Raw genomic sequence first — 115,343 nt, 5'->3', positions numbered from 1 at the left:
TTTGGCGCGTTATGCCAATGTCACCAAAGAAGACGTTATGCGGGTGTTTAACAAATATATTAAAGACAAGCCGATGGTGGTGATGAGCGTTGTGCCTCAAGGGCAAAAACAGCTTATTGCTAAAGCCGATAACTTTGTCGCGCCAACTGAAAAGATTGCCGCCGTTGCGGTTCAAGATCTTAATGCCGCGCCTCAAATTACTTCAGCGTTTGATCGCAACGTTGTGCCGCCAGTCGGTGCCGCACCCGTATTAAAAATACCTACGCTTTGGCAAGGTAAACTGGCCAATGATATTGAGGTTATTGGCACTGAAACCAACGAGACACCGACCGTTGAAGTGGTTGTTTACCTCAATGGTGGCCACCGCGTTATTGACATAGAACAAGCAGGCTTAGCGTCGATAACAGCGTCAATGATGAATGAATCGAGCCTTAAGCGCAGTTCTGAAGAACTGACTCAAGCATTAGAGATGCTTGGCAGTAATGTCAGCTTTGGTGCCAGTGGCTATCAAAGTCGATTGCAGATTTCATCGTTAACAGAAAATCTTGATGCGACAATGAAAATTGTCCAAGAGAAGTTGTTTGAACCTGCATTCAATCAAGCTGATTTCGATCGTGTTAAACAACAGGTATTACAGAACCTACAACGGCAATTAACGGAGCCAAATTATTTGGCTTCAAGAGCATTTAGTACTCTGTTATACGGTGATAAGAGCCCGTTTGGTGTTAGTAGTGGTGGTTCAATTGCATCAGTAACAGCGATTAGCTTAGATGATGTTAAAGCTTTTTATAAACGTCAGTATACCGCGGGTAATGCGCAAATAGTGGCCGTTGGTAATCTAAACGAAGCGCAAATGCTATCCAAGCTTACAGGGTTAAACGGTTGGACTGGGGTTAAAACTTCCTTTCCTGAATTAGCGGTTCTTCCTGAATTTACTGGCGGAAAAATTTATATTGTTGATAAGCCAGAAGCGGCGCAGTCAGTGATAAAAATTGGTAAACGCGCGTTGCCTTATGATGCTACGGGAACGTTTTTCAAATCCTACTTGATGAACTACCCACTGGGCGGCGCTTTTAATAGCCGTATTAACCTCAATCTTCGTGAAGACAAAGGTTACACTTATGGTGCGAGAAGCTTTTTCTCGGGAGGACCAGAGCAAGGTTTCTATCAAGCGACTGCTAGTGTACGTAGTGATGTGACGACCGAAGCGTTAGTGGAATTTATTAAAGAGATTAATGGATTCCAAGCAACGGGGATGACTGAGGATGAGCTTAGCTTTATGCAGAACTCTATCTCACAATCTAAAGCACTTAACTACGAAACTCCGTACCAAAAAGCGGGATTAATGCGTAATATTCAACGTTATAATTTGGATGATAATTACAGTGAACAGCAAACTGAAATCACTAATAACATAACACTTGATGAGTTGAATTTATTGGCTAAAAGCCAGTTGAAAATCGACGATATGCTTATTCTTGTTGTAGGTGATCGTGCCAAGATAGAGTCTGAATTATCAACACTTGGTTATCCAATTGAGGTTTTACAGTTGTAAAGTAAGTGGGGAGACCCTATATACAAGAGGTAATCCTAGTTAATGGGGTTACCTCATCTATAATCGTCATGACAGTGACGTAAAGACTATTTTGATATGACTTGAAAGTTTAGCCAGTTAAAGCAGGTCTGACTGTCATGAGCTTTAGGTTAAAGTCACGTACTAGAGAATAAGATTTTGAAATCATTCAATGAATTAGTAGGGGATCTGTCGGATCCGACAAGTCGTCAAGCACTAAAATCAATGCAGCGAGGCATTGAACGTGAAGCGCTTAGAATTGAAAAGACAGGTCACTTAGCAACGGATAGTCACCCTGAAGTATTAGGCTCTGCCTTAATGCATTCGCGGATCACTACCGATTATAGTGAGTCCTTGCTTGAGTTTATTACTCCCGTGTTTGAAAACATTGATGAACTCGTTGAAGATTTAACATACACGCATGCGTATAGCGTGCGTAACTTAAATGGCCAGCAACTGTGGCCGGTTAGTATGCCTTGCTATGTGGGTGATGTTGCTGACATTCCTATTGCTGATTATGGCTGTTCAAATAATGGCAAAATGAAACGTTTGTATCGTAAAGGATTAACTTATCGATATGGCGCACTCATGCAGATTATCTCTGGAGTGCATTTTAACTTTTCGGTGTCTGACGATCTTTGGACACGGCTTTATGAACTATCCAATAAAGCGTTGAGTAAAGAAGAGTTTATCTCTGATTCTTACTTTGGCCTTATTCGTAATTATCGCCGTTTGGTATGGGTGTTACCTTATTTATTTGGTGCATCACCCGCGCTATGCGGATCGTTTATTAAAGACCAAAAAACGACGCTACCGTTCGAAAAAATTGGCAAGGGCACGCTTTATTTACCTTACGCCACATCGCTGCGCATGAGTGATTTAGGCTATACCAATCAAGAACAAGATAGCCTCGACATTAGTTACAACAATCTATCTTCTTACCTTGATGGTATGAACGCCGCTATCAATATGCCATCGGCAAACTTTGCCCAAATTGGTGTCAAAGTCGCAGGCGAATATCGTCAACTTAATGCTAACGTTTTACAAATTGAAAATGAATTTTATTCTCCTATACGAGCCAAAAGAGTCGCTAAAGGAAATGAGAAACCTTCTGAGTCTTTAGCGCGTGCAGGCGTTGAGTATATTGAAGTCAGGGCGCTTGATGTTAACCCCTATAGCGCGGTTGGTATTGAAAAGTCACAAATTCGTTTTTTGGATATGTTTCTGCTTAATTGTTTATTACAGCCTTCGAGCAACAGCGACGAAACGGAAGAAGCTGAAATTTCAGCTAACTTACAAGCCGTTGTGTTAGAAGGGCGTAAACCAGGCTTAGTCTTGAGTCAGAATGGTGCAGACATTTCGTTGACACAGTGGCTCGAAACGTTATTTGATAACTTAGGCTCGATTGCAGAACTGCTTGATGACGGTGCTGAGGGTGAGTATCAAAAGGCTCTGGCGCACTGGCATAAAGCGGTCGTGAATCCTGATGAGACTTTATCGGGTCGGATCATGACTAAGCTTCAAAAGGAGCAAGTTGATCACGGTCATTGGGTGAAAGAGCTTGCACAGCAATACCATCAGCAACTTATAGACTTGCCTATTAGCGACTCTGTGTTGGCTCGGTATGAGCAAGATGCAAGATCGTCACTCGACAAGCAAGCGGCGAGTGAAGCGCTTGATGAAGTGAGTTTTGATCAATTTCTCGCTGATTACTTCGAGCAATAACGGTGAAACAGCTTAACGCCTCTATGTTGGTATTACTGCTATCTGGCTGCGCATCGCAACTTGATAGCAGTCATCAGTGTGGCACCGTCTCAAGCTTTTTGGCTCCTGAACCAGAGCTTGGGATCTATCGCGCAGTCGTTACCCACCTCGATGGAAAACCTGTGATTTCTCAGCCTAATTATCGCCTTAGCGTTGGCGAACACCGTTTTACGCTGGCGGAGCTGATTGATTCACCCACTTTAAAAGTATCGCTGGCATCTCGTACCCCAAAAGATTTGATCGTGGTAGTAGAAGCCAATACGCGCTATCACTTAGCCGCTAAGTTTAATAGCGACAAAGTCTATAGAGGTAAGGATAGTGGCTTTTGGCAACCAGAAGTATGGCAACAAGAGTCCTACAATTGTGAGCTTCCTGCGTCGAGATAATGGTCGCAATAATGTATTTCACGGTCTGATTTTTAACACAATTTAATTAAACCCCAATTGCATATTTAAGCTATCAATGTGACACTAGCACTTTGCTATTATTGTCCGTTGGTATCAATTTTTATGAAATGGCCTGCATTACTTGCGACTGTTATCTTGGCAACATTTTTAACTGGTTGCGCAACTCCTCCTCCCAAAGATCCCGAAAATCTATGTTCGATATTTCAAGAGAATCGTTCATGGTATAGCGCCGCCAAAAATACCAGAGAAAAGTGGGGCGTACCTGTGCACGTTCCACTGGCAATGATGTATCAAGAAAGCTCATTTAAACATAATGCCGCGCCGCCAATGGAGTATTTTTTAGGTTTCATACCGACAGGTAGAGCGAGTGACGCCTATGGTTATGCTCAGGCTAAAACCATGACTTGGGATGACTATGTGAGAGAGACGGGTAACTCTTGGTCAAGCCGCAGTGATTTTGATGATGCCATGGATTTCATGGGTTGGTTTATTTATAAGACCAATAAAATTAACGGGGTGTCTAAGTGGGACGCGCGTAATCAATATCTAAATTATCATGAAGGCTGGGGCGGCTATAAGCGTAAAACTTATAACCAAAAAGCCTGGTTAATTAAAGTCGCTAAAAAAGTCGACGATCGCTCTAAGCGTTATGCGGGTCAGTATAGACAATGCGAAGAGGATCTTGACTCATCTTGGTTGTGGCGATTGTTTTTTGGGTAGATAAACAGGTTCCAAATTAATTGATGTTGTCTAGTCCTAAAATTAGGTTGACACCCTTACCGGTAATATTAACGACAGTATTGAGGGACAACAAACTTCAACTTCGAGTATTAACGATCGAGCATGTGAAATGTCCAGACTTAGCCAAGATGTTCATAGCAGTTTAAAGACGATTACTGAGTAAGCAAGAGAGCAAGAAGCGACCTCAGCAACGTTAGAGACAATACTAAAACGGATTTGCGTGTCGCTATTTTTTGCCCCGTTTATTACGGTACATCGCCTCATCTGCGGCCTTTAAGGTTTTATTCCACTGGCCGTTATATTGCTCAACCCCATAACTAAACGAGACAGCGCCTTGTTCACTGAGGTCATCCTCTATTGCAATGATCTCGCTTTCTATACGTTCTAATGGACCATGGCAAAGGGCGATAAACTCATCTCCACCGTAACGGGCGACTAACTGCTTTTGGTGCCACTGAGCTTTCAGTACACGGCTTACTTTCTGCAGTGCGGCATCGCCGGCTTGATGTCCGTGGTGATCATTAATTGTCTTTAGATTATCGATATCGATTAATACTAAATAACTGCCAAAATGGGGCTTTAAGGTCCATTCTTTAGCGAGGGCTTCAAAGCGCTGACGATTATATAAACCGGTTAAACTATCAAAGTTAGCTAGCGTATTGATTTTGTGTGTTTTTTGGTAAAGAGATATCGCGTTCGCCGCCTCATGAGTCAATATAGCGACCAGATTTCGGTCATAATGACTAAAGGCTTTTACTTTACCGCTGTCTAAATTTAGCATTGCGTAAAGCTTACCATCGATATGAATTGGGCTTGATAGTGTTGAGCGTATTGGTATTGAGGGGGCCTCAAGCAAGACATCTTGATCTGAAGAGCTTAGCGAACTGTGAGCATTAATGGCTTCCATGTCGTCAATGACCACCACTCGGTCACATTTACCTTTTGTTATCCGATATTCGAAAGATTGTTCCAAATGGATATTGAGCTTTCTCAGCTTGTTAATATCAATGCCCACAGCAGACTCAAATGATAAGGAACCAGAATCAGGTTCAACCCGAATGATTGTTCCCATTTCGGCACCGTCAATACAGCTAACGGCCTTATTGAGTAACGCGTTCAGAAAGGCGGTTTCATCTTGATATTGGTTAGCAATATTAACTAACTCAAAGGTGGTCTCATTGACATGAACTACCTGCTGTAGGTGCTCCCATAGTCGACTGAGTCGTCCTTGATGGAAATAGTAATTCAGGCTGTAACCGAATAAATAGATAATACTTATCAGGAGTAAATTTGCGACAGAACTTTGATTTGCGCTAATACTAAAGAAAATAATCCAACAGATAAAAAGCAAGAGTAAAGGCACGCCGAGTAAAGCTAGATGTGTCTTAAAATCCAGCGCATCAATTTTCTTCTTTTTTAAACTATCCTTGATGGGCAACATGAATATCCTATTCTATTTGTTCAAACCATTTGTTTGTTGCATCCAAAACATGAAAAGACTCTAACCAAAGGCACTCAGATTAAAAATACTGTTACTAAAAGTTACTTTAGCTAAATCAATCATAACTAACTTAAATAATAGGCAAAAAAAACATCTCAAACAAGCGAATTTAGTGAAAGAAATGATCTTGCATAATAAAAATTGGTGGACAGCGTATTAAGTCAGTTTAACAAAACGGTTCGATTGAAGAACCGTCATATTTCGAGCGATTAGAGTCAATATATGCGTAAACGCTTGATTGACCTACTTGCCTCATCATGGCTTCGTCGCCTCTACAAAATGATACATTATCAGCCTGTTTGATGAGCTTGAGATGAATAAACCTAATTGTATAGCTCGTTGTAAGCGCATTAGCAGCGTAAAATTAACGGCTCTGTCGCTATCGTAATAATTTGTTATACATATGTACTAATAAGTTATTTGCAGTCCATTCAAAGCTTAGGGATAATTACGGCATTGGCTTTGGGGGAAGCCTGTTTACTCTTTGCACTTATTATCATTATAATGCGCGCAAATATAATAATGTACCGCCCTACGGAAGGATTAAAAATGAGCAAACCATTTGTTGCAGTATTAATGGGGTCTGATTCTGACCTGCCTACAATGCAATCGACTTTAGATGTACTAAAGACTTTTAACATTACGTTTGAAGCTAAAGTGACCTCGGCGCATCGTACACCTGCGGCGACTCATGCTTACGTGACTGACGCTGAAGCGCGTGGATGTAAAGTATTTATTTGTGCAGCAGGCCTTGCAGCACATCTAGCGGGTGCCGTTGCTGGTATCACTACTCGCCCTGTGATTGGTGTTCCAATTGATTGTGGTCCACTACAAGGCCATGATGCACTTTTATCAACAGTGATGATGCCTGGTGGCGTGCCAGTGGCAACAGTTGCTATTGGTAGCGCTGGCGCTAAAAATGCGGGTTATCTTGCAGCGCAAATGTTAGCCGTCGCCGATGATGCACTTGCTGTCGCAGTGAAAGAAGAGCGTGCTAAGTCAGCTGAAGCGGTTCAAGCTAAAGATGCAGCGCTACAAGCAAAGCTTGCTTAAACCACGCTAATCACATCAAACCGCAGTCATGTTACTGCGGTTTTTTTATGTATGTAACACCCGCTGTAAACCTCCTCAATTAATCTCACTCTATCTTTTATGCGCGTTTATCATTTATTGCATTGGCAGTATTGTCCCGTCATTTGCCAGAGAGCAACACTGACCTTGCTTGGGCAATATATTTCCGTATGCGTGCTATAGACAAATAACCTGCGCCGATGCAGACTTACTGTATAAGATATTTGGTAAGGACCTTGGTGTGTTACAGCCCACTCACACAGTAGAACAACCTTTAGATGCTGATCCTGATCAAGCGTTAATGTTGCAATATGCAGACGGTAATACTCGCGCTTTCGAATTGCTATATAACAAACATAAAGCGCCGTTATATCGCTATTTTGTACGACAGATTTACGACAACCAACTTGCGGAAGACCTGTACCAAGAAACGTGGAGTCGGGTAATTAAAGCCGCCTCTGCCTATGAGGCTAAAGCAAAGTTTACGACCTGGTTATACCGTATTGCCCATAACCTAATTATTGATCATGTCAGAGCTAAAAAGCCTGAGAGTAGTTTCAGTGATGTTTATGATACTGAACAAGATCCTGATGCAATGCTAGCCAGTGCCATTGACACGCCAGAGCAACAATTACAGCAGCAGAAGAAGGCTCAGCTGCTCAAAAATTGTGTTAAAGATCTTCCCCATGTTCAAAAAGAAGCGTTTCTACTCAATATTGAAATGGGCTTTACCGCAGCCACGATTGCCGATATTGCCGGCGCGACACTTGAAGCAACTAAGAGTCGTCTCCGTTATGCCCAAAAAGGCCTTAAGGCCTGTGTCGACTTAAAGTGGCAAGAGGTGGAATATGATTAACGATAATGATGACAACATTCGCAAAGAGGTGCATGCGCTTTATCAAAAGATAGCGCAAGAACAGCCGCCGAAAGAACTTGATCAAGCTATTTTAAATTTGTCTGTTACCAATGTAAAACCTAAGTTAAACAGCCAATCGTTTTGGCGTCAGCATCGCTGGTCTTTATCATCTGCAGCTTCAGTGCTTATGGTCGTCACTCTATTTGTGATTAATCCACCCATACCGACGGGTGATATCAGTGATGAGGCGATACCCTCATTAATGATGACTCCGCAAGACAGTCCAGCTCCTGCGTTGATGAGAATGGCGTCTCCAAATCAAGCGTTAGAGGTTGATATATCGCCTGAAGATAACGTTAAAAAGGCGGTGAAAACTCCGTTAATGCAGCAATCAAATGGCCTTGATGATAATCAAGATGCTGTAAGGGTGGAGGCGGTAGATCAACAACTGCTTGCTAGCCTTAATAAGGTATCTGAGTTAATGAGTCAAAAAGACTATGTTCAGGCAGAGCGTGATTTACAGCAGATAAAGAGTGACTATGCGGCGACGTTGTTGGTTAATGCTCCGTTAAATCAACGCTTCAATGAATTAGAGACACTGCTCAAGCTACAGCAGAAATAACAAATACACCCAAAATAAAGTGCCTGCTTATCGAGTAGGTACTTTATTATTTAACGAATCGTATTAACTCTTAAACCAATCCCAAATGCCTAAAGAGCTGTTTTCGAACAGGTCGATCCCCAAAGCAGACTTGAGTAAGTAAAGTAACAGCAGTCCAAAGACCATTGAGATAACAATAAATGACACCACTGAAAGGGCAAAAATCAGCACGGATAGTTGTTTCTCTTTTCTGTTTAACGCTCGCTTGTTCCTGCCTAGCAGGAATACGTAGAAAAAACGCCAACCAATAAAGGGAAAATAAAAAGTGCCTCGATGATCAATAAAATGCTTTTGCCACTGATTATCGACAAGCGCGAACCTGAAATAGACAAGCTGTGCCTCAGTATAACTATTAGCATATCTGCTAGGCATATTCAGTAATGCCTTATTAACGCGTGGATCATCCCGCAATGAAGGGCGTTGATAGTCTGAGACCATTTATACCTCGTTGAATATGTTAATTATTAAATCCTTTCACAGCAAAAAAATCACTAAGCTGATTAAGCGTAGTTGAAAGTGGGCAATAGCAAAAGCCTACAACATATCAGTGAGTTAAATACAAAACACATTTGCTAATAATTCTTTGTCGTTATTTTACTGAAGCGTAGCTAAAAGTTTGCTATTTTGTTTGGCTTGGATTGCTCTCAATTAATAAAAATAACAATAGGATGGCTTCTTTAGATGAAACTTCGTCACTCACTTGCCTGTTGCATGTTAGCCCTTGGCACTATCAATATAGCTCCTACATTTGCTTCTGATGCTAGCGATAAAGCCGGTTATTTTCGTTCGCCAGCGTTAAATCAGCAAACCTTAGTCTTTACAGCAGAAGGCGACCTTTGGACTAAAGGTCTTGGAGAGTCAAAAGCGAGGCGCTTAACCAGTTTACCGGCTGAAGAATTAGGTGCGACAATATCTCGCGATGGCAAGTTTGTTGCGTACGTTGCTAACTATGAAGGTTCGTCTGAAGTCTATGTTATTGCCATTGAAGGGGGGCAAGCCAAGCGCGTTAGTTTCGAAAACTCTCGTGTGAGAGTGCAAGGCTGGACGAGTGATGGCAAAGTGCTTTATGCCACTGATAATGCCTTTGGTCCCGCCAATTACTGGGTATTACGCACGGTTGATCCCTTGAGCTTAGTGACCACTGACTTACCGCTAGCAGATGCGATAGAAGGTGTTATTGACGAGCAAAACGAGTATGTGTATTTCACTCGTTTTGGCCTACAAACCACAGGCGACAACGCTAAGGTTTATCGAGGCGGCGCTAAAGGAGAGCTTTGGCGTTTTAAATTAGGCGAGAAGCAAGAAGCGCAGCAGCTCGCAGCGACACATGATGGCTCAGTTAGACAACCTATGTTGTGGCAATCTCGCTTGTATTTTATCAGCGATAGCGACGGTAATGACAATATCTGGTCTATGTCAATCGATGGCAAAGATCTGCAGCAACACACGCATTATAAAGAGTGGCAGGTAAGAAGTGCCAAACTCAACGAAGGCCGCATTGTATTCCAACAAGGCGCCGATATTAAGTTATTTGATATCGCGGCAAATAAAGAGATCGCGGTTGATATAGAGCTTACCTCTGACTTTGCCTATAAGCGTGAGCATTGGGTCACTGAGCCGATGAAGTACGCAACTTCGACAAGGTTTACACCGCAAGGTGATAAAGTGGTTATCACTGCTCGCAGCCATGTGGTTGTCGCGTCAACGGACGGTCAAAGGCTCGTTGAAATTGCCCTGCCAGGAGATAGCCGGATCCGCAATGCGCTCATGAGCAAAGATGGTAAGTGGGTTTATGGTATTAGTGATATTAGCGGCGAGCAGGAGATCTGGCAGTTTGCCGCAAATGGCAGCGATAAGCGTAAACAGTTAACCAAAAATGGCAAAGCACTGCGCATGGATCTGCATCTGTCGCCAAATGGACGTTATTTGGCACACGATGATTATGATGGCAATGTTTGGCTGTTAGATTTAAAAAAGTCTCGAAACCAAAAGATCATTACTCAAGGTGAAGGCTTAGGCCCATATGCAGATATTGTTTGGTCCGCTGACAGTCAGTTTATGGCTTTAACCAAAGCTGAATTAGGTAAAGCGCGTCCACAGATCGTACTTTATTCGCTTAAAAAGGATAAAGCTCAATCGATCACTACCGATAAATATGAGTCGTTTTCACCTAGCTTTAGTAAAGACGGAGATTGGCTATACTTCCTTTCAAACCGTAAGTTTGTATCCACTCCTAGTTCGCCTTGGGGCGATAGAAATTTGGGACCAATGTTTAACAAACGTACGCAGATTTTTGCTATTGCACTCAACAGCAAGGCTCGTTTTGCATTTCAAAAGCCTAATGAGCTATTGAGTGAGCCTAAAAAAGATAGCGACGACAAGGTTGAAACGCAGGTTGATTGGGATGGTTTGTCTTCAAGGTTATGGCAAGTACCAGTGCCTGCGGGAAATTATTCCTCACTGCAATTGAGCGAAGATAAACTGTATTTACTGGACAAAGACGTGAGTAGCCGTAAATCATCGTTGAAAGTGGTTAAGTTTGCCGCTTTAGGCCCTAAGGTAGAAACATTTTCTAAAGATGTAGGCTCATATACATTATCTGTCGACAGTAAAAAACTGTTTATCCGCAAGCAATCAAAGCAAGGGAAGGAGATGTTGATTGTTGATGCGGGTGACAAACTGCCAAAAGAGCTCGACCACACCAAAGTGCAGACGCAAAACTGGCAGTTAGCAATACAACCTGCAGCAGAATGGCAGCAAATTTTTGAGGATGCGTGGTTAATGCATCGAGATTCGTTCTACGACAAAAAGATGCGCGGTGTTGATTGGCAGCAAACCAAGCTTAAATACCAACCCTTAGTTGACCGCTTAACTGATCGTCATGAACTCAATGATATCTTTAAAATGATGATGGGAGAGTTGAACTCTCTGCACTCACAAGTGCGCGGCGGTGATTTTGCAAAAGATCCTAAAAAGGCCAGATCGGCTAGCTTAGGTGCCCGTCTAGAGCAGACTAAAGCCGGTGTGGTTATTGAGCATATTTACCAAGGCGATCCAGAGATACCATCACAAGCTGCGCCGTTAAATAAGATGGGTGTAGACGCAAAAGTGGGTGATGTGATTTTAGCTATTAATGGTAAGACCTTAAATAATATTGCTGATGTGACTCGCCTTATTCGCAATCAAAGCGCAAAGCAGGTGCTGTTGTTACTTAAACGGGGCAATAAAACACACCAAACTATCGTTAAACCTATCAGTGCACCTGCCAACGCCAAATTCAGATATCTAGATTGGGTGACTCATAACAGTAGCGCTGTAAATGATGCGAGCGATGGCAAAATTGGTTACCTGCATCTTTACGCTATGGGCAGTGGTGATATCGCCAGCTTCGCGCGTGAATTCTACGCCAATTATGATAAAGATGGATTGATTATCGATGTTCGCCGTAATCGAGGTGGCAATATTGATAGTTGGATAATTGAAAAACTACTTAGACGGACATGGGCATTTTGGGCGCCGACCCACGGCACACCATCAGGTAACATGCAGCAAACCTTTAATGGCCAATTAGTGGTGTTAACCGATCAACTGACCTATTCAGATGGTGAAACCTTCTCAGCAGGTGTTAAAGCGTTGGGTATTGCACCACTTATCGGGAAGCAAACCGCAGGTGCTGGAGTATGGTTGTCTGGGAGAAATTCATTAACAGATAAAGGCATGGCACGTGTTGCCGAGTATCCGCAATATGCAATGGACGGTAGTTGGATTATTGAAGGTCGTGGCGTGAGTCCAGACATCGAAGTCGATAACCTGCCATACGCCACGTTTACTGGCAAAGATGCCCAGCTTGAAAAGGCGATGGATTACTTACTGCAAGCGTTAAAGAAACAACCCAAAGTCAATTTTGTGCCGAACGTCTTACCGGTTAAAGGTATGGCTGAGGACGTAAAACAAGCTCACTAATTTTAGTCTGCCGTATCTATCATATTTAAGTGTTTCGAGCGTTATTGACCAAGTAGTTCCCAGGTTGATAACGCTCTTTTTTTTGCAAGGCAACTCCCTCCTAATCAATGCATTCTTTAAGTTGTTAAGTACCATCGCCCTATCGAAGCGAGTTTATTTAAGAAAGATATTGAGTTTTATGCATTTTTAACACTAAACTGGTTAAAAACAAGCCCGCGTTAGTGGCTCTTTTTGGCGTATAAAGCACCGATTATGCATAGGGATTAATATGACGGAACAAAAGGCTACGGCTGAAGAACAGGCGCTACAGACTGAAAGCTCGCAGGCCGAAAATGCACCGATAGAAAGCAGTCAACCCGTTGAGCAAAAGAGCAATAAAATTCGTAAAGCGACCAATATCATTTTAATTATTGTTAGTTTTCTGTTTGTATTTCATTTAATTGCAGACCGCTTTATTCCTTCAACAGATTTAGGCCGTATTCGTGGCTATGTCGTCCCTATTAGCCCACAGGTTTCGGGTGAGATTATAGAAATTTTGGCTACACCTAATACCTTTATTAAGGCGGGTGATGTACTGGCAAAGATTGACACTACTGATTATGAAATTGCACTAGAACAAGCTGAGCAGTCTTTGAAGAAGGCGGGCCAGAATGTTGGGGCACAAACGGCAAACGTTGCAGCAGCGCAAGCGAAAGTGACCAATGCTCAGGCGAATTATACAAATGCAAAAGTGCAGTCAAAGCGAATTTTTACCATGGTCGAAAAGCAAGTCATGTCACAAGCGGATGCTGACAATGCTCGAGCGGAATTAACCAAAGCGGAGGCGGGCGTGGCCAGTGCAAAGGCAGACTTAGCAAAGGCTAAGGAACGCTTAGGCGCCGAAGGCGAAAATAATACCAATGTTAAATCTGCGCTGCTTAGCTTAGAAAAAGCCCAACTCAATTTACAACGCACTTCCATTACCGCGCCTACCGATGGTGTTGCCTCTAACTTCAGATTGAAAGAGGGGATATATGCTAACGCTGGCCAGCCAATAATGACTTTTATCTCTTCAGAAGATGTTTGGATTGAAGCTTATTTTAGAGAAAATAGTTTGGGTAATATTTCCGCTGGTGATGAAGTTGAGTTCGCTTTGGATTATGCGCCAGGGGAAGTTTTTAAAGCCACGGTGGGTAGCATTGATTACGGTATTGATTGGGGACAAAGTGAAGAGACAGGCAAGCTCGCACAGATCTCTGGTCAAACGGGCTGGCTCAGACAATCGCAACGATTTCCAGTCACTATCGTATTATCAAAAGAGGAAGCTGTTGGGTTACGCCGAGTGGGTGGCCAAGCTGATGTGATTGTTTACACAAAAGATAACTCATTGATTAACCTATTTGGCCGCGCTTGGATCCGAGTGTCAAGTTGGTTCTCTTATGTCAGATAGTGTCCGCGAGCAGGCGCTTATAGCTGCTGCTAATAAGGAAGCACTCGACGAGGCTATTTATACGCGTAGAGTGCTTAGGTTTACCCTCGGAATTGGTCTTGCTGTGGCCATTTCATCGATCTGGGCTTGGCCGTTAGCGTTTATCGTGCCGGTTTTCGTTGCCAAATTTTTGGTTGATAGAAAAGAGCCAACAGTGCAAACCGTCTATGAACTACTGATCTCGATGATCTGTACCATCGCTATTGCTTGGTTGGTGAGTTTTGGCCCGACGCAATACCCTGCGGTATTACTGCCCTTACTCGCAATGATGATGCTTTGGGCTTATTACCTCTTTAGCAACCCCAAGTGGAATTTCTTTGCGACGATTTTTATCGTAGCAACACTATTATTACCTTACCTTGGTTTATTGCAGCCTGGCGCATCACTGATGGTGGGCGTTGGATTGAGTTTTTCTGGGGTAGTTGCGGTTAGCATCTTTGCACTGCTGCACGTTCTACTGCCGGATCTTTCTCCTGAGAGGGAGTCGTTGGCAGGGGCTGAACAAAGTCATGATGAACGTACTCATGAAGCGTTTCGAGCGCTGATTTTGGCCTTCCCTGTGATCTGTTTTTTCTATTTTTTAGAGATCTCAGGTGCGTTACTGACCATGATTTTTATTGCAATCCTGTCATTGCAGGCGGCAGGTGCGAAGAGCATTAAAGTCAGTTTGTTTTTACTGGTGACTAACGGTATCGGCGGAGCGCTGGCGATTGTTTTTTATAACTTATTGACGATAGTGCCTGAGTTACCATTCTACATAGGTATGTCGATGCTTGCGGCGCTGATCTTCGGCCAGAAAATATACGCAGATCCCACTAAAGCGCCATTGTTTGCAGGCATCCTTTCTGCACTATTAGTTGTTGTTGGCTCGACAGTGTCTTCTACAGACAAAGATGTCGCGGTCAATTTCTATCTTAGAATATTGCAACTTTTCTTTGTTGGTGTGTACATGGTATTTGCCTCTTTCTACTTAGAATCAAGAGATTGGAAATTCTTAAACAAAAGAAACAGTCTCTAATAAAGAGTCTTTATTAATTAAACCACGGCTTGAGTCGTGCCAGCGTAAAGGAGTCTATAGGTAATGGAAAATGTCCTGACTGGTATCACTCTACTAGGTTTATTTATTCTACTCATATGGCTTTTTTTACAGCTCAAACGTGCTGTAAATCAAGATATTTCAATTTTTTTCAAGTTAAAGAAAAATCGCATCTTTGCCGGTCTTTCACTGCTGGTATTCACCCTCATTCTGCAGTTAGTCGGCGCGATAGGATTGTCTATTACCTATGATCATGAGGTGAATAAAAGCGGTGAGGCATTAAAAACATTAACGAAAACCACAGATGTTGCCTTAAGCTCTTGGGTGAAAGGCTGGGAGTCACGCGTCACTGCAGTATCAAGTAACCCACTTTTACAAGCCCGAACTCAAAAGCTAATTACTGAATCTGTTACGCATGAAAGCTTAATTGAAAGCGATAACCTTATTTGGTCGCGAGATGCCTATCAAAGGTACAGTGAGTCTTTTGGGTCTCTAGGTTTTTTCATCACCTCTTTAGAGGGGATTAATCTGTCATCAACAAGAGATGAAAATGTAGCAACAGAAAACATTGTTGCGCGAAAAGTCCCCAACATATTTGCCCGTGCAGTCGCGGGGGAAACGGTCATTACATCACCAATACGTTCTGAAGTCATACTGGCAAATCCGTATGGTATTGAGCAGGCACAAACGCCTACCATGTTCGTTCTGAGCCCAATTCGAGACGCTAAAGGCAAAGTATTGGCTGTGTTAATGTTGCGCATTGATCCTTATATTGAGTTTGCCAAGCTAGCCGAAAGTGCAGGGGTTGGCAAAACTGGCGAGTCCTATTTCGTGTCGCAAGAAGGTTACATCTTATCTCATAGCCGTTTTGAAAAAGAACTTCAATCGCTTGGTTTAGTGCAACCTGGGCAGATGTCCGTATTAAACCTTAGAGTGACCAATCCCGGAAAAATACTTACGCCTGAGAGGCCTGCAAGCGCTGAGCATAATGATAAACCGTTAACTTATAGCGCTAATCAGTTAAGTATTCGCATGGATGGTCACAACTACAAAGGCTATCGAGATTACCGTGGTAAAGAGGTTATTGGCGCCTGGCATTGGGATAGTCGTTATGGTTTTGGTGTTATCACTGAAATGGATTTGGAAGAGGCTGCAAGTAACTACTTCTTCTTTAAAAATATCATCATTGGGATTATGGCGGCGATTGTGCTGCTGTGTGTGTTGCTGTCATTTGGTGGGGTAAAGATAGGTCGATTGGTGCATGACAGGTTGCAGGTCGATAATGAAAATCTTGAGCGCCAGATTAATCTCAGAACCAAGGAGCTTAAAGATAGGGAAGAGGCCTTGTGGGATCTTTACGAAAATTCGGTGGTGGCCTATGCCTCCGTGAGTCCTAGCGGCAATTTTATAAAACATAATCGACAATTCTCTCTATTGGCAGGCGTTGAAAGAGAAGAGTTTAGCCACCTAAATTGGCGCGATATTGCAACAGAAGAAAATCGCCTAATTGATGATGTTTATCAGCAAGCGTTAAAGGGCATTAACACCCAAGATACCCGTGTACAACTGTATGATGCTAATGAAAAGGTGATGTTTGTTTCAATATCAACCGATCTTGCTTTTGATAGTGAAAGAAAAGTGACTGAGGTTCGTTTCTCATTATTGGATATTAGCGAGCAGGAAAATGTCCGGTTAGAAATGTTAGAAAATCAGCAGCAATACCAGGTGTTACTGGAAAATATTCAAGGCGTGGTATACCGCTATAAAATTAATATCGCCGACGGCATTGATTACAAATTGGAGTACCTAAGTCCAAATGTTGAAGTCGTTACTGGCTACCAAGATAGTGATTTCCTCGGCGAGAATCCACGGTTAAGCTTTGCTGACATCGTTGTTAAAGAAGATATGATACTGCTTAGAAAAGCGCTAGATAAAGCATATAAAACACACAGTTTTGTGACTCGAGATGTGCGTATTATTACCGCGTCAGATGAGCTTCGCTTTCTACAGATTAAAGCCCAATTTGTCCAGGATACCGTAGATAACGCTTGTTATTTTGATGGTACTATCTTTGATATTACCGAACAAAAACTTGCTGAAAATAGATTACATCTATCTGAAGACAAGCTCACGGTGGCAGCGGAAAGTGCGCGGATGGGGATGTGGGACTACTACCCGAAAGACAACAAAGTGGTCATTAATCGTATGTATGCCAATATGCTTGGTTACGATGTACAGGATCTTTGTATTGATGACGACCAATGGTCAGCGCTGACTAATGGTGAGCAGACATGGCTGCAGTTAATACACTCAGATGACAAGGCACTCGTCGTTGATCATTTAAGAGCACAGACTCAGTCGAACCCACAGATCTTGAAACGTGAATTTAGAATGCGCAGAAAAGATGGTAGTTATGACTGGATAATGAGCATTGGCCAAGTTCATCACTATACCGAAGATGGATATGCTGGCCGAATTAGTGGCGTGCATCTTAATATTAACGAGTCGAAAGAACTGCAGAGGGAGTTAGCCTCGGCCATTGAAAAAGCGGATGATGCCAACCGGGCTAAGGGAGATTTCTTAGCGAATATGAGTCATGAAATTCGTACTCCAATGAATGCGATTATTGGTATGACACATCTTGCTTTAAAAACGGAGCTGACGCGTCAACAGTACAACTATATCGATAAATCACATCGCTCAGCCCAATCACTGCTTGGGATCATTAACGATATTCTCGATTTCTCTAAAATTGAAGCGGGTAAACTGGACCTTGAAACCATTAATTTCAGACTAGAAGATGTGCTCGATGACATTATTAATTTGATCGGGATTAAGGCGGCCGAAAAAGAGTTAGAGCTACTATTTGATATTGACCCGACTATCCCGGCAATGTTGAAAGGAGACCCGCTCCGGTTAGCGCAGATACTGACCAACCTCGCGAATAATGCCGTTAAGTTCACCGAACATGGTAGCGTCATTCTTGCGGTCAATACTGAATCACTGACAGATGATGAGATCACCCTTAAATTCTCAGTCACTGACAGTGGTATTGGCATGACGCTTGAGCAACAACAGGACCTTTTTAAACCATTTTCACAAGCTGATGCGTCAACCACCAGAAAATATGGTGGTACTGGATTGGGGCTTGCGATATGTAAAAACCTAGCAGATTTGATGGGAGGTGAAATTGGCGTTTCCAGCGAGTTAGATATCGGCAGTCGTTTCTATTTTGAATGTGCATTCCCAATTATCGAACATCATGACACCGCGCCGATTTATCAAGGGAATTTGGAAGATGTTCGAGTGTTACTCGTTGAAGATAACGCCAGTTCTCGAGAGATTTTATTAGCGATGTTGTCAACGTTAAAAGTGCAAGTTGATTACGCTAAAGATGGTATTGAAGCCGTTGAAATGCTTAAAGCGAGTGAAGCGTCACCTTACCAACTTGCTTTGCTTGATTGGAAAATGCCAAAGCTTGATGGCATTGAGGTTGCTCGATTTATAGAGCAGCTTCCAGCGTCGATAACGCCCCATGTGGTGATGGTGACAGCCTACGGCAAAGAGGAGCTATTGCTGGATGCTGCAAATGTGACTATTGACGCAGTGCTGACTAAGCCAGTAACGCAGTCAACGTTATGGGATGCACTACTACCCGCTTTAGGTTTTGCGCCGCGAAAACAGACTCGCTTAAGCCAAAGGCAAACACGGGTGGATATCGCCTTGGCTCAACTCGCTGGAGCCAAGTTATTGGTTGCTGAAGATAACGACTTAAATCAGGAACTGATTGTTGAGTTGCTAACCAGTAATGGTATTAGCTCTGTACTGGCAAACGATGGTCAAGAAGCGCTCGATTTCCTCGCGAAAGAGGAATTTGATGGCGTGTTGATGGATTGCCAAATGCCAATAATGGACGGGTATACTGCCACTCGACATATTCGCGCACAAGCGCAGTTTGAACATTTGCCGGTGCTCGCCATGACGGCGAATGCGATGGCAGGTGACAGAGAAAAAGCGCTCGATGCAGGTATGAATGATCACATTCCCAAGCCACTTAATGTCGATGAGTTGTTCGTTACCATTGCGAAATGGGTAACGCCTAAAAATCCGGCGTTGTTGCACGGACATGTTCAAAATGAAGCGGATAACGAGGTGGATTTTGGTCTGTTTAAACATATCGATACGCAGCTCGGTTTAAGTCGTACTCAGGATAAAAGTCGTCTATACAAAAAGCTGTTGCATAAATTTGTTAGCGGGCAACAGGATTTTTCAGCGCAGGTTAATGCCAGTTTATCTGCTAATGACTCGGTGACCACGGCGAGGCTTGTTCATACATTAAAAAGCGTGTCGGGGGCGATTGGTGCGCTAAAGTTGACTAAACTTGCAGAGAGCTTAGAGCAAGATTCAGAGCATGCACAGGATAAAGCATCTGATATCACCGCTAGCGAAACTTATCCATTATTAGTGGAGGAACTTGCGCTAGTCTGTAGCGAAATAACAGTGCGGTTAGCGGAGTCGGTAGTGGTTGATATTGCCACTCAGTTTGATGCTGGAAAAGCGGCAGAGGTTCTGAATAAACTTATCGATATGCTCAACGATTTTGATATAGCAGCCACAGAACTGATCGCTGAACAACGCTCAATTTTGGCGTCTAAGCCACTATTAAACTTGTTTAAAAAATTAGAGAAACAGTTAGATGATTATGAGTTTGATGAGGCATTAAAAGTGGCAATACAGATGCAAACTCTTGTTGCTAACGAGATGAGCTGAACTGAACTCTTAGATTTTTAACGATATAGGAAGGATGTGATGGAACTACAAACCTTACTCGTCGTCGATGATACACCGGCTAACATTGATGTTTTAGCGGGTATGTTAAAGGATGATTATCATGTAAAAGTGGCTAAAAGTGGCGAGATAGCACTTAAAATCGCTAATAAGTCACCTTTGGATTTGATATTACTCGATATTATGATGCCAGGCATTGATGGTTTTGAGGTGTGCAGACGCCTTAAAAACGATCATACCACCCGCCATATTCCTATCATTTTTGTTACCGCAAAAATCACCGCTGAGGATGAATTAAGAGGGTTGGAACTGGGCGCTGTTGATTACATCACTAAGCCATTTAACCCACCGATAGTGATGCAAAGAGTACGCACTCAGTTAGCGCTTTTTAACCAAAGTAGAGAGTTAGCCATTAAGGTTAAACAAAAGACTGCGGAGCTTGCCGATACGCAATTAAAAGTCATTCAAAAGTTAGGACGAGCAGCTGAATACAAAGATAATGAAACAGGTATGCACGTCATTAGAATGAGTCATTACACCCATATATTGGCTAAAGCCGCAGGGATGTGTGAAGCCGATGCTGATATGTTAATGGCAGCGGCGCCGATGCACGATATTGGTAAAATAGGTATCAATGATGCGATATTACGTAAGCCTGGCAAGCTGACGGATGAAGAGTTTATTGAGATGAAAAAGCATGCTCAAATTGGGGCTGAGATCATCGGTGACAATGAATCAGAACTGTTACAAATGGCCAAGATAGTGGCCATTAGCCACCATGAAAAATGGAACGGTGCAGGTTATCCAAACGGATTAAAAGGGGAGAATATTCCTCGTATAGGTCGTATCGTGGCGATTGCAGATGTGTTTGATGCGCTTACTAGCGAGCGACCTTATAAGCGAGCATGGACAGTACAAGATGCGGTATCGTTACTGCAACAAGAAGCCGGTGAGCATTTCGATCCACAATTAGTGCCATTATTTATCGAGCATATTGATGAAGTGACAGAGATTATGGAATCCTTTAAAGATTAAGGGTCACTATCCACTTAGGTATCTCAGTTTACTGGCTAGCAATCATTACTTAAGCGTTCAGTCGTTATGGGTAATGCTTTTTAAATGCTGAGAGTTGCAATCGTAAATTGACGATAAAATAGCAGCTGTTTATAAAAGTAGTTCTAATGAATAAAAGTGCATTTTTAGTGAGGATGTGCTTATTTTTAAATATCCCATCAATTTTACCGTATAGCGCCACAACCAGCAGCATTACTGAGTTGTAAGGTTACCAATGCAGTTGCGCCTAAGATGTTAGTTAAAGTGATTCAACATTGGTTAAGCAAGAGAGTGATATATAGTCGAATCAATAACTTGATTCTTGTGCTATAGCTTATATACCTGAATCCAAGTTTTTAGCTGATGTCACTTTTTATGCGCGTGCGAGTTTGTACGCTCTTTTGTTTTACCAAAAGGATAAAACTATGTTCCAACTGAATAAACTTAAGCTTGCGGCAATTCTAGTTCCAGCGGTACTTGTAGGTTGCGCAACGGGAAACACTCCCGATGATAAAAAGATGAATGCTCGTGAAGAGACTCAAGCTGCATTACAAGAGATCTATAAGGAGCACCCAGAAGCCAAGTCAGCAGTCGCTGAGTCAGTCGGTTATGTTGTTTGTACTGGAAGTAATACTTATCTATTTGCACTGTCTACCGGTGGTGGCGTTTGCGTTTTACATGAGGGAGGCAAAAAATCCTATTATCGATTTGCAACCGGTGGCGTTGGCGCAGGCATTGGTTGGAAGCAACTCGCATTCGTTCAAGCTTTCATGAATAAGGAGCCTTTGACACGTTATAAAGAGTCCGGTTATGAAGGTCAAGCACAGGCTGAAGCCAGTGCTAAGTATGATGAAAGTGGCGATCAAGCATCGGCAAATCAATCTGTCGATATCTCAGGAGTCAAAACCTACCAAGTTAACTTAATGGGCGCAGCGGCACAGGCGACGGTCCAAGGTTATAAATATTGGGAAACAGACTTTACTGATGATTTCATTGAGAAAGAAAAGTAAGCGGGTTTAACATGAGAATGCCAGGTTAACAACCTGGCTTTTTTGCTTTAAAGAGATGGCTTATTCCACTTCAAGAGCTTTAAATGAAAGCGAGAATTTACCGGGCTGCTTATCAGCGAGTAAAAAACCTACCTGCTTAATATTGTCCAGTCTTAGATTCGGAGCACTAATCGTTCGTCCTCTAAACACCGCTACAAACTCTTTTGCGTGAAAGCTCAATGCTAGCCATTGGTTTTTTTCTGTTTTAAAGGGGCGTGTGTAAGCGATAGAATCCCTTTTATCATCAGTGCGAAGTCGCAGCTGATACTCTCTTCCATCACCTTTTACTCGTATTTTTATCTGTTGTACTTCTGGCGGCAACGGACCCGATAAACTCGCTCGAGTAGAGGCAAATCCACCATTACGCTCTAGCGATAAATCACCACTAAAAGTGGCTATATCACCATCATTAATGATTGAGCTTGTCGATATCCCGCCCATAACAGAATCATTAATGATGTTCCATTTATCAGCGGTTTCTAGGACGAGTGGCTTGGCGTAACTGATTAAACTCATGGTTAGACTGCCTATTAGTAATGCAATATTGGCTGCAGAGTATCGTTTTGTTTTGGCGCTTAAAAACATCTTAATATAGCCGATTAAGCTAGGTATTAATCTAGGCATAAAAATCTCATGCTGAAGGCTTTATTAGCAATACGTTGAAGCCGCCCATTTGGATGACTCAATGAGCAGCGATATGAGTCAAATTCAAGGTTTGTTATTTTTGTAAACTTGAACTCGAAATGCATAATGCGAAGCTAGCGTTTTAGTATTGCCTAATATTCAGGGCTGTAATATAAAATCCAGTTAAGCTTTGTGAGATTACCTAAGGCAAAAAATTACAGCGATGCATGGTGTTGCACATCGCTGTAAAAGTGGCTGTTACCGGGAGGTGTTAGTTCATGGTGAGTACTTGTTCCTCGTTATCGGCCATATAACTCCACTCCTGATATTGTGGATTTTGACCTTCATAGAACCAGATAACTGCAATTAATTGACTCTCATGATTAGCAATTTTTAGCTGTTTACTGATCTTACCGTCGCTCAGTGGGCCTCTAAATAGGCAGGAGTCGAAGTTAACTGTATAGCTTCCTGCTTGATTCTGATAATCATCACAGAGTGAAAAATAGCCACGACTTTGATTACTTTTATCTACGTTGATGGTTAGCATATAAGCAGCCTGCATTACGTTGTCGGCATCGACTACTAAGTCATCTAGTGACGTTGGATCTGGTGCTGGTTCTGGATCTGGTGTCACCGGTGGCGTTATTGTTATTGGTGTTGGCGTCACCGCCACCGCCACAGGTGCAGGTGTTGGGCTATCACCATCACCGCCGCCACCGCATGCAGTAAGAGTAATAAAGGAGAATGCGACTAGACTGCTTGGCATTGAGATAAATTTTATAAGTTGAGTTTTCATGACATTCTCCATTAATCGTTAAAGATCAGTGCTTGATTAGCATTTTCATACCAAGTTGGATTGGTGGTACCCGTGTTGTCGGCGGCAAAATCAACAAACTCGGTATAAGCGTTGTCTAAGCGTTGATTTTCTTTTGGGTGCTTCCAGGTGACAGGTATTTCAATTGCCCAAGCCATGCCATTTTTATTCTGGAAGTATTGACCAGCGCTAGGGTCGGAAGCATCTTCTCTGTAACCAAAGTAATTGCTGGAGAACTTATCTGTAGGGGCTTGGTTTTTCAGATGAACCTCCAGTTGACGACCAGGGTTTGCTCCCACTGCATTTTTAGCCGCAGAGCCATGATCGGTATTTGGCGTGGCAAAGATGAATGGGTCATAAGGGAATGCTGGAATGACACTCTCAGACACAGGGCTGTCAAATGGGATATCAAGTGACCATGTGGTTCTGAAAGCACTCTCACAGCCTGTTTCGGTGCGTAGAAATTCGCAGCCTTGTTCAAGCGTGACGTAATCAGATAAATCTTGAGTGAAGATAAAAACTGCGTTGGTTTGCCCGGTCTCTAACGGCGAACTATCTTGTGCAATGTCATCAATAGTCCAATTAATTAAAGACTCTTTAATTTTATTGCGACCAACGCCAGGCAGATGCACACCAAATCCATTGTGGTAAGCGGCTCCCATTGCAGCCAGTTGCGCTTTGAAGCCGATACGTCGCACTTTATTGTCTTTAACATATTCAATAATACGCAGCTGTACCACTACGTCATTCATATCGAAGTCACCTTGATCTGGGTACAGATCCTCATAAGCGAGGGTGGTATAAGTTGACGATGAAGGGTAGTAGTTGATGGTAACGCCTGTTTCAGTGAGAGTAACGGCGTAGTCTTCAACTTCGCCATCTCCGACTCCGCCTGTTGCAGTGATATCTTGTTGGGTACTTAAACGAAAACGTGCCCAAGTGGGTCCCTCTTTAGCCCAAGTGGGTACTTCAATACTGATAGTATTGATACCGTTATCGAGCGGTTCGCCCAAAATGATCTGTTCTTCTAAATCAAAAGCGCCATTTTGGTTCCAGTCAAACCAAGCGTTGAGGTAACCGTCTCCACCTTTTGCTGTAACCAATAATATGGCGCTTTCACCAAGCTCAAAACCTGTTGGCATTGAAACGCCGTCCTCATCATCAGAGCTGTCGCTGGCATCATCAGATAAAGGGGAGACATATCCGTCGGATTCATTATCCACTGAGGCACCGAGGTATAGGCTGTCTGACATTGCGTGTCGGGCACCATTTGATGCCAGCAGTGTCCCGTATGAATCAGGTGCATCCCCAAAATCGACTGATTCGCCAACGGTAACTTCGGCTAAAGCACATCGTGCGCCATCATTACTAGAAGAGGCGGGTCCATAAGCAAATAGCACAGCACTAGGAGATGCTTCTTCTACGTTAACTTTGTAGATATTACCGTTGCTGTTATTACTGACATATAAGTTGCCATCAGGATCAAAAAATTGTGCGCCAAATATAAAGTTACCTGAATTAGAGGTGATGACTGGGCCTAAATCGGTAGCTTCTGCGGTAGTCGTATCGATGCGAAGTAGCTTACCCGTAGAGCCATTGCTAATACTGTAGGCGTAGCCATCAGTAGGGTGAAAGGCTAAATCGGTAATATTATAATTGGCAAAATTCTTACTGCCGGGAATGATTGTCATGTTGTAACTGGCAGGGTTATCGAGTGGGATTTTAAACATCCCTTTACCTTTACGGTATCCATACCAAATGTTTTCAGTCACCGCAACGTCACCAACATAAAAATTACCTGCCGCTGCGGCGGATGCATCTTTAATAACATTAAGAGCAGCAATTTGATAATCATCGCCAGCTCGGCCCAGTGTCGCATTTGAATAATCCCAACCGTAAATATAGTTATCATGATAGTTAAAACCGACACCGTTGTAGCCGCTACCTGTGCCCATATCGTCTGACAATACGGTGTAGCTACCCGTGGCTAAGTTTACGCCGTAGCTTTTTGGAGTATTTGATTGTTTTTGAATGACAAAAGCTTCTGTTGGACAAGCGCTAAATGGCTCAGACGCATTAACATTCGCTGATATAAGAAGGCTCAGAATTAAAGGTGAACTGCAGCTAGATGAAATAGATTTGGATATTTTCATAATGCTTCTCTCGCTGTAACGTTATCAAAGTAAATTGAATAGAGCATAAGCCGTGCCAATAATTAAAATCATTATTTATCAACATTTTATGTGTTTTTGGTTTTGTTTTAAGAACTCTTATTCGCATTTTGCAAATAGAGATGACAGCTACGGGTGGGATAAAAGGGGCTAATATCTACGGATTCATGTGAATAATGGTCGAAGAGAGGGCGTATATTTTTCATACTACTTGGCTTAACTCTATATCAATGCTAAGTTTTATCGGTACGTAACATTTTATTAACTATTGTTTAGGTGGTAGTAAATTTATGTCGAAATTGCGCATAGGGATTGTGTGCCACCCCAGCATCGGTGGCTCAGGTTTAGTTGCAACGGAATTGGGTCTTGGCTTGGCAAAGCTTGGCCATGAAGTTCATTTTATTTCCAGTGTCAGACCATTCAAGCTGATTGAAGATTCTCAACGATTGTTTTTTCATTCTGTCGAAGCTATTAACTATCCGCTTTTTTCTGATCCTTTATATACCTTTGCTTTAACTGCAAAAATAGTCGAAGTTGCAGAGCAATATCAACTGGATGTTGTTCATGCTCACTACTCAATCCCGCATTCGTTATGTGCGTATCTCGCCTGTGAGATAAGTACCCACAAATTTTCTACCGTCACCACTATTCACGGCACCGATGTCACTATTGTTGGTCAAGACAAACCACTTTACCCGTTGAATAAATTTAGTATTCATAAAAGCACTAAAGTGACCACGGTTTCAGTTTATCAACGAAACTATATTTATAGCCATTTTGAAAAAGACAAAACAATAGAAGTGATTCATAACTTCATTGATCTAGCCGTTTTCACCCCAACAAGTGCCGACATTAATATCCGCCGACAAATGGCAATGGATGACGAAAAAGTGGTGATGCATGTCTCTAATTTTAGGGCGCTTAAAAATACCGATACCGTCGTTAGGGCATTTTACTTGCTACTTAGAAAGGTAAATGCTCGTTTAGTCCTACTTGGAAGCGGGCCTTATATCGATAAGATTAAAGAGCAGTGTGAAAAACTAGATATTTTGCAGCACGTCACCTTCATGGGATCGGTTACGCATGTGGAGTCATTTCTCCCCAATGCTGATTGCATGATCCAACCAAGCTATAGAGAGTCATTTAGCATGGTATTACTTGAAGCGATGGCCTGTGAAGTACCAACCGTCAGCAGCAATGTTGATGGGGTCCCGGAAGTCGTAGAGGAAGGCGTCAGCGGCTTTATGTTTGATCCGGATGATGCATTAGGGATGGCGAAAGCAATGGAAGGGATCTTGAGCGACCCTGATAAGCAGCAAGAGATGGGGCAAGCCGGTCGCCGTCGAGCAAGAGCATTATTTAGCCCTGCACAAAAAATTGGTCAATACGTGGAATGCTATTACGACGCAATTGCTGAAGATGACATTGTGCCTCTTCAAGTAAGCATCAAATAAAAGGACAGGCTGATTATGGTCGATAAAACAACGGTAGCCGATAAACAGGATGATAGCGAGCTCGCAACATCGGTGATAGAAAAACCTAAAAAAAAGATGAGCATGTCGACATTGGTTTTACTGTCATTTGCGGCCGGGATCGCTTCAGGGCTGTTCTTTGGTGAGATGCTTGCGTGGATGTCTGTTATTGGTGATGCGTTTATCAAGCTGCTTCAAATGACGATTATCCCCTATATCATCGTTTCACTTATCTCCAGTTTAGGCAGTTTAACCATGGTCCAAGCAAAGTCGCTGGGCGTTAAAGTGGGTAAGCTGATGTTGGTGATCTGGTTGTTTGGTTTACTAACCATGTACCTGATAAAATATACTTTTCCTGACTGGCAAGCGGGTGAGTTCTTCAGTTTAACAGCGCTAGAAGATCCAAATTCGATTAACCTATTAGATATCTATATTCCCTCAAATCCGTTTTTCTCGCTGTCTAATAGTTATATCCCTGCGATAGTATTGTTCTGTGTTGCAACCGGTATTGCGCTTATCTCAATAGACAAGAAAGATTCCTTGATGAGACCAATGCAACTGCTTGGTGAGGCATTTAATAAGGTCACTCAAAGCATTGTAAAACTGATGCCGATTGGTATTTTTGCCATGACTGCTGCCACGGCAGGAACCATGGACTTTGAGGAGTTTCAAAAGCTGCAAGTGTATTTTGTGGCTCATGTGGTGATGACAATAATTTTAACCTATTGGGTATTGCCAGCGATTTTAGCGACGATTACCCCTTTCTCGTACCGAGACATTACTGGCATTGCCAAAGATGCCATGATTACCGCTTTCGCTGCAGGTAATATTTTTATTGTTATCCCACTGCTTATCCAGCGAACTAAGGAATTGTTTCATAAATATAATATTGGTAATCAACAAACAGATGACTATGCCAATATTATTATCCCTGTAGTCTTTAGTTTTCCTAATCTGGGTAAGTTATTGACCATTGTTTTTGTGCTGTTTGCCGCTTGGTTTTCAGGTGAAGATATTGATTTTTTAACTTATGTACCTATGTCGATAAATGGCCTAATTAGTCTATTTGGTAGTGTATATTTAACCATTCCAATGCTGCTCGATTCACTTGAGCTGTCATCGGATCTATTTCAGCTTTATATGGTGTCGAGCTTATTTACTAGCCGCTTTACCTCTTTGCTAGCGGCGATGAATATATTCATTCTTGCCGTGGGTGGTACCGCGATGCTGGTCGGCATTGCAAAAGTCAGCATGGCAAGATTAATTATGTATAGCGCATTAACACCAGTGGTATTCGGCGTCAGCTTATTAGCGTCTAGCTGGCTACTCAGTAGTATCGTTAATACTGAATACAACATGGATGAAGTGGTGGCTCAGATGAGCGCAGCAGAGAAGGTTCCCGATCAGGTCACCGCCTTTAGATGGGACGAATTGGCACAAGCAACGGGCCCAAGAGACTTAGAAGCGATAAGAGAAAGTGGCATATTAAGAGTCGGATATAACCCCATCCAAGTCCCATTTTCTTTTTATAATGCGCAAGATCAACTCGTCGGTTTTGATGTTGAATTAATGAAAAAGCTGGCGGCGGAAATGGAAGTCAAAATTGCGTTTGTGCCTTATACCTTTGGTAACGTATTGAGTGCCATAAATAAAGGTCAGTTCGATATTGCCATTTCAGGGCTGCAAATGACCACGAAGCGGATAGAGTTCGTCGGTTTTACCACTCCAGTGCTAAATCTTCATTACTCATTTGTGGTGAAAGATCATCGAGCCGATGAATTTAAAACCGATAAAATGTTGCGCCAGGCGGGCACGATTAAAATAGCGTCGGTAGGCAGCTATTCTATTATTCCTCAGCTTGAAGAGAAGTTTCCCAACTTTGAGTTTGAAATGATTCAATCTGACCGTTTGTTCTTTGAAGATGATGGCAAAACATGGGATGGGTTAATGATCAGCCTTGAAGCGGGTAAGACCTGGACTATTTTGTACCCAGAATACACCACGCTTTATAATCGAGAAGAGATTAAGTCATTCCCCGCATCGTATGCGGTCGCAAGAGACAATGCTTCGTTGCAAACATTCCTCAATAGTTGGCTTGAGATCCAAAAATCATCCGGTTATGTCGATACTCTCTACAACTATTGGATTTTGGGTGAAAACGCTAAACCCCAAACAGCCCGTTGGTCAGTCATTAAGGATGTATTGCATTGGGTTGAGGCCGATAAATAATGAACAGCGTTAAGCTGTGATATGGATTGTCGAAAGTGGCCGGGTTAACCTGGCCACTTTTTATCGCACATATAGGCGTTACATCAGCCAGCTATAACTGATCACGCCGTAACCATGCCAGTCTTGTGGGTCCGATTCATATTCTTTGCTATATAAATCAAAACTCCAGCTAACTGACCAGCCGGGAAAGGCCCAGATAACGCCGGTGCTCGCGCTCGCTTGCTGATGTTTCATTTGAATATAGGAGTCATAAGGCAAATCGCCTTCGATACTCAAGTCATTCAGACGGTAACCCGCTTGTGCTCTTGCAAAAACGGTCCAGCTGCCACCTTCTCTGGCTGAAACACTGTATTGACCGTAGTGTCCAGCATGGCTGCTGATCTGCCCGAAAGACTGGTTCAAGTCATCTCCCCAGCGTAAGGTTAAGCCTAGATTTGATTCGGTACGGAAATTACCTAATTGTGTATAACTGTGACCACTAAGTTCCCATTGGCTGTCTTCAAAAGCCTGCTGCCGTAGCAATAGCATGTCTGCTTCATAGGCAAACTGAAACGTCATTTCCGTTTCGATTTGATACTGCCAGCCTAGTGGCGCGGTAGATGAGGTGAGCTTATGCACCAACTCCTGAGTCGCTTCTGCGCCAGAGGCTGGGCCCATAACACCGACTGCAAACCAGTTCTTTTGTGCGAAATCATCGCCATAGATTCCGCTGAAGCTCTCAAGCTCTAACAGCCCAGCATAAGGGCGGTCAAAAGGTTGCTCAAAGTCATGTTTTATCTCTATAGGCGTCCACATACGTTGATATAGGTTTGCGCCCCATTGGCTAGTATTACTCTGTTGTGGAAAAAGTAATAGGCTCTGCCAGTTAAAAGGCCAAGATGCGTTAGAGAAGTCATGTTGAGGCGTTGCTTGCCAGCTAATGGCAATACCGTTGGAGTAATCCCCATCATCGCCAATCACAACATCGTTATCTAAACCAACATGCCATTGAGATGCTAAAGAGGATAAAGGAGCGCTTGCAAGCACAGCGGCGCAGCCGATTGAAATTAGTGATTTATAAGCAAGTAGAGGCTTCAATTGCAGGTTCCCGTTATATTCAATGCATGATTTCAGGCGAAGTTCTACAGTAAAGATAACGCTTGCAGCATAACCCTAAAATGACAACTAATCCAATATTGGTATTATTACCGTCAACTTACGCTCATAACCGCAGGGTTATAGTTACTGCCTTACTCATGTGAGCAATTTATATAAGTGACTTAAATGAGCTGCTGGAATTGCTTACGATAGGCGCGGGGGGATTGGCCTGTTATCCGCTTAAAGGCTCGAGAAAAATGGGCTAGATCTGAGTAACCAAGTGAAGAAGCTATGCGGGTAATCGGAATATTGCCATCGGTCATCATTTCACAGGCCTGAGTGAACAACACGTTCTCGACGATGTTTGAATAACTGGCTTTTTCTGCTTTTAAACGGCGCTGAAGTGTTCTGACGTTCATGCCCAATATGTCGGCGGCAGACTCAATGGAGAGCCTACCTAAACCCAAATAAGGTTTGAGCGCTTGCTTTAATGAGTCAACAAACTGAGTTGGCCTGCGTGGCTCACTGGGTTTAGCTTCATGCCAGCCTAATTTTAGCGATATTGGCTGTGCGAGTTCTGCTGAGGTTAAGGAGATAGCAATAACACTGCGATTGACATAAAAAATTGAATCTTCAACGAGTAATGACTTTTTTAGTTCATCAGCATTATCAGAGGTTAGCACTATCTCGGCTGGAGACCACTCTCGCTTGGTTAAGTTACGAATGAGCTCAATCATAAAGGTTAGGATGAACAGCTCTCTGAAATCCAAGAGCTTCTCTATATTAAAGTTATGCTCTCTAATTAACCAATGCCGACCGACTAAGTGCCGCAACTTGACCGTTGAGTGGGTTGATTCTTGATTAAAAAATACCGAGAACTCTTCGATAGCCTGCTCAAGAGTTTTAGCGTATTTGAGTTTTTCAGCATAACTAGGAACAAGTACTTGTCGGCATACTTGCCATATGAGTTGGCTGTATCTATCTGGGCCTGCCTTTTCACCGATAATACGCAGTAGATTAATCAGTGGCAGTTGCGGTACATAGTCGTGATCAGGCTCTAGGATGTTTTCTGGAAGTTGGGCTTTTGCGATGGTGGGATAGATATCACTATCTATCTGTTTGAGTATGTCGACGAAAGCGATCGCATATTGAGATTTAATCAAAGGAACGATGGGCGTTACTTTTTTCATTTTTAAGCCCTTCATTTTTAATGATCAGGTTAGTCTTTCTATTACAGTAGTCAATATCCTGCATAGGTTAACTTTCTCGTTCTATATCGTAGGCGTTATGGCTGAGGTTTGTCTAATTATCTTGAAATGTGGTGAGTTGGTGTTAGCTTATAAAAGTAGCAAAAAATTCATTAACTAAATGAGCGAGGCTGATAAATGACCCAACAAACAGTGCCAATAAAGACTAAGCCGACGTTGGCCACCCCGATAAAAGAATACGGTTTTAATACGCCGCAGCGTTTATTTGTTGGTTATACGTTGGCTGTGTTAGTGGATCTCACGGTGCTTAATTTATTCAATGAGTTTTGGGAATACATCACGCTAGAGTCTTTTTCTATTTCGCTATTAGTGGCTATTTTATTACAGCTATTATTGAAGCTAACAATTGCGGCAGAACATGCGATTGCTGAATATTTTAAGACTAAACCGGGTCGGGCACCGAAGTTTTACCGAGCTTTTACTACTTGGGCTATTTTATTTGGTTCTAAATTTATAATGCTAGAAGCCATTAACTTGGTCTTTGGAGACAGCATTCAGTTTACAGGTCCTGCGGATGGAATCGTGGCATTCTTTGCACTTGTATTTGGGATCTTAATTGCAGAGTTTATGGTTTCTAAAATATATTTCTCGCTAGAAGATTAAGGAGAAAAGCCATGGTCTCTTACGGATGAGTAATGACATTCTAATGATTAGCAGCAAGTACTGAGGATGCTTTTTCTATTTCGAATGCTACAGTTTAATACAAAAACAGCCACCCCAAAGGGTGGCTAGCTAAATCGATGAGAAACTCATTCGTCGCTAAGCTAAATAGCGGTTTTAAAAATATGCATAAACGAAGGTGGTAATTCGATATTAATGGGGATTTTAAGTTTGCGTGCAACATCATTTGATGCGATTAATCCTCGAATATGATGTTGCTCGTGGTCAATGACTAGCATGTGATGTAAGCCATTCTCTTGTAAGGATCGCACAACATCACTGACGTTTGCCGTTGATAGTTGCTGGTAATCCAGTGCCGATAATTGATCTCTAGCGATCATCATATCGGTCACTAATAACTCCTCAATACTGCAAGCAAACTTGTTGGCTAGCTTTACCATTTTACGGTGGAGTAGCTCATGCTTAGTTATCACGCCGAGGAATTGATTATCTTTGTCGACCACTAACCGCATAAATGCATGCGTCTTATCCATTACATTTGAAGTGTCTATTGCGCTTGTTGCTGCGTCGATGACCATAGGTTGAGAATGGTTAAAGTCGGTAAAAATACTCAATGCTGGCGAGTTTAGCTGCGTTTTATCTTCATCGGTCGACCAAAGTAAGTGGTCGATAGATGCGGTGCTATATAGATCTAGGTTTCTCATAGGGCTTTCTCCTGTACTAAGGTACATCTTTCAGGCGATTGATTCGGGGAGGTAACAGCTATATTTTATTTCTATTCACACCGGCTTGATGCTGTAATGCGAAGTCATTAGTTAGCCGTATCAATACAAACTAGTCTTGATGGCGGTAGAGGGTCAATAACATTAAGTACAATTAATATAGGTTAAGCTAATGGTAGAGTTGTTGCCAATATGGTTGATTCTGAAGATTTTTAATATTTTCTATTGTTTAGATTTAATGTTGCAGGCTGAATCTACGTCACTGCTTATTTTCAATTGCTCATAACGTAAAGGACCAGTAGGCTAGTGGTAACGTAATGAAAAGTGAAGCGACTATGAACTCAACGATAGATACCATATTACAACACCGCTCTATACGGCACTTTACCGAGCAAGCGATTGAAGCCGATAAACTGGAACAGATTTTAAATTGTGCTATCGCAGCATCGACCTCAAGTTTTATTCAATGCACCAGTATTATTCGGGTTACCGCTAAAGCATCGAGAGACAAGTTGGTTGAATACGCTGGTGGCCAACCTTATGTTGCTAGCGCGGCAGAGTTCTTTGTCTTTTGCGCTGATTTTAATCGTCATCAGCAGATAAACCCGCAAGCGCAACTGGGCTTTTGTGAGCAAACACTTATCGGAGCAATCGATACTGCTTTGATGGGGCAAAACGCATTGTTGGCAGCGCAATCACTTGGCCTCGGTGGCGTTTTTATTGGTGGTATCCGTAATAACCCTGACAAAGTGGTACAGCTGTTAAACCTTCCAAAGCATGTGATGCCGTTATTTGGACTGTGTTTAGGCTATGCTGCTAAAGCACCAGAGTCTAAGCCGCGTTTACCGCAATCGATAGTGGTGCATCAAGACAGTTATAAGGCATTAGATTTTGATGTCTTAGCACGATATGACCAGCATATTAGAGAGTATTACGGCTCTCGCTCGAGCAATAACAAACAGGTTTCATGGTCAGATCAAATAACGGAAACCCTGAACAAAGAGGCGAGACCCTTCATGCTAAGTGCGATTAATAAACAAGGGTTTCTTTCTAAGTAATTGATATTTAGCTGGCTGTTGGTGATTGTGTTGAGGGCTACGAGGCTAGCGTACTTTTGATTTTTAGATGAATATAGAGATCCTCTAAAGGTTTGAAAATGGTTAACATCCTAGTGTAATGATGACTTTGATAGGAATTCGTTTTTTTAATTATGAATACTTCACCGTCATTAGCTATATCGGTATCTTATGACTTAAACTTGCATTTACACGCTTTTAAAAACCATAAGTGATAGTTATTGTTTATTATTTAGTTTTTCATTCGGTAAGATGGTCATACACTCACCATCTTATCTAGGAGATAACGATGAAACGCCTAAGTTTATCTATCGCTTTAATAGCCTTCTCTGCTCAGAGCTTTGCATTAGAAATTAGTAGTACAGATATCAAAGAAGGGCAGCTAATGCCGAAGAAGTTTGAATACCAAGGTATGGGCTGTAATGGAGGCAACGTCTCGCCACAATTATCTTGGAGTGATGCCCCCAAGGAGACTAAGAGTTTTGCGATTACGGTGTTTGATCCTGACGCGCCTACAGGAAGTGGTTGGTGGCATTGGACGGTACTTAATCTGCCTGCAAGTACGTTATCACTGCCACAAGGGGCATCAGGTAATTTAAAAACCGGTTTAGAGACCAGAATTGATTACGGTAAACCTGGGTTTGGGGGAGCTTGCCCACCGAAAGGGGATGGAATGCATCGGTATCAGTTTACAGTATGGGCACTGCCTGAGGCTAAACTCGAATTACCCGCTGATATCTCTCCTGCTATTGTCGGCTTTACCCTCAACAAGATGGCGTTAGACAAAGCTGTACTCACTGCAACTTACGTTCGTTAATACCTGTTCATTATAATAGAGTAATTGCTGAGTTTATTACCCTATTATTTAGTCACTTCTCTTCATGCTGAATCCCGCATGAAGAGATCATTTGGATGTCATCTCCTTTAAAGAGGAAACTAAGTGCGCGGATTAGTTAAAGTTGATCGCTTCTTTGGCATAAAGTCGCAACCATTGCGTAATGTACCTGTGGTGGCTCCAAGCATTATAGCGGTTACTTCGGGAATAAAAACTCTGCTTTGGCAAGGTGAGACTCTCACATTTAATAGGAGTAATTGGCTTCTCGCTTCTTCTAATGAAAAACTGACCTTTGTGAATGAGCCTTTTCAACAACAATTTAATTCGGTTCAGATCTCGTTTCTTTCATCGCCATCAGAACATATTTTGCAACAATCTATAACTGCCGGAAAAGAGAAAGATTCTATGCTGGCTTCACCCTGTATTGAAGTCACTGATGGCTTGAACTTTGCTTTTTCGCAGCTGCTTAGTATGTCTGAACATCATTTGAGTCAATCAGTGCAGCAGCTCTATCTCGATGCTTTTTATCAACAGCTTAGCGAAGCTGGCGGCTTACCAAGTCTGTTCGGTCATCATCAACTCACATTACGAGATAAAGTGAGTCGTTACGTTGCAGCAGATCCCGCTAGAAATCATTCTATTGATAATGTCTGTGGGCATTTTGCGATGAGCCAAGCAACATTCATGCGGCATCTAAGTAAAGAACACACCTCTTTTAGAGTCATTTTGGCAGAAGTGAGAATGTTACATGCCATAGGGGTGATGCAATCGTCATACAGCCGTAATGGCGCTCAACTCTCTCAGCTAGAGTTAGCGATATGTTGTGGTTATCAATCTGAAACTCGTTTTAGTCAGCGATTTAAACATCAATTTGGAATTTCGCTTAAAGAGTATAAACAGACGCTTAATGAGTGATGCCGCTAAAGTGGTCCCGATAGAAATGATTCAAGATAAGGCTGAACAATATCTGCAAACAGGGTAAAAAACACAAAGTTCGATATCAATAATGAACATCTATAACTAAACATAAATAGCGGCTTGTTCACAAGACCCTATTTTCAATCTAGATGATATTCGAAATATTGATTATAATGTGTCTTTGAAAAGCGAGTTGTATTGATGGTTGTGTCAGTGATGACCTATCAAGTACGATTCAACAAATTATTTATTAAAGAGAAAATACCATGAGCGCTCTCCCACCATGCCCAAAATGTGAATCAGTCTATGTATACGAAGATGGTGCACAACTCGTTTGTCCAGAATGTGCTCATGAATGGAATCCTAACGAAACTATTGTTGATCCAGACGTTATTATCTTAAAAGACGCAGTAGGAAACTTATTAGCAGAAGAAGATAAAGTGACACTAATCAAAGACCTTAAAGTAAAAGGTTCATCGTTAGTGCTTAAGGTTGGCACTAAAGCGGTTATCAAACGCTTTGTGAATGGCGACCACGATATCGACTGCAAAGTAGATGGCCAAGGCTTTATGATGCTTAAATCTAAATTTGTTAAAAAGCAAAGCTAATCGAGCTCCAAAGCTGAAAGCGTGATAGTGATTTATAAGAACACCTGCCTTAGTGCAGGTGTTTTTTTATGGTTCGACAAATAAGCCAATCAGTTTTACAACCCTAGCTGCGTCATTCATATTAATACGTTTTAAATCACTTGCTAGAATTTGAGTAAGATAGCGGCTGTGTAGCGGGCATTAGACGTTAGCGTCTAATTAATTTTTACTATTTGGGCTTAGTTGACGATCTTTTATAGAGTCAGAGAATATGCATGCGTGTTTGTCATTCTCGGCTCTAGTAGCCTCGGTAGGATCTACCTCCCGAATTTGACCTCCATGGAGGGAATACTATATTTGTATGGAACAAAAATAGACCATGAAATTGTATATCGAAACTCACCTGTACATTATAAAGCAGGTTTTAAATCTGCACAGTATGAGCTTCTCAGAGGGCTACTGCTGCGTTGCATTACTTTAAAAGATAATATCGACAATACGTCTAAAAATTAAACGTTTAAGACAGGTTCTAATTGTTCATATATGTCATAAAGTAAATGTTAAACACCAATAAGAAGATAACCGCCGATAAGTGCAATAGCGCCTCCCGATGTCCGAATAAAGTGATGTTGCGGATCCCTATGCTGCATACCCATTCCTAATAATACCCCGACAATATGTATTGCTGCAGTACCGCAGATAAACCCTAGGGCATAGAGTGCCGGGTTAGCCAATTGTGGCATCTCAACACCATGAGCATGACCATGAAATATGGCAAATAGGGCAACAAATGCCATAACCAACAGCTGAGGTAGTTTTTTGTCTATTGCTAAAGCCAATCCTAACAATAGAACCGAGATAGCAATTCCGATCTCTACAAACGGAATAGGAATTGACAGCAAGCCAATAATGCCGCCAATAAGCATAAATATGACGAATACAGTGGGGACGGTCCAGATTGCACGGCCACCAAGTTGGGTACTTAAAAGGCCCACCGACAACATGGCTAACATGTGATCAAATCCTAGAACGGGATGATTAAATCCGGCGAAAAACCCACCAGATGAATGGAGTTCATGGGCCTGCGCAGGCAGTGCTAAAAAGAGGGTGGCAAACACTAGAACAGATAAACGCATCACGGCAAAAATCCTATTTTTGATTAACTCACTCAGGAAGAGTAAGTCAAGATACACGGATTAATAATATGAGGGTTGATACATATCAAGCGTTTGATAAATGTAATAAAGATTGATAATAGGATCCATGTTGTTAGTCGTAATCATCACGCACTTGTATTGCTTGAGTTAGATGGATTTGCAACCTCAGGTTAACTTATTTGTAGCATGGACTCTTTTCAGTATGATATTGACCTGCCCAACGACCTTAAGCTCATTTACATGCCCGACTCCTTGCGTTGTACACTCGTGACAGTAAGAGCGTAGAGTTAACATCTGATGGGTCGAATGAAGCGTGAGCGCTAAGGGCAGTTTATCTTTTGAACTTCGTTTTTGTTCGACTCTTTTATCGTAAAAAATAATGGTGTTAGTACAAGGCTAAGCGAAAGCTCTCAATACTGCGAGTCATTCCGCTGATTTGATCGGCAAGCAGTTTTCCTGAACCACAAGCCATGGTCCAGCCAAGAGTGCCATGGATGGCCAAGGCTTTATGATGCTTAAATCTAAATTTGTTAAAAAGCAGAACTAATCAAGCTTCAAAGCTGATTCAGTTGCTTTATTTTATAAGAACACCTGCTTAGCGCAGGTGTTTTTTTATGCCTAGAAAAGAAACCATTGATGATCACAATCGAATTTAAGCGAGGCAGACTAAACGTCGATACGGTTTAAATCACTCGTTAGAACCTACGCTTAGCCGAGTTATATCCCCAAATAACGATAGCAACGCCATTAATGTGATTAATTTAGACCTCTCTCAGGAATTTTGAATGTAAGACATATTATTGAAAAAATGGTTATTCCTTTTTGAATGGCTTTTGGGATAGAAATGGCATCCTTAATAATCCCCACAACTTGGCGTTATGTTTGGCATCCTGATATTCACCGAGGCCAATGTCGATCTCATTGTCTGCTTTACTGGCTTGGGCTGAATAGGTTCCAAATAACCTATCCCACCAAACGATACTAGAACCAAAGTTACTGTTGCTCTCGGATATGATTTGACTGTGATGAATGCGATGTAATATTTGGGTCACTAATACGGTGCGGGTGATCCGTTCGAGTGTTGGCGATAATCGAATGTTGGCGTGATTAAAGATAGCTAAACCGTTTAATAGAATTTCAAATAAAATAACTGCACTGGCTGGCACCCCTAGAATAATGATGGCCAACGCTTTAACACCGATACTGACAGTGATTTCAATCGGGTGAAATCGCAGCGCGGTAGTGCTATCGACATGCACATCGGCGTGGTGGACCTTATGTAATCGCCACAGCAAGGGGATACGATGAAACAATCGGTGTTGCCAATAGATAAGCAGATCTAATAACAGTAGGCTTAATCCTATATTGGCCCAATTCGGCAGTCCGATATAGGGCAAGAATCCCCATTGCTGTTGGTGACCAAAGAGTGCAAGACCCGCTAATCCAATCGGTAATACTAACCTTGCCGCAACAGCTGAAATGACGAGTATTGCCACATTGCCGAATAAGCGAGTGCCTTGTTTCGGCGTTGTTGCTGTGTTGGGGAACTTCCTTGCCGGAAAGCAACGCTCTAGTAGTAACATTAACGCCAGCACTGTTAAAAATATTCCTAGTCGTATTGATGATGCATCATCCATTATCACATTTACCTTGTGAGGTTTGGTTAAGGGGCGTGTGGTTTTTTAACGTATGGTAGCCACCGTGAATACGAGTGAAGATAGTAATTGAGCCTAGCAAAGCAAAACTGTAAGCCAGCTCTGGAAAGTACTCTGGCCATAGACAGAATGCCAGAAAAAAGGCGATGGTTTCGGTACCTTCAGTTAAGCCATTCAAAAAGTAAAAACTCTTATTGGCAAACTGGGGCCGCGGTAAATGGAGCTTCTCTGCTGGAATCGCAAATGCCAAAAAGCTTGAGCTTGTCCCCATAAATACACTTAATAATACCGCTGCGGGTAAGGCGTTTTCAATCGGGCTAGCGATGGCAAATCCTAACGGTACCGCTGCATAAAATAAAAAGTCGACACAAATGTCTAAAAAGCCTCCCGCAGAGGTATTTTTGTTTTGATAACGAGCAAGAGCGCCATCGACTCCATCAAAAATTCGGTTAATTAAGATCACCACAAGCGCCGCATACCATTGCTGTAATGCCAACAATGGTAATGCAGTCATACCGATACCAAATCCCACTAAGGTGATCTGATCTGGGCTAATATTGCGCTTATCCAGCGGTTTGACTAACGGCCGTAATAACGTATTAATGATGGGCGTGACAAATCGATCTAGCATGGTGTAATCCTATTGTGGCGACGCCTGTTGCCGAGTTAGATGAGTAAGTGGCTATCAAAGTAAGGATCTAACTCAATTCAGCCACTTATATTGAGGAGCTTTTGCTATCGTTTAAAGCGCTTAAGTTAACGTGATTACTTTCCCTTTTGCAGCATTAGCATCGGTTTGATCATGGGTGACCATGACCACAGGTAATTGATGACGCTTAATGAGGTCAAACACCAGCTGCCGAGTTTCTTGGCGTAGTTGACTATCAAGTTTACTAAAAGGCTCATCGAGCAAAATGGCTTCAGGTTGACTCAATAACACCCGCAATAATGCCACTCGTGCTTGTTGCCCTCCTGATAAACTTTGCGTCTTACGCTGCTCCATACCCGCCAGTCCCACCTGTTCTAATGCTTGGCTGATCTGTTGGCGTCGTAGTGGAGCATCGCCTTTAGGCATGGCAAAGGCGATATTGCCCGCGACTGATAAATGCGGAAACAGCAATGGGTCTTGATAGAGTATACCGATATGGCGTAAATGGCTGGCAGTGACTGTGATGTTGTGCCCATTTAAATGTAACTGACCTTGAGCACTGAATCCTTGTGGCAGCATGCCCGTTAACCAGTTTAATAACGTCGACTTACCGCTGCCTGATGGCCCCATAATCGTCAAAATATCACCGCCGTTAATGGTTTCATTAAGGGACAGTAAAGGGGTATTTTGACGTGTTAATACTAGCTGTTCAATGCGTAACGATCCTGGTACTGACCGGGATAAAGGCGCATTGTCGGCTGAAGAGTGTGTTGACTGTAATGGCATATTGGTCCCTATACGCGACGTCGAAAGAGAATATTGGGGATAAGCCAAGCCACTAAAAACGCGATGGCAGGCAAGAACATCTGCATTAAGGCATAAACGGCACTGACTCGGCGACTAGCACCATTGGCTAACGCAACAGCCTCGGTGGTAATGGTCTCTATTCTGCCACCACCAGCCAGCAAAGTGGGTAAGTATTGGCTAAAACTAATGGCTAAGCCCAGCGCGATGGCGATTAAAATAGGTGCCAATAGCATAGGTAATTTTATCTGCCAAAATATTTTAACCGGTGCCGCACCAAGGCTTGCTGCAACAGCTGCATAGCGAGGATCAACACGTCGATAACTGTTGGCAAGTGACAAAAAAACATAGGGTAATACAAACAATAGGTGCGCTAACACCACATTGATAAAAGCATGGTGGCTATTTACTTGTTCTTGTAGCCAAACTAAGCCGAATAAAAAGGTAATACTGGGGATCAGCAAGGGCAAGTAAATAATCACGCTGCTAATCGCTGACAGGTTTTTACCTCGTTGTTGTTCTGCCTCAAGCACAAATACGGTGATGATGATCGCAAGCGCAGTGCTACAGATGCCAATGAGCACAGTATTGATCAATGGTGCGTGCATTTGTACTAACGCTGATTGCCAATGCATGCCAACCCATTGCTGTGGTATTGCCATAGGATAAGGCCAAAAACCGGCCACCGACCACAATAACATGCCAAATAATGATAAGCCGATAACACTGAGTAAAAGCACCGTCAGTAGATGAGTAATTCGTTGCCATAACAAGTCGCGGTAGTCGCGGCGACCATTAATTAAACTATTGATGCTTAATCGTTTTACGAGACGTTCTAACAACCACCAAATCGTTAACAACGCCAAGGTAACCGATATTTGTAATAGCGCCCCTGCAGAGGCTTTAATGCGCAGACTTAAATCGACATCATTAAACCATTGCATAATGGCGACGGCTAAAGTGGGTGGGGTATTCGGGCCTAAAATTAATGGGATTTCAACGCTGGCACTGGCATAAGCCAATACGGCTAAAACCGGTAAGCGCAGATAAGGATAAAGGCTTGGTAACACGATTTTAAAAAATGCGGTCATTGGGCTGTAGCCGAGACTAAGTGCGACTCGATGCTGAGAGCGTAACGTATTGCCTATGTCTGGCTGGGCTAATACGCCAAGGGCAATTAACAACAAAAAAGGCAGTTCTTTAATGGTTAAGCCGATAATAATACTGATGCCCATGGCATCGTGCGGGTATAACCAGTCCGGTGGGCTCGTCCATCCACTAAGCCAGGGCGATACTAAACGCGACACCATGCCAGATGGTGCGATTAAGAAGCCGATAGCAATGGCCGCCGCAGCATGTGGAATAACTAAGAGAGGCCCTAATAAGCGTTGAATTCGTTTTAACCATGGGCTTGAAAAGTAACTGGCTAGGATCAATGTCGTCATTATAAATGCTAGTAACGTGCTGATTAAACTGGTGGTAAAACTGAGCATGACCATGCGACTCATGCCTGGCGTCGCCATTAATTGTTCAAACCCGTGCAACCCGAACTCAGTTGATCCTAATGCAGGGACCCAGCCAAAAGCGGGTAAAATCACCCCCAACAATCCTGCTAATACGGGCAGCACGATTAATGTCACCATGACAGATGGGCTAAAACTGACGACGCGGGTAAACAGGGTATTGGCAGCAATCATGGTTTCACCCCATAACGACTCAGCCATTGCTGAGCAATAATCTGGGTCCAGCTGGGATGAGGTTCGCTTAAGGCAGGACTCGCCACGTAATGCGCCATGCTGGTCGCAGCAGCGTCCGGTATCGTCTGCTTATTGTCTTGCTTGGCAGTTTGTGTGCTGAATAAAGTTTGTTGCGTTAAGGTCAGCAGTGAACGGTCTAATACCGTGCTATCACCCCACATCTCTATGTGTTGTTTCTTTGCCTGTGCTTCAGGGCTAAGCAGGAAATTAATCACTAATTTTGCACTGTCGATATGAGCTGCGTTATAGGGGATGGCTACAAAGTGAATGTTGCTTAAACTGCCATCTTGCATCTTATAACTGCGGGTACTGCTGGGAAGATCAAAGCGAGCGATTGCAGCTGGGATTTCGGCTGCTGAGAAGGTGAATGCGAGGTTCAATTCACCGTCGCCCACTAAGCGGCGTAGCGTCATACCGCTAGACACAAAGTGTTGACCTTTACGCCAGAGCGAAGGGTGTAACTCATCTAAAAACTGCCATAAAACAGGTAATAATAACGCTTCACTTTGAGGCGATGCGGGTTGATAAAGCCGTTCTTTTATTGCCGTCGGTTGAGCGTCATTCAACATTATTAACGCATATTTTAAAAAGCTCATGGCTAAAAAATCAGGTGGCTTAGGATAAGTAAACCGCCCTGGATGATCTTGGCTCCAGTCGAGTAACTGTAATAATGTTAAAGGTGGAACAGTGGTTGCGGTGCTATTGTAGTAAAAGGATAGTGAGGCTTGTCCCCACGGCGCTTCCATTCCTTGTGTTGGCACGCCAAAGTCGCGTGTCATTGCTGGGTTATGCTCAGGGTTGGTTAAGCTAAAATTGGGTAGCTGGCTAACCCAATTTGGGGTTAGTAATTGATGCTGTGCCATTGATGCAAAATTCTCACCGTTAATCCACACCATATCGACCTGACCATTATGATGATTTTCCGCTGATCTCTCAGACAATACACGGCTGACGGCTTCGCTGGTGTTGGTTAATTTTACTTGGTGTAAGTTAATGGAATATCGTTGTTTGACCTGCTCTGCAACCCATAGGATATACATATTAATTTGTGGGTCGCCACCCCAAGCATGAAAATAAACATCTTGGTTTCTACCGCGAGATTCAATCTCTGACCATATTTTATCGGGGGAGGTCGAGGCATGACTTACGCTTGGCCATAAGCTCGTTGACAAACAGACGAAAAGTACCCTTGCCGCCAAATGATAGTGGGCGGTTTTAAGGTGAAGTGACAGGCTAAGTCGTTTACTGATTGTCATTCAGCGACCAATCATAATCTAAAAATTCAATCTGCATTTCTTGCCGGGTCAGCGCAGCTTGTTGCGCTGGGGTAAGTTCGAGTACATCGATATATAACAGTAAGAAAGCCGCGACAGAATGGCTGTTATTAAACCCCATAGTAAAATCTTCGTCGTACCATTTAAAAATGGATGACAGATATAAAGTGCCATCTTTGAAATAGTTGCGGCGGGTGTCGGCAACAAAGCGCTCGGTTTGAGCTGCTAATTGTTGTTCGAGCTTAGCACCCGTGTAAGCTTCTTCACGCAGCGCGGGGCAGCCTATACTGGCGCAATTGACTGCAAAGTGAATGCGCGGATCATTATAACGGCCACTACCACGAATTAATTTATGCTCAATGTCATTTAAACTGCGAGTTTCGCCCAATAATGGAATAAATGATTTATCCCAAGGTGAGCGAAAAAAACTGCCTAACGCTTTAATGGAATCGATATCAGGATAGGTGGTTAGAATAAACTCAACTGTCCATGCATTATAGGCATTGATTAGAAAGGCCAATTGCTGCGTTGTGTCCCAGCCATCAAATGTTGTTTGGGTGATTAGACTTAATTGATTGAGGTAGCCCTTTAATATGCTTCTGTCTTGTAGCATGGCGCGGTAGTCGACTGCGCTGCTGTGACCTTGATTAATTGGCTGTACATTCCGAATGAGTAATTGTTGCCAATCATCATGTAAATGTGGTGCAGATGGAGCATCTGCCGCCATCGCAATGTGACTGAGCACAATGCTGACAGCCAACAGCAAACCTTGAACATATCGGGTTAAGATCTTCATTATTCTGGGTTCTCGCTCAGCATTTTTACTCTGGACTCTCACTTTGCAATTTGATTCAGCCGCGACGCCAGCCATGGTATTTTTCTAACCAACGTAGCACAGTCGCAGGGGCATGATTACGTTTCCATTCACCAGCCGCGTATTTGTTACCTTCAGCCCACGTCGGATAACTGTGTATGGTGCCCAGGATTTTATTCAAGCCTAAGCCATGTTTCATTGCTAACACAAACTCGGCAATTAAATCCCCAGCATGTTCAGAGACGACGGTGACTCCTAAAATGTTGTCTTTCCCTTTAGGCGTAATAACTTTAATGAAACCGTCAGTTGCACTGTCAGTGATGGCGCGGTCAAGCTCTGCAAAATCAAAACGAGTGACTTCGTAATCAATGCCTTGCTGTATTGCTTCCTCTTCATTAATACCGACTCGCGCCACCTCGGGGTCGATAAACGTGGTCCATGGGATCACGCGGTAATCGACTTTAAACTTTTTGAAATGACCAAATAATGCATTCACCGCAGCGTACCAACCTTGATGCGCTGCCACGTGAGTAAATTGATATGGCCCAACAATATCGCCAGCGGCATAAATATTGGGATACAAGGTTTCTAAATATTCATTGGTCACAATAGTGCGGTTAGTTTCAATGCCGAGTTCTTCTAAACCATAACCGCTTAAGCGCGCACTGCGGCCTACGGCACACAGCAGTTGATCGTATTCAATAGCAACTTCTTGCTGTTGGTGCTTAACAATGAGCAATTTTTTACCATCACGTAATTCGCAGCGCAGCGCTTGATGTGAGGTTAATATGTTCACGCCGCTTTTTTGCAATGCATGTGTCGCAAACTCAGACACTTCAACATCTTCTTTGATCATGATGCGTTCTGCCATTTCGATTTGGGTTACTTGCGACCCTAAACGAGCAAAACATTGTGCTAATTCTGCACCAATAGGCCCACCGCCCAGCACCACGAGTTTTTCTGGGGCTGTATCTAGCTTAGAAAACTCGCTCCACAAGGTGTCACTGGTGACATAACCGGTGGTTTCTATGCCGGGCAATGGCGGTACAAAAGGGCGTGCGCCAGTGGCAATCACAATACTGCGAGCGGTTAATTTATTGCTGCTTCCATCGGGGAAGGTTATCTCAACTGTCCAAGGGTCGACTAATTTGGCGTAACCTTTTAGCACTTCGACACCTAAATTGGTGTAGCGCTCTACGCTGTCGTGGGGAGCAATATCAGCGATGACTTGCTGTACTCTTGCCATTACGTGTTTAAACGAAAAGCTCGGCTCTGTGCTGTTCAAACCATAATGATGAGCATGTCTTATTTGCTGGGCAACTTTGGCACTTTTAATAATGGCCTTACTGGGGACACAACCGTAGTTTAAGCAATCACCGCCCATTTCGCCGGCTTCAATCAAGGTCACTTTAGCTTTTACTGCCGCGGCAATATAACTGGTAACCAAACCACCAGCCCCCGCGCCGATAACAATCATGTTGCGATCAAACTTAGCGGGTTTATTCCAATTGCGATAAACGCGGCGTTTTTTAATTATGTTAACAATCATTTTGGCTATAAGCGGGAATAATCCTAATAGTGCAAAGGAGACTATGAGCTTGAAAGATAAAATATCCGATAGACTATCAATCTGCGCTAACTGAGTGCCAGCGTTAACATAAACAAAGGTGCCGGCAAACATGCCTAACTGGCTAACCCAATAAAAAGTCCAAGACTTAAATGCAGTTACACCCATTAATAAATTGATTAAAAAGAACGGGAAAATAGGCACTAAACGTAATGTAAATAAGTAAAACCCGCCCTCTTTTTGGATACCAGCATCAATAGCGGCTAAGCGTTCAGGAAAGCGTTGCTTAATGGAATCGCGCAGTAAATAGCGCGATACTAAAAAGGCCGATAATGCCCCAATACTTGACGCAAATGATGCAATTATTAAGCCTTCGACAACGCCAAATAATGCGCCAGAGGCAAGCGTTAATATTGCAGCTCCCGGCAGTGATAATGCCGTTATCATCACGTACAGCAGGAAGAATCCACCGATGACCACCACTGGAGACTGCTCGCGCCATTGGCTGAATTCATTCATCGACGCTTTTAAGCCATCTAAGGTCAGTAATTGATGTAAATCATAGTGAAAGAATAAACCCATTAAAGAGGCGACAATTAATAACAACACGATTTTCTTAGACATAAACTAAAACCTTAAAATGAATACTGTAAAGTGACGGTTGCGTTGACCGGGAGCTCCGGAAATACCAAGGTGGAACCGAAGTAACCGCCTTCAAATACCGGACGCCAATTCTTTTGATTGGTCACGTTGTTGATGTCGAGTCGTAATCTCGCCCGATCGGAAAAGTCATAACTGGTATTGATGTTTAGTGTGTACTGGTCTCGAATATAAACGGTGGCTAAATAATCTAATGGGTAACTCATGGTATATAGACCGGAGAAACCCGCTTGCCATTTCTCAGTGATATCTACTCCGCCGTTTAAAGAGGTGGTTTGTTCAGGAATACCTTGTACACGGCGGTTTGTGGGGGCGAAAGACGCAAAGTTTGGCGCACCAACCCCGGTTCCTTCAATAATATCTGGACGAGAGTTATCAAAGGCATCGGCGACTTGAGCGCTATCTTGGCTGCTGGCTGAGTCATCAAAGCGAGCATCTAAATAACTGTAACCCGCGCTAAGCCAAAAGGGTGATGCATCATAAAATGCTTGTAACTCCAGTCCCTTGGTACGAATGCCGGTATTACTGCCATCACGATTACGCAGGCTTCGCTTTTGATCAAATATGGCGGCATCGGCATACCAAGCATTGTCAGTCGGTGCGTACTTAATGCCGATTTCTGTAAAGGTGTTTTCAGTGGCAAAGTTTTGTAGGCTAATGGTGTTATTAGCGCCCAAGGTATTGCCGCCCGCCATGCTGTTAGACGTTGACTCGTTATAACTGGCACTCGCATAAGCGGTAAAATCTTGACTGACACGGTAGCTTAAACTGATCTGTGCAGAATTGAGCATTTCATTAATCGAATCACTGGCGGCAATTTGTCCTACTGGAGCAATGGGGTCGCGAGCTTTTACATCATAAAAATCTGCACGATAGCCGACGCTGGTAAAAAAAGTGTCAGTCCATTGGCTATTATGCTGAATAGCCAGTCCGGTTTGCCAACTGGTAGAGTCGGTGGTGTCAGATAATGAAAAGTCGCCACTACCATTGGCGTTGATATCGTATTGCGCGCCGGGTGACACAAATACGCCTGGGCGGAGTTCCACTAACCTTACTTGCTGTTGTGCTGTTAACGGAATACGACGGTTACCAATGGGCCCAGTTAAATCAATGGGTAAATCTGCTTCAGTGGTAAATTGACTGTAGCCGAGTACCTTGTTGTAACGCACATCGACAGCCGTAATGGTGGATTGGGTATCATTCCATTGGTATGCCAATTCAAGCCGATTTTGCGCCGTATCGGCGCCATCAATAATTTCAACAAAACTGTTTTGGGCAATTTCTTCACGAGTTAGATGCTGATAATAAGTGATATTTTTTAATGTGGCTTTTTCGCTTAATTCAAGAGTATAGATACTGTGAAGTAAGAAGGTGCTGGCACCATTTGTGTTGTTCGGATCGGTTAATACGCGGTTGCGATCTATTTCAACCAATCCGGTCGGAGATACAATAGCATTGGCGCCAGGAATGCTGCTGCCATTAGGTTGTATGCCTTGACCGGTAATATATAACCCGCTGTCGATTAAGGCTTGGGTGGGGCGGTTAATTCCTGCGTTGTCAGTAAACTCGACATCATAGTACTCAGCATTGATATCCCAACTGCTGTTTTGGTTAACTAATAATCGAAATGCCAAAAATACACTGTCACTTTTAAACGCGGAGTAATCGTAGTAACTGCCATTATCAATATGTTCAGCACTGATCCTAAAACCACTCTCGTTTTCAACAATATCGCTACCGAAGTCAATTTGGGCACGATAATGATCCCAGCTGCCTGCGGATACATTTAGTTTGCCAAATTTTTCATTGGTCGGCGCAACCTTAGAGTGCAAATTAACAAAACCGCCGTTGCGTTGGCTGGTGCCTAACAACACAGGAGGCGGCCCTTTAATCACATCGATTTGCTCAATAGCGTTAAAGGACAGTGGCACTCCAAAACCATTGTTACCCGCTTGTCGGCGAATACCGTCTTGATACAGTTCACCTAATTGGCCACGGATCGTCGGTAAGCTTGAAGCACCAAAACCGCTAGCTGAATAACTATTAGGGCTGACTTTTTGAATATCTTGTAAGTCAGTCATATTGAGCTGTTGCATCATTTCGCTAGTGATAGGCGTAACAGCACGGGCGATATCTTTAAGCTCTATTTCATCGCCAAATGGTCCGTCTATAGTGGCATTTTTAGGTGATACCCCCTTTTCATTTATAGTCTCACCTAATACCTGGATCACTTCGATAGTTTTTGCTGGTGGCTCTGCCGCGAAGCTTAAATTTGAATAAAGCACCATGCTGATGACAACGGCAATCAATGAGCGAGCAGGGAAGTCACTAACGGCGGGCATAATATTTCCTGTGGTGATGAACATAACTTAATAGTACGGGCTATCAGAAAATAACTTTCATCAAGGATATACCTATTTAGTTGGTCGTATATCGAATATATATAACTAGGGGCTGTTGATCTTTTACGGTTGTTTTTGCCGCCGTTTATTGGCTGTTTTCCCACCCGCCAACATTATTACTATTTTGTGGGTGGCTTATCCATATCGTTCAGATAAGCCATTTATTTCTAACCCCATCAACAATAGACGTCATTACTTTTACTCCCAGCGTGACGGCTTATACTTAAGGTTGATTAATCTTAACGGTTGAAGCTAGCGATATATTGAGCTCAAATAGGCCACTGTTACTGTTATTTTGCACCGTTTATCGAGGTTAATAGCTTGCCAATAAAACTGTCTATTGATCATTAAGTGAGGTGTTACTCATTTTCGACAGAACCTATTAGTGCCTTGAGTCACAATGGTAGCGTTTTTGAGATGGCAAAGGTTGTCTTTTTGTTAAGTTTGTAATGCATTATGGTTTACCATGTTTTAATTAAGGTTTATTTAATATAAACGAGGTTTTTTAGCGTTAAGTTACTTTCATTTAACTATGTCTTCTTGTTATTCTCCTGCGACAGATGAGCTCTGAATGCTTTGCATTCACAAAATTAACCGTATTAGTAGGCTGGACACTCTCTTTGAAATTAGCTTCTTACCAACGACTGATTGCAAAGTTACCCTCAGCGGTAAAGCTTTCTTATGCCGGTAAGACAAACCTATCCCTGTTTTTAGGGGGGGTATTTCTGCTATTTTTATCTGATGGTCTATCCGTTTCTACTGGCGGCTATGTTGATGTAAGTGAACTAATCGCCCTGAGTGATGGTTTCTTTGTTGAGTGTCTGGGAGTTAGCTTATTTAGTTTGTTGCTGGTTAATCCACAGGTCATCAAACAATTTTGGCGATTGATTAGCTTCATCTTTAAATTAACTAAAAAGTTAAATTCAAGTCATCTGTTATCCGATTTATCAGTTCCTTCGCTTCAGTCTCTAGCACAAGACGCTCACGGTTGCCGCGCTCCTCCTTTTTAGACTTCTATTTCTTTATAACACTTAGCTAATCACCCATTAGATCATAATCTCGAATGACTTAATTCGAGTGCGCTTATGCACAGCTGTATATTGCGTAATCATGGTTTGATCAGTGTATTAGCCACTGCTGTGCGGCGAGTGAATACCTGCCTACAGAGAGATAAAACCTTAAGGTGAGAGGAATCTTCCTTTGTTAATTCGAAATTTAAGTAAAGCTGCTCTGGCGATATTTGCAATATTGCTGAGCGGCTGTGAAGGCGGTGTGCTCGATCCCAAAGGGCAAATTGGCATTGATGAGAAACATCTCATCGTTGTCGCCACCTTGTTGATGTTGATTGTGGTGATCCCGGTGATTTTCATGACGCTGTATTTTGCCTGGAAGTACCGTGATGGCCGCGATCAAGAAATTTATGCGCCTAAATGGGCTCATTCAAAAAACATTGAAATCGTTGTTTGGTTAGTGCCGATCGTGATTGTGATTATTCTTGGTGTCATCACCTGGGGGTCAACACATGATTTAGATCCTTATAAACCATTAGAACATGAGGCTAAACCTATCACTGTTGAGGTGGTCTCCCTCAACTGGAAGTGGTTGTTTATATATCCTGAGTTGGGGATAGCTTCGGTCAATGAGTTGGCATTTCCTGCCAATGTGCCAGTGAACTTTAAAATTACCTCAGACACTGCAATGAACTCCTTCTTTATTCCGCAACTCGGCAGCCAGATTTACTCAATGGCGGGGATGGCGACTCAACTGCATTTGATTGCTAATGAACCGGGAATCTTCAATGGTATTTCGGCTAACTATAGCGGCGCTGGATTTACTGGGATGAAGTTTAAGGCTATTGCGACAGCGACAGCTGAAGACTTTGATGCTTGGGTAGCAAAAGTGAAAAAACAAAGCAGAAAGCTTGATAGTCAAAGTTATAAAGCGCTCGCTATCGAGAGTGAAAATAATCCTGTTGAGTATTACGGAACAGTCAGTAAAGGCATGTTTAACCAGATCGTGATGCAATATATGCATAAGGATACGGGTATGGATATGTCACACCATTCAGGACATTCATCCCCTAAAAATGGGGAGACGGAGTAACCATGTCTTTTCTCGGAAAACTAACGTTAGAATCAGTTCCGTATCAAGAGCCCATTATTATGGTGACCTTAGCGGTCGTCGCCATAATAGGCATTATTCTTGTCGGGTTGATCACTAAATATAAAAAATGGGGCGTATTGTGGAATGACTGGATTACCTCAGTTGATCATAAACGCTTAGGTATTATGTATATTGTGCTTGCTTTTGTGATGCTCGTTCGTGGCTTCTCAGATGCAATAATGATGCGAACTCAACAAGCATTGGCAGTTAATGGCGCTGCAGGATATCTGCCACCAGAGCACTACGACCAAATCTTCACGGCTCACGGCGTGATCATGATTATCTTTATGGCAATGCCATTTATGATCGGTCTGATGAATCTAGTCTTGCCATTACAAATTGGTGCTAGAGATGTCGCTTTTCCGTTTCTTAATAACTTAAGTTTTTGGCTTACCACTGGCGGTGCGATATTAATTAATATCTCGTTGGGATTAGGTGAATTCGCTAAAACGGGTTGGGTGGCTTACCCGCCATTGTCTGAGCTGTCATTTAGCCCCGGGGTCGGTGTCGATTACTATATCTGGGCATTACAGATCTCAGGCATAGGAACGACGTTAACCGGGGTTAACTTTATCGCGACGGTGCTTAAAATGCGTGCGCCGGGCATGAAGTTAATGCAGATGCCGATTTTTACTTGGACCTGTACTTGGGCCAATATTTTGATCGTGGCTTCTTTCCCAATCTTAACGGCAGTACTTGGCATGTTAACCCTTGATCGATATATGGGTTTCCACTTCTTTACTAATGACGGTGGCGGCAACGCCATGATGTACATCAACCTCTTTTGGGCTTGGGGTCATCCTGAAGTTTACATACTAGTATTACCTGCTTTTGGTATTTTTTCTGAGGTCATTTCCACATTCACTTCTAAACGATTATTTGGCTACAAATCGATGGTTTGGGCTAGTGGTGCTATCTCTGTTTTAGGCTTTATCGTGTGGTTACATCACTTCTTTACGATGGGGTCGAGTGCAAACGTCAACGCCTTCTTCGGGGTGATGACCATGGTGATAGCGGTGCCAACCGGAGTTAAGTTATTTAACTGGTTGTTTACTATCTATCGAGGTCGATTAAAGTTTACCGTGCCTGTTCTGTGGACGTTAGGCTTTATGACGACGTTCACTATTGGTGGGATGACAGGCGTATTGTTAGCCCTTCCAGGCGCGGACTATGTTTTGCATAACAGCTTATTTTTAATCGCTCATTTCCATAACACCATTATAGGTGGAGCTGTGTTCGGTTATTTTGCAGGTTTTGCTTATTGGTTCCCGAAAGCGATGGGCTTCAAGCTTAATGAACGCTTAGGTAAAGCCGCATTTTGGTGCTGGCAGATCGGTTTCTATGTCACCTTTATGCCTTTATATGTTCTTGGGTTTTTAGGCATGACCCGTCGTATTAATCACACTGATAATCCTGATTGGAACATCTGGATTTATTTGGCTGCAGTGGGCGCCTTTATCATCTTTGTCGGCATCATATTACAGTTCGTACAACTGTATGTGAGCTTTAGAGATAGAGAACAAAATCTTGATACGACCGGCGATCCGTGGAATGGCCATACACTAGAGTGGTCAACATCTTCACCGCCGCAGTTCTATAACTTTGCTAAAGATCCTCAAGTGTCTGATATCGACAGTTTCACTGATATGAAAGAGAAAGGGGAGGCTTATCAACGTTATGATCATTATGAACCCATTCATATGCCGAAAAATACGGCCAGTGGTATTTTAATAGCCTTAGGCGTAACCGCTGCCGGTTTTGCCGCGATTTGGCATATTCTTTGGTTAGCTATCGCGGGTATGTTAGGTGCTTTTGTCGTGTTCTTGTTCCGAGCTTATAGCAACGACCATGATTACTACGTTCAACCTGATGAAATAGCTCGCATCGAAAATGCACACTTAGATAAAGTGGCAAGGGGGCGGATATGAGTACTGCTATCTCAAGAGATTTATACGTTGAACAAGCAGATGATCACCATGACACTAGCGGAAATACGCTATTAGGTTTTTGGCTTTACTTGATGACCGATTGCATCTTGTTTGCCTCTGTATTTGCCACTTACGCGGTACTGTTCATGAATACCGATGGTGGCGTATCGGGGAAAGATATTTTCGAATTAAACTTTGTTCTTATCGAAACTGCAGCACTGTTGGTCAGTAGTATCACCTTTGGTTTCGCCTTAATTTGCGCAAAACATCAGAAGCGTTCAGCCACGTTAACCTGGCTGATGATCACTTTTGTTTTAGGGTGTGTATTTATCAGTATGGAGGTCTACGAATTCCATCACTTGATAGAGGCGGGTCACGGGCCTCAGCGTAGCGCATTTTTGTCGTCCTTTTTTGCTTTAGTCGGTATGCATGGTTTACATGTTACTGCGGGGCTTATTTGGATGGCAATTATGATGTTTGAAGTGGGTAAAACAGGCTTGACCAAACGTAGTGTCACTCGCTTGAGTTGCCTAAGTTTGTTTTGGCACTTCCTTGATATTGTGTGGGTTTGTGTCTTTACCGTGGTTTATTTATTGGGGGTATTGTGATGAATCTAGCACATACAACACCAGGCAATACTTCAGAGAGCCTGATCGCCAGTGTTAAGTCATATTTGGTCGGTTTTTTATTGTCGGTTATCTTAACTGGGATCCCATTTTGGGCAGTGATGACGCATCACTTTGATAAGCCAATAACCTTAGGCATCGTGCTGGTGACCGCTATTGTTCAGATTGTGGTGCATTTAAAGTATTTTCTGCATCTTGATTTCTCTAAAGAGGGCAGACTCAATACATTTTCGTTCCTGTTTACTACCTTGATTATTGTCATGGTGGTGGGTTTGTCTGTATGGATTATCTATGCAGCCAACGATTTGATGATGTAGTAAGAGGCTGGTTATGAATATTCAAGGTCGGTTGATGTCTATGCAATGGAAGACGTATTTGAAAGGATATATTCAGGTAACTAAGCCTGGCATTATCATGGGGAATTTGATTTCCGTTGCGGGTGGTTTTTTACTTGCTGCTAAAGGTAACGTGGATTTGACCTTGATGTTGATGACCATGCTGGGCTTGTCTTTGGTGGTTGCATCGGGCTGTGGACTTAACAACTGTATTGATCGTGATATCGACGCAAAGATGCAACGCACCCGTAACCGAGTCACGGTGACGGGGGCGATATCGGTACCATCGGTACTGATATATAGCGTGCTCTTAGGTATATTGGGTTTTGGTATATTAATGTTATATACCAATAGCTTAGCGGTGATATTTGCAGTGATTGGTTACCTAGTCTATGTGGGTGTTTATAGTCTGTATATGAAGCGAAACTCTGTCTATGGCACCTTGGTGGGCAGTTTTTCAGGTGCGGTTCCGCCCGTGGTTGGCTATTGCGCTGTGACCGGGGAAATGGATGCTGGTGCGCTTATTTTGCTGCTAATGTTTAGCTTATGGCAGATGCCACACTCTTACGCCATCGCTATTTATCGTTTCAATGATTATGCCGCGGCTAATATTCCCGTGTTACCCGTGTCTGAGGGGATGGCTAAGGCTAAATTGCATATTGTGCTGTATATAGCAGTGTTTGCACTGGTCAGTGTGTTGCTGCCATTAGCTGGTTATACCGGTATTGCCTTTATGGCGGTAACCTGTGCGACCAGTTTTTGGTGGCTTGCCATGGCATTAAAAGGTTATCGCCGTGATATTAATCTTCATAGCTGGGCACGTCAGGTATTTGGTTTTTCTATCATAACTATTACCGCGTTAAGCGTGACTATGGCGCTAGATTTTCAGTCGGTAGCACAAACACCATTATTGATGTTGGTTAACTAGTTTTAGAGAGTTTTATGTTTAAGCACGCTAATGGTTTATTGGTCTATTAGCGTGCGACACCCTGTAATCACTATCATCTTATGCTCGACTATTTGATGGTGGTGATTGCACCTTTTACCTTACAGCGACTACCCGAAATATGAAATTGTAGGGTGGTATCAACCTTTCGTTCGTTCCCATTGCACAGCTGCTTGAACGCTCATGTCTGAGTGTGCTCAATAGTGAAGCTATATTTTCGTTTTGTTACTCGCGCGATATAGACTCGAGTTCGATGCCTTTGGGTATTGGGTAAGCAGGTTGAAGCTAGCATCTCCGGCGGGTAAATCGATACCTGTTTTTATGGGGAAACACGTCAATAATTGCTGCAAAAGCCATGTTATATGACGTGGTGTGTCGGTAATGACGTGTTGCTTAGGGGGATTGTGCAGCTATGAACTTACCTAACGTTTGGATAGTCGCTAAACGCTGTCACTCTTTGAAGCCATTCACGGCGAGCTCAGCTTGGTTGATAATCCTTTATTATCACTGGATTATTTTTAAAACCAAAATGATGACAGGTCCCTTTATTAAAAAGGCGAAGTCACCGACTTCGCCTTAAGGGTTGCGCTCATATCAAGCGATGTGTTTTAGCATCGATTAAAAATCGTAGTTCATGCCAAGCATAAAACTCCGACCCATGAGTGGGGAATACTCTTTGAGTAATGAGGTGTGTGGCCTCGCATCCTGATCGAGTAAGTTGTTGCCCTTCACATAGAACATCATGTCGCCATTCTCAGTAGGTAAATGATAAGTTAGAGCGGTATCTACCAAAGCATAACCAGCAGTATCTGTTTCATTTTCGGCGGTGTCGGTTTGCTTTGCATAACCCATTACCCCGACTTCTGCATGCCAATCTTGTTGGTCAAAGTTAAGGGTTGAGCCAAATCGCATCGGCGATATCAGTGGTAGATTCCCCCCATCGACCAATTTACCGCGAGTATAATCACTGAGTAAATCCAGTGACCAGGTGTCGTTAAAGGGGATGTTGGCTTGGGCTTCGACTGAATAGAGTTCGGCATCGCCTTGGGTGAATTGATACACTGGCAGATCTCCTTCTGATCCTATATCAGAGGCGACAAGACCCGTATCTTTTTCATAGTAGAAGTCATTGATCTTGTTATAGGCAACACTAAAAGACCCCGTCCATGCCCCCTCTAATTTACGCAAGGTTAAGTCGATATTGTTGGCTATTTCCTTGTCACTATCGCCACTGTCTGGAATGACATTACCATTTTCAATCTTGAATTGAGAACCCACCTCGAAGCTTTGGGTCGCATCATGAGCGCCAAAACTGTAAAGCTCTTCTGCAGTGGCTGAGCGCTCGGCTCTTTCGATTGATAAGCCCAAGTTATAGGCTGTAGCAAAATCCCAGACTACGCCAGCGGACAGCGTGATATTGTTATCACTCAAACCATCGGGTTGATAGTTTTGTGAGCCATTCAAGGTTTCTATACTCATGCTGTCGGGATTTAAACGATAATGTTCGATGCGACTACCGAGCTCGATGCGAAAGTCCCCGAATTTTCGTTCTTGTACGATAAATGCCGCAATGGTGTCGGTTTTACTGTCAGGTGTCAGTGCTTCCTCCCCCTGAATAGAAAAATCCCGATGAATAGCATGCAGACCCATAACGCCTTGCCATTCTCCCCAAGGCGTATTGTTAACGCTTAAACGAGCTTCACTCTGTTTGTTGTAAAAGAAAGTATCGGCATCACCATTCTCTTGCTCGGCATGTTGATAGTCGGTATAACCTGCATCAAAGCGGATTTTACTCACCCCTGCAAATGGATCAAACAAGCCACTGTGGAGCTGCCAGGCCGTCTTTTTTAGATCAATGGTGATGTCTGGATCGCCTTGTACACCTCTGCCGGGAATACCGTAGTTAGATTGAGTATTTGCCCCAGAAAGACTAACAAAACTGTTATCACCTGTGTAGCCAACACCCGCCGCATAGTCATCCAGTTTTAGCTGACTATTAGCAACACTACCGTGAGTTTCAGCTTGGTCCTCAATAGCATTGCCGGCAATATTGAAATCGTCCGTATTACGATGGGTGCCGTCTAAATGCCAATTGAATTTACCGTCGCCACCGTTTAGTTCACCATTAACGGTTCGACCATTATTACCAGTAACATAGTGGGTGCCGAAGTTACCAGATAACTCATCGACAGATTGCTCGTGAACTCGGTTATTGACGACATTGACAACCCCACCAATGGCGGCGTTGCCGTAGAGTAGAGAACCTGGCCCTCGTAGAATTTCGATTTGCTGCGCGGTTCCGGCTTCGGTAGTTACCGCATGATCAGCTGATACTGTTGAAGCATCTCCCACCGATAGACCATTTTCTAATACCATGACACGGGGACCACTCATACCTCGGATGATAGGGCGACTAGCACCGGCACCGAAATGAGAGGCCTGCACACCGGGCAATTTTTCAAGTGTATCGCCTAAGGTTGGCTCGATATTCAGCTTTAGCTGGTCTTCAGTCATCACGCTGATTGGCGTGGTGCTTTCCATTGCAGAGCGCAGAAAAGGCGATGCTGTAACGACAATGTTTTCCATCATAGCCTGCTCAAGTGACACATTTTGCGTCACAGTGCCTGTCGCGATATGTAAATCATGATCTGCATGTTTGAAGTTATCATTACTTACATGCAGGTGAACATGGCTGTTATCTGCGAGGGATAATTGATAGTGGCCTTGGGTGTCGCTGGTTGTCTTTTTACCCCCGTCGATGCTGACATGCGCATTCGGGATTGGAGTACCATTATTATCGGTAATTTGGCCTTGTAGCTGAGCTGCCATTACAGGTGAAAAACAGCCAGCAACAGCTAGCGCTACATATGATAGTGCAAGTTTCATTATGCTTGTCCTTATAGATAAGCAAAAAAATAAATTTGAAATGATGTGGAGTTTGCTTAAGGACTATAAAGGGGGAGCTCGAACCTGTAGGTTACGTTGCCAAGCAAGAGAAGGCTGTAGATATAATGGTGCGGCTATATTTTCAGTTTGTGGCGGACAAATGACGGGTATGGCGTTTGACGTTGGGCCAGCACTTTGATCATGGTAAACATTGCTGTACAAACAGTGAGTGTTATCAGCTTCTAGAGCATGTTCTGCTGCGTGTGCGAAGGTTATCGATTGCAGAACAATCAACCACAAGCCAAACGCTAGTAAGAGATAACCTTTAAACTTTGGGGGGAGCTGATTTGTCATTGTTGTTAACATTCCCCCTATGTTTGGACATCTGATAATTTACAAGTCGCTAATCTTAATTTAGTAATGTCTCAATTGTCTAGTGCTAAAATGAGATTGGTCATTTTTATTTAGCCATTGGGACCGCTGCCTAAGCCGAGAATATTTTAGTTCTATAGGTTAAAGGGCGATTGCTACACTAATATGATGACCATTTATCGTCTAAAGGAGTTGAACGTCGACATTGACTGTCTGATGGCTACTGATTTTATCAGTATCTACCACATAACCACTGCCGTTGTTAAATTGGTTATAGAGGTTATAAAAAGGAGATTATACGTCGCTATGCTCTGTATTAAGCCAGCGCTAGATTGCATCTAGGATATTGATTTTGTTTGTTCCACCGGTTTGACACATCACACGGCTGTTAAAGAGTCGGGAGATGATCCTGCACTACGTTAAGTCCTGATGTGACTAAAATGCGCTCTCATGGCAGTGCCCATAAATATAAGCTAATTCAGCGACTGTCTTTGCTGAGAATTTTTTTAGCAAGGTCGCACGATGTACCTCCACAGTACGCATAGCAATGCAGAGCTCGTCGGCTATTCTTAAATTACGTTTCCCCGCAATGAGCAGGCGCAGTATGTCCTTTTCCCTTAGGGTTAATGAATCATAAGCGGCATTGACCACGAGTGTATTCATCTTTTCTGCTGACTGGATTAACCCCTGCTCAAGGGCTAAAGCCAGATCACTTCCTCTGACAGGCTTCTGAAAAAAGTGCACTGCTCCAGCCTGTAAAGCATCCACCGCCATTGGGACATCACCATGGCCGGTAAGATAAATCACGGCCAACGGACTTTTGGCTTCATTTAGTAATTGATGCACCTGCTGCCCGCGCAATTTAGGCATACGGCAGTCCAAAATAACGCAACCAGGTTGTGTTAGATCTAATGCATCAAGAAACTGCGGACCATCTTCAAAGGTGGTGACATTAAATTCATATTCCTCAAGCATAAATGCCAGTGAGTCACGCACTGATTTATCGTCATCCACAACATACACGGCTAAGGTTTTAGCGAGGTTGAGCATGGTTATCTCCTGTTATTGATTGTAGATAAGACGGGCAATGAAATGGTGACAATACAACCCTTAGATTCGAGAGACTGGATCATAAATTCTCCCCCATGCATTTCCATCACATCGCGGCAAATTGCCAGTCCTAACCCCAATCCATCGGTCTTGGTACTGACAAATGCTTCTGTTGGATTGTCATGTTCAAGTCCGGTACCATTGTCTACAATCTCGATGCTTATGGTGTCTTGCTGATAATGGGTTCGTACAATAATGTTAGCTTGATATCCCTCAGCGGGATGTCGCTCAAGATACGTCATACAGGCATCAATCGCGTTGTTAATAACGTTGATCATCACTTGCTGTAGACCAACAACATCAACTACAGTCTTAACCGCTGTTCCTGTTAATTCTCGCGCAATGACGACCTCTTGTTTCTGTAGCCGAAAATGCAATAGCTCTATAGTATCGTTAAGTAACTGCTCAATATCACACATCTTCTTTTTTACCGTTCGCTTGGTGATTAAGGTACGTAAGCGATTAACAATCGCATCAGCGCGCTCAACTTCACTCTGGATCTTGTCAAAAACAGGAATAATATCTTCATAAGGCCGCTGTTTAGCTAAGCGTAATAATCCGCCTTCGCTGTAATTTCTAATCGCGGTTAATGGCTGATTTATCTCATGTGCCAAGCTACTGCCCAGTTCTCCTACAATGGCAACACGCTGAGAATGCTCTAACATTTCCCCTTTCTCTTTTAAGCGGTGCAGTGTTTGCTCCAACGCTTGTTTACTTTTACTAAAGCGGTATTCAAGCCAGAAATGATAAACATTGATAAAAATAAAAAAGATAAATAGGGCCCAAGCCCACTCCTGATGAATTCGAAGCCAACGCAATGCCTGTTTCCACCAAGGCTGCTGCAGCGGTAAAAGATCCAACGCTTGATACACTTTATCGATAGATAACAGGTTAACTGACGATGTCCAACCCGATGCCCCTGCGGCTATTGCTGCCGTATTTTCTGCTGACATGGAAAGTAAAATACGAGAGATTTTCTTTGCTAATTGAGCCGAGCCTCGCTCTGTTTTTGCCAGTGACCAGTTTGGATAAAGAGGCGTTGAAACCTGACAGGTAAAATGGCCATTCTCTTTTGGGTTTAATACTCGAAACTTTGCTTTATTGAGTAAGCCTTCTTTGACCATATTTTCTAACAGACAGACGGGTATCACCGCCGCTTCAACGTTTCGGTCTCTAAGTTGATAAAGATTCGCGTCAATTGGAAAGCCTAAATAGTGCACGTCAGCAAAAAAGTCATTGGGATTAATCCCTTGTTGCACCATCTCATAGCGGAGTGTCAAATAGCCGCCAAAGGCATTCTCGGACACTGCAGCCATAGGCAAGCCCACGATATCTTCAGGGCGCTGATAATCAGAGCTGGCTCTCACTACGAGTGCAGAACCAATACCAAAGTTAGTACTGCTTGGTGCTTTGTTCGTTAACGTCGCTATCCACGACAAAGCATACTGACGTCCTAATGTGACCGATTGCCCCGGATTGGTGAGTACAAAGTCCATAGTTTGCTGGCTGACTGCATTAGCCATGGTATCTAAATCCAATGGATGGAGTACAAAGTTAACCTCAGGTATTTGTAGATTAAGCCAGTCGATGGTCGGCTGCCAACGTTGCTTTGTGTATAAATGGCCACGCGTGGCAAGTACGCCAATATCAACGTTAGGTGTATTTGCTGCAGCTGTTGTTGTGCCTGATACCGGCAACGATAACAACGCTATCATCCATACTAAAATATGGAAACCATAACGAAACCATCGCTTTATCATCATCACTTTTCCTAAATTGAATACTTGTAATAACAGAGTAATAGCCTTTACAGGCTGTTTGATACTTGTTTTAGATCAATGTTTATTCAGACATGTGGAAATCCACAATACCGAGCTGAGCATATTTTACTGACAATGATAACAAGATCAAAATAATCGAGTCAGGTGAATTATGGATTCTAACAAACGTCGCTTTTTGAGTGCTATTACCGCCGGAGCCGCGTTGATCCCTATTGTTGGGGTTAACACGGCAACAGCGGGAACTATTATACGTAATAACGACGAACCGGATCGTAAAGGTCAGGTCGGAAAACGCTACGCTATGGTCGTTGACCTACGAAAATGTGTAGGGTGTCAGGCTTGTACCGTTGGGTGCAGCATCGAAAACCAAGCGCCAATCGGCCAGTTCAGAACCACGGTTAAGCAATATGAAGTGACACTTAATGACGGTTCTCAAGGGGTTAAAGAAGTAAAATCTTTTATGCTACCTAGGCTTTGTAACCATTGTGAAAACCCACCTTGTGTTGCCGTGTGCCCGGTGCAAGCGACCTTCCAGCGTGAAGACGGTATCGTAATGGTTGATAATAGTCGCTGTGTTGCCTGTGCCTACTGCGTCCAAGCGTGTCCTTACGATGCTCGTTTTATTAACGAAGAAACCCTCACCGCTGACAAATGTACATTTTGCGCTCACCGTCTTGAAAAAGGCTTGTTGCCTGCCTGCGTTGAAACGTGTGTGGGTGGAGCCCGGGTGATTGGCGATCTAAATGATCTATCTAGTGAGATTAATCGCTTACTAAAAGAAAATCACCAAGATATAAAAGTACTCAAGCCGGAAGAAAATACTAAACCGCACGTGTTTTATATTGGTATGGATGAACGCTTTACCAGCCATATTGAAGGCAAACCCGCAATTTATGATCCCAAAGGAGTAGAGGCATGAACATTACTGAAGTCTTAGTTCCGGCTCAACAAATGGCTTGGCTACCTTGGGCGACACAGTATTTCTTTTTTATTGGGTCAGCCTATGCGGCGGCAATGTTGTTTCTGCTCACTCTTATCTTTAAAAAGCATACCAGCCATCGCCTACGCGCAGCATTAGTCCTAACACTTGCCATTTGCGCAATTGTTGGGCCATTAGCCCTTACGGGAGATTTGCATCAGCCAGGCCGCGCTTGGCATTTTTATGCGTATATCACCCCGTGGTCTTGGATGTCTATGGGCTCGTTTTTCTTACCTGTTTTCTCTGGACTCTCTGTTGTCACTGCATGGCTGTATCTTCGCGACGACTTAATGAGTTTTAAAGACAGTGAGAGCAAGATATTTAGAACCGTGTCTAAATTGTCATTAGGGCAGTGGAAAATCAGCGCTAAAATGATGCTTAGTGTGGCGACAATTACTGTTATATCCAGTATGTCGATTGCCTTTTATACCGGGGCTGAAATTGCAGCGGTTCATGCTCGTCCGCTTTGGGACCAGCCTGCATCACCACTGCTTTGGTTTACCACTGCTTTTCTCGGCGCGGTGGGTTTATCGCTTATTATATGGTTACTTTTTCCTCAAAAAGAAGCTAGTGACAAATTGTCTAAAACTGATGTTCGTCTCATCAAACAGACCAGCATACTGAGCAGTATTTTAGCACTCATCCTTATCCCTATATGGGCCTCAAATAATCCTTCATTCTCGCTCTTTGATGATAGTCGCTGGGCAAGTGATCTTACTCTGTTAGCGGTATCGATATTAAGTTGTGCCGTTTTAGTGCTGTTAACCTTACGTCATAACAGCAGTAACTTCGTATTGTTCTGTAACGCTTTAATGTTACTTGCAGCCTGTTGGATAACCCGCTGGATAACCATGATGGAAGTGCAAACCATTCCTAAATTCGACGTAGGGCCTTATCCCTATTCATTACCCATGGGCAGCAGTGGCTTACTCGGTATTGTTGGCATGATTGGGCTGTGGATGGCGCTTGCCATGCTGGCATCAGAGTTAGTACAACCCAAGCGTCATAAAAGTGCTGATACCGCGCTGACCACCCACTAATTAAAGAGGATTTCACTATGGACAACAAACGTCGACAATTTTTGAAATCAGGCCTCGCTGTTGGTGGTCTGGGCGCTTTTTCAGCTGGATACGCTGGCACCACTAAGCATCTGGTAGAAGGGGTTATCGAAGGAACATCGGGCAAGAAAACCCGCGATATTCACCACGGCAACTCGTTAGAACCCGAGTATCAAGTCAATAAAAATGGCAACCTAATTCCAAATCATAATCAGCGAGTTGCGCCATCAATGTGTTTTGGTTGCTGGACGTTGTGTGGACTCCGTGTACGAATCGATAATCGTACCGATGATATTTTGCGGATCAGTGGTAATCCCTACCATCCGTTATCACATCAAAATCCCATTCCTTTCAATACTCCGGTAAAAGACGCTTACCTGAGTCTAACGGGTGAGTCAGGGCTAGAAGGTCGTTCAACCGCGTGTGCTCGCGGAAATGGCATGCTTGAAATTCGCAATAGCCCTTATCGTATTACCGAGCCGTTAAAACGTGTTGGTAAGCGAGGTGAAGGCAAGTGGCAAAAAATTAGCTATGAGCAGCTAATAGAAGAAGTCGTTGAAGGCGGCGATCTCTTCGGTGAAGGCCACGTTGACGGCCTAAGAGCGATACGCGATATCAATACACCGATTGATGCACAAAACCCTGAATATGGCCCAAAAGCCAATCAGCTGTTAGTCACCAATGCGGGTAACGAAGGGCGAGATGATATTTTAAAGCGCTTTGCGTTTAATAGCTTTGGTACCCGTAACTATGGCCATCATGGGTCGTACTGTGGGTATGCTTTCCGAGCGGGGAGTGGTGCCTTTATGAATGACCTTAAAAAGTTTGCTCACCTTAAGCCTGACTTTAATCATGCTGAATACATTATTTTTATTGGCATGTCACCAGCGCAAGCGGGTAATCCGTTTAAGCTACAGGCTCGCCAATTGGCAAAAGCGCGTACCGATGGCAACCTGCAGTACACGATCGTTACGCCCAGCTTGCCGGCGGGTTCTTCTAGCCTAGCGGCTGGGGATGATAATAATTGGCTGCCGATTAAGCCCGCTAGCGACTCTGCGCTGGTGCTGGGCATGATCCAGTGGATCATTGAGAATGAACGTTTTAATAAAACGTTCCTCGCGCAACCGGGTGTTAATGCCATGAAGCGTGCGGGCACCGCGCATTGGTGCAACGCCACGCATTTGGTCATCAGTGATGACAAACACCCTCGTAACGGTAGCTTCTTGCGTGCATCGGATATAAGCATGCTGTTTGAAGGTGAAGCTCACTCAGAGACGGACCCTTACGTGATTGTCGACGCAAAAACTGATGAGTTTGGCTTGCATACACAAGCTGACGAAGCGGCACTTTTTGTTGACTGTGACGTTGCTTTGGCTAATGGTACTGTCAGAGTGAAATCGTCGCTACAGCGACTCAAAGATGAAGCGTTTAAACATGATCTGAGTTTTTACAGCCAGCAGTGTGAGATAGCCGAAGCGCAAATTATCGCGTTAGCAACTCGCTTTACCAGCCATGGCACTAAAGCCGTCGTCGACACCCATGGTGGTAACATGCACACCAATGGTTTCTATAATGCCTTTACGATCATGATGCTTAATGCCCTTGTCGGTAACGTTAATGTCAAAGGTGGCGCAATGGCAAGAGCAGGGGGGTATCCTACATCTGCTAAAGGCCCACGTTATGACTTTACTCAGTTTGAGGGCAAAACAGCGCCTAAAGGTATCTTCCTCTCACGCAGTAAGTTTCCGTATCACAAGACCAGTGAATATAAACGCCGCGTTGCAGCCGGAGAGTCTCCTTACCCTACACGTGCGCCTTGGTATCCTATCTCGGCACCATTATTAACTGAGCATCTTTCTGCGGCAATTGACGGTTATCCATATCGCGCTAAAGCGTGGATCAACCACATGGCCAATCCAATGTACGGTGTTCCCGGCCTAAAAAACCTACTCGAGGACAAACTTAAAGATCCTAAGCAGCTCGGGTTAATTGTGTCAGTTGATGCGTTCATTAACGAAACCACCGCACTGTCAGACTATATGGTCCCAGACACAGTGACCTATGAAAGCTGGGGAATGACCGCACCGTGGCACGGCGTACCAGTGAAGGCCATTACCGCCCGTTGGCCAGTGGTTGAGCCGAGAACAGCCAAAAGTAAAGATGGCCGCTCAATCTGTTTAGAAAACTTTTTAATTGATATTGCTAAGAAAATGAAATTAGGTGGCTTTGGTGATAAAGCTATTCCTGATAGCAAGGGCAATTGGCATGGCATTCACTGCGCCGAAGACTTTTATCTGCGCTCAGCCGCCAACCTTGCGTATGTAAAAGGCGGTGTACCAGAGGTATCAGCAGAGGATATTGCTTGGTCAGGGTTAGAACGTTTAATGCCGGCAATGCAGAAAACCCTCACAGCTGACGAAATGAAACGGGTTGCGTATATCTTTGCCCGTGGAGGGCGTTTTGAAAATGCATCTAATGCGTATCAAGAGGACACCATGAAGCACAAATGGACTAAGCCGCTCGCCATCTGGAATGAGAAGGTCGGTACCTCTAGAAACACGATGACGGGCGAATTCTACAGTGGTTGCCCAACTTGGTATCCTCAAAAACTCAGTGACGGTACGCCGTTAGATGAAAAGTATCCGCCTAAGGAGTGGCCATTTAGTTTGACTAATTTCAAGTCAAACATTCACAGTTCGGTGTCTAACCTTTCTCCACGTCTGCATTCGATTAAAGGCATTAATCCGGTGTATATCCATCCAATTGATGCTGAAAAAGCGCAGATTCAAACCGGTGATAGGTTCATCGTTGAAACACCGAGTGCAAGTACCGAAGCTATCGCCATGGTGCTCGATGGGATCAAGCCCGGTAGCCTTGGCTTTGAGCACGGATTTGGGCACACCGAACTGGGTGAGCGTTCACACTGGATTGATGGTAAGCAACAGCCAGTAAAAAATCGCGGCGGCGATGGTGTCAATATTAATGATATCGGTCTGATTGACCCTACTCGTGAAGGTAAAGGCGTAATGCTTGATTGGGTGGTTGGCTCGGCTGCTCGTCAGTCTCTTCCGGCTAAAATTCGCAAAGCGTAATATTGATAGATATTCGGACGGTATAAAGCTCTCTGCTCTGGCAGAGAGCTTTGCTGTGCGGCTTATATTAAGACTAAGCGCCGTATGCTGTATTAATGCCTTTAATACAGAATAACCTTTAGCTTCGAGCATTCGCGAGCCTCATCTCTTATTTTCCCTGTTTTAGCCCGCGGTACCTCTGGATAACGACCAAGACCGCAACTCTTGGTGGAATAAGCTTTTACTCTACGTAAGATATTGATTCTATTGTTTTGCAGAGATACAAGAAGCCCCGATACTTTCGTACCGAGGCTTCCTGTATTTGGTGGTTCTGTGGGGCTTGGTGTAAGTTATTAAGTTACTGTATTCCGATTGATTTTTATCATGTTGTTTTGATGGCTGTTACATCGGGTGTTCCGTTTAAGGTGGGTCACTTTGAATGATGATGGAAAATTTTAAAACTCGGAAAAAATCATCAGTGACCTTCCTCGTATTAACGCTAGTAAGTGAACAACCTTCAATCTCATAAAGTCTAATTTTATGTACTTTATGGTTCCTGATAGTACTCGCACCATTAGAGTCAGGGATATAGACTTTATTGAGCAAGCACAAGAGCCCCTTTTGATAGAGTTGTGATCTTCACTTTGAATCAGGTATTACGCTAAAAACTGGGATTGAAAATTTGTTTGATCGTGACTTACCTGATGGAACTACAGGCACGGGATCAGGTTTTGGGTCTTATGATAATGTGAGGCGTTTGTTCTATACAACAGCGAGTTTTAAAATCTAAATGAGATGATTTGAAATATATATTATTGAGTCATAATAATTTTGCAAACTAATGTTTGCACTTTTTCACCCCCAATTTTGAGTGTAAATCACAGGGTGACAGTTTGATTTTTGTTCGCAGACAAAACAAATGTTTAACACTTAGGTATCGGTTAAATATCGACTAAAAAAAACAGCCAGATAGCGTGGTCATTTGAGTTCGTTTCAAAGCGTTTATTCTTTTACTACAAGCGTGTATTAGGCGCTTATTTAACACGTTTAAATAGCCTGATACTAAAAGCATTATTCTTTAGCGGAAAGAGTTGAACAAAAACTAAGCTCGAAAGATCAACTGCCCCTTATACATTCCGTAACAAAGTCAGATTGAATCAGTAAATAAAAGAGATTAGCATTCATTTTCATTTGGTCAAATAATAGCTCAAATCTTATTTTATCGTGAGTCCCCTATAACATTAATGATAGGTGGTGCTTTGGCGGTATTTTATTCTCAAGGAACAAGAGGCACACATGTTAACTATCACCAATTTAAATAAAACATATGACAATGATGTTAAAGCACTTGATGGCGTTAATCTCAATATAGACAAGGGAATGTTTGGTTTGCTCGGGCCAAATGGTGCAGGGAAATCGTCATTGATGCGTACTATTTCAGCTCTGCAAAGTGCAGATTCAGGAAGTATTATTTTTAATGGCATAGATGTCATGGCCGATCCGCAAGCACTGCGTGAAACCTTAGGTTATCTCCCGCAAGATTTTAATGTCTACCCACGTATAAGCGCTTATGACTTATTAGATCATTTGGCCATATTAAAAGGGCTTAATAACCCTAAAGTTCGCAAAGAATCAGTTGATGGTTTACTTGCTCATACTAATTTATATCAACATAAGAATAAGGCGGTCAGTGGTTTTTCCGGTGGTATGCGTCAACGTTTTGGTATTGCGCAGGCGCTGATTGGCGATCCAAAATTGCTTATCGTCGATGAACCGACCGCAGGTTTAGATCCTGAAGAACGTAACCGTTTTCATAACTTGTTAGTGAGCCTGGGTGAAGAAAAAGTGGTTATTCTTTCAACCCATATTGTCGAAGATGTCTCTGAACTTTGCGCTAACATGGCGGTGCTGGCGTCGGGTAAAATTTTACTTGAAGGTAACCCATTACAATTAGTCGAGGGGTTGGATGACAAAATTTGGTCTAAGACGGTCAGCCAAGCTGAGGCCGCGGTACTGGAGTCTGAGTTATCAGTCATTTCCAAACGTTTGTTAGCTGGTCGAACTGTTCTGCATGTGATGTCTGATACATGTCCAGAAGGTTTCACAGCTGCCCGTGCCGGTCTTGAGGATTTGTACTTTTCCACGCTTCATCGTCACCGTAATGGTCAGGCAGCATAAGGAGAAGAACTATGTTGTTATCTATGGTGAGATTTGAGTGGCGTTATTATTTACGTCAACCGTCATTTTATGTGGTCGCTTCACTTTTATTTTTAGTGAGCTTTTTGTCTGTAGCTTCCAACAATATACAAATTGGTGGTGGCGGCGAAGTGATGAAAAACAGCCCCTTTAGTATTACTCAGTCGATGCTCATTATGAGCTTTATTTCGATGTTTGCGGTGGTGAATTTTGTGGGGACGACTGCAATTCGTAACCATCAGCATTTGATGGAAGAGTTGATTTACAGTAAGCCGTTATCCCCATTCTCATATCAGTTTGGCCGCTTTATAGGCAGTTTCTTGGTGGTCATTGCGGTGTTTGCTTTTATTCCGCTGGGCTTCTTATTGGGTTCTATTATGCCTTGGGTGGATGCTAGCCGTTTTGGTTCCATCTCATTACTGAACTATGTAGTGCCTTATTTTCAATTGGCGCTGCCCAGTTTATTATTAATTTCGACCTTGTTTTATGCGATGGCTATCAAATTTAGGTCTTTGATGGCCTTATATCTTACGGCTGTGGCAATGCTGGTGCTTTATACCTTAACGGGTGAAATGGCGGGTCAGCCACAGTATCGTACCATCGCTGCATTACTTGATCCCTTTGCACTACGTACTTTTGCTGATGTCACTCGTTATTGGACCATCAGTGAAAAAAATACTCAGCTGGTGGAATTGTCAGGGATCATGTTGCAAAACCGCTTATTGTGGCTAGGTATTGCTGCGGTATTACTCGGGTTTTCTGGCATCTTTAGTCAACCTAAGTTAACTAAGCAACGTGAAAAGAAGTCTTTGAAAGCCGGTACACTTCCCAAGCTTACACCGCTATCACAATTGGCCGTGGCGACGCAGCCAAATGGCCGTTTGCAGTTTTGGACGCGAGTAAAGTTTGAAGTTCGCCAAGTATTATTGACAGCACCTTTTGTGGTCTTAGGGGCCTTAACAGTATTTAACTTAATTGGCCCGATGTTTACTGACTTTGGGTGGTATGGCACCTCAAACTGGCCATTGACACAAGACATGGTTAACAACATTGCCGGTGCTACGGGCCTATTAATGACCATAGTGCTGATTTATTACAGTGCTGAAATTGTTTGGCGTGAACGCACATCGGGCATGGGGGATATTGTTGACAGCATGCCGGTGTCTAATTTGAGCTTTTGGAGTTCAAAGTTGGTGTCCGTTGTTATCGTAATGACCCTACTTTATTTACTGGCCATGTGCACCACGATTGTATTTCAGTTAATTAAAGGCCAGAGCAATCTTGAGTTGTCGCAATATATTATTCGACTTGGATTTTATTATCTTGTGCCTTTGATTATGTCCGCGGTGCTGGCATTTTTCCTGCAGGTGCTGAGTCCGAATAAGTACGTAGGTATGGGCCTGTTTGTTGGCTATTACTTAACGACGTTTGTGATGTCCAGTTGGGGTTTTGGTCATAGTTTATATAATTTTGCTCAGGCACCCACCTTAGCTTACTCCGATATGAATGGTTACGGTTGGGGCTTGTTCACCCAGAGTATGTACATGATTTACTGGGGAGCGCTAAGCGTAGTCTTATTTGTCTTAGGCTATGGCTTGTATCACAGAGGGCCACAGCAGAGCCTTAAGACGCGAATGAACTTGTTAGGCTACCAATTAGGTGGCGGTGGCAAGGTTATAGTGGCAAGTGCTCTTGTTGTGTTTCTGGGCATGGGGAGTTACTTATTTTACCAAACAAAAGTGCTAAATGAGTACCAAACTGCTGATGAAAGCGCCGATTTACAAGCAGACTACGAAAAAGCGTTCAAGCAATACCAAGGCTGGCCTATATTAGTGACGACAAAAGTAAATGCTAATATCGATCTTTATCCTGAAGCCCGTAAAGTTGTGGCGAACATTAAATTTGAATGGCAAAACAAGTCAGATAAGCCAATCGAAAAAATGTTAGTACAATTGCCGGAGCACACACGTGCAGACACAGTAAAGATCAATATTCCTCATTCAACTCTAGGAGAGTTTGATGACCGTTACCGCAATACTTGGCTGACTTTCCAAGCGCCGATTATGCCAGGGGATAAAGTACAAGGGGATATTCAATTAACCCGCGAGTCAGTCGGGATTGCCGAATCAGGCTTTGATTTCACGGTTGTTGAAAATGGTACTTTCATTAATAATTTTGAGTTATTACCGGCATTTGGTTACCAAGAAGGCTATGAGTTGTCAGATCGTCACGAGCGTAAAAAGCGTGACTTAGCTGAAAAACAGCGTGCTAACAAGCTTGAGGATGATCGCTTTTACACGCAGAACTTTTTTGGGGCCAATGGTGATTTTATTCAGTTTGAAGCCACCATTTCGACGGTTGCTGACCAAATAGCCTTAGCACCCGGATACTTACAAAAACAGTGGAAGAAAGATGGGCGGCAGTATTTTCACTATTTGATGGACAGTCCAATGGTGAATTTTTACGCTATTATTTCGGCACGTTATCAAGTTAAACGTATTGAACATAAGGGCATTGCGATTGAGGTTTACTATCACCCAGACCACCCTTGGAATGTCGATCGCATGATCGAATCAGTGGAAGATTCTATTGATTATTACACTCAAGCATTTGGGCCTTATCAGCATAAGCAAATGCGGATCATGGAGTTTCCGGGTTACCGCAGTTTTGCTCAAAGCTTTGCTAATACCGTGCCTTATTCTGAGCGTATTGGTTTTATTACCGACTTACGTGATGAAGACAATATTGACCCCGTGTATTACGTAACGGCGCATGAAGTGGCACATCAGTGGTGGGGACATCAAGTGGGGGCTGCTGACGTACAGGGCAGTGCTGTTATTTCAGAAACCTTATCTCAGTACTCAGCTTTGATGGTGCTGGAAAAGAAATATGGCAAGAAAATGATCCGTAAATTCCTTAAATATGAATTGGATCGATACTTACGTGGTCGGTCGTCTGAATCGATAAGAGAGATGCCGTTATTGCGTAGTGAGAACCAGCAATATATTCACTACCAAAAAGGCTCTGTGGTGATGATGGCGATTAAAGATGCAATAGGGGAAGATAGGCTTAATGATAACTTGAAGGCATTTTTAACACGTTATCAATATCGTAATGATCCTTTTCCAACCACTTTGGATCTCGTCCGCTACCTTAAACAGGGGGTCGATAAGGAACAAGCGCAGTTTATCGAAGATTCATTTAACCAGATCATATTATATGATTTACGTTTGACGAATGTAGTGATGACTCAATTGGATAATGGCAAAGTACAGTTGGACCTGACTATTCATGCTGGTCGTAAAGCTGCCCAAGGCAAAGGTGAGGAATCTGAATTACCATTAGATGCCTTAATTGATATTGGTGTATTTAGCGCCGATCCTGACAACCTTAAAAATGACAGTGAAGTGCTGCTATTAGAGAAGCATAGACTTGTTAGTGGAGAGAATAACTTAACTTTAGTCCTTGATGGTAAGCCAAGCTATGTAGGGGTTGATCCCTTTATTAAGCTTATTGACCGTGATGCGAAGGATAATATCTTTAAGCTTTAATCGGTTCTTTAACGTAAAACTGACGCTTAAAGCGTCAGTTTTTTTAAGGATAGAAATTTGATGGCGGAAAATGGACTTACTTTGCTTAAATGAAATGGCGTGGCAATTCATTACTGTGTAGCGAAAAGGAAGTTTGTCAGTATTGGCCTGACTAAGCAGCCAGCTTCAATGTCATACATACATACATACATAACTTGCATGTTTCATGGGGACGCATTACGCCTAAAATTGGCTATTTAATGCTTTAAGTCAGCTTAGATTAATCAACGTAATAAAGTTACCTTAAATTGCAGCTGGACTTGGTATAAGTACAACGGCACTTTTGACATAAACAGTTAAAAAATCCGTAGATTCACCTGATGATTAAAATGGGTGGCCTATTAGCCCCATTAATCTGAATAATGAACTCAAAACCCAGATCATGTTTAATGAAGTTAAACAGTCCGGTATCACCAAAGCTCTATCTGCCACAACTGTCACTGTAACGTCCTCTGTTACGAGTCCTCTTAGCTTAACCATAAGTTTATCTTTATGGTTGTTTCTATTAGTCCATTAAAAGTGAATTTGTTTTTTGTTGTTTTTGTGTACCCTCTAAGTGATTAATGAGTTCTAATTGAAAAATATAATCACAAAGAGGGTTGATATTAAATGTATTATCTCAAATTCAGATTATTGAAACTTATCTATCACTGGATTTGATATTTGTTAGTCGATTTATCCAACTTAGCTCTAATTACACGGTCATCTTTTTTAATTGATTCGAGCAATTTAACTAAGTCAGCATCAGTTTTAGGAGTGTAAATCCCTAAGTTAGATTCCGTATTCATAGAGATTGAAAGATCGTGGTCATTAGCAAAATCTTCTGATGAAGCATTATCAAATAGCTTAATAACAAGATCACCCGTGACTATCGATGGTTGAGATAAACGGTCAAAGATAATTTGGCCTTTAGTGAGTGTATCTGAGCGAACAATGGAATCACCTTGCTGCACTTTGTACGCTCCTTCTGTAGATGATGTGCGGTCAACTAACTTTTGTTCATTTGTTTTGGTTTCATTCATATTTAGCTTTTCAGCTATATCCGACTCAGCGAATGCTACCGTCCCAGCAAAGGAGGTAAGTAATACTGATAAGCAAATAACTACTTTAAATTTTTTCATTTGTAACTCCAATTAGCTAGCTGCATGACCATGGAAACGGATAGACCAACCTTTAAGTAGTCCGTTTGCATCGTTAGGTATATCAACGACCTTATCATTGGCGGCAGGATTCTGAGCAGTACCTACTCTATATTGAGTCCAAAAACTATATTGACCGCTATTAACGTCAGTCACTTTAAGGGTCCAGTCGCCAGCCGAATCTTCACCATAAAAAGCATTTGATAGCATTGGGGTATCTACATAACCAGTAACGATTTCATCAGGATCCGTTTCATCAGCGACTCCTTGGAATGTGAAACCGTTGTAAGGTGTCATTACCATGCTATGAGTGCCTGATGGAGATATAAGTTCGATAGCTAAGTCAGGTAAGCGCTTATGATCAATGTTTAGCTCTATTTGAACCCCCTCAATAACGAGGTTGTCTAGAACTGAATTAGCATCCGTTACGCCACTCGGGTTAGCATCCGGAATAGCCTTATCTAATTTGTCTTTTGTAGTCCAATCACTAATTACGTAATCGCCTAAATCAGCTTTATAGGTTCTAGCAAGATTTACTGCGGCTGTTGCGTCTACGCGACCAAAGCCATATAAGTTATTGAAATGGTAACCTGCAGCATTTTTTACCCATGCTCCCATAGCTTCAAAATCAGCTTTACCTGCAACATCTATCATTATTGGTGATTGGTCTGGATTAATTTCAACTGAAGTCTTAGCTAAAATTTCACGAACATCACGCCAACCCAAATCGGGATTAGCACTCAATATCAATGCAATAACACCTGCTACACTAGGAGTTGCAGCTGATGTTCCATTCATTGTTGATGAATAGTTACATTGCTCGTTAAGAGGATGGTCCCCGCCCATGAATCCTGTACTGGGGCGATCATTAGTGGTAGCGCTACCTTTTGCACAGGTCATTCTATCGGTCGTCACCATGGCAGGAGCATCAGTACCGTACTCACCGCCAGCACCAGCGACAAACACATTAGAGCCGACTGATGAATAGCTTGATAATTGGCCGACTGCATTTGTCGCGCTAACAACTAAATTGAACAAGTTAGTGTTATCTGGTGACATATTGGCGTTATGGAAAGGCAAACCATGATTGTTATCTTCACCTTTAATCACAGCGATACTTGGTGCCCAGAAAGCACCGCCGAATTTGAAGTATTGAAATCCGTTACCAGCGGCTTTAACAAATAAAGCACCTTTACCATCAGGACCATGCTTAACAACATCTAGCATCAGTTCATTTTCATCTTCTTCAGTGGCAAACGGCAGTGTCGGTGAATAACCATAACTTTGGTTAAACACTCTTGCGGTATCGCTAAAAGCACTTTTACCATGGGATTTAGCGAAGTTGGCAAACGTCTGTACACCTGCAGCACAAGTTAAGAAGTTGCTTAGTGTTGGATGAGCACATAGTGGATCTTGGTCTAAAAAGTTGAAACCGATTAAACTTGCCTCTGGTGCAACACCACGCCCCCCAATACCGTTCCAGCCCTCGGAAGCAATAATACCGCTCACCTCTGTACCATGAGCAGCACTATCAGCAAAAGGCGTTGGGTCATTAGTTCCGGTAATTAAGTTGTACGACCCTCCAACAATCACATTATTTTTCAAATCTTCATGGGAGATTTCTACGCCGTTATCAATTACAGCAACAATAATACCTTTACCGGTAGCACCGCTTGAAATAGCGCCCTCTACATTTAGATCGTTCCCAGTTAGACCGCGACTTAAAGAAAATGAATTTTGCGCCGTATTTTTTAAGTGCCATTGTTGAGTGTATAGCGGATCACCGCCATCAATGTTAATAGTCAGCTCGGAGATCGAATCTTTATTGACTCCATCACTAACTTTAAAATCGATGACCTCAGCACCTTCGCTAGCCGAAGTAGTGTAGGTGAACGTGCCTTTAGCGGCATCAGTTATGAGTAACTTACCAAGCTTAATTGAATCTGGATCAACGATAGAGAAAGTAACATCACTATCTTCATCGTTCCCAGTCAGTGTACCTGTAACGGTAACTGACTGCTTTGCACTAACGGTTACATCAGAGCTTGTAGGTGACAAAATGTTCTTTTTAGTATCACTATTGTCACTACCACAGCCAGCTAAAATAGCTGTTGTAATGCAAATAGAAAGTATTGTTTTTTTATACATCTTTAATACCTTTCCCTTTAATAATTAACTTTCTTCCCTTCTTCGATTTATACGAAGCGATTTCAATGTAAAAGATATAAAACCACACCCATAATTAACAGGTGTAACAGGATGTATCTATTTCTGGTTGTTTACATTTCGTTCACACAAATGCGTAACTTAAGTTGTTGCTATATAATTGATTGTTGATATTGGCTGCACAAGAATATAACAAAGATTAATTTTATTTTATCTATTTAAGGAAGAGGTTTTCAGTGAGCTTTGGAATGGATTTTGTTTCTATAAGTTATAATCTGAATGAAACTTTATTGTAGCTAGATTGCAAGGATCTTTATAAACCAGTATTTATATTTAATATACAACTAGCACGCTTGTTTATACATTATACATTAGTAATGTAATTGTTAATGTGAAGGGTCGGTTACAGAAGACTGTATTTATATTTGAAAATAAATTAATAGGGTTTTTATTAACAGCGTTACAAAGAGGCGGTAACTAATGCCTAGAAGTAGATCTAGACTAGCTAGTGATATTTTTAAATATAAATTTATTAACGTTAAACTGAGAGGGGGAAATGACGCGGTAATACAAGGTATAAAGTAACATTGTATCTAACTAAAGTGTTCGGATATTAACTTTAAATAATTTTTACATATGACTAAAATTTAAAAGTAGACATTTTATATGTCATAAAACTAATTTTTCCGCTTAATAATCTGCACGTCTTCAAATAACGAAAATAACTATGTGAAAGATAAACTTCAAAAAATAATGGGTTACCTTCTGCTTTTATTTGGCTTATGGTCGATTGTTTTACAATCGATAACGCTTGTCAGTACAGCAATGTTTATCATGACGAATGTGCAGGCCCAACATCAAACATTATACTAGTCGTTTGTCTGCAACAAATTGAAAGTACAACTCCACCGTTTTATCTACAACCAGTAGTTGTTTGGCAACGTAGCCTAGAGCGACTCTCAAGGTCGGTACAAACTGCCAATCGCAGACACCAGCCATGTCCTCTTCATGTAAGTGATAATAACTTCAGGCGTGCAGGCTACTCTTTTCGGAGTTGGGGCAAGTCGGCAACGTCTGCTATTTTATAACCACGCTCAGTGATCTGTTTAACGGCTTCAATTTTGAGCCCACCGTGCGAAGGCTAATGCAACGCTGCCACCTGGAATCAAGGAAGCCAGTGATGCTTGATTTTCAAGTCGCTTGATGATCTCAGGGAAAGCATCATTGAGTTGCTGACCTTGTTCTGGAGATCTCTGTGTGAATAATGATGAAGTGTTAAAAGTTAGCCTAGCGTTCGGTAAAGCTTCGTCGTATAGAGCTAGGTTTAATCAAGAGGAGTTGGCTGATAAAGCAGATTTTGCACGTTATTTAGTATCTGGTATTGAACGAGTTGTTGCGAAAGCTACAGTCACTTCGGTGTGGAAACTAGCTACAGCTCTTGATTGTAAACCTTCTGATATTTTGGTCGTTGCAGAACGATTATATTAGTGTTCGAAAATGTCTTAATGAGAATGCTAAATAGTGAGTTATAAGGCCTAGTGTAGAACTAGAACAGTTTAGCTGCAGTCATAAGTAGACGTTTTAGTGAACGTATACAGTGGTGAATTTCAATATAAGTACTGAGCTTTCAAACTGAATAACTAAAATGGAAAAGTGGAATTATTGGTCAATAATCGATTTGAGAATGAGTACTACTTTGGAGGATTGGATGTGTAGCCATCAGTTCGGGGACTTGCAGCAGTACGTTCATGTGGCCTAGATTTGGGTTGTATATTCTAAAGATACTAATCTATTTGATAATGAGACTGAAGTAGCTCTATAAAGCGCAGAGCTACCTCTCTGACATTTTTACAATATAAATATTTCCGCTTATACACAAAAATAATGCTATAGAATTATCTGTTATAAATAGTGAGAAGTTAGTGCTCGCTAAAAACCTTCAGAAACTCATGTGCGGTTGTTCCGCAAGCAATACACACCCGTTCTAACTCCAAAATTCTAAGTTGTCGTTCACCACTTTCGTATTTCGATACGAAACTTTGTGGTTTGTCTAACTTTTGAGCTAATTGGCTTTGATTTAAGTACACATTTTTACGCATATTTTTCAATGCGTTACGTAGAGATTCCTCTCTGTCTGACCATTTTTTATTTTTCATGATCAAATGATATTTCAGATTGAAAAGTATCCCAAAATAGGATATTTTGATTTCATTGTTTTTATATGTAGCACTAAGACTCCTCCTGCATTAAAGGAATAAATTTTGAAGTACTTTAAGTTTAGGCTGTTATCTAGAAAAAGAGGGGGTAAATGCCCTGATTGCGTTTTTTTGTGGATGGTTTCTAGGGAGTAAATACCCTGATTTCATTTTTTTTGTGAATGGTTTCTAGGGTGAAAATGCCCTGATTATGGTTTTGGCTAATGGTTTCTAGGGAGTAAATGCCCTGATTACGGTTTTTGGCGAATGGCTTCTATTGTTGCACTTGTGAATTTGAGCTGTAGTGTTCTATTTTGCAAGAAGAACTCTAAATGAGGCTGTGTTTGATTGCATAGATGAGTAGTTATGATGTTGAATAAGCTCTTTGTTTTTTTGTTTATAATTATACTGTTTTTGGCTACTGAATTTATAGTTAGTTCCTTAGACAAAGTAAAAGATGAAAAGCATTTATCTAATGTTGTTGCTGATCTAAATAAAGCTGTAAAGGCCATTTTCAATGGTGCATTGATTTCATCTGAAGTCTTAAAAGAAATGATTGAAATATCTGATGGCAAAGGTATTACATTAAAAAAATTCAATCTGGCAGCTAAACAACTAACTGAAGGTTATAGCGATGTAGAATCAATAATCCTTCTGCCAAATGGAGTAGTCTCTTATGTTTACCCTTATGATGATAATAAAAATGCAATTGGTCATGACATTCTAAGTGGTGAGAATATAAAGTTAGGTTGCATGGAATCGATATTAAAAAAAGATGTTAGTATTATCGGTCCAGTAAAATTAGTTCAGAATGGAAAGCAAGCTTTTATAGTTAGAAGAACTGTTCGAACGGATAATGAATTTTGGGGATTTATATCTTCAATAGTGTATTTAGAGTCAATAAATAATGTTGTGGATAATGTACTGTCAAAACATGGTTTTGATAATTATTTAGTCTTAGGGTATAACCTTGGTTGTAAGGGGAAGAATGAAAAGTTGATAAGCTCAAAGGGGAGGTTAGAAGGTTCATTAATAAAGGGTGTGGTTGGTTTTTCTAATGTTAAATGGGAACTATCTGTATCTAAGGTTAATTCAGGCATTTATTTTAGAACCCTTGTGTTCCTCTTACTTTTGGCTCTGTTTTTATTAGTTTTGTTGCCTATAAGATACTTCAAAAAATATCAAGGCAGTGAGAAACAAAAGTTTATATTTGAGAACGAGGCTCATACTGATTTTTTAACTGGTTTGCTAAATAGGCGTGGGTTTGAGCGCAAAATTAAAGCTTTCCATAGCGTAGTGGATTATGGTTCTATTGCCATCTTTGATATCGATTTTTTTAAGAAAATAAACGATAAATATGGCCATGATGTTGGTGATGGAGTTTTGGTAGGCTTTGCTAACTTTTGTATGGAGCACGTTTCAGATAAGTACGTTTTATGTAGAAGTGGAGGGGAAGAGTTTATACTTTTAATGCCTATAACTAAAATTGAACAAGCTAAAGAGATATGCGACCAGTTAAGGTCGATGGTTTCAAAGGAAAACTTTGAAGTTGAGGGCTTGAGTTTAGAAGTGAGAATTAGTGTTGGTACTGCAGGTTACCGAGATACCAACGAGATTAAGAGTGCTCTGACTTTAGCTGATAAGGCGTTATATAGAGCTAAACAAGAAGGAAGGGATCGTGTTTGCGTTAGTTAAACTCCCTTCACTACGTAGTTAATTATACAACGATGATTAATTATGTCGTTTGATTAAACTTCTTTACTAGTGCCTGAACTGGTTGATGATACAGGCCGAGTGATCAGAGATGACAAGCGAGGGGCTAATCCAGGTACTTGTCAGTATTGGCCTGATCAACTAGCCACCTTCAACGTCATACACTCATAACTTGCATGCTTAATGGGGACGCATTACGTCTAAAATTGGCTATTTAATGCTTTAAGTCAGCTTAGCTTCACCAACGTAATAAAGTGACCTTAAATTGCAGCCTATTAGTCCGTTGGTATGATGTTTTTTAAAGCGCATCAATTTCATGCCATTATGGTCGTCAGGGAGGTGATAGCAGAAGAATTAGAACTCCCCTCTCATTAACAGCAATATATAAAATAGCTATGTTGATAATTTCTATTTAAAGGCCATTTCTCTGCGTCCCACTCCCGCTTCTTCCAAGCCTCTTCGGGTGCTCCTAGGTACCAATCAAATAACGTACATATTGTCCTTTATTGATTTATATATAGCATCACCATATAAAAACCTATACAAATTTTTAGCTTATTAAACTGAGAGTTTGAATTTTTGACCTATAAGTTCTGAGTTAGCATTACGAATTTTCTACTAAAAACGCTTTCGCTTACTTCAATTTAAAGCTCTAACATTGATAGAGACCATATGTTCATTATAGAAAAGTAGCTTGTCAGCGAATAATAATTTAAATTTTTTTAAATTACTTTTTAACAAATTTAAATTGTTGCTTTTTTGTTGCATTGACTGTGTTTGCTGAACTCAAAGATTACCAGCTTTCTTAATGTTATTTTTTTGTTATTTATTTGTTTTGTTTTTATCTATCTATTGTTGTTGTCAGTATGCTGATCTGTTGCATTGTTTTATTTAATGTGTTTCTAATGTTTAAAGTTGATACATGTGGATACATCTTCGTTGGGAAATATGATGCATATATTTTTGAGGTAATGTTGATATCAGTGTGGGATTTTATAAAAGTTTTTAACTCATAATAAATATAAATATAGGGATGTAAAAATGCAGGTTAATTCAAGGTTGGCCAGAGCCGTTAAATTGGCACTCGTTAGTTGTACTGCTACTGCAGCAATAAGTTCTCCATTGGTTAGCGCTGCTGACGGACTTGATAAAGATGATAATCTAGAGCGCATAGCAGTAACCGGCTCTCGGATTATCAGGGAAGGGGCTATTGCACCTACTCCTGTTACAGTAATTACTGGTGAAGACTTATTGTCGACAGGGGTGACTAATATAGGTGAGGCGCTAAACCAATTACCAGCTTTAGCTAACACGTATTCTTTAGCTAATTCTGGTCGATTCATTGGAACATCTGGCTTAAACCTTTTAGATCTTAGAAATATGGGAACGTCAAGAACGCTAGTTTTAGTTGATGGTAAACGCCATGTCTCGAGTTCAGCTGGTACATCTTCGGTTGATATTAATACAATCCCAAGTGTTTGGATTGATAGAGTCGAAGTTATTACTGGCGGTGCATCTGCAATATATGGAGCCGATGCGGTAACTGGTGTTGTAAACTTTATCTTAAAACAAGATGTAGAAGGCCTAGACGTTTCAGCAACCATAGGAGAGGCCGGTGATAATCCTCTTTCTAAAGAGCGTGTTGCTTTGTCTTATGGCACAAATTTTGATGAAGACCGAGGTAATATTGCATTCGCTGTTGAATATAGTGGTCAAAGTGACTTAAAGGCTTTTGATCGTGAACAAACATCAGTTTCGTTTGCGAGTTTGAAAAATATTAATCGCCCTGTCGACCCTGATGGAAAATTTGTTGACTCAAACAACCCATCAGATCCGGATAGAATTTTTACGCCAAACGCAGGTCACTATACAATTAGTAATGCCGGTACATTTAATCTAGGTGGTTGGAAGTCATTTAATCCAGACGGTTCTATTCGTGACGTTTATCGTGGAACAAATATTGATGGTATTCGATGTGCAGATTGTGATGTAACTAACCTTAATGAGTTTGTTGAATTACAACCTGAATTCAAACGTTATAACATCAATTTGAAAACAAATTATGATATTAATGACAATATGAATGTTTATTTTCAAGCTAAGTATGTCAATAGTAAATCAACGGATGTGGGGCAACCTGCTTTTTATTTTGGTGATCCAGCTAATAACGTAAGTATAGATAATGCTTTCATTAATCCTGAGCTAGTGGCTCTAATGAAAGCAAACAAAGATTCAGATGGTAACCCAGCTCCATTAAGTACGATTAATATTCGTCGCTTCATGACTGATCTTGGGAAAAGAGTTGAAGATGATACACGAGAAACTCAACGTTATGTACTGGGTTTAAAGGGTATTGCATTTGAAGATTGGGATTATGATATGTATGCCGTATATGGCCAAACAGATCTTAAGCGTGTTAATAAAAATAACTTAGTGAAGGCTAATTATAAAAATTCTTTAGATTCAATTTTAGAAAATGGTGTAGCGGTTTGTCGTGATGAAGATGCAAGAGCAGCGGGCTGTGTTCCTGTTGATATTTTTGGAAATGGCAGACCAAGTAATGAAGCCATTAATTATATAAATACTGTCTCCACTGGCACTTCCGTAATAAAACAGACTGTTTTGGGGGGGTCTATCTCTAACTCAGGATTATTTGAGTTACCCGCTGGCTACGTTGGATTTTCAACAGGTGTGGAGTACCGTAAAGAAGAAAGCGAAATTTTTGAACCTGATAATGCAGAAGGTACTTTTTTCAATGTATTAGGTGAAGATAAAGGCGAGTTCGATGTCAGTGAGGTTTTTGCTGAGTTAAATGTTCCGTTACTTTCTGATTTACCGCTGATCCATCAACTTGACATGGAATTAGCCGTTCGTTTTGCCGATTACAGCACCATTGGAAACGCAACTACATGGAAAGCTGGATTAAGCTGGGAAGTAACTGATGAACTTCGAATGCGTTCAACTTATTCTGAAGCAATTAGAGCTCCAAATATCAGTGAATTATTCGGAGCCGCTAGCCAAACATTCTTTAATGTAGATGATTCATGCCGTACTAAAAACCTTAATGAACTGGAAAACCCTGAGACGCGTATAGCTAATTGTGCCGCCCTTGGAGTGCCATCTGATTTTAATTCCGATTATGATTCAAAAACACTTGAAGGATTAAGTGGTGGTAACGAACAACTTAAAGCTGAAGAGTCAAAAAGTTATACTGTTGGTTTCGTTTATCAACCAGATTATGTTGAAGGTCTTTCGATAACAACAGACTACTGGGATATTAAAATTGACAATGCAATTTCCTCAGTTGGCTCACAAGATATTATTGATCGATGTGTCGACTCTAAATCAGGTGTAGGTAATGAATATTGTGCTTTGATCACTCGTGATCCTGGCTCATATGAGATAACTCTCATTAAGCAATTTTCACTTAATATTGCGGCATTAGAAACAGCAGGTATAGATTTCGATATAGGGTATAACTTCGAAGCTTTTAGTGGTGATGTCTCTACAAATTTGATCGCGACACATTTATTAAAACGCAAAGATTTTTCTTTCCAAGATGAACCTAATACTTTTGAAGAACTTGCCGGCGTTTTAGGTAATCCAGAATGGCAAGCTAACTGGACTTTAAAATATTCAATCGATGGATGGGGTGTTAACTGGAGAACTCGCTTCGTTGAAGGGGTAAACTTATATACAGATAAGGATCTTGACCTTAACGCAAATCCAAATAGTAATTTAAGTTATGATGACTATTTTATAAGTGATGCATCAATAGCTTATAACTTTGATTCAGGTATTAGCCTTAAATTTGGTGTTGATAATCTTTTTGACAAAGATTTACCTTATGGAACTACAGGTACAGGAGCAGGCTCTGCTGCTTACGATAATGTAGGACGTTTCTTCTACACTACAGCAAGTTTTAAACTATAAGAGTTACATACTCTAGACTAATCTTATTTTTTAATATTTAAAGTGCAAACTAGTGTTTGCACTTTTTTAGTTATTCATACTGATTCTTGATATGGGAAGTCCTTAATTTTATAGACACTTTCTAGTTTATCAGAACTAATTGGCCACCCATCATAGTGGGCTAAGTTTTTGGGCTTTGCCTATACTTTATTTATTCAATTTTGGATGTTTGAGGAGGCAAGGATACCTAGACCCCTTTCAACACAAGTTAACTTGGAAGATACGCCCTTTTATCATTGTGTCAGTCGCACGGTGAGGAGGGCGCTTTTATGTGGCATTGATGATTACTCTGGTCAGTCTTTTGAGGATCGGCGTGAGTGGATTGAAGATAGACTTCTAATGCTGACTTCAGTCTTTGCTATTGATATTGCCGCTTACGCTGTAATGTCGAATCACTTGCATATCGTGCTTAGGATTGATTTAGAAACTGCACAGTCATGGTCAAGTATTGATATGGTTAATCAATGGCATCAATTGTTTAAAGGCACGCTGTAAACACAGAAATTTGCTAAAGTTGGTTTATGAGGTCATTGAACGAACCCATCGCAAGGTAATAAAGAAGACAAGCTTACAGGGCGCTTTTGGAAAGGCGAACTAATAGGAGGCGAACTAATAGGAGGCGAACTAATAGGAGGCGAACTAATAGGAGGCGAACTAATAGGAGGCGAACTAATAGGCCACCCATCATAGTGGGCTAAGTTTTTGAGCCTTGCCTATACTTAATTTATTCAATTCTGGATGTTTGAGGAGGCAAGGATGCCTAGACCCCGTTCAACACAAGTTAGCTTGGAAGATACACCCTTTTATCATTGTGTCAGTCGCACGGTGAGGAGGGCGTTTTTATGTGGCATTGACGATTACTCTGGTCAGTCTTTTGAGCATCGGCGTGAGTGGGTTGAAGATAGACTTCTAATGCTGACTTCAGTCTTTGCTATTGATATTGCCGCTTACGCTGTCATGTCGAATCACTTGCATATCGTGCTTAGAATTGATTTAGAAACTGCACAATCGTGGTCAAGTATTGATGTGGTTAATCAATGGCATCAATTGTTTAAAGGCACGCTGTTAACACAGAAATTTGCTCACGGTGGTTCAATCGAAGCCTATGAGCTGGAAACGTTGAACGACACCATTGTTGAATATCGCAGAAGACTCATGGATATCAGCTGGTTTATGAGGTCATTGAACGAACCCATCGCAAGGCAAGCGAATAAAGAAGACAAGTGTACAGGGCGTTTCTGGGAGGGACGTTTTAAGTCGCAAGCCTTGTTAGATGAAGCGGCGGTACTTGCCTGTATGGCTTATGTCGACTTAAATCCTATCCGAGCTAATATGGCGACGACACCTGAACAATCAGATTTTACGAGCATTCAACGTCGAATTAAAGCGGTAATCAAAGGTGAACAGCCTATTGAACTGTTACCTTTTCTTGGTAATGAGCGTCAGCCTATGCCAAAAGGGCTGATGTTTGAGCTACAAGACTACCTTGAACTGGTTGATGATACAGGCCGAGTGATTAGAGATAACAAGCGAGGAGCGATTAAAGCAGGCACGAGTAACATATTGAATCGGCTAAATATCCCATTAGCCAATTGGCTTAAAGTCACGAATGAGTTTAAATATTTATTCAAAGGCCCTGTTGGCACACTAGAAGAGTTAACACGATACAGTGAGCACATGGATAAACAACGAGTAGCTAATGCAGGTACTTGTCAGTATTGGCCTGACTAAGCAGTCAGCTTCAACGTCATACACTCATGACTTCCGTGTTTCATGGGGGCGTATTACGCCTAAAATTGACTATTTTACACTTTAAGTCAGCTTAGTTTAATCAACTTAATAAAGTGACCTAAAATCGCAGCCAAATCTGGTGTAAGTATAACGGAACTGTTGATATGAACAGTTCAAAAATCCTGTGGTTTTACCTGACTATTAAAATGGGTGGCTTATTAGTTGTGGACTATTAAAATGGGTGGCTTATTAGTTGTGGTAAGCGGCTGTCATTGTAAAACCCGCATGAACAAGGGCTTTCAGCTCGATTACGTGGTCTTAGAATTTGAAAGTAATTGTTGGTGATTAAATATTAAACTAGTAAAAACAAATGGTTAAATTTAGTTCAAACTGAAATTAGGAGAATTAGCAAAGGAGGGAGCAACCCTATTGTGCTAATTAATTTTGAAAAGAGAAGATGATTTTTGCGATACTAATTGTTGATTGTTGCATAAGAAATATCATCCAAAACTAGCTAGAATTTTTTTTATATCAGGATATTAAAGTTGATTCAGCTGTGAACTATTTTTGAGAAAATAATACATCACGAATAATGCTACTTAAGCTTTCATCTAATTGCTCTAGTCTAATCTTATGATTTTGTTGCCATTGAGTCGGTGGTAATGTTGACTGTTTCATCTTGTCTACTGCGTTTATGGCTAGCGCGATAGCATCAAGTTTACCTCCTGAAGATGTTAGGTTTTCAAATAGATTCGAATACCATTCACAAAATTGCATGTAGTACAGATTACAATCATCAAGGTATTTTGATCTATGTTGATTTTGTTGACATAGCTGGGAAATCTCTGCCAATTCTTTTAATCCTTCTATATCAAGATGTATAGAATAGAAAGTGTTGTTTAGCCTTGGATTGTGGAATATAGACTTTAAAACAGCTTCATGAACAAATGAAGTAACAAGGTGATTTATCTGAATATTGAATTCATTCCCGGTAAATTCAATTAGTGATTTTGCTACTGATTGAGCAAGATAAAAACTAGACTCCATCTTGAAAAGGTTAATTATTAGAGATTTATTTTTAACCAAATAGACATCACCGTTTTGTAATTTTTGTACGCTATCTTTAGTATAGCTAATATGCATTTTGTCAAGAAATAGCCTTAAGAATGAGTCAATAATCTTTTCAATATCGTATGTCGATACGGGATAATCTAAATTGTTTTTAAGCGATTTAATTATATAAAGGAATTCATTCACTGAAGATCCCTCATCTTGTCCTTCAAGGTCAAGTCTGTAAGTACATTGTTCGAATCCATTGTTAGGAAATATATTTTGATATAATGCCGCAGTGTCGTAAAAAGTTATCTTGTTTGCGTGGCGGGACTCAATACCTTTTAGAAGATCTTCAAATAATTGCTTATGTGTTTGGTACTTTTGAAATTTTATGATTGATTTTTGTTCTTGAACTAAAGCTTCTTGCTGTAAAAATACTTTTTCTTGATGCTCTTGGTCTTTTGTATACTGCAGAAGTCTTATCTTATTCTCTACATCTTGTTGTGCCATAACACTGAGTTGATGAGTGAGGTTTTTATTGTGTTGATAAATGATAAACCCGAGTGTCGCAAGTGTTGCAATTGATGAGAGTAGAGTAAATGAACCTGATAGTAGTGATCCGAAGTTGCCCCAGTCACTGTTCAAGTGAGAAAAGTTTCCATTGGAAACATTTTGGAAGTATTGATACAAAATATACGTTGGAAAGCTAATTGATATTAATCCAAGAATTACTATTTTTACGACCAAATTACTATTCATACTAATCTCCAGAGAATGCTAGGCTATCATAGTTTGATGTATTCAATACATCAATGAATTTAGTGGGTTATTGACTATTCAGCATAGAATGTGAGTGGGGAAATATGTATGAAAATCTACATAAAGAAAATACATCATTGATGATTAGATATCTAATGTTTTGGTGAGGTGCTTAACAAGCTTTGGGAACGGTCTGTGCTAGTTGTTGTCGGGGAAGTCGTATCCGTGGGGAATATCTAGTTATTGGTAAGACTTTCTTTCGCTGCCGCCACTTTGCCGCCATTCAGTCATTTTCTGCCATTGATAAATGATGGCATAATGATTGTTTGGGAAGGGTTTCATGCTGAACAAGGCAAAAATGTTGTGTATAACTGCTTGAAATTAAGCATAAAAAAAGGCCAACCGGTTAAGGTTGGCCTTATTTATTATTTGGTGGAGGCGGCGGGGCTCGAACCCGCGTCCAAAAAGCCTACGTCCAAGGCGCTACATGCTTAGTCTCTCTTTTGGTTAACCAAGTACACTCCGAAAGACAGGATTGTAATTGGCGAGTTCAGTACTATTTCGCGGTTCACCCCTGAACGTGGTTCCCTCGCTATCAAATGTAAGATGACCATCTAAGAACCAAACCCATTTGATAAGTTTCGGCAAGATGGCTAGCTAGCCTAAGCTGCTAGAGAGTAGTTAGAGTCGTTTGCAACTATAACGGTGCGGCTTTTTACGAGGCCAACCGCCCCTCGGCATGCTCCCAGGGTTTCGAGAATCTTGTCGAATCCAGAATCGCCCCCAAGTACAGATTGATTGTAACGCGACACATCTTGTTTTACCAAGCATAAAAATCGCATTTGCAATCGTTTGTTCGTTTTGCGTACGTTATAAAAAAGTCAATGGCGCTTAAGTTACTGCTGTACCGCTTTTTTAATGGTACGCGCTTTTTCTATCTGCCATTCGCGATCTTTAGTATCGTCACGCTTGTCGTGTTCTTTCTTACCTTTACCTAGACCTATTTCGATCTTTACCCATGCACCTTTCTGCCAGTACATAGAGATAGGTACGATTGAGTAACCTTTACGATCGACTAAGCCTTTTAATTTATCTAACTCTTTACGTTTGAGCAGTAATTTACGTGAGCGCAGTGGATCGCACACGACATGAGTCGAGGCGGTGTTGAGTGGCGCGATAGTACAACCAAAAAGAAAGGCTTCGCCTTCTCTTAGAAATACGTAGCTTTCAGACAAGTTAACCTTGCCCATACGAATAGACTTAACTTCCCATCCCATTAGAGATAGGCCTGCTTCCATCTTCTCTTCAAACTTATAGTCAAAAGTCGCGCGTTTATTACGGGCAATCGAAGCGGAAGTGTTCTTTGAGTTTTTTGCATTTTTCTTAGCCATAGGCTAGCTATTATACGCAGCCAAGCCCAATTTGGAATTGGCCAAGCCGAAATATTCGGTTATTTATGGATTAGCTGATGCGTTTGTCTGCTTTTTGAGCACTTAATGAAGGTTAGGCGTGTCAAAGATGCGTTTTTTTGTAGGCATGTTAAAATTCAGCAATCCTGTTTATATTTTGAGTATCAATCATTAATGCCGCAAATTTCCCGCAATGTATTAGTTCGTTTTAGTGCGATGCAGATGTATGACTTAGTCAATGATGTCGAATCTTATAAAGAGTTCTTGCCAGGCTGTGTGGGTGGCAAGGTGTTGGAGTTTGATGGCACAACGATGGTGGCCTCGGTTGATGTGGCTAAAGCGGGGATAAGTAAAACATTTACCACTCGCAATCAGGTTGTTGCGGGCAAGAGTATTAAGCTGCAGTTAGAAAACGGCCCCTTTAAAGAATTGATTGGTGAGTGGACGTTTACTGAGTTAGCGGAAGATGCCTGTAAAGTCGATTTTGAACTTAGCTTTGAGTTTTCTAGCCCGATAGCGGACTTGGCGTTTGGTAAGGTGTTTAAAGAGTTAATGTCTTCTATGGTGACGGCATTTACTCGTCGCGCTAAGGTGATTTACACATGAATACAGATCAAGCTCAGTTTACGGTTGAAATTATCTATGCTCTGCCGCAACAGCAAAAGCGGATTAAAGTGAACATTGAACCAGGGACCACGTGTATTGATGCGGTGAAGCAAAGTGATATGCAGCGCTATTTCCCTGAAATTGATTTAGAGACGGTTAAGCTAGGTATTTTTAGTCGTTCAGTTAAACACGCTGAAGTACTGCAACCTGGGCAGCGGGTTGAGATCTACCGAGCACTTATCGCTGATCCTAAAGATGTACGTCGTAAACGTGCAGAAAAAGCGAAAGACGAAGGGCGGGTGAATAAGATCACCGGCGCTAAGCTGTAAAGGGACTTTTGTTACTCTGCGCTATGTTGTTACGCGATTAATTGTGTCAGTTGATGCTTTAAAAGGTGATAGCCCTAAAACAAAAATGCGAGTCTCTTTAAAAGAGGCTCGCATTTTTAATATCTGTTGAAAGCTCAGCAGGGCTGAGCTAACACTCCAATTATTCGAAGTTTTTCTCTGATAGCGACTCTGGTTGAGTTTCTTGCTCTTCAACTAAAGGCTTTGCTTGAGGACGTTGCTCTGGGATCAGAGGCTCGCCTTCTGGCATATTAATTTCAGGTAGCTTGCTCTCTTCAAGTGGAGTATTAAACTCTTCACTCAAATCATAGTCACCTTTCACTTCAGACAGCATATCGCCGTTGAAGTTAATGATCAGCTCTTTATGGATGATGCTAGCATCGCGGCCACTTTTATAGTGGTAGACGTAATACCAAGTATCGTCTGAAAAACTATCACGTAAAACAGGGCGGCCTAATACGTACTCAACCTGCTCTTTAGTCATGTCAATACGCAGCTTTTCTACCTGCTGGTCTTCCATGTAGTTACCTTGTGGAATGTCAGGCTTATAGATCAAATAGTCGAATACACCACAGCCACTGAGCGATAGTGAGAGCGCAGCAGCGCCCAAAAGGGTAAGACTTCTTTTTTTAATTGTCATTGAATGCGCTACTTCATCAAAATCTGTCGGCCATAATACCCAAGCAATCCCCTATCTGACAAGGGCTATTGTCGCAGAGTTTGCTCAGGTTGCTAATCTATGTTGTTTCTCGGTTTTAACACTGAGGCTACATAAGCTGCTTATATTGAGTCGTGAGAAGGTAATTAGTTCATTCGTATTAGTATTTTTCTCGCGTTTAGCGTGTCGATACTGCATTTAAATGGGTCTGAAAAATATCTTTTGAAAAAGATAAATGAAGATGTATTAATCCACTTAATTGAAATTAAAGACTTTATTGTTTCGTTGAGGCCATTGGGAGCTGCAGTGGTTTGGTGTTGTTAGCTTATTCGGTAGCTTTTGTATGAATAAGCCTCAACAGATGTCGTTTTGCTGCAGTTAGAGCAATGGCTATTGATTATTGGTGCAATGGAGTATTGATTTATTTCTGAGTCGTTGTAGCAATACTCATTAGCGATATCGATGAATTGCTCGATATGTTGATATCCGCAACGGAGCAGCCCATACCCTTGGTTAAAATCTGCTGTTCTCAATAATGGCGGTCGCAAATTGACTAATTACATATTTTTGCATTGCAAAGTTTAGCGGCACAGCCGAGCAGGTAAGATGAGTTTTGCACTAATGTAGGCCTGTAAATGGGGGCTATTAGATTGGTTTAAGTCATTATTTTAAAAAAACTCAACATAAAACCAATATTTTTTGTGATGTTAGTCACTATTCACCCTCGGCCTGAGTTGTTAACACCCAAATGCTTAACTTCTACTTAACGTAAACGTCAAATTTAAACGGTCGTTTACATTGATGATTGTTCATTATGCTTTTAACTCGCTGGTAATTAAGAATTTATTTGATTAACGCCAAAGAGAAGTGTAAACACTTTCCGATATTCGCGATATTTTCATGCTCAATGTCAACCGTATTAAATGGTTTACATGTCGTAATTAATTTACGGAATGTAATTCTAGCGAGCTTGCTTGGTCAACTGGTCTTACAGGTCTTTATTTTTAAACTTACATAAACATCGTATTTGGTTAAGTGTTTGTTATTAGTGGTTATTGAATGAGTTTTTAGCTGTTGGTAACCATGTTGCACATGCGATTACAATCCTCTTTTGAGTGGGTGACTAACCTGGGATTACTTGCATCAGTCGCGGTTTATCGTTAGCTTTTATTACAAATAACGACATAAACCAAAGTGACCTCGAAATGCAGGAGTCGGCATTTCGAGGTCATTTGGGTATATACCTCAGAGTATGTTTTTTGTTGGGCTGCGATTTTCTACTCAAGAGAAAAAGAGTCCATTGCATTGTAGAAGCCGTATTTAGCCGCGCTAGATACACCACCGCAGGTCGGCGGTTTCATGAAGCATACATACAGGCGATACAGTTTGGAGATAAAGTTGATGGCAGAACAGATCACAATTGATAATAGCGTTGTTGAAGATGAACTTGTGATTACCGCTAGCACTGTCAGTGGACAAGAAACGGTATTAACAGCAGGTGCGGTAAGTTTACTTAAAACGCTCTGTAAGCACTTTGCTAACGATGTACCGACATTACTCGCCAACCGAAAGATAAAGCAAGGGCTTGTCGATAAAGGTCAGTTGCCTGATTTCATTGAACAGACTAAAGCCGTTCGTGAAAGTGACTGGAAGATCAGAGGGATCCCCCATGACTTGCAAGATAGGCGCGTTGAAATAACGGGGCCGGTTGATCGCAAAATGGTGATTAACGCGCTTAATGCCAATGCAAAAGTGTTTATGGCTGATTTTGAAGATTCACTTGCTCCAAGTTGGGATAAGGTGATTGAAGGGCAGATTAATTTACGTGATGCCATTAACGGTGACATCAGTTATACCTCTGCAGAAACGGGTAAATCATATACGTTAGCTGCTGATCCTGCGGTGTTGATTTGTCGTGTACGTGGGCTACACATGTTGGAGAAGCACGTAAGCTATGCAGAGCAAGCGATACCCGCGGCTTTATTCGACTTTTGTGTCTATTTTTATAATAACTATCGTCAGTTGTTAAGTAAGGGCAGTGGCCCGTACTTCTATATTCCTAAACTTGAAAGCCATATAGAAGCGCGTTGGTGGGCAAAGGTATTTGCGTTTGTAGAGGAGCGTTTTTGTCTACAACCTGGCACGATTAAATGTACCTGCTTAATAGAAACCCTACCTGCCGTGTTTGAGATGGATGAAATTTTATATGAATTACGCTCAAACATTGTGGCGCTTAACTGTGGGCGTTGGGACTATATATTCAGCTATATAAAAACACTGAATAACCATAGTGACCGTATATTACCTGACAGACAATCAGTGACAATGGATACCCCCTTTCTGAGTGCATACTCGCGCTTGTTGGTTAAAACGTGTCATAAGCGTGGCGCGTTAGCGATGGGCGGTATGGCTGCATTTATTCCTGCAAAAGATCCCAAAGAGAATCAACAGATCCTAGATAAAGTACGTCAAGACAAGCAGCTTGAAGCGCGAAATGGTCATGATGGCACTTGGGTGGCCCATCCAGGTTTGGCTGATACCGCAATGGAAGTCTTCAATCAGTATATTGGAGATAATCATGTCAATCAGCTGCATATCACTCGCGATGTCGATGCACCAATACTTGCTCCGGAGCTCTTGTCAGCCTGCAAAGGTGAGCGTACAGAAGATGGAATGCGTCGCAATATTCGTATTGCATTGCGCTATATAGAGGCATGGATCAACGGTAATGGCTGTGTCCCTATATATGGTTTAATGGAAGATGCTGCCACGGCCGAAATTTCTCGTACCTCGATTTGGCAGTGGATTAAGCATCAGCAGAAGCTATCGAATGGCACATTAGTCACAAAATCTTTGTTTAAAGACATGTTGCTTCAAGAGCTGGCTCACGTTAAAGAGGAGGTGGGGGCGGATAGATTCACCCATGGTCGCTTTACCGAAGCCGCGGTTATTCTTGAACAAACGACGACTGCAGATGAGCTGGTTGATTTTATCACTCAGCCCGTTTATGAGCTCCTTATTGCATAAGTTTTATTTTACAGAATAGGTTAACAGTGCATTTAAAGATTGAATGTAAAATAGGGTTTAAAATTTCAGTTTTACAAAGTGTTAGTTGCTGATTGGTTTTACAGTTTGGCTGCCTTTTGCGGCTTGTGTCCCCCGCGTAGTATTCCTACGTACTATGCGGGTTTTTAATAAAAAGAGTACTCTCCTGCTTCCCAGTATGGTGATGACTGTTTACGTTTGTGATTGGCGGCCCTCCGGGGTCGCATTTTTTTATTCTTCTTAAGCCTCCCATATTCACCATAAATGTCAGTTAAACGTCGCCGTAAGGCCAGTGAATCCTGCATTCTACGCCGATTTCGTATACAATTAATGCTATTAGACTGCTAAAGTCAGCGCTGAAAATAACCCGTAAAAAGCGCTATATCCTACATAGACGTTTGGCCGCTTAAGTTGCCATAAGTAGAGTCGCATTTGAAAGCTAACAGCATACAAGATACTAAGTTAAGAGGTGCGGACTATTGGACGCACAGGATCAGTGAGCAGGAGATGCCTGCACTATGCTCGACAGTTAAAACGTTAGAAAAACTGGCTAAAGATGATATTTCTTCGCTGGCGATATTAGGTCAAAGCGTGATGCATGATAACGCGCTTACATCGCGAATTTTACGAGTGGCCAATAGCGTCACCTACAGTAAAGGCATCACTCAGGTGACCACGGTCAGTAAGGCGGCGGTAGTACTGGGTTTTGATGCGATAAAGAATATCTGTATTACTGCAAAGTTACTGAGTAGCCTACTGGAAACTGAAGGTTTGTCTGAAGGGGTTTATAAACGTCTACTGGGTTTAATGGCGCAGGCTTTTCAGGCGGCGATGTTAACCAAAATGCTGATGCACGATCATGATGAGGAGTTGCAAGAGGAGGTCTTTATCGCTTCACTTCTTTATCATATCGGAGAGAGCGCTTTTTGGGGGACTGGTTGTGCAGAAACCTTAGTGTTAGACGCCAAGCTCAATAAATGCCAATCGACAGTGGAGCGTGACAAGGCTGTTAGGGAGGTTTTAGGCACTAGCTTTCAACAACTTTCAGCCGGTATCGCTCGTAGCTGGGGGTTAGGCAGTGTATTGATAAAATCGCTTAGTCAGCCTGATGAACGTACCCCTGAAATTCGCAGTATCTTTCTTGCCAACAAACTTAGCCAGCTTCTGTCGCAAACACCGCCATCGATACTGGAATTATCTAAACGCTTAAAACAAACTGCCAATATTTTAAATATTGAAATTGATGAATTAAAAGCGCGCATGATCCGCTGTCATAAAGCCACGGAAATCATGGCGGATGCTTACGGCGCCCATGTATTAATTGATTTTTTACCAGATGTAAACCAACTTATTCTTGAGCACAATGTCCCTGAGCCTCAGCCTGTAATAAGAGCTGCCGATGTGTTTGAACAGTTAAAGTGTCTACGGGCATTAACGCAATGTGCGTTGAACAAGGCTGATTTCAACCAGGTCTTGTCGATAACGCTTCAGGGAGTGTTAAAAGGTGTGGGGGTTGACCGATGTGCGGTGTTGTTGCTCACCCCAAACCGCAAGGCATTGCAGCCGCGTATCGTATTAGGCGACGGTGCAGCTGAGATGAAAAACAATTTTACTATCGATCTCAATGGAGATAAAAATCTGTTTCAAGAGTCTATTCAAATCAAGAGTGCGCTGTTTGTTGATAATCCACATTCAAGTAAATGGCGGCTTTATATGGATGATACATTAAGGGCATTGACGTCACCTTCAGGCTTTATGGTTGCGCCCTTGATTATGAACCATACGGTGATTGGCGTTTTATATGCCGACAAAGACACTTCAGGAAGGCGCTTGAGCAAAGAGGATTTTGTAGGTTTTAGCCATTTTGCTGAACTTTCCAATGTCTGTTTTTCTGCTGCAGTTAAGTAGCCTTTTTACTTTTTTAGTTGACGCTCTCAATGTTAATTGGGACGTGTACCCCCATACTCTAAAGCGCTATCGTTATGCTAAGGGGCGTCAGCTGCAATTATTTGCGTTGTAATCGATTTTGCAATGTCATTTGGAATGGGAAAGCTCAAATGATATTGGGCAATTTTCCAACCCTGTTCAGTCTTTATCAAAGTGCCTGTGCCACGGCTCACTCCGTAAGATGCGCTATTAAGAATTTCATCAAACCAGATAACCTCCCCATGCTGAGTCATTACTCGGCTGGTTAAGTCATAACGCCAACCTTTTGTGGGTCGCGCATATTGCTCAAATGTCGCCTTATCCCAGTGTTCATTGACATCTGTACCGATAAATATGCCATTGTCAGCGTACAGGTCAAAATAGTTGTCCCAATCAGCATTAGCTGAATAGATATTAAGGTGGTCCAGAAGGGCTGCTGCTTGTTGCTTATCATCATTTTGGCTGCTTGTTTGCGCAGCGGCATTGAATCCAAATAATAGCAATGTTAATAGTGTTGCTCGCCATAATGTTGATGTTCTATGGTGTAGGTTAAACATAAATCCCTCATGATATTGGTTTTGTTTTAGTGCATCTCATCGATTGTATTTTCAATAATGTATTAGGGGCTATTGCTCTTTCACGGTTGTTTTTGCCGCCGTTTTAGCAAGCTGGGCGTTATGTCATTTAGCCCGTTAGGTGCCATCGCTTAAGTCTGATACGAATACATTATGCTACATCACAAAGGATCGCAAAAATTAGTGCGATAGGTCTACAGTCCTACTGCCAGTTTACAGGATCGAGCTTATAAAAAGTGCTCAACTCCTTATATAGCGCTGAATGTTGGGTTATAAACGCTTGAGGTTGTTCGAAGAATACTTCACTAATCACAGCAAAAAACTCAGCGGGATTGGTTGCACCGTAATAGCTAAATAATGAATATTGCTGCAGTTGGCTGGCTTCAACTAATTGTTGGTACTCCTGCATCATTACGGCTGACCAAGATGCATAGTCTTGTGTTCGGGTTAATATAGGCGCGCCGTTAGCATTACCGTCCTCTTGGTCAAGTTGGTGAGCAAACTCATGAATGACCACGTTACTGCCATCATCAGGCACTGCTGCGCCCTCTTTGGTGGTTTGCCACGATAGGATCACTTTGCCATGCTGCCATGACTCCCCCGAGAGAACTCGACTGCGCTCTGACACTAGGCCATTTGCATCGCGTTGTTCATTGTTAACGACAAATACGGATGGATAGATAAGGATCTCTTTTAAGTGTGGGTAGAAGTCAGTTTTGCGGTTGAGTAGCAGCAAGCATGCTTGGGCTGCCACCGTCACGCGAATATCATCATCAATTTCTAGACCGTCACACCCAACAAACTGTTTCTCTGCAATAAACACCTGGATATGTTTTTTCAGCTGCAGTTGCAGATCTGTAGGAAGTGAGCGGAAAAAGGGGATTCGCTTTTTTAGAATGACACGCCAAGCCTGGGGAAAGGGCGCTTGAGTCAGCATTTTTCTGCGCCGGTTGGCACGCCATGTTCGACTAACAATCCAAAAAATAGCGCTACCGCTAATGAGTAATATCAATAAAATCGCAAGCATCAGAATCCCTAATTAACATGTGAAGCCAAGATCCTCGTTACCGATAATGTGGCTAATGTTAATGATATGTGGACTAGGCAGTTGGAATTCAACGATAAAAGTGCAATATCGGGATTTTTTATGGGAAATAAGCAGTTGATGGAGTCTTGATAGGATAAAAAAAGGCTGACAGATCAATAATTAAAAACGTTTCCATTTCTGCCAGCTAAGTTGGGAGGGTGGTTACTCTACAATAATACTTTTCTCTATTTCTTTTCTCTCTTGTTGTGTCTTATTAAAATGATGTTCAATTAAAAAGCGCACTAGTTTTGACTTGGCAACATCACCGTCATCAGCCAAGGTTGCCAGATGGGCAATGGCAGATTCACTCAATGTGAATGTTGATTTTCTAAACGGAGCATTTCCTTTTGTTATTCTTTTAACCGTTGCCGATTTTGCTACAACGGACACATCGTCAGCGAGAACATTCAATGCAGACAAATTCAATGGGTGCTTGTTAAAGTTTAGCTCAATCACCTTATTTGTTGAGGGAGCAAGTTGCGCTTCTCCGACAGCATAGCGGTTAGCATCATTGATGAAATCATCAATTAAATCATCTAACGCTAACTGAGATGTCTGGATTTTATGATGAGTAGACTTAGACAGCGTAGAGTTTTTCTTGAGATCTGTCAGACCCATATTCACCTCTCATCTTTTTCATCTGTTTTTCGGCGATACGATTGCGTATCTCTGTTGCATTAGTCACTTGTAGCATTTCGGTGGCTATACCACGGATCTCGTTGGCAGCTTTACCCTGTGGTTCAATTTCCAACACAGATAAGCCTGACTCTTCACTGTCATCATAGATGTTTCGGCTATAAGTAATGGCATCAAGAACGTTGATGTCATAGGTTTTACACACTTCTTTAGCTTCTAAAATACGGTTAGCTTGGTTAGGTAAACTAGGGCATTGGGTTATGACAAATGTTGCGCGCATTTTTGGGTTAATCATCATACATGTTGCGACAATATCATCCATATGACTCACGGTTTTAAGGTCTCGGCGTTTAGGTCTGAGCGGCATGAGTACATGTGATGCTACTGACATTGTTGCGCGAAGGGCGAGGTTGTCCTGGCCACCACAATCAACAATGACATAGTCATAGTGTTGCTCAAGACTGAGTAAGTCATTACGTATTTTTCCGTATAACTGTACGCAGTTGATACTGGGTAATTCTGGGTTGTTATTTCTGGCATGGATCCAGTCTGAAGTGGTACGTTGAGGATCGCAATCAACCATAATCACTGAAGCTTGGCATTCTGCTGTTAAGAAAACGGCAATATTTTGCGCTAAACAGCTTTTACCACTACCGCCTTTTTCACCACCAACTAATATAATCATGCTTTTTCCTCAAGTACGCGTTTATTTATCTGACTGTTAAGAAGCTGCTGGATGCGCACTGGTTTTATTGGGATAGCTTTATTAACTTCTGTCACCCAATGCAACAGCTGTAACATTAATTTAGGCTGCGATAGGCTTAAGGTCAACGGTATGATTTTTGACACTTTTATTTCAATTGACTGATGAAGTATTTTTGACAAAAAAAGCGCTTTCGTTGGTTTTTTGACACTTCAGTCAGTGAAAAGGCTTACTAAGCTTGTTTGTTAATTTTATTAGTGGCTTAGGTGGTTTTTAGGGCGTAAATATGTAGTCTAAACGGGTGTGTTTACCCAGTAGTTAGGTAATATCGTTATCACTCTTAAGTTTAATATTTCAAAAGTGACCTTTATCTATTACTTATATACTAATTGATTATATTGGGTTCGTGGGTCATAACCACTTAGTACCCATTCAGTGCTCGAGAATGTAAAGCGATAAGCGCGTTATAAAAAATGACGCCTTTGAATCCTACTCCATGTTAGGCTTTGCCGATGAATCAGCAGCAGTCATAAACACGGATGCAGCACAGTGGATGAGACATTATTACAAGAAGCGATTAGCCAGAAAATGCCCTTTGGCAAATATGCTGGGCGCTATTTACTCGAATTACCAGAGCCATACTTGGTGTGGTTTCACTCAAAAGGTTTTCCTGAGGGCAAGCTGGGGCAGCAACTGGCGTTAATGTATGAAGTGAAGCTCAATGGGCTTGAAGGTATGTTGCAACCCCTGCTCGACAAGGTAAAACGGGCAAGGTGACCGATTTATTACTTAATGCAATGGGTATTAATTGCTTCTTAAAAAAGTTCCGTGATAGGGCTAAATTTCCTTTGGAATGAGAGTTGCGTCTAATAGTTGGAGATTAGGTTATGATTAGTGAAGAGTATTAGAGATTTATGCTTTATTGCATGCTTTAATATATTTGAATTGATAACTTTGAAAGGAAATTTCCGATGATAGCTAAAATAGTTAAATTGGCTGCAGCAGCAACACTGGCTCTTGGTATGTCTAGCGCTTGGGCTCAAGGTGTTATGCATGAAGGTACTGTCATGGATACTATGAATGGCGGCGGTTATACCTATGTACAGATTAAAGAAGCTGACCAAACATTTTGGGCAGCGGGTCCACAAATTGAAGTTAAGAAAGGCGATAACGTCGTTGTTCAAGAGCAGATGTGGATGAGCGACTTTGCCAGCAAAACGTTAAATCGTACTTTTGACAAGCTATTGTTTGTTGGCAGTATCGACAAGAAGTAATACGGGTCTGGTTGTAGCTAAGAGCTCAACTGGTATCACAGTATAAGAAAACGGTGCAGACTTTGTCTGCGCCGTTTTCTTTTGTCATGAACTAGCGCAAAATAACGCTATTGTTTCGTTTGATTGATTGCCATGCTCAGAATTATTCCTTATAGCAAGTGTTATGCGGTCCAAGTTAGCCACTTATTTCATCTGGCCATTAATGTTATCGCCGATGATGTTTACTCTATAGCAGAGAAACAAGCTTGGTCATCTTCGCCTCGTTCCGGCTACCATTGGCACAAAAGGCTATCACGATCAAAAGCTTGGCTAATGATCGATGATGAACGTGATGTACAAGGTGTGCCTTTTTGTTGCGGTTTGGTCAACCTTGAGACTCATTTTAATACTCGTGGCTATATTGACAGTCTCTATGTCCACCCTGATTATCAACATCGGGGGATCGCCACTGCACTTTTCACGCAATTACAAACTTGGGCGACTTCCGCCAATATCAGTAACTTGTCAGTGGATGCTTCTAAGCTTTCAAAACCGCTGTTTCTCTCTCATGGCTTTAGACTCCACCATCGCAGTTATCAAGAAAAGCGCGGTCAAATTATAATGGGTTATTTAATGAGTAAAGTGCTGTCAGTACAGGAGCAAAGTTAAGCTGGATAAAATGATGAGTGTGAGATTGTTTACTGAACAGGATGTCGACCAACTCGCGACCTTGTTCCACCTGAGTATCACGCAGGGAGCCAGTAGCCACTATAGTGCTGATGAACGTGCAGTGTGGTCACAAGCGCCTCGAAGTCATCAAGATTGGCTTACAAGGTTACAGCCTACTACAACATGGGTGGCGGTTGAGAGAGGCGTTATTGCGGGGTTTATCAACCTCAAGCCTGCACGGCTTAAACCATCGGACGGCGCTGAAGAGGTGCTTACGGCTGACATCGATTGTCTGTTTAGTCACCCTGATTTTACCGGAAGAGGAGTGGCCACTGCACTTTACGGCTATTTAGAAGAGTATGCTGCGGCGCAACATATAAAAGAACTCACGGTTGAGGCATCTTATTTAGCCAAGCCCTTTTTCGAAAAACAGGGATATAAGGTGCTTTCAAAGAACCGACATCCACGCGCAGGGCAGGTATTAGTTAACTTTAGCATGAGTAAAGTGCTGATAAATAAGTGACGTTGGATTGAAAGAATACCCCATCAAATAACGAGGTACTCTGTTCTGTTCTGTTCTGTTAGCTAACGCTAATGGGCAGCTATCAGCGTTAACGTCTATGGCTAGTGTAATGCACCTGTGGCTCTATTACGTCCACGAGTGTTTCCGGCCGTGCCATAAAACGAATAAAAGCTTCTGCTAAGGTGAGCGTCTCGACACTGCGCTGCCAGCTGGACTGTAAAATAGGTGAGTAACCCTCTTTACCTGATGCGGTATATGCTGATGACACGCCGATATACTGTTGTTCAGGGTCAATATCAAACCACTGCGGTATGCCTTCAACGTGGCGCATAATTTCAAGCTTAATGATCCGTCCACCTAAGGTTTGTCTGCCATCATAAAAATACTTAAGGCCATAGGTGTAAGGGAAACTGCCTGCTCCAGTGCCGATGACACTATTATTCGTGGCAGCATTAATGGCAGATTCTAACATCTCAAATAGACAGCGGCCTTGAATTTGGTAGGTCACTAAAGGCAGGTCAAACGGCAAAATACGGCCGATCACTTCGGCAAGGCTTAATTGCCCTTTGTTAAGTGACTGCCTAACACCACCGGCATTGTGCAGTGCAAAATCAACTTCAATGCCCATATCGACAGTTTCTTGGAACATACTCCGGCTGACCAAAGGCGCTATCTCACTGCCATGGGGCAGTGCTTTGCTCGGTAAGCGTGTATGAATGAGGTTTCTTGGCACAAAGCCGAGAATTTGATTGTCGAGGGCATCAAGCGTTGGCCGATATTTTTTAAGGATAGCTTGCTGAATGACACTGTCTTCGCCATCCCAAAAAATAGCCGGGTTAGCGTCAAGTTTTGCGCGGATCGCCAGATAATTATCAGCGCTGACTTCACCTTCACCCGCTTGCAATATAAATTGCTGGTCGAGCATAAAATGATTGCCGCCGTTAAGATCTGTCACTGTGCCTTTGTCATCAAACGTAATATCAGCGATGCCTATGTTTTCGGCGTATTTTCCAGCATGCACAATCGGCGTGTTGTTCACGCGCTCCGCATAAGGCATATTGCTTAATCCCAACTCGCGAAAATCCCCTTGCAGCGTGTGAGAATGGCCGCCAACAATCAAACTGATCCCATCAACGTCTTGGGCGAGTATTTTGTCTTGGTCTAACCCAAGATGACTCAGCACGATGATGTGAACAATACCTTCTGCATGAAGCTTAGCGACGGTGCGCCTCGTCGTTTCAATGGCATTGATAAAATGCGTATCTTCGTCGGGGCGGGCAATCTCTTTCATTTGATCAAGCGTGATCCCGACAATAGCGACTTGTTTATCCTGCAGTGGCTTTAAAATATACTTGGCTGTCTGCGTGTCGTTGTCGTAATCATAAAGGTTAGGGTGCGAGGCCAATCGTGCTGTTTTGTGTTGGCTTTCTTGGCTTAGATCCATATTGCCCGCAAGTAAAGGGAACTGGATATCGTTAAGGAAATCTAAGACCGGGCCGTTACCTGCATCTATTTCATGATTACCGAGTACCATCGCATCGGGCTTTAACAGGTTCAGCAGATCCGAATTGGCTTTGCCTTTGAACTCTTTAAAGTAAAGTGTGCCTTGAAAGCTGTCGCCGCCATGTAAGAACAGAAACGATTGCTGATTGGCTTTGGCCGACAATTTGGCCTGAGATAGTTGGTAACCAATACGTGCGTATCCACCACTATGAGTGTATAGCGTTAATGCTTGTTGTTGCTCGAATATCGTAAACTGCAGTCGGTTTGCGTCGAAATGAGAATGTGTGTCGTTGATGTGGGCAAGTTTTAAAGTGTAATTAGACGTCATCTTAATCCTCAGAACCAAACAAGAATTATAGCACTAACCATTCTGATTGGTGAAATACTGATTTTGGCGGTTAAAAAAAGGAGCTAAGCTCCCTTTTTTTATTGATACCCAAGCGGCTTGGGTATGCAAGATAATTAGCCCTTATCTGACTTGTCATCAAACTCGCCGTCGTCTGACAGCACAATGCCTTTATGCTTCATTCTACGACTCCACAATTTACGCGCTAATTGCTGCATATCTGTGACAGGGTCGTTGGAATCGACAATTTCGAGTCCTAGAAGTGATTCGACGATATCTTCCAGCGTCACAATGCCTTCACCTGAGCCGTATTCATCAACCACCATCGCAATCTTGGTATTACGCTTAATCATTAACTCAAATAGCGGTAGAATTTTTGCAGTCTCAGGAATGACCAGTAAGTTATGCTTCAGCACTGCAATGGGCTCATTCGGCGTTTTCCGCTCTGCCAGCAGTACGTCGTTACGATTGATGTAGCCGATAATATTATCGGGTTCATCTTGGTAAACGGGGATTCGGGTAAAGGGTTTTGTCATATATGTAGTGGCAAAATCACCTTGGGTTAATGTTATTGGTAGCTTAAACATCACCGTACGAGGTGTCATGATGGTGGTGACAGGCATCTCTTTAACAGACAACATTTGAGTCAGAATTTTTGACTCCTGCTCATCTAGTTCGCCAGAGACTCTACCAATTTCTGCCATTGCACTCATCTCTTGACGAATATACTGACCTTCATCGCCTTTACCCATTAGTTGGGTTACCTGCTTAGACATCCAGATAAGTGGCTTGGTTGCACGCTCCATCCACACTAAGGCGATTGAGACTGTTGGGGCAAGTGAGCGCCAGTAGTTTGCACCTAATGTTTTAGGAATGATTTCTGAGAAGAACAAAATAAGAAAGGTAAGCACACCTGAAAACACGCCTAACATCTCGTCACCAAACACTTTAGCGGCTTGCGCGCCGGCAACAGCGGCACCAACAGTGTGAGCAATGGTATTTAAAGTAAGGATAGAAACGAGTGGAGATTCAACGTTTTCTTTTTGTTTATTCAACCTTGTTGCTGCAGCGGGGTTTGTTGCGGCAAGAGTGGCGATATAACTGGGTGTGACTGAGAGTAAAACTGCTTCAAACACACTACAAAGAAAAGAGATAGTAATGGCGACAAAAACGATAATGACAAGAGTTATCATACAGGTGAAATTACACTTCCAAATGGCGGACCAACATTGGTCTGAGCGGATTCTAGCACAGGTTTATATTATCCGTGATATGAGCAAATGAAGTTTAGACGCTATTTTTCGCGGTTTTTGCCTCTATGTGCAGTCCGTTATCCTTTGCTTAGTGGGTTTGTCTTGGTTTGGCGGATGAAACATTGAGTATAAGTGTATGAAATAGCAGCATGAGCATATTAGGAGGCCTAGGTTACTGGCCAAATTTTGTTAGGATCTGTATAATTCGCCGCCCGGATGCAGGTTTTAGGTTTTTGAGGTTACATACATGAGTGAAAAGAAGATCAATTTATTAGATCTTGATCGTAAATCGATGAGAGCGGTATTTGCCGAAATGGGTGAAAAGCCATTCCGTGCCGATCAATTGATGAAATGGCTTTATCACTTTGGTGTGAGTGACTTTGAAGAGATGACTAACATCAACAAAGCATTACGAGCAAAGTTAGCGCGTAAATTTGAAATTGTTGCGCCTGCCATTTCAAGTTATCAAAAATCAGCTGATGGCACTATCAAGTTTGCTATTGACGTAGGTAATGGCCAAGAAGTTGAAACGGTATACATACCGGAAGAAGATCGCGCCACTTTATGTGTCTCGTCTCAAGTAGGTTGTGCACTTGAATGTACCTTCTGCTCAACGGGGGCTCAAGGCTTTAACCGTAACCTGACCGTGTCTGAAATTATTGGCCAGGTTTGGCGTGTCGCTGACTTTATTGGCTTTGTGAAAGATACCGGCGATCGCCCTATCACTAACGTTGTTATGATGGGAATGGGTGAGCCACTACTTAACTTGAAGAACGTTATTCCGGCAATGGATATCATGTTAGATGATTTCGGTTTTAGCTTGTCTAAGCGTCGTGTTACCGTGTCGACGTCAGGTGTTGTGCCAGCGTTAGATATTCTTGGCGACGCATTGGATGTGGCGTTAGCTGTCAGCATTCACGCGCCAAACGATGAGCTACGAGATGTATTGGTACCTGTCAACAAGAAGTACCCATTAGAAGATTTTCTCGCGGGGATCCGTCGCTATATCGCCAAGTCTAATGCTAACCGTGGTCGTGTGACTGTTGAGTATGTAATGCTTGATCACATTAATGACAGTACTGACCAAGCGCATGAATTGGCCAAACTGATGAAAGATACGCCATGTAAAGTAAATTTAATTCCCTTTAACCCATATCCAGGTTCTCCTTACGGCCGTTCGTCTAATTCACGAATAGATCGTTTTTCTAAAGTACTGATGGAATATGGCTTAACGGTTATTGTGCGTAAAACTCGTGGTGACGATATCGATGCCGCTTGTGGTCAACTTGCAGGTGATATTAGAGACAGAACCAAGCGTTTAGCGAAAAAACGCATGCAAGAGAATCAAATTTCGGTCACAATGGATTAACTCTTTGTATCTATTGGTAGATAGGCTAAACGATGAATCATAGAAAGGTGAGCGTGCCGTTGGTTATTTTGTTGTCTGCAACAGTGCTTTCGGGCTGCGTGACACAAAATACCTATACTGGCACTGATACACCTGTCTCTGAACGAAAAGTCAATAAAGTGGCCGCGGCACGTCAACGGGTACAGTTAGGCTTAACCTATCTACAAAAAGGTAATAGTGAGCAAGCCAAAGCGAATTTAGACCGCGCTTTAGCTTTTGCTCCTGAGCTTGAAGATGTGCATATCGCATTTGCATATTATTACAGTTCAGTAGGTGAATTAGAAAAGACCGAACAGGCATACCGACAAGCAACAAACCTTCGGGATGCCAGCGGAGATTCATTTAATAATTTCGGTACATTCCTGTGTCAACAAGGTCAATATGCTGAGTCTGAAAAGATGTTCCTTAAAGCCGTTGAACGTCCTTTGTATACTCAGTCAGCATCGACTTATGAGAACTTGGGAATTTGTAGCCGAAAAGCAGGTCTAACAGAGAAAGCGCAACAGTATTTTGCTATGGCGCTTAAGTATGATCCTAGAAGACGCACCTCGCTTATCGAGTTAACTGAAATTGAACTTGAAGCAAAACGGTATACAGAGGCGAGAGTTCGGCTGTCACGCTACCATAAAGTAGCGGTCGAATCTCCAATCAGTTTAGCGCTGGGAATTGAAATTGAACAAGGTCTGAATGACGATGAAGCAGTTAGGAAATTTGGTATTTTACTCTTAGCAAAGTTTCCTTCTTCGCCTCAGGCCAAGCAATATCGGGCTAATACGCATTGATGAAAAATGAACAGAATGATCTGCCCAACATAGATAACAACGACACTGAAAGCCTAGTGGAAGAGTCAACACTCACACTGGGCGTTTTGCTAAAAAAAGCCCGCGAAAATAAAGGCGTTTCAGTAGAGGATATTGCGACGCAATTGCATTTGCGCCCGAGTATCATACTTGATATTGAAGCAGACAATTTATTAGCAGTCGGCGCGGCGACCTATGTACGCGGCTACGTAAAAAATTATGCTCGCGCGGTGCAAGCAGACCCTTTTGAAGTGCAAGTTTGCTTAGATAAACAGCTGTTAAATGATGCTGAACCGTCAATGCAAAGCTTTTCACGCAAGAGAACACACCAAGCTCGTGACGGTCGGTTGATGTTTGTCACCTACGTCATTGTGTTTGTATTGTTGGCCTTAATGGTGTTGTGGTGGTTTCAAAAATCATCCATAGAAACCAACGTCGATTACTCACAACCAACGGTTGAGGAAGTTGCCGCATCTGCGGAGGAGGCTTTCTTTAATGAAATATCTGGCAATGGACAAACAACAAACTCGCAAAGTATCGATAATGATGAGACCGTTTATACGGCATCAAACCAAGAGGGTGCGACTGAAACTTTGAGCACTCAACCCCAGAATAGCCTCGCCAGCGCGCCGCAGTCAGCAGGACAGATGCTGGTTTCAATGGTTGAGAGCCGACTAGGCGATAATGCCTCGAATGACGCTAATAGCGCCGCTGGGCAAGTTAATCTCAATAGCGATGCTACGCTGTCAGATTTGGTCTTAAACCTCACGGGCGATTGCTGGATAAAAGTGACAGATGCGAACGGTAAGACACTGATCAATGGTTTAAAAAAGCCAGGAAATAACATCAATGTTACAGGCGCAGAGCCTTTCGCAGTGATATTGGGCGCTCCACAAGTTGTGAGTATTGAGCTCAATGGAACTCAAGTTAGTTTGCAACAATATCCTAGCGGTGAAGTGGCGCACTTAAGCCTGCCTCTGGCTGGACAATAACAGATGACTGAGCACAAAGACGATGTATAACGAATCTCCAATTATCAGACGCAAATCTAGCCGCATTTATGTCGGCGATGTACCGATTGGTGACGGCGCACCTATTGCCGTGCAGTCGATGACAAATACTAACACCAACGATGTGGCTGCCACAGTGGCACAAATTAACGCATTAGAAAAAGTCGGCGCCGATATTGTTCGTGTATCCGTACCCACTATGGATGCTGCAGAAGCGTTTAAGCTTATCAAGCAACAAACCAACATACCGTTAATTGCAGATATTCATTTTGATTACCGTATTGCCCTTAAAGTGGCTGAATATGGTGTCGATTGTCTGCGTATCAATCCAGGTAATATTGGCAACGAAGAGCGTATTCGCAGTGTGGTTGAATGCGCGCGTGACAAAAATATCCCCATTAGAATAGGGGTGAACGGTGGTTCATTAGAGAAAGAACTAATGGACAAATACAAAGAGCCTACACCTCAAGCGCTATTTGAATCTGCGATGCGTCATGTTGATATTCTCGACCGTCTTAACTTCGATCAATTTAAAGTCAGCGTTAAAGCATCAGATGTATTCTTAGCGGTTGAGTCATATCGTTTGTTGGCTAAGCAAATAATACAACCACTTCATTTAGGCATCACTGAAGCGGGCGGTGCGCGTGCAGGATCGGTTAAATCGGCTGTTGGCTTAGGTATGTTACTGGCTGATGGTATTGGCGACACATTAAGAATATCGTTAGCGGCTGATCCTATTGAAGAGATTAAAGTGGGCTTTGATATTCTTAAGTCATTGCGCATACGTTCACGCGGAATTAACTTTATTGCTTGTCCGTCATGTTCTCGCCAAGAGTTCGATGTTATCTCTACGGTTAACGAGTTAGAGCAACGTCTTGAAGATATTGTTACCCCATTGGATGTTTCTATCATCGGTTGTGTGGTCAATGGTCCAGGTGAAGCGCTTATCTCCGATATTGGCCTGACTGGCGGTAACCGCATGAGCGGCTACTACAAAGACGGTGTGCGTCAAAAAGAGCGTTTTGACAATAACAATATTGTTGATTCGCTAGAAGCTAAAATTCGGGCAAGAGTCGCCTTGAGTGAAGCAAGAATTCCAGCGCAAGATGTAACTAAGTAAACAGCTTGATAGTCACAAGTGAGCTTGGCTTGCTTGTGATTTTTTATGGGTAAAAACACCCATTTTACGTTTAGTATCGAAACGCCTATAATGCAGGGCGTTTTTTATTTTCAAACAGCAAATTTGGCGAATCGAACAGTGGCAAAACAGATCCAAGCGATCCGCGGAATGAACGACATTCTGCCGACCCAAAGTCCTATATGGCAAAAACTTGAAACCGTTCTTAGAGAGACTGTCAGTGCATACGGTTACAGCGAAATCCGTACACCTATCGTTGAAAGTACTGACCTTTTTAAACGTTCAATCGGTGAAGTTACTGATATTGTTGAAAAAGAAATGTATACCTTCGAAGACCGTAACGGCGACAGCTTATCGTTACGTCCAGAAGGTACCGCATCAACGGTACGCGCCGGTAATGAACACGGTTTACTGTATAACCAAGAGCAACGTCTTTGGTATATGGGTCCTATGTTCCGTCATGAGCGCCCACAAAAGGGACGTTACCGTCAATTCAATCAATTTGGTGTTGAAGTCTATGGCATCGCCAGTGCTGACATCGATGCTGAAGTATTAATGCTATCTGCCATGCTTTGGGAAAAGCTGGGGATTTCCGAGCATGTCACACTTGAGCTAAACACCTTAGGTGATAGCGAAGAGCGTGCAGCATATCGAGATGCTTTGATTGCCTTTTTAGAGCAACATAAAGATGTGCTAGATGAAGATAGCCAACGCCGTATGTACAGTAACCCGCTTAGAGTTTTAGACTCTAAAAATGCTGCTGTTCAAGCTTTGTTAGGCGATGCACCAGCGTTGATGGATTACTTAGGCGAAGAGACTCGTTCACATTTTTCACATTTATGTGAACTCTTAGAGGCTGTTGGCATCCAATACACAATCAATCCTCGTCTAGTGCGCGGCTTAGATTACTATAACCGCACCGTGTTTGAGTGGGTGACATCAAGTCTAGGCTCACAAGGCACAGTTTTAGCTGGCGGCCGTTACGATGGTTTAGTGGGTCAACTCGGTGGTAAGTCAACACCAGCAGTCGGCTTCGCTATGGGTCTAGAGCGTATTGTGTTATTGCTAGAAACTCTCGAGCTAGATAAAGATGTTAAACCAGCCGTTGATGTCTATGTCACCGCGATGGGTGATAACTGCCGAGTTGAAGCGATAAAGGTTGCGCAAGAGTTAAGAGCAAGTTTGCCGAGTTTGAAAGTGATGAGCCATTGTGGTGGTGGCAACTTTAAAAAACAGATGAAGCGAGCAGATAAAAGCGGTGCTGCTGTGGCACTTGTGATTGGCGAAGATGAACTTGCCAATAATCAAGTGGCAGTAAAGTACCTTCGTGAAGATAAAGCACAAGAATTAGTTGCCCGAGAAGCGTTGGCGACTTATATTGCAGAACTGATTTAAAAGGGGAAGTACACGTGGAAGTCTATAGCACAGAAGAACAACAAGTAGATGCTATCAAACAGTTTTGGAAAGATTACGGTAGTTCAATTGTCGTAGGTGCTGTTGTCGGTTTAGGTGGATTATTTGGTTGGAACTATTATTCCGACTATCAGTTAGCTCAAGCTGAAGCCGCTTCAGAGTCTTTTCAGGCACTAAGCAGTCAAAATACAGCTGATGCAGCAATGCTAAGCGCTGCAGATACGTTTGCTAAAGAACATGGTCAAAAAGGCTATCAGTCTTTATTAGAGCTTATGGTCGCTAAGTCAGCCGTTGAAACGGGTGATTTGGAAAAAGCCGAAGCCACACTTAAAAATGTGATTGCGGTTAATGCCGATAGTAGCATCGTGCTTGTAGCAACCATGCGTCTTGCACGCGTGCAAGCAGAGCAAGGTCAATATGCGACAGCGATTACTACGCTTGAGCAGATCAAAGATGTTGCTTCAGCAGCACAAAGAGATGAATTAAAAGGTGATTTCTTGGTTCGCCAAGGTGAAACCGACAAGGCTAAGCTTGCCTATCAAGCTGCAGTAGAAAATGGTGGCACTATGAGTAGTCCAACATTGCAAATGAAGCTTGATAATTTGAACAAGGCATAAGGAATCTGCCCATGAAGTCTTGGTGCAAAACACTATTCGCATGTGGATTGAGCATAGGAATGCTGTCTGCGTGTGCATCGAACGATGTTGAGGAAGAGCCCGTTTCTCCGCTTACAGAAATTGAAGCAAGCGTTTTTCCAGAAGTCACCTGGAGCGCTAATGTCGGTGCTGGTGTGGGTGATTATTATTCACGCCTACGTCCAGCGGCGCGTTATGATAAAATTTTTGTTGCTGACCGCTACGGTAAAGTCGTTGCTTTTGATGAAGCCACAGGCAAAAAAGTGTGGGATAACGATTTTAGCTCAATCTTTAGAGATAACATTCTCGCTAAAAACAAAGGCGCACGTTTAGCCGGTGGTGTTACCGCGGCACGAAACAAAGTCTTTGTCGGTGGCGAAAGTGGCCTTGTTGCAGCATTTGATGCTGAAACAGGTGAACCTGTATGGCACGTTATTGCAGGCGGTGAAGTGTTATCAGCCCCAACGGTTGGCGACGACTTAGTTGTGGTTAATACCGGTTCAGGTACGTTAGAAGCTTTCAATGTTGATGATGGCGAAAAACGTTGGGTTTATGAAAACCAACTGCCAACATTAACTTTACGCGGCACAGGCTCAGCAGCTTATGATGCGGGTGGTTTCTTTGTAGGTACTGCTGATGGTAAAATCGCAGTAGTGATTAAAACCAACGGTCAGGCTGCATGGGCACAAGCGATTTATACGCCAGCTGGCGGTAATGAGTTTTCTCGTATGGCTGACGTTGATATGAAACCCTTGCTAGTGGGTGAAAACCTCTACGCAGTGAGTTACAACGGTAACCTTGTCTCAATGGAGATGCGCACGGGTCGTGTTGTTTGGACGCGTAAGTATTCAAGCTTTCATGAGTTAGCTTATTCAGGTGCAAGCTTGTTTGTTGTTGATGACCATAGCCGTATTTACTCTGTTGATAGACGAAATGGTCTAGAGTTATGGAATAATGTTGAGCTAGCAAACCGTAATTTAACCGCGGCAGTGTCGTTTAAAGACTACGTCGTTGTGGGTGATTTTGAAGGTTACCTACATTTTTTAAACAAGTCTGATGGTAAAATAGTCGGGCGTGTTCAAGTAGATAGTTCCGGTTTATACAGTCAGCCACTTGTTGTTAAAGACAACTTGTATGTGCAGACTCGTGACGGACAAATAGTTCGAGTTACACTTCCGTAAGCCGAATTGTTAGACATGATAAGGCCCCTGGATGTGTATTCCGGGGGCTTTTTAGTTAATAGAAATGAGTAATAGAGGCAATTAAATGATTCCTGTTGTGGCCCTTGTTGGGCGACCGAATGTTGGTAAGTCGACCCTTTTTAACAGACTTACCCGTACCAGAGATGCCTTAGTGGCAGATTTTCCTGGGCTAACTCGGGATCGTAAGTACGGCCGAGCGCACTTGTCTGGCTATGAGTTCATTGTGGTTGATACTGGTGGTATCGATGGCACTGAAGAGGGGATTGAAACCCGTATGGCTGAACAGTCGTTAGCGGCTATTGAAGAAGCTGACGTAGTCCTGTTTATGACTGATGCTCGCGCAGGTTTAACCGCAGCCGATTTAGCGATCGCGCAGCACCTACGTAGCCGTGAAAAAACCACATTCGTAGTCGCCAACAAAGTTGACGGCGTCGATGCCGATTCAGCGTGTGCTGAATTTTGGTCGTTGGGTCTTGGTGAAGTTTACCAAATGGCCGCGGCGCAAGGTCGTGGTGTAACGAACATGATTGAGTACTCTTTAGCACCTTACGCGGAAGCGATGGGGATCACCAAGCAGGGTGAAGGCGAAGAGGACGAAGAAGAGCGTGAATACACGGAAGAAGAAGCCGAAGTTGAGCAGAAACGTCTACAAGACTTACCGATCAAACTTGCTATTATTGGTAAGCCTAACGTAGGTAAATCAACGCTAATCAACCGTATTTTAGGTGAAGAACGCGTTGTTGTGTATGACGAGCCAGGCACCACCCGCGACAGTATTTACATTCCAATGGAACGTGAAGGTCGTGAGTATGTGTTAATTGATACTGCAGGTGTTCGTCGCCGCAGTAAAGTACATGAAACGGTTGAGAAGTTCTCGGTTATTAAAACCTTGAAAGCCATTGAAGACTGTAACGTGGTACTGCTTATTATTGATGCCCGCGAAGGTATTGCTGAGCAAGACTTAGGTCTACTTGGTTTTACACTTAACGCTGGTCGAGCACTCGTTATTGCCGTCAACAAGTGGGACGGAGTCGATCAAGAGATAAAAGAACGTGTTAAGAGCGAACTCGACCGCCGTTTAGGCTTCATCGACTTTGCCCGTATTCACTTTATCTCTGCATTGCACGGTACCGGTGTTGGCCATTTATATGAGTCAGTTGAAGAAGCATACGACAGTGCAACTAACCGCGTAAGCACGGCAATGTTGACGCGTATTATGCAAATGGCACAAGACGATCACCAGCCTCCATTGGTTAGAGGTCGCCGTGTGAAGCTTAAATACGCTCACGCTGGTGGTTACAACCCTCCTATTGTAGTTGTTCACGGTAACCAGGTTAAGAAGCTACCTGATTCATACAAGCGCTATATGATGAACTACTACCGTCGTTCACTTAAAGTGATGGGTACACCGATCCAGATCCGTTTCCAAGATGGTGAAAACCCGTTTGAGGGCATGCACACTAAGAAGCTGACAGTAGGTCAAGAGCGTCGTCGTAAACGTATGACGTCTCATATCCGTGACAAGAAGAAAGAAGATTAATTCTTTGCTTTTTGCTCTTTGCTTGATAGCAAGTTGATACTAAAAGGAACCCTAGGGTTCCTTTTTTGTTGCTTGGGGTTTAAAGGTTAGCTTCTGTTTTTACAAAAGAGTTTGATTGCTTATGGCTGTAAAACTCAGGAGTGGGCGAAGCACCACGACTTTGATTTTCAAACGAAGTTTGATTAGCTGTACGTTAATTTTCAAACGAATTTTGAACATGCCTTCTCAAGTGAAGATAGAATCTGCAACAGGTTACCCCACCTCAATAACCGTCGAGCTCACACTTCCATCTCGCAAACGTGTGGTCAGCGTATCACCTACAATAGTGTCGTCAGCCGCCTGTAGCACCTTACCTTCGCCATTTAGGGTAATACTATACCCTCGGCTTAATGTCGCCAGTGGACTCACTGTGTCTAACTGCTGAGCGCGATGGGCGATACGTTGCTCGCTCATGTTTAACTTATCTGTCATTAGCGCGGTGAGTTTGTCGCCCAAATAGCTTAAACGTTGGCTCTCTAAATCTAATCGATGTTGCGGCGATTGATTGTCGAGTCGGCTACTGAGTTGTTGCTGCTTTAACGTCAAACCATGCAGTTTTGATTGCATCGCTTTTTGCAGTCTTAATTGCATCTCATCAAAGGTTTGTTCATAGGTTTGCAAGCGGCGCTGCGGATCTTGCTTTTGCAGGTGGTGCTCTGCGGTTTGCAGTCGACTTTGCTGCTTTAACTGATAATGCTGCCAACTTTGCTTTAAGCGTGACAATACTGCGGTGAGCTTTTGCGCTTTGTTGTCGGCATCGTTTGATAATAGCTCGGCACCGGCGGATGGGGTAGGGGCACGAAGATCGGCGACATAATCACTGATGGTCGTATCGACTTCATGACCGACGGCGGACACTACTGGAATGCCACTGTTGTAGATAGTGTGTGCTAACCCTTCGTCGTTAAAGCACCACAAATCCTCTAATGAGCCCCCTCCACGGGTGACGAGCAGTACATCAACTTCAGCGCGGGTGTTGGCGAGGTTGATGGCGCTGCAGATACTTTTCGCGGCAGCAACGCCTTGCACTGGGGTTGGGTAGATGATGACTTCCACTGAGGAATCACGCCTTGCTAATACATGCAAGATATCGCGAATAGCCGCGCCAGTAGGGGAGGTGACCACGCCTATTCGTTGAATGTTTTTGGGTAATGGACGTTTAGTGTCTGCAGCAAACATGCCTTCGGCCGCGAGCTTCATCTTTAACGCTTCATACTGCTGAGCTAATAAACCGTCACCTGCGGGGAGCATAGATTCTATGAGTAGCTGATAATCGCCTCTTGGCTCATAAACGCTAATATTGCCCTTAACTAATACTTGCTGACCATTGACCGGACGAAAAGTCACTGCTTGATTGCGGCCTTTAAACATGGCGCAGCGTATCTGCGAAGCATTGTCTTTTAAGGTCAAATACCAGTGGCCAGAACCGGGGGCGGCAAAATTTGAAATCTCAGCATTTAGCCAAATTCGGCCCAACTGTCCCTCAAGGAGCTGTCTTACTTCACCATTGAGCCGAGAGACCGTGTAAACGTTGTTTTTTGCGGTTTTCATGATTATTTCACACTAAATGCTAATTAATGCCTATTTTCCATTTACCAACCCAGATATGCAAGGTATAATCTCGCCGCAATATTTCACCTCTAAATCCTACTCTCTTGGGGAGATGTTGCATGTTAAGATTGAAGAAAGAAGCGCTAACGTTTGATGATGTGTTGCTAGTTCCTGCGCACTCCACCGTCCTCCCAAATACTGCCGTTGTCAAAACACGTCTAACCAATACGATAGAACTAAACACGCCTATAGTGTCAGCTGCGATGGATACCGTCACAGAAGCACGCTTAGCAATTGCGATTGCTCAGGAAGGTGGTTTAGGATTTATTCATAAAAATATGACGATTGAGCAACAAGCTGAAGAAGTGCGCAAAGTAAAAATTTACGAAGCGGGCATTGTTCAACAGCCAGTCACTGTAACGCCAACCACCACCCTTGCCGATCTTAAAGTTCTCACGATTAAAAACGGTTTTGCGGGTTACCCAGTCGTTAATGACGCACACGAACTTGTCGGTATTATTACTGGCCGTGATGTTCGCTTTGTTACTGATTGGAGCCGTACTGTTGATCAGGTGATGACCCCTAAAGATCGCCTTGTGACCGTGCCTGAAGGCACCAAGCTTGATGAAGTTCAAACGCTGATGCATTCTCACCGTGTTGAGAAAGTACTTGTTGTTGACAGTAACTTTAAGCTTAAAGGTCTTATCACGGTTAAAGATTTCCAAAAAGCTGAGCGTAAGCCTAACGCCTGTAAAGACGAATTAGGTCGATTACGTGTTGGCGCTGCCGTTGGCGCTGGCCCAGGTAATGAAGAGCGTGTTGACGCACTTGTTATCGCCGGTGTTGATATACTGCTTATCGATTCATCTCATGGTCACTCTGAAGGCGTTCTGCAGCGTATTCGTGATACCCGTGCCAAATACCCTGACTTACAAATTGTTGGCGGTAACGTTGCCACAGCTGAAGGTGCATTAGCACTGGTTGAAGCGGGCGTTAACGCGGTTAAAGTCGGTATTGGCCCTGGTTCTATCTGTACTACTCGTATCGTCACCGGTGTTGGTGTGCCGCAGATTACTGCTGTTTCTGACGCTGCTGCCGCGGTTAAGCACCTTAATATCCCCGTTATTGCCGATGGCGGTATTCGCTTCTCTGGTGATTTGGCTAAAGCACTCGCTGCCGGTGCATCATGCATCATGGCGGGTTCTATGTTTGCAG

At 42.5% G+C, this 115,343-nt stretch carries 87 protein-coding genes, 1 other RNA gene and 1 pseudogene (2 of these 89 cut by a window edge); 53 read left to right on the top strand and 36 right to left on the bottom strand.

The window, feature by feature from the left end; all coding sequences use genetic code 11:
* The 4 genes from CXF83_RS16940 to CXF83_RS16925 form a co-directional block, all read left to right on the top strand.
* A protein-coding gene (locus CXF83_RS16940) for a M16 family metallopeptidase (RefSeq protein WP_101090628.1) crosses the window boundary here: on the top strand, window positions 1-1,555 show its 3' portion. It extends 1,283 nt beyond the left edge of the window; only the last 1,555 of its 2,838 coding nucleotides appear in the window; the start codon falls outside the window, past its left edge; the stop codon is at window positions 1,553-1,555.
* Window positions 1,556-1,732: 177 nt separating this feature from the next.
* Window positions 1,733-3,298: a glutamate--cysteine ligase gene (gene gshA / locus CXF83_RS16935; RefSeq protein WP_101090629.1), complete on the top strand. Its 1,566-nt coding sequence runs from the start codon at window positions 1,733-1,735 to the stop codon at window positions 3,296-3,298.
* 23 nt (window positions 3,299-3,321) lie between these two features.
* A complete protein-coding gene (locus tag CXF83_RS16930; protein WP_101090678.1) occupies window positions 3,322-3,723 on the top strand; it encodes a hypothetical protein in 402 nt (133 codons plus the stop codon).
* Window positions 3,724-3,846: 123 nt separating this feature from the next.
* Window positions 3,847-4,464 (top strand): transglycosylase SLT domain-containing protein, encoded by a 618-nt coding sequence (locus CXF83_RS16925; RefSeq protein WP_101090630.1) that lies wholly within the window; start codon window positions 3,847-3,849, stop codon window positions 4,462-4,464.
* Between the two features lie 247 nt (window positions 4,465-4,711).
* Here the strand turns inward: CXF83_RS16925 and CXF83_RS16920 are convergent, their stop codons facing one another.
* Entirely contained in the window at window positions 4,712-5,923 is a 1,212-nt protein-coding gene (locus CXF83_RS16920; RefSeq protein ID WP_101090679.1) for a sensor domain-containing diguanylate cyclase, read from the bottom strand.
* Window positions 5,924-6,535: 612 nt separating this feature from the next.
* Here CXF83_RS16920 and purE point away from each other — a divergent pair.
* From purE to CXF83_RS16905, 3 genes are all read left to right on the top strand, one after another.
* Window positions 6,536-7,039, top strand: coding sequence for a 5-(carboxyamino)imidazole ribonucleotide mutase (purE, locus tag CXF83_RS16915; protein WP_101090631.1), 504 nt, complete (start codon window positions 6,536-6,538; stop codon window positions 7,037-7,039).
* A gap of 319 nt (window positions 7,040-7,358) precedes the next feature.
* The gene (locus tag CXF83_RS16910) at window positions 7,359-7,913 is read left to right on the top strand and encodes a sigma-70 family RNA polymerase sigma factor (RefSeq protein ID WP_101090680.1); all 555 of its coding nucleotides are present in this window, start codon (window positions 7,359-7,361) and stop codon (window positions 7,911-7,913) included.
* Window positions 7,906-8,535, top strand: coding sequence for a hypothetical protein (locus CXF83_RS16905; RefSeq protein WP_101090632.1), 630 nt, complete (start codon window positions 7,906-7,908; stop codon window positions 8,533-8,535). Before CXF83_RS16910 ends, CXF83_RS16905 begins: the two co-directional genes overlap by 8 nt.
* Before the next feature lie 63 nt (window positions 8,536-8,598).
* Here the strand turns inward: CXF83_RS16905 and CXF83_RS16900 are convergent, their stop codons facing one another.
* Window positions 8,599-9,012 carry a hypothetical protein gene (locus CXF83_RS16900; RefSeq protein ID WP_101090633.1) on the bottom strand — a complete coding sequence of 138 codons (414 nt, stop codon included), beginning with the start codon at window positions 9,010-9,012 and terminating at the stop codon, window positions 8,599-8,601.
* Window positions 9,013-9,255: 243 nt separating this feature from the next.
* Here CXF83_RS16900 and CXF83_RS16895 point away from each other — a divergent pair, with 243 nt between their 5' ends.
* The 6 genes from CXF83_RS16895 to CXF83_RS16870 all read left to right on the top strand — a co-directional run bounded on the left by CXF83_RS16895 (window position 9,256) and on the right by CXF83_RS16870 (window position 21,892).
* The gene (locus CXF83_RS16895; protein ID WP_101090634.1) at window positions 9,256-12,537 is read left to right on the top strand and encodes a S41 family peptidase; all 3,282 of its coding nucleotides are present in this window, start codon (window positions 9,256-9,258) and stop codon (window positions 12,535-12,537) included.
* Window positions 12,538-12,805: 268 nt separating this feature from the next.
* A complete protein-coding gene (locus CXF83_RS16890) occupies window positions 12,806-13,966 on the top strand; it encodes an HlyD family secretion protein (protein ID WP_101090635.1) in 1,161 nt (386 codons plus the stop codon).
* Window positions 13,956-15,023, top strand: a complete 1,068-nt coding sequence (locus tag CXF83_RS16885) for a DUF2955 domain-containing protein (protein ID WP_101090636.1) — start codon at window positions 13,956-13,958, stop codon at window positions 15,021-15,023. Before CXF83_RS16890 ends, CXF83_RS16885 begins: the two co-directional genes overlap by 11 nt.
* 63 nt (window positions 15,024-15,086) lie before the next feature.
* Window positions 15,087-19,811, top strand: a complete 4,725-nt coding sequence (locus CXF83_RS16880) for a response regulator (RefSeq protein ID WP_101090637.1) — start codon at window positions 15,087-15,089, stop codon at window positions 19,809-19,811.
* A 39-nt stretch (window positions 19,812-19,850) separates the two neighbouring features.
* Window positions 19,851-20,864, top strand: a complete 1,014-nt coding sequence (locus CXF83_RS16875) for an HD-GYP domain-containing protein (protein ID WP_101090638.1) — start codon at window positions 19,851-19,853, stop codon at window positions 20,862-20,864.
* 443 nt (window positions 20,865-21,307) lie between these two features.
* Entirely contained in the window at window positions 21,308-21,892 is a 585-nt protein-coding gene (locus CXF83_RS16870; protein ID WP_101090639.1) for a hypothetical protein, read from the top strand.
* Window positions 21,893-21,952: 60 nt separating this feature from the next.
* Here CXF83_RS16870 and CXF83_RS16865 read toward each other — a convergent pair whose 3' ends face one another.
* From CXF83_RS16865 to CXF83_RS16855, 3 genes are all read right to left on the bottom strand, one after another.
* Window positions 21,953-22,555, bottom strand: a complete 603-nt coding sequence (locus CXF83_RS16865; protein ID WP_232775137.1) for a CIA30 family protein — start codon at window positions 22,553-22,555, stop codon at window positions 21,953-21,955.
* 271 nt (window positions 22,556-22,826) lie between these two features.
* Entirely contained in the window at window positions 22,827-23,351 is a 525-nt protein-coding gene (locus tag CXF83_RS16860; protein WP_101090640.1) for a hypothetical protein, read from the bottom strand.
* A gap of 11 nt (window positions 23,352-23,362) precedes the next feature.
* Window positions 23,363-25,522: an LruC domain-containing protein gene (locus tag CXF83_RS16855; protein WP_101090641.1), complete on the bottom strand. Its 2,160-nt coding sequence runs from the start codon at window positions 25,520-25,522 to the stop codon at window positions 23,363-23,365.
* Between the two features lie 308 nt (window positions 25,523-25,830).
* Between CXF83_RS16855 and bshA the strand changes: the two genes are divergently transcribed.
* Window positions 25,831-26,994 (top strand): N-acetyl-alpha-D-glucosaminyl L-malate synthase BshA, encoded by a 1,164-nt coding sequence (gene bshA, locus CXF83_RS16850; protein ID WP_232775136.1) that lies wholly within the window; start codon window positions 25,831-25,833, stop codon window positions 26,992-26,994.
* A 15-nt stretch (window positions 26,995-27,009) separates the two neighbouring features.
* A complete protein-coding gene (locus tag CXF83_RS16845) occupies window positions 27,010-29,241 on the top strand; it encodes a cation:dicarboxylate symporter family transporter (RefSeq protein ID WP_101090642.1) in 2,232 nt (743 codons plus the stop codon).
* A 78-nt stretch (window positions 29,242-29,319) separates the two neighbouring features.
* Here CXF83_RS16845 and CXF83_RS16840 read toward each other — a convergent pair whose 3' ends face one another.
* The gene (locus tag CXF83_RS16840; RefSeq protein ID WP_101090643.1) at window positions 29,320-30,318 is read right to left on the bottom strand and encodes a lipid A deacylase LpxR family protein; all 999 of its coding nucleotides are present in this window, start codon (window positions 30,316-30,318) and stop codon (window positions 29,320-29,322) included.
* A gap of 182 nt (window positions 30,319-30,500) precedes the next feature.
* Entirely contained in the window at window positions 30,501-31,508 is a 1,008-nt protein-coding gene (locus tag CXF83_RS16835) for a helix-turn-helix domain-containing protein (protein WP_157822900.1), read from the bottom strand.
* 195 nt (window positions 31,509-31,703) lie between these two features.
* Between CXF83_RS16835 and CXF83_RS16830 the strand changes: the two genes are divergently transcribed.
* Complete coding sequence (locus CXF83_RS16830; protein ID WP_232775135.1) at window positions 31,704-32,189, top strand: hypothetical protein; 486 nt, start codon at window positions 31,704-31,706, stop codon at window positions 32,187-32,189.
* Window positions 32,190-32,350: 161 nt separating this feature from the next.
* Here CXF83_RS16830 and CXF83_RS16825 read toward each other — a convergent pair whose 3' ends face one another.
* Window positions 32,351-32,911, bottom strand: a complete 561-nt coding sequence (locus CXF83_RS16825; protein WP_101090645.1) for a CBS domain-containing protein — start codon at window positions 32,909-32,911, stop codon at window positions 32,351-32,353.
* A gap of 353 nt (window positions 32,912-33,264) precedes the next feature.
* On the opposite strand from CXF83_RS16825, the gene nfsA reads away from it, so the two are divergent.
* The 4 genes from nfsA (at window position 33,265) to CXF83_RS16805 (ending at window position 36,366) form a co-directional block, all read left to right on the top strand.
* Window positions 33,265-33,987, top strand: coding sequence for an oxygen-insensitive NADPH nitroreductase (gene nfsA, locus CXF83_RS16820; protein ID WP_101090684.1), 723 nt, complete (start codon window positions 33,265-33,267; stop codon window positions 33,985-33,987).
* A 307-nt stretch (window positions 33,988-34,294) separates the two neighbouring features.
* The gene (locus CXF83_RS16815; RefSeq protein WP_101090646.1) at window positions 34,295-34,822 is read left to right on the top strand and encodes a YbhB/YbcL family Raf kinase inhibitor-like protein; all 528 of its coding nucleotides are present in this window, start codon (window positions 34,295-34,297) and stop codon (window positions 34,820-34,822) included.
* Between the two features lie 123 nt (window positions 34,823-34,945).
* Window positions 34,946-35,755 carry an AraC family transcriptional regulator gene (locus CXF83_RS16810; protein ID WP_101090647.1) on the top strand — a complete coding sequence of 270 codons (810 nt, stop codon included), beginning with the start codon at window positions 34,946-34,948 and terminating at the stop codon, window positions 35,753-35,755.
* Between the two features lie 269 nt (window positions 35,756-36,024).
* Complete coding sequence (locus CXF83_RS16805; protein WP_101090648.1) at window positions 36,025-36,366, top strand: zinc ribbon domain-containing protein YjdM; 342 nt, start codon at window positions 36,025-36,027, stop codon at window positions 36,364-36,366.
* Between the two features lie 539 nt (window positions 36,367-36,905).
* On the opposite strand, the gene CXF83_RS16800 is transcribed toward CXF83_RS16805, so the two are convergent.
* From CXF83_RS16800 to CXF83_RS16755, 9 genes are all read right to left on the bottom strand, one after another.
* Window positions 36,906-37,484, bottom strand: coding sequence for a HupE/UreJ family protein (locus CXF83_RS16800; RefSeq protein ID WP_101090649.1), 579 nt, complete (start codon window positions 37,482-37,484; stop codon window positions 36,906-36,908).
* A gap of 830 nt (window positions 37,485-38,314) precedes the next feature.
* Window positions 38,315-39,139, bottom strand: coding sequence for a sterol desaturase family protein (locus CXF83_RS16790; RefSeq protein ID WP_232775134.1), 825 nt, complete (start codon window positions 39,137-39,139; stop codon window positions 38,315-38,317).
* Window positions 39,132-39,788, bottom strand: coding sequence for a CDP-alcohol phosphatidyltransferase family protein (locus CXF83_RS16785; RefSeq protein WP_101090650.1), 657 nt, complete (start codon window positions 39,786-39,788; stop codon window positions 39,132-39,134). The genes CXF83_RS16790 and CXF83_RS16785 overlap by 8 nt, the downstream gene beginning before the upstream one ends.
* Before the next feature lie 120 nt (window positions 39,789-39,908).
* Window positions 39,909-40,592 (bottom strand): ATP-binding cassette domain-containing protein, encoded by a 684-nt coding sequence (locus CXF83_RS16780; protein ID WP_101090651.1) that lies wholly within the window; start codon window positions 40,590-40,592, stop codon window positions 39,909-39,911.
* A gap of 8 nt (window positions 40,593-40,600) precedes the next feature.
* Window positions 40,601-42,334: an ABC transporter permease gene (locus CXF83_RS16775; RefSeq protein ID WP_101090652.1), complete on the bottom strand. Its 1,734-nt coding sequence runs from the start codon at window positions 42,332-42,334 to the stop codon at window positions 40,601-40,603.
* Window positions 42,304-43,623 (bottom strand): ABC transporter substrate-binding protein, encoded by a 1,320-nt coding sequence (locus CXF83_RS16770; protein ID WP_101090653.1) that lies wholly within the window; start codon window positions 43,621-43,623, stop codon window positions 42,304-42,306. The genes CXF83_RS16775 and CXF83_RS16770 overlap by 31 nt, the downstream gene beginning before the upstream one ends.
* Window positions 43,610-44,437: a DUF547 domain-containing protein gene (locus CXF83_RS16765; RefSeq protein ID WP_101090686.1), complete on the bottom strand. Its 828-nt coding sequence runs from the start codon at window positions 44,435-44,437 to the stop codon at window positions 43,610-43,612. Before CXF83_RS16765 ends, CXF83_RS16770 begins: the two co-directional genes overlap by 14 nt.
* A 55-nt stretch (window positions 44,438-44,492) precedes the next feature.
* On the bottom strand, window positions 44,493-46,646 hold the full coding sequence (locus CXF83_RS16760) for an FAD-dependent oxidoreductase (protein ID WP_101090654.1): 2,154 nt from the start codon (window positions 46,644-46,646) through the stop codon (window positions 44,493-44,495).
* An 11-nt stretch (window positions 46,647-46,657) separates the two neighbouring features.
* Complete coding sequence (locus CXF83_RS16755; protein ID WP_443018869.1) at window positions 46,658-48,970, bottom strand: TonB-dependent receptor; 2,313 nt, start codon at window positions 48,968-48,970, stop codon at window positions 46,658-46,660.
* 734 nt (window positions 48,971-49,704) lie between these two features.
* Here CXF83_RS16755 and CXF83_RS16750 point away from each other — a divergent pair.
* The 6 genes from CXF83_RS16750 (at window position 49,705) to cyoE (ending at window position 55,064) form a co-directional block, all read left to right on the top strand.
* Window positions 49,705-50,094: a hypothetical protein gene (locus tag CXF83_RS16750; RefSeq protein ID WP_232775133.1), complete on the top strand. Its 390-nt coding sequence runs from the start codon at window positions 49,705-49,707 to the stop codon at window positions 50,092-50,094.
* A 190-nt stretch (window positions 50,095-50,284) separates the two neighbouring features.
* Entirely contained in the window at window positions 50,285-51,187 is a 903-nt protein-coding gene (cyoA, locus tag CXF83_RS16745; protein ID WP_101090656.1) for a ubiquinol oxidase subunit II, read from the top strand.
* Between the two features lie 2 nt (window positions 51,188-51,189).
* A complete protein-coding gene (cyoB, locus tag CXF83_RS16740) occupies window positions 51,190-53,175 on the top strand; it encodes a cytochrome o ubiquinol oxidase subunit I (protein WP_101090657.1) in 1,986 nt (661 codons plus the stop codon).
* Window positions 53,172-53,783 carry a cytochrome o ubiquinol oxidase subunit III gene (gene cyoC / locus CXF83_RS16735; RefSeq protein ID WP_101090658.1) on the top strand — a complete coding sequence of 204 codons (612 nt, stop codon included), beginning with the start codon at window positions 53,172-53,174 and terminating at the stop codon, window positions 53,781-53,783. The genes cyoB and cyoC overlap by 4 nt, the downstream gene beginning before the upstream one ends.
* Complete coding sequence (gene cyoD, locus CXF83_RS16730) at window positions 53,783-54,118, top strand: cytochrome o ubiquinol oxidase subunit IV (RefSeq protein ID WP_101090659.1); 336 nt, start codon at window positions 53,783-53,785, stop codon at window positions 54,116-54,118. The genes cyoC and cyoD overlap by 1 nt, the downstream gene beginning before the upstream one ends.
* Window positions 54,119-54,131: 13 nt before the next feature.
* Window positions 54,132-55,064 carry a heme o synthase gene (gene cyoE / locus CXF83_RS16725; protein WP_101090660.1) on the top strand — a complete coding sequence of 311 codons (933 nt, stop codon included), beginning with the start codon at window positions 54,132-54,134 and terminating at the stop codon, window positions 55,062-55,064.
* Between the two features lie 636 nt (window positions 55,065-55,700).
* Here cyoE and CXF83_RS16720 read toward each other — a convergent pair.
* From CXF83_RS16720 to CXF83_RS16705, 4 genes are all read right to left on the bottom strand, one after another.
* Window positions 55,701-57,968, bottom strand: a complete 2,268-nt coding sequence (locus CXF83_RS16720) for a TonB-dependent receptor (protein ID WP_101090661.1) — start codon at window positions 57,966-57,968, stop codon at window positions 55,701-55,703.
* 63 nt (window positions 57,969-58,031) lie between these two features.
* Window positions 58,032-58,322, bottom strand: a complete 291-nt coding sequence (locus CXF83_RS16715) for a hypothetical protein (protein ID WP_101090662.1) — start codon at window positions 58,320-58,322, stop codon at window positions 58,032-58,034.
* A gap of 453 nt (window positions 58,323-58,775) precedes the next feature.
* Complete coding sequence (locus CXF83_RS16710) at window positions 58,776-59,390, bottom strand: response regulator transcription factor (RefSeq protein ID WP_101090663.1); 615 nt, start codon at window positions 59,388-59,390, stop codon at window positions 58,776-58,778.
* 2 nt (window positions 59,391-59,392) lie between these two features.
* A complete protein-coding gene (locus CXF83_RS16705; protein WP_101090664.1) occupies window positions 59,393-61,213 on the bottom strand; it encodes a sensor histidine kinase in 1,821 nt (606 codons plus the stop codon).
* Window positions 61,214-61,382: 169 nt separating this feature from the next.
* Here CXF83_RS16705 and dsrO point away from each other — a divergent pair, with 169 nt between their 5' ends.
* From dsrO to CXF83_RS16680, 5 genes are all read left to right on the top strand, one after another.
* A complete protein-coding gene (dsrO, locus tag CXF83_RS16700) occupies window positions 61,383-62,150 on the top strand; it encodes a sulfate reduction electron transfer complex DsrMKJOP subunit DsrO (protein WP_101090665.1) in 768 nt (255 codons plus the stop codon).
* Window positions 62,147-63,250 (top strand): NrfD/PsrC family molybdoenzyme membrane anchor subunit, encoded by a 1,104-nt coding sequence (gene nrfD / locus CXF83_RS16695; protein WP_101090666.1) that lies wholly within the window; start codon window positions 62,147-62,149, stop codon window positions 63,248-63,250. The genes dsrO and nrfD overlap by 4 nt, the downstream gene beginning before the upstream one ends.
* Window positions 63,251-63,267: 17 nt before the next feature.
* A complete protein-coding gene (locus CXF83_RS16690) occupies window positions 63,268-66,360 on the top strand; it encodes a tetrathionate reductase subunit A (RefSeq protein ID WP_101090667.1) in 3,093 nt (1,030 codons plus the stop codon).
* A 1,275-nt stretch (window positions 66,361-67,635) separates the two neighbouring features.
* Window positions 67,636-68,517, top strand: a complete 882-nt coding sequence (locus CXF83_RS16685; protein WP_101090668.1) for an ABC transporter ATP-binding protein — start codon at window positions 67,636-67,638, stop codon at window positions 68,515-68,517.
* Window positions 68,518-68,528: 11 nt separating this feature from the next.
* Window positions 68,529-72,086: an ABC transporter permease/M1 family aminopeptidase gene (locus tag CXF83_RS16680; RefSeq protein WP_101090669.1), complete on the top strand. Its 3,558-nt coding sequence runs from the start codon at window positions 68,529-68,531 to the stop codon at window positions 72,084-72,086.
* A 686-nt stretch (window positions 72,087-72,772) separates the two neighbouring features.
* Here the strand turns inward: CXF83_RS16680 and CXF83_RS16675 are convergent.
* The 3 genes from CXF83_RS16675 to CXF83_RS22990 all read right to left on the bottom strand — a co-directional run bounded on the left by CXF83_RS16675 (window position 72,773) and on the right by CXF83_RS22990 (window position 76,429).
* Entirely contained in the window at window positions 72,773-73,246 is a 474-nt protein-coding gene (locus CXF83_RS16675; RefSeq protein ID WP_101090670.1) for a hypothetical protein, read from the bottom strand.
* A gap of 12 nt (window positions 73,247-73,258) precedes the next feature.
* Window positions 73,259-75,412: a S8 family serine peptidase gene (locus CXF83_RS16670; protein WP_101090671.1), complete on the bottom strand. Its 2,154-nt coding sequence runs from the start codon at window positions 75,410-75,412 to the stop codon at window positions 73,259-73,261.
* A gap of 882 nt (window positions 75,413-76,294) precedes the next feature.
* Window positions 76,295-76,429 carry a hypothetical protein gene (locus tag CXF83_RS22990; protein WP_269801714.1) on the bottom strand — a complete coding sequence of 45 codons (135 nt, stop codon included), beginning with the start codon at window positions 76,427-76,429 and terminating at the stop codon, window positions 76,295-76,297.
* Between the two features lie 258 nt (window positions 76,430-76,687).
* On the opposite strand from CXF83_RS22990, the gene CXF83_RS16665 reads away from it, so the two are divergent.
* A complete protein-coding gene (locus tag CXF83_RS16665) occupies window positions 76,688-76,918 on the top strand; it encodes a helix-turn-helix domain-containing protein (RefSeq protein WP_101089222.1) in 231 nt (76 codons plus the stop codon).
* 431 nt (window positions 76,919-77,349) lie between these two features.
* Here the strand turns inward: CXF83_RS16665 and CXF83_RS16660 are convergent, their stop codons facing one another.
* Entirely contained in the window at window positions 77,350-77,586 is a 237-nt protein-coding gene (locus CXF83_RS16660; protein ID WP_101089223.1) for a helix-turn-helix domain-containing protein, read from the bottom strand.
* A 405-nt stretch (window positions 77,587-77,991) separates the two neighbouring features.
* On the opposite strand from CXF83_RS16660, the gene CXF83_RS16655 reads away from it, so the two are divergent.
* The 4 genes and pseudogenes from CXF83_RS16655 to CXF83_RS16640 all read left to right on the top strand — a co-directional run bounded on the left by CXF83_RS16655 (window position 77,992) and on the right by CXF83_RS16640 (window position 85,041).
* Window positions 77,992-79,320: a sensor domain-containing diguanylate cyclase gene (locus tag CXF83_RS16655; protein ID WP_101089224.1), complete on the top strand. Its 1,329-nt coding sequence runs from the start codon at window positions 77,992-77,994 to the stop codon at window positions 79,318-79,320.
* A gap of 1,059 nt (window positions 79,321-80,379) precedes the next feature.
* A complete protein-coding gene (locus CXF83_RS16650; protein ID WP_101089225.1) occupies window positions 80,380-83,271 on the top strand; it encodes a TonB-dependent receptor in 2,892 nt (963 codons plus the stop codon).
* 222 nt (window positions 83,272-83,493) lie between these two features.
* Window positions 83,494-83,901: pseudogene (locus tag CXF83_RS22865) on the top strand (transposase); the annotation flags it as partial.
* A gap of 165 nt (window positions 83,902-84,066) precedes the next feature.
* Window positions 84,067-85,041 carry a transposase gene (locus tag CXF83_RS16640; RefSeq protein WP_101098018.1) on the top strand — a complete coding sequence of 325 codons (975 nt, stop codon included), beginning with the start codon at window positions 84,067-84,069 and terminating at the stop codon, window positions 85,039-85,041.
* A 561-nt stretch (window positions 85,042-85,602) separates the two neighbouring features.
* Here CXF83_RS16640 and CXF83_RS16635 read toward each other — a convergent pair.
* The 3 genes from CXF83_RS16635 to smpB form a co-directional block, all read right to left on the bottom strand.
* Window positions 85,603-86,853: a hypothetical protein gene (locus CXF83_RS16635; RefSeq protein WP_101098034.1), complete on the bottom strand. Its 1,251-nt coding sequence runs from the start codon at window positions 86,851-86,853 to the stop codon at window positions 85,603-85,605.
* Window positions 86,854-87,283: 430 nt separating this feature from the next.
* Window positions 87,284-87,638: a transfer-messenger RNA gene (ssrA, locus tag CXF83_RS16630) on the bottom strand.
* 111 nt (window positions 87,639-87,749) lie between these two features.
* Window positions 87,750-88,244, bottom strand: a complete 495-nt coding sequence (gene smpB / locus CXF83_RS16625; protein ID WP_101093378.1) for an SsrA-binding protein SmpB — start codon at window positions 88,242-88,244, stop codon at window positions 87,750-87,752.
* Window positions 88,245-88,436: 192 nt separating this feature from the next.
* On the opposite strand from smpB, the gene CXF83_RS16620 reads away from it, so the two are divergent.
* The gene (locus CXF83_RS16620; RefSeq protein WP_101093385.1) at window positions 88,437-88,868 is read left to right on the top strand and encodes an SRPBCC family protein; all 432 of its coding nucleotides are present in this window, start codon (window positions 88,437-88,439) and stop codon (window positions 88,866-88,868) included.
* Window positions 88,865-89,197 (top strand): RnfH family protein, encoded by a 333-nt coding sequence (locus CXF83_RS16615; protein ID WP_101093377.1) that lies wholly within the window; start codon window positions 88,865-88,867, stop codon window positions 89,195-89,197. Before CXF83_RS16620 ends, CXF83_RS16615 begins: the two co-directional genes overlap by 4 nt.
* Before the next feature lie 160 nt (window positions 89,198-89,357).
* On the opposite strand, the gene CXF83_RS16610 is transcribed toward CXF83_RS16615, so the two are convergent.
* Window positions 89,358-89,855 carry an outer membrane protein assembly factor BamE gene (locus CXF83_RS16610; RefSeq protein WP_101093376.1) on the bottom strand — a complete coding sequence of 166 codons (498 nt, stop codon included), beginning with the start codon at window positions 89,853-89,855 and terminating at the stop codon, window positions 89,358-89,360.
* 1,419 nt (window positions 89,856-91,274) lie between these two features.
* Here CXF83_RS16610 and aceB point away from each other — a divergent pair.
* Window positions 91,275-92,900, top strand: coding sequence for a malate synthase A (aceB, locus tag CXF83_RS16605; RefSeq protein ID WP_101093375.1), 1,626 nt, complete (start codon window positions 91,275-91,277; stop codon window positions 92,898-92,900).
* A 525-nt stretch (window positions 92,901-93,425) separates the two neighbouring features.
* Window positions 93,426-94,826, top strand: a complete 1,401-nt coding sequence (locus CXF83_RS16600) for an HDOD domain-containing protein (RefSeq protein WP_101093384.1) — start codon at window positions 93,426-93,428, stop codon at window positions 94,824-94,826.
* A 77-nt stretch (window positions 94,827-94,903) separates the two neighbouring features.
* On the opposite strand, the gene CXF83_RS16595 is transcribed toward CXF83_RS16600, so the two are convergent.
* The 4 genes from CXF83_RS16595 to CXF83_RS16580 all read right to left on the bottom strand — a co-directional run bounded on the left by CXF83_RS16595 (window position 94,904) and on the right by CXF83_RS16580 (window position 97,827).
* Entirely contained in the window at window positions 94,904-95,401 is a 498-nt protein-coding gene (locus CXF83_RS16595) for a nuclear transport factor 2 family protein (RefSeq protein WP_101093374.1), read from the bottom strand.
* 220 nt (window positions 95,402-95,621) lie between these two features.
* Complete coding sequence (locus tag CXF83_RS16590) at window positions 95,622-96,446, bottom strand: zinc-dependent peptidase (protein WP_101093373.1); 825 nt, start codon at window positions 96,444-96,446, stop codon at window positions 95,622-95,624.
* A gap of 222 nt (window positions 96,447-96,668) precedes the next feature.
* Window positions 96,669-97,124 carry a CopG family transcriptional regulator gene (locus CXF83_RS16585; protein ID WP_101093372.1) on the bottom strand — a complete coding sequence of 152 codons (456 nt, stop codon included), beginning with the start codon at window positions 97,122-97,124 and terminating at the stop codon, window positions 96,669-96,671.
* Window positions 97,084-97,827: an AAA family ATPase gene (locus CXF83_RS16580; protein WP_101093371.1), complete on the bottom strand. Its 744-nt coding sequence runs from the start codon at window positions 97,825-97,827 to the stop codon at window positions 97,084-97,086. Before CXF83_RS16580 ends, CXF83_RS16585 begins: the two co-directional genes overlap by 41 nt.
* 567 nt (window positions 97,828-98,394) lie before the next feature.
* Between CXF83_RS16580 and CXF83_RS16570 the strand changes: the two genes are divergently transcribed.
* From CXF83_RS16570 to CXF83_RS16555, 4 genes are all read left to right on the top strand, one after another.
* Window positions 98,395-98,622 (top strand): DUF3820 family protein, encoded by a 228-nt coding sequence (locus CXF83_RS16570; RefSeq protein WP_101093369.1) that lies wholly within the window; start codon window positions 98,395-98,397, stop codon window positions 98,620-98,622.
* 194 nt (window positions 98,623-98,816) lie between these two features.
* Window positions 98,817-99,119, top strand: a complete 303-nt coding sequence (locus CXF83_RS16565) for an NrfJ (RefSeq protein WP_101093368.1) — start codon at window positions 98,817-98,819, stop codon at window positions 99,117-99,119.
* A 132-nt stretch (window positions 99,120-99,251) separates the two neighbouring features.
* Entirely contained in the window at window positions 99,252-99,767 is a 516-nt protein-coding gene (locus CXF83_RS16560; protein ID WP_101093367.1) for a GNAT family N-acetyltransferase, read from the top strand.
* Between the two features lie 19 nt (window positions 99,768-99,786).
* Window positions 99,787-100,290: a GNAT family N-acetyltransferase gene (locus tag CXF83_RS16555; protein WP_232775201.1), complete on the top strand. Its 504-nt coding sequence runs from the start codon at window positions 99,787-99,789 to the stop codon at window positions 100,288-100,290.
* Between the two features lie 88 nt (window positions 100,291-100,378).
* On the opposite strand, the gene CXF83_RS16550 is transcribed toward CXF83_RS16555, so the two are convergent.
* Together CXF83_RS16550 and CXF83_RS16545 are read right to left on the bottom strand one after the other, a co-directional pair.
* The gene (locus tag CXF83_RS16550) at window positions 100,379-102,121 is read right to left on the bottom strand and encodes a bifunctional metallophosphatase/5'-nucleotidase (protein WP_101093365.1); all 1,743 of its coding nucleotides are present in this window, start codon (window positions 102,119-102,121) and stop codon (window positions 100,379-100,381) included.
* A 134-nt stretch (window positions 102,122-102,255) separates the two neighbouring features.
* The gene (locus CXF83_RS16545; RefSeq protein ID WP_101093364.1) at window positions 102,256-103,332 is read right to left on the bottom strand and encodes a CNNM domain-containing protein; all 1,077 of its coding nucleotides are present in this window, start codon (window positions 103,330-103,332) and stop codon (window positions 102,256-102,258) included.
* A 307-nt stretch (window positions 103,333-103,639) separates the two neighbouring features.
* On the opposite strand from CXF83_RS16545, the gene CXF83_RS16540 reads away from it, so the two are divergent.
* The 8 genes from CXF83_RS16540 (at window position 103,640) to der (ending at window position 112,538) form a co-directional block, all read left to right on the top strand.
* On the top strand, window positions 103,640-104,761 hold the full coding sequence (locus CXF83_RS16540) for a bifunctional tRNA (adenosine(37)-C2)-methyltransferase TrmG/ribosomal RNA large subunit methyltransferase RlmN (RefSeq protein ID WP_101093363.1): 1,122 nt from the start codon (window positions 103,640-103,642) through the stop codon (window positions 104,759-104,761).
* A 32-nt stretch (window positions 104,762-104,793) separates the two neighbouring features.
* Complete coding sequence (gene pilW, locus CXF83_RS16535; protein WP_101093361.1) at window positions 104,794-105,582, top strand: type IV pilus biogenesis/stability protein PilW; 789 nt, start codon at window positions 104,794-104,796, stop codon at window positions 105,580-105,582.
* Complete coding sequence (locus tag CXF83_RS16530) at window positions 105,582-106,592, top strand: RodZ domain-containing protein (RefSeq protein WP_101093359.1); 1,011 nt, start codon at window positions 105,582-105,584, stop codon at window positions 106,590-106,592. The genes pilW and CXF83_RS16530 overlap by 1 nt, the downstream gene beginning before the upstream one ends.
* Window positions 106,593-106,614: 22 nt before the next feature.
* Window positions 106,615-107,730 (top strand): flavodoxin-dependent (E)-4-hydroxy-3-methylbut-2-enyl-diphosphate synthase, encoded by a 1,116-nt coding sequence (gene ispG / locus CXF83_RS16525; RefSeq protein ID WP_101093357.1) that lies wholly within the window; start codon window positions 106,615-106,617, stop codon window positions 107,728-107,730.
* A gap of 138 nt (window positions 107,731-107,868) precedes the next feature.
* Entirely contained in the window at window positions 107,869-109,143 is a 1,275-nt protein-coding gene (gene hisS, locus CXF83_RS16520; RefSeq protein ID WP_101093383.1) for a histidine--tRNA ligase, read from the top strand.
* A 14-nt stretch (window positions 109,144-109,157) separates the two neighbouring features.
* Window positions 109,158-109,778, top strand: a complete 621-nt coding sequence (locus tag CXF83_RS16515) for a YfgM family protein (protein WP_101093355.1) — start codon at window positions 109,158-109,160, stop codon at window positions 109,776-109,778.
* 11 nt (window positions 109,779-109,789) lie between these two features.
* Complete coding sequence (gene bamB, locus CXF83_RS16510) at window positions 109,790-110,977, top strand: outer membrane protein assembly factor BamB (protein ID WP_101093353.1); 1,188 nt, start codon at window positions 109,790-109,792, stop codon at window positions 110,975-110,977.
* Window positions 110,978-111,062: 85 nt separating this feature from the next.
* On the top strand, window positions 111,063-112,538 hold the full coding sequence (der, locus tag CXF83_RS16505; protein WP_101093351.1) for a ribosome biogenesis GTPase Der: 1,476 nt from the start codon (window positions 111,063-111,065) through the stop codon (window positions 112,536-112,538).
* Window positions 112,539-112,790: 252 nt separating this feature from the next.
* On the opposite strand, the gene xseA is transcribed toward der, so the two are convergent.
* Window positions 112,791-114,128 carry an exodeoxyribonuclease VII large subunit gene (gene xseA / locus CXF83_RS16500; protein ID WP_101093349.1) on the bottom strand — a complete coding sequence of 446 codons (1,338 nt, stop codon included), beginning with the start codon at window positions 114,126-114,128 and terminating at the stop codon, window positions 112,791-112,793.
* Window positions 114,129-114,247: 119 nt separating this feature from the next.
* Between xseA and guaB the strand changes: the two genes are divergently transcribed.
* Window positions 114,248-115,343 carry the 5' portion of an IMP dehydrogenase gene (gene guaB / locus CXF83_RS16495; protein ID WP_101093347.1) on the top strand. The gene runs 377 nt beyond the window's last position, so only the first 1,096 of its 1,473 coding nucleotides appear in the window; its start codon is at window positions 114,248-114,250; its stop codon lies beyond the right edge, outside the window.

Source organism: Shewanella sp. Choline-02u-19, from assembly GCF_002836205.1.
Lineage (GTDB): Bacteria > Pseudomonadota > Gammaproteobacteria > Enterobacterales > Shewanellaceae > Shewanella.
This window is presented reverse-complemented; position numbering and strand designations above follow the sequence as displayed.

What these genes read in the sequence shown, in the direction of transcription:
- CXF83_RS16930 (WP_101090678.1), top strand. Translation starts at nt 3,322, where the DNA reads ATGTTGGTATTACTGCTATCTGGCTGCGCATCGCAACTTGATAGCAGT.
- CXF83_RS16925 (WP_101090630.1), top strand. Translation starts at nt 3,847, where the DNA reads ATGAAATGGCCTGCATTACTTGCGACTGTTATCTTGGCAACATTTTTA.
- purE (WP_101090631.1), top strand. Translation starts at nt 6,536, where the DNA reads ATGAGCAAACCATTTGTTGCAGTATTAATGGGGTCTGATTCTGACCTG.
- CXF83_RS16910 (WP_101090680.1), top strand. Translation starts at nt 7,359, where the DNA reads ATGTTGCAATATGCAGACGGTAATACTCGCGCTTTCGAATTGCTATAT.
- CXF83_RS16905 (WP_101090632.1), top strand. Translation starts at nt 7,906, where the DNA reads ATGATTAACGATAATGATGACAACATTCGCAAAGAGGTGCATGCGCTT.
- CXF83_RS16900 (WP_101090633.1), bottom strand. Translation starts at nt 9,012, where the DNA reads ATGGTCTCAGACTATCAACGCCCTTCATTGCGGGATGATCCACGCGTT.
- CXF83_RS16895 (WP_101090634.1), top strand. Translation starts at nt 9,256, where the DNA reads ATGAAACTTCGTCACTCACTTGCCTGTTGCATGTTAGCCCTTGGCACT.
- CXF83_RS16890 (WP_101090635.1), top strand. Translation starts at nt 12,806, where the DNA reads ATGACGGAACAAAAGGCTACGGCTGAAGAACAGGCGCTACAGACTGAA.
- CXF83_RS16885 (WP_101090636.1), top strand. Translation starts at nt 13,956, where the DNA reads ATGTCAGATAGTGTCCGCGAGCAGGCGCTTATAGCTGCTGCTAATAAG.
- CXF83_RS16880 (WP_101090637.1), top strand. Translation starts at nt 15,087, where the DNA reads ATGGAAAATGTCCTGACTGGTATCACTCTACTAGGTTTATTTATTCTA.
- CXF83_RS16875 (WP_101090638.1), top strand. Translation starts at nt 19,851, where the DNA reads ATGGAACTACAAACCTTACTCGTCGTCGATGATACACCGGCTAACATT.
- CXF83_RS16870 (WP_101090639.1), top strand. Translation starts at nt 21,308, where the DNA reads ATGTTCCAACTGAATAAACTTAAGCTTGCGGCAATTCTAGTTCCAGCG.
- CXF83_RS16865 (WP_232775137.1), bottom strand. Translation starts at nt 22,555, where the DNA reads ATGCCTAGATTAATACCTAGCTTAATCGGCTATATTAAGATGTTTTTA.
- CXF83_RS16860 (WP_101090640.1), bottom strand. Translation starts at nt 23,351, where the DNA reads ATGAAAACTCAACTTATAAAATTTATCTCAATGCCAAGCAGTCTAGTC.
- CXF83_RS16855 (WP_101090641.1), bottom strand. Translation starts at nt 25,522, where the DNA reads ATGAAAATATCCAAATCTATTTCATCTAGCTGCAGTTCACCTTTAATT.
- bshA (WP_232775136.1), top strand. Translation starts at nt 25,831, where the DNA reads ATGTCGAAATTGCGCATAGGGATTGTGTGCCACCCCAGCATCGGTGGC.
- CXF83_RS16845 (WP_101090642.1), top strand. Translation starts at nt 27,010, where the DNA reads ATGGTCGATAAAACAACGGTAGCCGATAAACAGGATGATAGCGAGCTC.
- CXF83_RS16835 (WP_157822900.1), bottom strand. Translation starts at nt 31,508, where the DNA reads ATGAAAAAAGTAACGCCCATCGTTCCTTTGATTAAATCTCAATATGCG.
- CXF83_RS16830 (WP_232775135.1), top strand. Translation starts at nt 31,704, where the DNA reads ATGACCCAACAAACAGTGCCAATAAAGACTAAGCCGACGTTGGCCACC.
- CXF83_RS16825 (WP_101090645.1), bottom strand. Translation starts at nt 32,911, where the DNA reads ATGAGAAACCTAGATCTATATAGCACCGCATCTATCGACCACTTACTT.
- nfsA (WP_101090684.1), top strand. Translation starts at nt 33,265, where the DNA reads ATGAACTCAACGATAGATACCATATTACAACACCGCTCTATACGGCAC.
- CXF83_RS16815 (WP_101090646.1), top strand. Translation starts at nt 34,295, where the DNA reads ATGAAACGCCTAAGTTTATCTATCGCTTTAATAGCCTTCTCTGCTCAG.
- CXF83_RS16805 (WP_101090648.1), top strand. Translation starts at nt 36,025, where the DNA reads ATGAGCGCTCTCCCACCATGCCCAAAATGTGAATCAGTCTATGTATAC.
- CXF83_RS16790 (WP_232775134.1), bottom strand. Translation starts at nt 39,139, where the DNA reads ATGGATGATGCATCATCAATACGACTAGGAATATTTTTAACAGTGCTG.
- CXF83_RS16785 (WP_101090650.1), bottom strand. Translation starts at nt 39,788, where the DNA reads ATGCTAGATCGATTTGTCACGCCCATCATTAATACGTTATTACGGCCG.
- CXF83_RS16780 (WP_101090651.1), bottom strand. Translation starts at nt 40,592, where the DNA reads ATGCCATTACAGTCAACACACTCTTCAGCCGACAATGCGCCTTTATCC.
- CXF83_RS16775 (WP_101090652.1), bottom strand. Translation starts at nt 42,334, where the DNA reads ATGGCTGAGTCGTTATGGGGTGAAACCATGATTGCTGCCAATACCCTG.
- CXF83_RS16770 (WP_101090653.1), bottom strand. Translation starts at nt 43,623, where the DNA reads ATGACAATCAGTAAACGACTTAGCCTGTCACTTCACCTTAAAACCGCC.
- CXF83_RS16765 (WP_101090686.1), bottom strand. Translation starts at nt 44,437, where the DNA reads ATGAAGATCTTAACCCGATATGTTCAAGGTTTGCTGTTGGCTGTCAGC.
- CXF83_RS16760 (WP_101090654.1), bottom strand. Translation starts at nt 46,646, where the DNA reads ATGTCTAAGAAAATCGTGTTGTTATTAATTGTCGCCTCTTTAATGGGT.
- CXF83_RS16755 (WP_443018869.1), bottom strand. Translation starts at nt 48,970, where the DNA reads ATGGTGCTTTATTCAAATTTAAGCTTCGCGGCAGAGCCACCAGCAAAA.
- cyoB (WP_101090657.1), top strand. Translation starts at nt 51,190, where the DNA reads ATGTCTTTTCTCGGAAAACTAACGTTAGAATCAGTTCCGTATCAAGAG.
- cyoC (WP_101090658.1), top strand. Translation starts at nt 53,172, where the DNA reads ATGAGTACTGCTATCTCAAGAGATTTATACGTTGAACAAGCAGATGAT.
- cyoD (WP_101090659.1), top strand. Translation starts at nt 53,783, where the DNA reads ATGAATCTAGCACATACAACACCAGGCAATACTTCAGAGAGCCTGATC.
- cyoE (WP_101090660.1), top strand. Translation starts at nt 54,132, where the DNA reads ATGAATATTCAAGGTCGGTTGATGTCTATGCAATGGAAGACGTATTTG.
- CXF83_RS16720 (WP_101090661.1), bottom strand. Translation starts at nt 57,968, where the DNA reads ATGAAACTTGCACTATCATATGTAGCGCTAGCTGTTGCTGGCTGTTTT.
- CXF83_RS16715 (WP_101090662.1), bottom strand. Translation starts at nt 58,322, where the DNA reads ATGACAAATCAGCTCCCCCCAAAGTTTAAAGGTTATCTCTTACTAGCG.
- CXF83_RS16710 (WP_101090663.1), bottom strand. Translation starts at nt 59,390, where the DNA reads ATGCTCAACCTCGCTAAAACCTTAGCCGTGTATGTTGTGGATGACGAT.
- CXF83_RS16705 (WP_101090664.1), bottom strand. Translation starts at nt 61,213, where the DNA reads ATGATGATAAAGCGATGGTTTCGTTATGGTTTCCATATTTTAGTATGG.
- dsrO (WP_101090665.1), top strand. Translation starts at nt 61,383, where the DNA reads ATGGATTCTAACAAACGTCGCTTTTTGAGTGCTATTACCGCCGGAGCC.
- nrfD (WP_101090666.1), top strand. Translation starts at nt 62,147, where the DNA reads ATGAACATTACTGAAGTCTTAGTTCCGGCTCAACAAATGGCTTGGCTA.
- CXF83_RS16690 (WP_101090667.1), top strand. Translation starts at nt 63,268, where the DNA reads ATGGACAACAAACGTCGACAATTTTTGAAATCAGGCCTCGCTGTTGGT.
- CXF83_RS16685 (WP_101090668.1), top strand. Translation starts at nt 67,636, where the DNA reads ATGTTAACTATCACCAATTTAAATAAAACATATGACAATGATGTTAAA.
- CXF83_RS16680 (WP_101090669.1), top strand. Translation starts at nt 68,529, where the DNA reads ATGTTGTTATCTATGGTGAGATTTGAGTGGCGTTATTATTTACGTCAA.
- CXF83_RS16675 (WP_101090670.1), bottom strand. Translation starts at nt 73,246, where the DNA reads ATGAAAAAATTTAAAGTAGTTATTTGCTTATCAGTATTACTTACCTCC.
- CXF83_RS16670 (WP_101090671.1), bottom strand. Translation starts at nt 75,412, where the DNA reads ATGTATAAAAAAACAATACTTTCTATTTGCATTACAACAGCTATTTTA.
- CXF83_RS22990 (WP_269801714.1), bottom strand. Translation starts at nt 76,429, where the DNA reads ATGGCTGGTGTCTGCGATTGGCAGTTTGTACCGACCTTGAGAGTCGCT.
- CXF83_RS16660 (WP_101089223.1), bottom strand. Translation starts at nt 77,586, where the DNA reads ATGAAAAATAAAAAATGGTCAGACAGAGAGGAATCTCTACGTAACGCA.
- CXF83_RS16655 (WP_101089224.1), top strand. Translation starts at nt 77,992, where the DNA reads ATGATGTTGAATAAGCTCTTTGTTTTTTTGTTTATAATTATACTGTTT.
- CXF83_RS16650 (WP_101089225.1), top strand. Translation starts at nt 80,380, where the DNA reads ATGCAGGTTAATTCAAGGTTGGCCAGAGCCGTTAAATTGGCACTCGTT.
- CXF83_RS16640 (WP_101098018.1), top strand. Translation starts at nt 84,067, where the DNA reads ATGCCTAGACCCCGTTCAACACAAGTTAGCTTGGAAGATACACCCTTT.
- CXF83_RS16635 (WP_101098034.1), bottom strand. Translation starts at nt 86,853, where the DNA reads ATGAATAGTAATTTGGTCGTAAAAATAGTAATTCTTGGATTAATATCA.
- smpB (WP_101093378.1), bottom strand. Translation starts at nt 88,244, where the DNA reads ATGGCTAAGAAAAATGCAAAAAACTCAAAGAACACTTCCGCTTCGATT.
- CXF83_RS16620 (WP_101093385.1), top strand. Translation starts at nt 88,437, where the DNA reads ATGCCGCAAATTTCCCGCAATGTATTAGTTCGTTTTAGTGCGATGCAG.
- CXF83_RS16615 (WP_101093377.1), top strand. Translation starts at nt 88,865, where the DNA reads ATGAATACAGATCAAGCTCAGTTTACGGTTGAAATTATCTATGCTCTG.
- CXF83_RS16610 (WP_101093376.1), bottom strand. Translation starts at nt 89,855, where the DNA reads ATGACAATTAAAAAAAGAAGTCTTACCCTTTTGGGCGCTGCTGCGCTC.
- aceB (WP_101093375.1), top strand. Translation starts at nt 91,275, where the DNA reads ATGGCAGAACAGATCACAATTGATAATAGCGTTGTTGAAGATGAACTT.
- CXF83_RS16600 (WP_101093384.1), top strand. Translation starts at nt 93,426, where the DNA reads ATGCCTGCACTATGCTCGACAGTTAAAACGTTAGAAAAACTGGCTAAA.
- CXF83_RS16595 (WP_101093374.1), bottom strand. Translation starts at nt 95,401, where the DNA reads ATGTTTAACCTACACCATAGAACATCAACATTATGGCGAGCAACACTA.
- CXF83_RS16590 (WP_101093373.1), bottom strand. Translation starts at nt 96,446, where the DNA reads ATGCTTGCGATTTTATTGATATTACTCATTAGCGGTAGCGCTATTTTT.
- CXF83_RS16585 (WP_101093372.1), bottom strand. Translation starts at nt 97,124, where the DNA reads ATGGGTCTGACAGATCTCAAGAAAAACTCTACGCTGTCTAAGTCTACT.
- CXF83_RS16580 (WP_101093371.1), bottom strand. Translation starts at nt 97,827, where the DNA reads ATGATTATATTAGTTGGTGGTGAAAAAGGCGGTAGTGGTAAAAGCTGT.
- CXF83_RS16565 (WP_101093368.1), top strand. Translation starts at nt 98,817, where the DNA reads ATGATAGCTAAAATAGTTAAATTGGCTGCAGCAGCAACACTGGCTCTT.
- CXF83_RS16560 (WP_101093367.1), top strand. Translation starts at nt 99,252, where the DNA reads ATGCTCAGAATTATTCCTTATAGCAAGTGTTATGCGGTCCAAGTTAGC.
- CXF83_RS16550 (WP_101093365.1), bottom strand. Translation starts at nt 102,121, where the DNA reads ATGACGTCTAATTACACTTTAAAACTTGCCCACATCAACGACACACAT.
- CXF83_RS16545 (WP_101093364.1), bottom strand. Translation starts at nt 103,332, where the DNA reads ATGATAACTCTTGTCATTATCGTTTTTGTCGCCATTACTATCTCTTTT.
- CXF83_RS16540 (WP_101093363.1), top strand. Translation starts at nt 103,640, where the DNA reads ATGAGTGAAAAGAAGATCAATTTATTAGATCTTGATCGTAAATCGATG.
- pilW (WP_101093361.1), top strand. Translation starts at nt 104,794, where the DNA reads ATGAATCATAGAAAGGTGAGCGTGCCGTTGGTTATTTTGTTGTCTGCA.
- CXF83_RS16530 (WP_101093359.1), top strand. Translation starts at nt 105,582, where the DNA reads ATGAAAAATGAACAGAATGATCTGCCCAACATAGATAACAACGACACT.
- ispG (WP_101093357.1), top strand. Translation starts at nt 106,615, where the DNA reads ATGTATAACGAATCTCCAATTATCAGACGCAAATCTAGCCGCATTTAT.
- bamB (WP_101093353.1), top strand. Translation starts at nt 109,790, where the DNA reads ATGAAGTCTTGGTGCAAAACACTATTCGCATGTGGATTGAGCATAGGA.
- der (WP_101093351.1), top strand. Translation starts at nt 111,063, where the DNA reads ATGATTCCTGTTGTGGCCCTTGTTGGGCGACCGAATGTTGGTAAGTCG.
- xseA (WP_101093349.1), bottom strand. Translation starts at nt 114,128, where the DNA reads ATGAAAACCGCAAAAAACAACGTTTACACGGTCTCTCGGCTCAATGGT.